At 59.6% G+C, this 112,285-nt stretch carries 111 protein-coding genes, 1 tRNA gene and 2 pseudogenes (1 of these 114 cut by a window edge); 56 read left to right on the top strand and 58 right to left on the bottom strand.

Translation table 11 applies throughout. The features are described from left to right. Both PY650_RS00570 and PY650_RS00565 read right to left on the bottom strand, forming a co-directional pair. Positions 1-2,103, bottom strand: partial view of an efflux RND transporter permease subunit gene (locus PY650_RS00570; protein ID WP_285877138.1) — the 5' portion only. The gene continues 1,044 nt to the left of window position 1, outside the view; only the first 2,103 of its 3,147 coding nucleotides appear in the window; its start codon is at positions 2,101-2,103; its stop codon lies beyond the left edge, outside the window. A gap of 9 nt (positions 2,104-2,112) precedes the next feature. Further along, positions 2,113-3,414 carry an efflux RND transporter periplasmic adaptor subunit gene (locus tag PY650_RS00565; protein ID WP_432761465.1) on the bottom strand — a complete coding sequence of 434 codons (1,302 nt, stop codon included), beginning with the start codon at positions 3,412-3,414 and terminating at the stop codon, positions 2,113-2,115. A gap of 98 nt (positions 3,415-3,512) precedes the next feature. Between PY650_RS00565 and PY650_RS00560 the strand changes: the two genes are divergently transcribed. Continuing rightward, complete coding sequence (locus tag PY650_RS00560) at positions 3,513-4,214, top strand: TetR/AcrR family transcriptional regulator (RefSeq protein ID WP_285877137.1); 702 nt, start codon at positions 3,513-3,515, stop codon at positions 4,212-4,214. Between the two features lie 149 nt (positions 4,215-4,363). Here PY650_RS00560 and PY650_RS00555 read toward each other — a convergent pair whose 3' ends face one another. The 7 genes from PY650_RS00555 to PY650_RS00525 form a co-directional block, all read right to left on the bottom strand. Then, entirely contained in the window at positions 4,364-4,606 is a 243-nt protein-coding gene (locus PY650_RS00555) for a hypothetical protein (protein WP_285877136.1), read from the bottom strand. 132 nt (positions 4,607-4,738) lie between these two features. Next, a complete protein-coding gene (locus tag PY650_RS00550) occupies positions 4,739-5,464 on the bottom strand; it encodes a TfuA-like protein (protein ID WP_285877135.1) in 726 nt (241 codons plus the stop codon). Then, positions 5,461-6,645 (bottom strand): YcaO-like family protein, encoded by a 1,185-nt coding sequence (locus PY650_RS00545; protein ID WP_285877134.1) that lies wholly within the window; start codon positions 6,643-6,645, stop codon positions 5,461-5,463. Before PY650_RS00545 ends, PY650_RS00550 begins: the two co-directional genes overlap by 4 nt. A 92-nt stretch (positions 6,646-6,737) precedes the next feature. After that, positions 6,738-7,010 (bottom strand): hypothetical protein, encoded by a 273-nt coding sequence (locus tag PY650_RS00540; RefSeq protein WP_285877133.1) that lies wholly within the window; start codon positions 7,008-7,010, stop codon positions 6,738-6,740. A gap of 31 nt (positions 7,011-7,041) precedes the next feature. Further along, positions 7,042-8,991 carry a BTAD domain-containing putative transcriptional regulator gene (locus PY650_RS00535; RefSeq protein ID WP_285877131.1) on the bottom strand — a complete coding sequence of 650 codons (1,950 nt, stop codon included), beginning with the start codon at positions 8,989-8,991 and terminating at the stop codon, positions 7,042-7,044. A 354-nt stretch (positions 8,992-9,345) separates the two neighbouring features. Beyond that, complete coding sequence (locus PY650_RS00530) at positions 9,346-9,804, bottom strand: helix-turn-helix domain-containing protein (protein ID WP_285877130.1); 459 nt, start codon at positions 9,802-9,804, stop codon at positions 9,346-9,348. A 194-nt stretch (positions 9,805-9,998) separates the two neighbouring features. Further along, entirely contained in the window at positions 9,999-10,307 is a 309-nt protein-coding gene (locus tag PY650_RS00525) for a hypothetical protein (protein WP_285877129.1), read from the bottom strand. Positions 10,308-11,316: 1,009 nt separating this feature from the next. On the opposite strand from PY650_RS00525, the gene PY650_RS00520 reads away from it, so the two are divergent. From PY650_RS00520 to PY650_RS00500, 5 genes are all read left to right on the top strand, one after another. Then, positions 11,317-12,330, top strand: coding sequence for an ABC transporter substrate-binding protein (locus tag PY650_RS00520; protein WP_285877127.1), 1,014 nt, complete (start codon positions 11,317-11,319; stop codon positions 12,328-12,330). Positions 12,331-12,578: 248 nt separating this feature from the next. Then, the gene (locus tag PY650_RS00515) at positions 12,579-13,592 is read left to right on the top strand and encodes an ABC transporter substrate-binding protein (protein ID WP_285877126.1); all 1,014 of its coding nucleotides are present in this window, start codon (positions 12,579-12,581) and stop codon (positions 13,590-13,592) included. Positions 13,593-13,683: 91 nt separating this feature from the next. Continuing rightward, complete coding sequence (locus tag PY650_RS00510) at positions 13,684-14,502, top strand: ABC transporter ATP-binding protein (protein WP_285877125.1); 819 nt, start codon at positions 13,684-13,686, stop codon at positions 14,500-14,502. A gap of 13 nt (positions 14,503-14,515) precedes the next feature. Further along, positions 14,516-15,397, top strand: a complete 882-nt coding sequence (locus PY650_RS00505; protein WP_285877124.1) for an ABC transporter permease — start codon at positions 14,516-14,518, stop codon at positions 15,395-15,397. A gap of 303 nt (positions 15,398-15,700) precedes the next feature. Continuing rightward, positions 15,701-16,414: a DNA helicase gene (locus PY650_RS00500; protein ID WP_285877123.1), complete on the top strand. Its 714-nt coding sequence runs from the start codon at positions 15,701-15,703 to the stop codon at positions 16,412-16,414. Between the two features lie 29 nt (positions 16,415-16,443). Here PY650_RS00500 and PY650_RS00495 read toward each other — a convergent pair whose 3' ends face one another. The 4 genes from PY650_RS00495 to PY650_RS00480 form a co-directional block, all read right to left on the bottom strand. Next, positions 16,444-17,859 carry a sensor histidine kinase gene (locus tag PY650_RS00495; RefSeq protein WP_285877122.1) on the bottom strand — a complete coding sequence of 472 codons (1,416 nt, stop codon included), beginning with the start codon at positions 17,857-17,859 and terminating at the stop codon, positions 16,444-16,446. Next, positions 17,849-18,517 (bottom strand): response regulator, encoded by a 669-nt coding sequence (locus PY650_RS00490; RefSeq protein ID WP_285877298.1) that lies wholly within the window; start codon positions 18,515-18,517, stop codon positions 17,849-17,851. The genes PY650_RS00495 and PY650_RS00490 overlap by 11 nt, the downstream gene beginning before the upstream one ends. 505 nt (positions 18,518-19,022) lie before the next feature. Beyond that, positions 19,023-20,810, bottom strand: coding sequence for an alpha/beta hydrolase family protein (locus PY650_RS00485; RefSeq protein ID WP_285877121.1), 1,788 nt, complete (start codon positions 20,808-20,810; stop codon positions 19,023-19,025). A gap of 10 nt (positions 20,811-20,820) precedes the next feature. After that, positions 20,821-22,335: a lipopolysaccharide biosynthesis protein gene (locus PY650_RS00480; RefSeq protein ID WP_285877120.1), complete on the bottom strand. Its 1,515-nt coding sequence runs from the start codon at positions 22,333-22,335 to the stop codon at positions 20,821-20,823. Positions 22,336-22,524: 189 nt separating this feature from the next. On the opposite strand from PY650_RS00480, the gene PY650_RS00475 reads away from it, so the two are divergent. After that, complete coding sequence (locus PY650_RS00475; RefSeq protein ID WP_285877119.1) at positions 22,525-23,379, top strand: glycosyltransferase family 2 protein; 855 nt, start codon at positions 22,525-22,527, stop codon at positions 23,377-23,379. On the opposite strand, the gene PY650_RS00470 is transcribed toward PY650_RS00475, so the two are convergent. Both PY650_RS00470 and PY650_RS00465 read right to left on the bottom strand, forming a co-directional pair. Beyond that, positions 23,346-24,548, bottom strand: coding sequence for a glycosyltransferase family 4 protein (locus PY650_RS00470; RefSeq protein WP_285877118.1), 1,203 nt, complete (start codon positions 24,546-24,548; stop codon positions 23,346-23,348). The two genes, PY650_RS00475 and PY650_RS00470, sit on opposite strands and share 34 nt — an antisense overlap. A 276-nt stretch (positions 24,549-24,824) precedes the next feature. Continuing rightward, positions 24,825-25,061 carry an Lrp/AsnC ligand binding domain-containing protein gene (locus tag PY650_RS00465; RefSeq protein ID WP_285877117.1) on the bottom strand — a complete coding sequence of 79 codons (237 nt, stop codon included), beginning with the start codon at positions 25,059-25,061 and terminating at the stop codon, positions 24,825-24,827. Positions 25,062-25,236: 175 nt separating this feature from the next. On the opposite strand from PY650_RS00465, the gene PY650_RS00460 reads away from it, so the two are divergent. The 3 genes from PY650_RS00460 (at position 25,237) to PY650_RS00450 (ending at position 29,229) form a co-directional block, all read left to right on the top strand. After that, on the top strand, positions 25,237-26,520 hold the full coding sequence (locus PY650_RS00460) for an NAD(P)/FAD-dependent oxidoreductase (protein WP_285877116.1): 1,284 nt from the start codon (positions 25,237-25,239) through the stop codon (positions 26,518-26,520). A gap of 88 nt (positions 26,521-26,608) precedes the next feature. Beyond that, positions 26,609-28,144, top strand: coding sequence for an L-piperidine-6-carboxylate dehydrogenase (amaB, locus tag PY650_RS00455; protein ID WP_285877115.1), 1,536 nt, complete (start codon positions 26,609-26,611; stop codon positions 28,142-28,144). A 95-nt stretch (positions 28,145-28,239) separates the two neighbouring features. Next, positions 28,240-29,229 (top strand): Ldh family oxidoreductase, encoded by a 990-nt coding sequence (locus tag PY650_RS00450; RefSeq protein WP_285877114.1) that lies wholly within the window; start codon positions 28,240-28,242, stop codon positions 29,227-29,229. 247 nt (positions 29,230-29,476) lie between these two features. Here the strand turns inward: PY650_RS00450 and PY650_RS00445 are convergent, their stop codons facing one another. The 3 genes from PY650_RS00445 to PY650_RS00435 all read right to left on the bottom strand — a co-directional run bounded on the left by PY650_RS00445 (position 29,477) and on the right by PY650_RS00435 (position 32,135). Next, positions 29,477-30,802 carry a glucoamylase family protein gene (locus PY650_RS00445; RefSeq protein ID WP_285877113.1) on the bottom strand — a complete coding sequence of 442 codons (1,326 nt, stop codon included), beginning with the start codon at positions 30,800-30,802 and terminating at the stop codon, positions 29,477-29,479. A gap of 148 nt (positions 30,803-30,950) precedes the next feature. Beyond that, positions 30,951-31,103, bottom strand: coding sequence for a hypothetical protein (locus PY650_RS00440; RefSeq protein ID WP_285877112.1), 153 nt, complete (start codon positions 31,101-31,103; stop codon positions 30,951-30,953). Between the two features lie 399 nt (positions 31,104-31,502). Beyond that, positions 31,503-32,135 (bottom strand): TetR/AcrR family transcriptional regulator, encoded by a 633-nt coding sequence (locus PY650_RS00435; RefSeq protein WP_285877111.1) that lies wholly within the window; start codon positions 32,133-32,135, stop codon positions 31,503-31,505. A gap of 122 nt (positions 32,136-32,257) precedes the next feature. Here PY650_RS00435 and PY650_RS00430 point away from each other — a divergent pair, with 122 nt between their 5' ends. Next, positions 32,258-32,812, top strand: coding sequence for a hypothetical protein (locus PY650_RS00430; protein WP_285877110.1), 555 nt, complete (start codon positions 32,258-32,260; stop codon positions 32,810-32,812). A 10-nt stretch (positions 32,813-32,822) separates the two neighbouring features. Here the strand turns inward: PY650_RS00430 and PY650_RS00425 are convergent, their stop codons facing one another. The 3 genes from PY650_RS00425 to PY650_RS00415 all read right to left on the bottom strand — a co-directional run bounded on the left by PY650_RS00425 (position 32,823) and on the right by PY650_RS00415 (position 34,886). Beyond that, positions 32,823-33,386 (bottom strand): TetR/AcrR family transcriptional regulator, encoded by a 564-nt coding sequence (locus PY650_RS00425; RefSeq protein WP_285877109.1) that lies wholly within the window; start codon positions 33,384-33,386, stop codon positions 32,823-32,825. A gap of 91 nt (positions 33,387-33,477) precedes the next feature. Next, the gene (locus PY650_RS00420; RefSeq protein ID WP_285877108.1) at positions 33,478-33,942 is read right to left on the bottom strand and encodes a nuclear transport factor 2 family protein; all 465 of its coding nucleotides are present in this window, start codon (positions 33,940-33,942) and stop codon (positions 33,478-33,480) included. 80 nt (positions 33,943-34,022) lie between these two features. Next, positions 34,023-34,886, bottom strand: a complete 864-nt coding sequence (locus PY650_RS00415) for a DMT family transporter (protein WP_285877107.1) — start codon at positions 34,884-34,886, stop codon at positions 34,023-34,025. Positions 34,887-34,992: 106 nt separating this feature from the next. Here PY650_RS00415 and PY650_RS00410 point away from each other — a divergent pair, with 106 nt between their 5' ends. Further along, positions 34,993-36,414 carry an aminotransferase-like domain-containing protein gene (locus tag PY650_RS00410; protein WP_285877106.1) on the top strand — a complete coding sequence of 474 codons (1,422 nt, stop codon included), beginning with the start codon at positions 34,993-34,995 and terminating at the stop codon, positions 36,412-36,414. 145 nt (positions 36,415-36,559) lie between these two features. On the opposite strand, the gene PY650_RS00405 is transcribed toward PY650_RS00410, so the two are convergent. After that, on the bottom strand, positions 36,560-36,844 hold the full coding sequence (locus tag PY650_RS00405; RefSeq protein WP_285877105.1) for a hypothetical protein: 285 nt from the start codon (positions 36,842-36,844) through the stop codon (positions 36,560-36,562). Positions 36,845-37,083: 239 nt separating this feature from the next. Between PY650_RS00405 and PY650_RS00400 the strand changes: the two genes are divergently transcribed. From PY650_RS00400 to PY650_RS00350, 11 genes are all read left to right on the top strand, one after another. Further along, positions 37,084-37,740, top strand: a complete 657-nt coding sequence (locus tag PY650_RS00400; RefSeq protein ID WP_285877104.1) for a response regulator transcription factor — start codon at positions 37,084-37,086, stop codon at positions 37,738-37,740. Then, positions 37,737-39,116, top strand: coding sequence for a sensor histidine kinase (locus tag PY650_RS00395; RefSeq protein ID WP_285877103.1), 1,380 nt, complete (start codon positions 37,737-37,739; stop codon positions 39,114-39,116). The genes PY650_RS00400 and PY650_RS00395 overlap by 4 nt, the downstream gene beginning before the upstream one ends. 102 nt (positions 39,117-39,218) lie before the next feature. Next, complete coding sequence (locus PY650_RS00390) at positions 39,219-39,902, top strand: MtnX-like HAD-IB family phosphatase (RefSeq protein WP_285877102.1); 684 nt, start codon at positions 39,219-39,221, stop codon at positions 39,900-39,902. Between the two features lie 19 nt (positions 39,903-39,921). Further along, entirely contained in the window at positions 39,922-41,343 is a 1,422-nt protein-coding gene (locus PY650_RS00385) for an aspartate aminotransferase family protein (RefSeq protein WP_285877101.1), read from the top strand. Between the two features lie 4 nt (positions 41,344-41,347). Beyond that, positions 41,348-42,301, top strand: coding sequence for an arginase family protein (locus PY650_RS00380; protein ID WP_285877100.1), 954 nt, complete (start codon positions 41,348-41,350; stop codon positions 42,299-42,301). After that, positions 42,298-42,651, top strand: a complete 354-nt coding sequence (locus PY650_RS00375; protein ID WP_285877099.1) for a DMT family transporter — start codon at positions 42,298-42,300, stop codon at positions 42,649-42,651. Before PY650_RS00380 ends, PY650_RS00375 begins: the two co-directional genes overlap by 4 nt. Continuing rightward, a complete protein-coding gene (locus PY650_RS00370) occupies positions 42,648-43,520 on the top strand; it encodes a fatty acid desaturase family protein (protein WP_285877098.1) in 873 nt (290 codons plus the stop codon). Before PY650_RS00375 ends, PY650_RS00370 begins: the two co-directional genes overlap by 4 nt. Beyond that, positions 43,510-44,328, top strand: coding sequence for an alpha/beta hydrolase (locus PY650_RS00365; protein ID WP_285877097.1), 819 nt, complete (start codon positions 43,510-43,512; stop codon positions 44,326-44,328). The genes PY650_RS00370 and PY650_RS00365 overlap by 11 nt, the downstream gene beginning before the upstream one ends. Further along, positions 44,309-45,457 carry a GNAT family N-acetyltransferase gene (locus PY650_RS00360; RefSeq protein ID WP_285877096.1) on the top strand — a complete coding sequence of 383 codons (1,149 nt, stop codon included), beginning with the start codon at positions 44,309-44,311 and terminating at the stop codon, positions 45,455-45,457. The genes PY650_RS00365 and PY650_RS00360 overlap by 20 nt, the downstream gene beginning before the upstream one ends. Beyond that, positions 45,457-45,882: an EamA family transporter gene (locus PY650_RS00355; RefSeq protein ID WP_285877095.1), complete on the top strand. Its 426-nt coding sequence runs from the start codon at positions 45,457-45,459 to the stop codon at positions 45,880-45,882. Before PY650_RS00360 ends, PY650_RS00355 begins: the two co-directional genes overlap by 1 nt. Next, positions 45,882-47,222, top strand: coding sequence for an SAM-dependent methyltransferase (locus PY650_RS00350; protein WP_285877094.1), 1,341 nt, complete (start codon positions 45,882-45,884; stop codon positions 47,220-47,222). Before PY650_RS00355 ends, PY650_RS00350 begins: the two co-directional genes overlap by 1 nt. Here PY650_RS00350 and PY650_RS00345 read toward each other — a convergent pair. The 5 genes from PY650_RS00345 to PY650_RS00325 form a co-directional block, all read right to left on the bottom strand. Further along, complete coding sequence (locus PY650_RS00345) at positions 47,163-48,020, bottom strand: MipA/OmpV family protein (RefSeq protein ID WP_285877093.1); 858 nt, start codon at positions 48,018-48,020, stop codon at positions 47,163-47,165. The two genes, PY650_RS00350 and PY650_RS00345, sit on opposite strands and share 60 nt — an antisense overlap. Before the next feature lie 149 nt (positions 48,021-48,169). Next, positions 48,170-49,531, bottom strand: a complete 1,362-nt coding sequence (locus PY650_RS00340) for a sensor histidine kinase (RefSeq protein WP_285877092.1) — start codon at positions 49,529-49,531, stop codon at positions 48,170-48,172. After that, positions 49,518-50,195, bottom strand: a complete 678-nt coding sequence (locus PY650_RS00335; RefSeq protein ID WP_285877091.1) for a winged helix-turn-helix domain-containing protein — start codon at positions 50,193-50,195, stop codon at positions 49,518-49,520. Before PY650_RS00335 ends, PY650_RS00340 begins: the two co-directional genes overlap by 14 nt. A gap of 137 nt (positions 50,196-50,332) precedes the next feature. Next, positions 50,333-51,136: a COG4705 family protein gene (locus PY650_RS00330; protein WP_285877090.1), complete on the bottom strand. Its 804-nt coding sequence runs from the start codon at positions 51,134-51,136 to the stop codon at positions 50,333-50,335. Positions 51,137-51,160: 24 nt separating this feature from the next. Continuing rightward, entirely contained in the window at positions 51,161-51,421 is a 261-nt protein-coding gene (locus PY650_RS00325) for a hypothetical protein (RefSeq protein WP_285877089.1), read from the bottom strand. A gap of 358 nt (positions 51,422-51,779) precedes the next feature. Between PY650_RS00325 and PY650_RS00320 the strand changes: the two genes are divergently transcribed. Then, on the top strand, positions 51,780-52,037 hold the full coding sequence (locus PY650_RS00320) for a DUF1344 domain-containing protein (protein ID WP_285877088.1): 258 nt from the start codon (positions 51,780-51,782) through the stop codon (positions 52,035-52,037). Between the two features lie 92 nt (positions 52,038-52,129). Here PY650_RS00320 and PY650_RS00315 read toward each other — a convergent pair whose 3' ends face one another. Beyond that, complete coding sequence (locus PY650_RS00315; protein WP_285877087.1) at positions 52,130-52,771, bottom strand: DUF1007 family protein; 642 nt, start codon at positions 52,769-52,771, stop codon at positions 52,130-52,132. A gap of 238 nt (positions 52,772-53,009) precedes the next feature. On the opposite strand from PY650_RS00315, the pseudogene PY650_RS00310 reads away from it, so the two are divergent. Then, a pseudogene (locus tag PY650_RS00310) lies at positions 53,010-54,125 on the top strand (autotransporter family protein); the annotation flags it as partial. A gap of 731 nt (positions 54,126-54,856) precedes the next feature. On the opposite strand, the gene PY650_RS00305 reads toward PY650_RS00310, so the two are convergent. From PY650_RS00305 to PY650_RS00295, 3 genes are all read right to left on the bottom strand, one after another. Continuing rightward, complete coding sequence (locus PY650_RS00305) at positions 54,857-57,592, bottom strand: cation-transporting P-type ATPase (protein WP_285877086.1); 2,736 nt, start codon at positions 57,590-57,592, stop codon at positions 54,857-54,859. Further along, on the bottom strand, positions 57,589-58,488 hold the full coding sequence (locus tag PY650_RS00300) for a polyphosphate kinase 2 family protein (protein ID WP_285877085.1): 900 nt from the start codon (positions 58,486-58,488) through the stop codon (positions 57,589-57,591). Before PY650_RS00300 ends, PY650_RS00305 begins: the two co-directional genes overlap by 4 nt. A gap of 449 nt (positions 58,489-58,937) precedes the next feature. Beyond that, a tRNA-Gly gene (locus PY650_RS00295) sits at positions 58,938-59,012 on the bottom strand. A gap of 243 nt (positions 59,013-59,255) precedes the next feature. Between PY650_RS00295 and PY650_RS00290 the strand changes: the two genes are divergently transcribed. From PY650_RS00290 to PY650_RS00275, 4 genes are all read left to right on the top strand, one after another. Then, positions 59,256-59,765 carry a prolyl-tRNA synthetase associated domain-containing protein gene (locus tag PY650_RS00290; RefSeq protein WP_285877084.1) on the top strand — a complete coding sequence of 170 codons (510 nt, stop codon included), beginning with the start codon at positions 59,256-59,258 and terminating at the stop codon, positions 59,763-59,765. A gap of 158 nt (positions 59,766-59,923) precedes the next feature. Next, the gene (gene trxA / locus PY650_RS00285) at positions 59,924-60,901 is read left to right on the top strand and encodes a thioredoxin (protein WP_285877083.1); all 978 of its coding nucleotides are present in this window, start codon (positions 59,924-59,926) and stop codon (positions 60,899-60,901) included. Between the two features lie 231 nt (positions 60,902-61,132). Beyond that, positions 61,133-61,792 (top strand): LON peptidase substrate-binding domain-containing protein, encoded by a 660-nt coding sequence (locus PY650_RS00280; RefSeq protein WP_285877082.1) that lies wholly within the window; start codon positions 61,133-61,135, stop codon positions 61,790-61,792. Positions 61,793-61,801: 9 nt separating this feature from the next. After that, the gene (locus tag PY650_RS00275) at positions 61,802-61,990 is read left to right on the top strand and encodes a Trm112 family protein (protein WP_285877081.1); all 189 of its coding nucleotides are present in this window, start codon (positions 61,802-61,804) and stop codon (positions 61,988-61,990) included. A gap of 25 nt (positions 61,991-62,015) precedes the next feature. On the opposite strand, the gene PY650_RS00270 is transcribed toward PY650_RS00275, so the two are convergent. Continuing rightward, positions 62,016-63,230: a ubiquinone biosynthesis hydroxylase gene (locus PY650_RS00270; protein WP_285877080.1), complete on the bottom strand. Its 1,215-nt coding sequence runs from the start codon at positions 63,228-63,230 to the stop codon at positions 62,016-62,018. A gap of 83 nt (positions 63,231-63,313) precedes the next feature. On the opposite strand from PY650_RS00270, the gene tesB reads away from it, so the two are divergent. The 6 genes from tesB (at position 63,314) to PY650_RS00240 (ending at position 70,973) form a co-directional block, all read left to right on the top strand. After that, positions 63,314-64,198 (top strand): acyl-CoA thioesterase II, encoded by an 885-nt coding sequence (gene tesB / locus PY650_RS00265; protein ID WP_285877079.1) that lies wholly within the window; start codon positions 63,314-63,316, stop codon positions 64,196-64,198. A gap of 212 nt (positions 64,199-64,410) precedes the next feature. After that, positions 64,411-64,761 (top strand): P-II family nitrogen regulator, encoded by a 351-nt coding sequence (locus PY650_RS00260; protein ID WP_285868609.1) that lies wholly within the window; start codon positions 64,411-64,413, stop codon positions 64,759-64,761. Between the two features lie 27 nt (positions 64,762-64,788). After that, the gene (locus PY650_RS00255; RefSeq protein WP_285877078.1) at positions 64,789-66,231 is read left to right on the top strand and encodes an ammonium transporter; all 1,443 of its coding nucleotides are present in this window, start codon (positions 64,789-64,791) and stop codon (positions 66,229-66,231) included. Between the two features lie 277 nt (positions 66,232-66,508). Continuing rightward, entirely contained in the window at positions 66,509-69,169 is a 2,661-nt protein-coding gene (locus PY650_RS00250) for an FtsK/SpoIIIE family DNA translocase (RefSeq protein ID WP_285877077.1), read from the top strand. Between the two features lie 134 nt (positions 69,170-69,303). Next, the gene (locus PY650_RS00245) at positions 69,304-69,963 is read left to right on the top strand and encodes an outer-membrane lipoprotein carrier protein LolA (protein WP_285877076.1); all 660 of its coding nucleotides are present in this window, start codon (positions 69,304-69,306) and stop codon (positions 69,961-69,963) included. 206 nt (positions 69,964-70,169) lie between these two features. After that, positions 70,170-70,973, top strand: coding sequence for an exodeoxyribonuclease III (locus PY650_RS00240; protein ID WP_285877075.1), 804 nt, complete (start codon positions 70,170-70,172; stop codon positions 70,971-70,973). A 192-nt stretch (positions 70,974-71,165) separates the two neighbouring features. On the opposite strand, the gene PY650_RS00235 is transcribed toward PY650_RS00240, so the two are convergent. Then, a complete protein-coding gene (locus PY650_RS00235; protein ID WP_285877074.1) occupies positions 71,166-71,621 on the bottom strand; it encodes a cyclic nucleotide-binding domain-containing protein in 456 nt (151 codons plus the stop codon). A 9-nt stretch (positions 71,622-71,630) separates the two neighbouring features. Then, positions 71,631-72,314: a response regulator transcription factor gene (locus tag PY650_RS00230; protein ID WP_285877073.1), complete on the bottom strand. Its 684-nt coding sequence runs from the start codon at positions 72,312-72,314 to the stop codon at positions 71,631-71,633. 148 nt (positions 72,315-72,462) lie between these two features. Here PY650_RS00230 and PY650_RS00225 point away from each other — a divergent pair, with 148 nt between their 5' ends. The 3 genes and pseudogenes from PY650_RS00225 to PY650_RS00215 form a co-directional block, all read left to right on the top strand. After that, positions 72,463-73,011 carry a L,D-transpeptidase family protein gene (locus tag PY650_RS00225; protein WP_285877072.1) on the top strand — a complete coding sequence of 183 codons (549 nt, stop codon included), beginning with the start codon at positions 72,463-72,465 and terminating at the stop codon, positions 73,009-73,011. Between the two features lie 156 nt (positions 73,012-73,167). Further along, complete coding sequence (locus tag PY650_RS00220) at positions 73,168-73,998, top strand: aldo/keto reductase (RefSeq protein ID WP_285877071.1); 831 nt, start codon at positions 73,168-73,170, stop codon at positions 73,996-73,998. 101 nt (positions 73,999-74,099) lie between these two features. Further along, a pseudogene (locus PY650_RS00215) lies at positions 74,100-74,246 on the top strand (aldo/keto reductase); the annotation flags it as partial. 108 nt (positions 74,247-74,354) lie between these two features. Here the strand turns inward: PY650_RS00215 and PY650_RS00210 are convergent. Continuing rightward, entirely contained in the window at positions 74,355-74,864 is a 510-nt protein-coding gene (locus PY650_RS00210; RefSeq protein WP_285877070.1) for a MarR family winged helix-turn-helix transcriptional regulator, read from the bottom strand. Positions 74,865-74,946: 82 nt separating this feature from the next. On the opposite strand from PY650_RS00210, the gene PY650_RS00205 reads away from it, so the two are divergent. Beyond that, positions 74,947-75,849, top strand: a complete 903-nt coding sequence (locus PY650_RS00205) for an EamA family transporter (protein WP_285877069.1) — start codon at positions 74,947-74,949, stop codon at positions 75,847-75,849. Positions 75,850-75,930: 81 nt separating this feature from the next. Here the strand turns inward: PY650_RS00205 and leuC are convergent, their stop codons facing one another. From leuC to ffh, 10 genes are all read right to left on the bottom strand, one after another. Next, complete coding sequence (leuC, locus tag PY650_RS00200; protein ID WP_285877068.1) at positions 75,931-77,340, bottom strand: 3-isopropylmalate dehydratase large subunit; 1,410 nt, start codon at positions 77,338-77,340, stop codon at positions 75,931-75,933. 69 nt (positions 77,341-77,409) lie between these two features. Continuing rightward, positions 77,410-77,532, bottom strand: a complete 123-nt coding sequence (locus tag PY650_RS00195; RefSeq protein WP_281024658.1) for a hypothetical protein — start codon at positions 77,530-77,532, stop codon at positions 77,410-77,412. A gap of 75 nt (positions 77,533-77,607) precedes the next feature. Next, positions 77,608-78,420, bottom strand: a complete 813-nt coding sequence (locus PY650_RS00190) for an amino acid ABC transporter permease (protein ID WP_285877067.1) — start codon at positions 78,418-78,420, stop codon at positions 77,608-77,610. A gap of 34 nt (positions 78,421-78,454) precedes the next feature. Then, positions 78,455-79,252 (bottom strand): basic amino acid ABC transporter substrate-binding protein, encoded by a 798-nt coding sequence (locus tag PY650_RS00185; protein WP_285877066.1) that lies wholly within the window; start codon positions 79,250-79,252, stop codon positions 78,455-78,457. 210 nt (positions 79,253-79,462) lie between these two features. Further along, a complete protein-coding gene (gene rplS, locus PY650_RS00180) occupies positions 79,463-80,002 on the bottom strand; it encodes a 50S ribosomal protein L19 (protein ID WP_285877065.1) in 540 nt (179 codons plus the stop codon). A 267-nt stretch (positions 80,003-80,269) separates the two neighbouring features. Continuing rightward, positions 80,270-80,950: a tRNA (guanosine(37)-N1)-methyltransferase TrmD gene (gene trmD / locus PY650_RS00175; RefSeq protein ID WP_285877064.1), complete on the bottom strand. Its 681-nt coding sequence runs from the start codon at positions 80,948-80,950 to the stop codon at positions 80,270-80,272. Between the two features lie 7 nt (positions 80,951-80,957). Next, a complete protein-coding gene (gene rimM, locus PY650_RS00170; protein ID WP_285877063.1) occupies positions 80,958-81,530 on the bottom strand; it encodes a ribosome maturation factor RimM in 573 nt (190 codons plus the stop codon). A gap of 122 nt (positions 81,531-81,652) precedes the next feature. Beyond that, on the bottom strand, positions 81,653-82,012 hold the full coding sequence (rpsP, locus tag PY650_RS00165; protein WP_285877062.1) for a 30S ribosomal protein S16: 360 nt from the start codon (positions 82,010-82,012) through the stop codon (positions 81,653-81,655). A gap of 115 nt (positions 82,013-82,127) precedes the next feature. Next, positions 82,128-82,430 carry a chorismate mutase gene (locus PY650_RS00160; RefSeq protein ID WP_028751355.1) on the bottom strand — a complete coding sequence of 101 codons (303 nt, stop codon included), beginning with the start codon at positions 82,428-82,430 and terminating at the stop codon, positions 82,128-82,130. An 18-nt stretch (positions 82,431-82,448) separates the two neighbouring features. Next, positions 82,449-84,017 (bottom strand): signal recognition particle protein, encoded by a 1,569-nt coding sequence (gene ffh, locus PY650_RS00155; protein ID WP_285877061.1) that lies wholly within the window; start codon positions 84,015-84,017, stop codon positions 82,449-82,451. Between the two features lie 324 nt (positions 84,018-84,341). Between ffh and PY650_RS00150 the strand changes: the two genes are divergently transcribed. After that, on the top strand, positions 84,342-85,370 hold the full coding sequence (locus PY650_RS00150) for an MBL fold metallo-hydrolase (RefSeq protein WP_285877060.1): 1,029 nt from the start codon (positions 84,342-84,344) through the stop codon (positions 85,368-85,370). Between the two features lie 93 nt (positions 85,371-85,463). Here PY650_RS00150 and PY650_RS00145 read toward each other — a convergent pair whose 3' ends face one another. After that, positions 85,464-85,907, bottom strand: a complete 444-nt coding sequence (locus PY650_RS00145; protein WP_285877059.1) for an SRPBCC family protein — start codon at positions 85,905-85,907, stop codon at positions 85,464-85,466. Between the two features lie 190 nt (positions 85,908-86,097). Between PY650_RS00145 and PY650_RS00140 the strand changes: the two genes are divergently transcribed. The 6 genes from PY650_RS00140 to PY650_RS00115 all read left to right on the top strand — a co-directional run bounded on the left by PY650_RS00140 (position 86,098) and on the right by PY650_RS00115 (position 91,701). Beyond that, a complete protein-coding gene (locus PY650_RS00140) occupies positions 86,098-86,565 on the top strand; it encodes a GNAT family N-acetyltransferase (RefSeq protein WP_285877058.1) in 468 nt (155 codons plus the stop codon). 145 nt (positions 86,566-86,710) lie between these two features. After that, on the top strand, positions 86,711-87,616 hold the full coding sequence (gene dapF / locus PY650_RS00135) for a diaminopimelate epimerase (protein WP_285877057.1): 906 nt from the start codon (positions 86,711-86,713) through the stop codon (positions 87,614-87,616). Next, positions 87,613-88,887: a tRNA (N(6)-L-threonylcarbamoyladenosine(37)-C(2))-methylthiotransferase MtaB gene (gene mtaB, locus PY650_RS00130; protein WP_285877056.1), complete on the top strand. Its 1,275-nt coding sequence runs from the start codon at positions 87,613-87,615 to the stop codon at positions 88,885-88,887. Before dapF ends, mtaB begins: the two co-directional genes overlap by 4 nt. A 23-nt stretch (positions 88,888-88,910) precedes the next feature. Further along, positions 88,911-90,398: a signal recognition particle-docking protein FtsY gene (gene ftsY / locus PY650_RS00125; protein ID WP_285877055.1), complete on the top strand. Its 1,488-nt coding sequence runs from the start codon at positions 88,911-88,913 to the stop codon at positions 90,396-90,398. Further along, complete coding sequence (locus PY650_RS00120) at positions 90,395-91,114, top strand: septation protein A (RefSeq protein WP_285877054.1); 720 nt, start codon at positions 90,395-90,397, stop codon at positions 91,112-91,114. The genes ftsY and PY650_RS00120 overlap by 4 nt, the downstream gene beginning before the upstream one ends. Beyond that, a complete protein-coding gene (locus PY650_RS00115; protein WP_285877053.1) occupies positions 91,111-91,701 on the top strand; it encodes a DUF2585 domain-containing protein in 591 nt (196 codons plus the stop codon). Before PY650_RS00120 ends, PY650_RS00115 begins: the two co-directional genes overlap by 4 nt. A gap of 216 nt (positions 91,702-91,917) precedes the next feature. On the opposite strand, the gene PY650_RS00110 is transcribed toward PY650_RS00115, so the two are convergent. The 5 genes from PY650_RS00110 to ccmA form a co-directional block, all read right to left on the bottom strand. After that, entirely contained in the window at positions 91,918-92,529 is a 612-nt protein-coding gene (locus PY650_RS00110; protein ID WP_285877052.1) for a DsbE family thiol:disulfide interchange protein, read from the bottom strand. Beyond that, positions 92,526-92,699 carry a heme exporter protein CcmD gene (gene ccmD / locus PY650_RS00105; protein WP_285877051.1) on the bottom strand — a complete coding sequence of 58 codons (174 nt, stop codon included), beginning with the start codon at positions 92,697-92,699 and terminating at the stop codon, positions 92,526-92,528. The genes PY650_RS00110 and ccmD overlap by 4 nt, the downstream gene beginning before the upstream one ends. Before the next feature lies 1 nt (position 92,700). Further along, a complete protein-coding gene (locus tag PY650_RS00100) occupies positions 92,701-93,462 on the bottom strand; it encodes a heme ABC transporter permease (protein ID WP_285877050.1) in 762 nt (253 codons plus the stop codon). Positions 93,463-93,520: 58 nt separating this feature from the next. Beyond that, a complete protein-coding gene (ccmB, locus tag PY650_RS00095) occupies positions 93,521-94,180 on the bottom strand; it encodes a heme exporter protein CcmB (protein ID WP_285877049.1) in 660 nt (219 codons plus the stop codon). Between the two features lie 178 nt (positions 94,181-94,358). Continuing rightward, positions 94,359-95,006, bottom strand: a complete 648-nt coding sequence (gene ccmA / locus PY650_RS00090) for a heme ABC exporter ATP-binding protein CcmA (RefSeq protein ID WP_285877048.1) — start codon at positions 95,004-95,006, stop codon at positions 94,359-94,361. A gap of 275 nt (positions 95,007-95,281) precedes the next feature. Between ccmA and acnA the strand changes: the two genes are divergently transcribed. From acnA to PY650_RS00075, 3 genes are all read left to right on the top strand, one after another. Further along, a complete protein-coding gene (gene acnA / locus PY650_RS00085) occupies positions 95,282-97,972 on the top strand; it encodes an aconitate hydratase AcnA (protein ID WP_285877047.1) in 2,691 nt (896 codons plus the stop codon). A gap of 263 nt (positions 97,973-98,235) precedes the next feature. Continuing rightward, positions 98,236-98,979 (top strand): DUF1223 domain-containing protein, encoded by a 744-nt coding sequence (locus PY650_RS00080; RefSeq protein WP_285877046.1) that lies wholly within the window; start codon positions 98,236-98,238, stop codon positions 98,977-98,979. Positions 98,980-99,313: 334 nt separating this feature from the next. Continuing rightward, positions 99,314-99,715, top strand: a complete 402-nt coding sequence (locus PY650_RS00075; RefSeq protein WP_285877045.1) for a DUF2794 domain-containing protein — start codon at positions 99,314-99,316, stop codon at positions 99,713-99,715. Between the two features lie 15 nt (positions 99,716-99,730). Here the strand turns inward: PY650_RS00075 and PY650_RS00070 are convergent, their stop codons facing one another. The 4 genes from PY650_RS00070 to PY650_RS00055 form a co-directional block, all read right to left on the bottom strand. Beyond that, a complete protein-coding gene (locus PY650_RS00070) occupies positions 99,731-100,288 on the bottom strand; it encodes a GNAT family N-acetyltransferase (protein ID WP_285877044.1) in 558 nt (185 codons plus the stop codon). 122 nt (positions 100,289-100,410) lie between these two features. Next, positions 100,411-101,154, bottom strand: coding sequence for a Bax inhibitor-1/YccA family protein (locus PY650_RS00065; protein WP_285877043.1), 744 nt, complete (start codon positions 101,152-101,154; stop codon positions 100,411-100,413). A 247-nt stretch (positions 101,155-101,401) separates the two neighbouring features. Beyond that, on the bottom strand, positions 101,402-103,948 hold the full coding sequence (locus tag PY650_RS00060; protein ID WP_285877042.1) for an ABC transporter permease: 2,547 nt from the start codon (positions 103,946-103,948) through the stop codon (positions 101,402-101,404). Then, positions 103,945-104,655, bottom strand: a complete 711-nt coding sequence (locus PY650_RS00055) for an ABC transporter ATP-binding protein (RefSeq protein ID WP_285877297.1) — start codon at positions 104,653-104,655, stop codon at positions 103,945-103,947. The genes PY650_RS00060 and PY650_RS00055 overlap by 4 nt, the downstream gene beginning before the upstream one ends. Before the next feature lie 74 nt (positions 104,656-104,729). Here PY650_RS00055 and PY650_RS00050 point away from each other — a divergent pair, with 74 nt between their 5' ends. Beyond that, positions 104,730-105,380: an arylesterase gene (locus tag PY650_RS00050; protein ID WP_285877041.1), complete on the top strand. Its 651-nt coding sequence runs from the start codon at positions 104,730-104,732 to the stop codon at positions 105,378-105,380. Between the two features lie 68 nt (positions 105,381-105,448). Beyond that, positions 105,449-106,045: an RNA 2',3'-cyclic phosphodiesterase gene (gene thpR, locus PY650_RS00045; RefSeq protein WP_285868561.1), complete on the top strand. Its 597-nt coding sequence runs from the start codon at positions 105,449-105,451 to the stop codon at positions 106,043-106,045. On the opposite strand, the gene PY650_RS00040 is transcribed toward thpR, so the two are convergent. Then, positions 105,976-106,452, bottom strand: a complete 477-nt coding sequence (locus tag PY650_RS00040) for a low molecular weight protein-tyrosine-phosphatase (RefSeq protein ID WP_285877040.1) — start codon at positions 106,450-106,452, stop codon at positions 105,976-105,978. The two genes, thpR and PY650_RS00040, sit on opposite strands and share 70 nt — an antisense overlap. A 36-nt stretch (positions 106,453-106,488) precedes the next feature. On the opposite strand from PY650_RS00040, the gene PY650_RS00035 reads away from it, so the two are divergent. From PY650_RS00035 to PY650_RS00015, 5 genes are all read left to right on the top strand, one after another. Then, complete coding sequence (locus PY650_RS00035; protein ID WP_285877039.1) at positions 106,489-106,794, top strand: 4a-hydroxytetrahydrobiopterin dehydratase; 306 nt, start codon at positions 106,489-106,491, stop codon at positions 106,792-106,794. A gap of 67 nt (positions 106,795-106,861) precedes the next feature. Beyond that, positions 106,862-107,251: a YkvA family protein gene (locus PY650_RS00030; protein WP_285877038.1), complete on the top strand. Its 390-nt coding sequence runs from the start codon at positions 106,862-106,864 to the stop codon at positions 107,249-107,251. A gap of 334 nt (positions 107,252-107,585) precedes the next feature. Continuing rightward, entirely contained in the window at positions 107,586-108,146 is a 561-nt protein-coding gene (locus PY650_RS00025) for an invasion associated locus B family protein (protein WP_285877037.1), read from the top strand. A gap of 264 nt (positions 108,147-108,410) precedes the next feature. Then, complete coding sequence (gene rlmN / locus PY650_RS00020) at positions 108,411-109,646, top strand: dual-specificity RNA methyltransferase RlmN (RefSeq protein WP_285877035.1); 1,236 nt, start codon at positions 108,411-108,413, stop codon at positions 109,644-109,646. Between the two features lie 5 nt (positions 109,647-109,651). Continuing rightward, positions 109,652-110,080, top strand: a complete 429-nt coding sequence (locus PY650_RS00015; protein WP_285877033.1) for a hypothetical protein — start codon at positions 109,652-109,654, stop codon at positions 110,078-110,080. On the opposite strand, the gene PY650_RS00010 is transcribed toward PY650_RS00015, so the two are convergent. Both PY650_RS00010 and PY650_RS00005 read right to left on the bottom strand, forming a co-directional pair. Further along, positions 110,064-110,705: a LysE family translocator gene (locus PY650_RS00010; RefSeq protein ID WP_285868551.1), complete on the bottom strand. Its 642-nt coding sequence runs from the start codon at positions 110,703-110,705 to the stop codon at positions 110,064-110,066. The two genes, PY650_RS00015 and PY650_RS00010, sit on opposite strands and share 17 nt — an antisense overlap. A gap of 63 nt (positions 110,706-110,768) precedes the next feature. Continuing rightward, positions 110,769-111,623: an SDR family NAD(P)-dependent oxidoreductase gene (locus PY650_RS00005; protein WP_285877032.1), complete on the bottom strand. Its 855-nt coding sequence runs from the start codon at positions 111,621-111,623 to the stop codon at positions 110,769-110,771. Positions 111,624-112,285 lie beyond the last annotated feature (662 nt).

Here is a 112,285-nt window from a genome sequence, read left to right as displayed (position 1 = left end):
GCCCAGCAACTGGTTGCGGGCGGCAATGAGCTGATCATGCCCGGCGCTATTGATGTCCTTGATGAAGAAATCGAAACCAGCGGAGCTGCCGAAGCCAGGGATTGCCGGCGGCGCAAGTGCGAAGACGCTGCCATCCTTGATCTTCGAAAAGGCCCCCATGGCGCGTCCGGCGATCGCCTGCGCCTTGCTTTCCTTTGTCTGACGCTCCGCGAAATCCTTCAGTTTGATAAAGGCCAAACCGACGTTTTGTCCCTGTCCGTTAAAGCCGAAGCCAGCGACCGTGAAGACGGCGTCGACATAAGGCTTTTCCTTTTCGAGGTAGTACTGCCTGACCTGCGCCAGCACGTTTTTGGTGCGATAATCCGTTGCACCCGGCGGGAGCTGCACGCTCGTGATCAGGATGCCTTGGTCTTCGTCCGGCAGGAATGAGCTGGAAAGATGGTTGAACAGATAGCCGACGACACCGGCGATCAGCAGGAACAGGACGAGGAAGAAGGGCGCTCCTTTGATGATGCGGCGCACGCTATACTGATATCCTCGGACGCCACGGTCGAAGTTGCGGTTGAACAAGCCGAACAGGCCCCGCTCCTTAGCGCCGTGCTCGGGCTTCTTGAGAATGGTGGCGCACAGCGCAGGCGTCAGGATGAGCGCGACAATGACAGACAGAATCATCGCCGAGACGATCGTCACCGAGAACTGACGGTAGATGACGCCGACCGAGCCGGAGAAGAAGGCCATCGGGATGAATACGGCCGACAGGACCGTGGCGATGCCGATCAAAGCGCCGGTGATTTCCTGCATCGACTTGATCGTTGCCTCGCGTGGCGACAGACCCTCCTCCTCCATCACACGCTCGACGTTTTCGACCACGACGATCGCGTCGTCCACCAACAGGCCGATTGCCAGCACCATGCCGAACATGGTGAGTGTGTTGATCGAGTAGCCGAAGGCCGACAGCACGCCGAAGGTGCCGAGCAGAACGATCGGAACGGCGAGTGTCGGAATGAGCGTGGCGCGGATGTTCTGCAGGAAGACGAACATGACGATGAAGACGAGCACGATGGCTTCGAACAGCGTCTTGACGACATCCTCGATCGACAGCTTGACGAAGGGCGTCGTGTCATACGGATAGACGACTTCGACATTCGGCGGCAGCGTCTGCTTCAGGCTGTTGATCGTCGACTGTACAGCCTCGGCCGTATTGATGGCGTTGGCACCAGAGGCAAGCATTACAGCGAGACCGGCCGAGGGCTGATTGTTGAAAGCGCTCGAGCTGGTATAGCTGTCAGCGCCCAGTTCGACGCGAGCGACGTCGTTGAGGCGCACCAGCGAACCGTTGGACTGGCTCTTCAGGATGATGTTGTCGAATTGCTCCGGCGTCTGCAGGCGGCTTTTGGCCGTCACCGTCGCATTGAGCTGCTGGCCCGGCATTTGCGGCAATGCGCCGAGCTGGCCGGTCGAAACCTGGGTGTTCTGTGCCTGGATTGCCGAGACGACATCGGAGGTCATCAACTGGTATTTCGCAAGCTTGTCCGGATCGATCCAGATGCGCATGGCGTAACCGGCGCCGAAAAGCTGCGTGTCACCGACGCCTGGGACGCGCTTCAGCGTATCGTTCAGGGTGCTGTTAACGTAGTCGGCAAGGTCGTTGGAATTGAGCTTGCCGTCGGTCGACACGAAGCCGATGACCATCAGGAAGTTCGAGGTCGATTTCGATACCGTGATGCCGGTGCTCTGGACGGACTGCGGCAATTGCGCGGTAACGAGCTGCAGCTTGTTCTGCACCTGCATCTGGGCCACGTCCGGATTGGCCTTGTTGGTGAAGGTCAGCGAGATCGAGGCCTGGCCCGTCGAAGTCGACGTGGAGGCCATGTAGTCGAGGTTATCGATGCCGGTCATGCCCTGCTCGATGACCTTTGTGACAGAGTTTTCGACCGTCTGGGCATCGGCGCCTGAGTAGGTTGCGGTGATGCGCACCGTCGTCGGTGCGATCTGCGGATATTGCGAGATCGACAGCGTGAAGATCGACAGCGCGCCCGCCAGCATGATGATGATGGCGATGACCCAGGCAAAGATCGGCCGGTCAATGAAGAAACGAGACATCAAACCACCTTACTTCTGGGTGCCGGAGGCGGCTTTGCCATCGGTCTTTTCCAGCTCGGCCTGTTCGGCGGGCTTGGTATCGGCGGCTGCTTGCTTCAGCTCGCCGGTCGCATCGTCAATGGTGACGGAGGCGACGTTGACATCCTGGCCGGCACGGACGCGTTGGCCCCCTTCGACGATGATCCGGTCGCCATCCTTCATGCCTTCATTGACCAGCCAGCTGTTGCCGATACTTCTCTGCACCTTCAACACCCGCTGCTGAACCTTGTTGTCGTCGCCGACGAACATCGCGACCGGCTCGCCCTTCGTGTTGCGCGTAACCGCTCGCTGCGGCACGAGGAAGCTGTTTTCCGCGATAGCTTCCTCAATACTGGCGCGAACATACATGCCGGGCAGCAACACGCGCTCCGGATTGGGGAAGACGGCGCGCACGGTGATCGTTCCAACGGTCTCCGCCACAGAGGCCTCCGAAAATTGGAGTTTGCCGATTTCCTTGTATTCGGAACCGTCCTCCAGCGTCAGGTGGACGGACACGTTGTCGCCACTGGTCTTCAACCGGCCTTCCGCAATGGCGCGCCTGAACTCGAGCAGGTTGGTGCTCGACTGCGTGACGTCGACATTGATCGGATCCAGCTGGCGGATGGTGGTCAGTGCCGTTGTTTGGTCGGCGGTGACGAGCGCGCCGACGGTGACCGTCGAGGCGTCGACACGGCCACCGATCGGTGCGCGCAACTTGGTATAGTCGAGATTGATGCGTGCGGTCTCGAGCGCAGCCTTGGCTGAGGCAACGTCGGCCTGCGCCTGGACGAGGGCCGCTTGCGCAGTGTCGTAATCCTGCTGGCTGACCGCGTTCTGGGCGCTCAAGCCCTTGTAGCGGTCCATCTTGGCCTGCGCGCTCGGCACAGCACCCTGCGCCTTCTGCAGGGCGGCGGCGGCGCTGTCATAGGCGGCCTGATAGGTGGCGGGGTCGATTTCGTAGAGCACGTCGCCAGCTTTGACTTCGCTGCCCTCCTTGAAATTGCGGCTGCGGATGATGCCGCCGACCTGGGGCCTCACTTCCGCGATGAGATAAGCGCTGGTGCGGCCGGGCAGCTCCGCCGTGATCGCAACCGATTGCGGATGCAACGTCATGGCGCTGACTTCAGCCTTGACGGCAGGCGCGTTGTTTTGCGCAGCCTTCTGCTCGTTGCAGCCGCCTAGCGCCAACGTGGCGGCGACCCCTGCTGCGATCAACGACATCCGTATGACTGGGAGGCGTTTGAAGGCCGCCGCACGCATGTTTACAGGGGTAGAAGAGGCGAGCTTTCGCACGTTGCTATTTCCCATTGTCTTAATTACAGTACCAATCAGTACAAGAAATATTTGTACCGTTATAAATGTCAATCTCATTTGGCTTTTTTGAGGTGAGGATGGAAGTGGGGAGGCAGGCGAGGAGAAGGGAAGCAGAAGAAACTGCCGCTCGCCGCCCGCGTGGCCGTCCAAAATCGGCGAGTGACGATGCAAGGCGCGCGGAGATCATCGCTGAGGCTCGCGCCACATTTCATGAGTTCGGCTACGGCGGCACGACCATGGATCTCGTCGCCGCGCGGTGCAGGATTTCCAAGCAAACTCTCTACCGATTGTTTTCGAGCAAGACGGAACTTTTCATGGCGATCATCGCCAAGCATCGCGCCTCAATGCTGGCCTTGCCGCGCGATCCTAAGGAAAATCTGCCGCTCGATGAGGCGCTGGAACAGATTTTCATGATCAATATCGATGAAGCGGCGGAGCGTGATCGCGACGCTTTCATTCATCTGATCATGAGCGAAGCGCAGCAATTTCCCGAGATTGCAGCGCTGTTACGCACGTATGGCGCGGAGCAGTCCAGGCAAATGCTGGCCGACTGGCTCAGCCTCCAACAGAAACGCGGTCTGATCGAAATTGCCGATGCTTCAAGCGGCGCACGCATGCTGATGAATATGATCTTCGGCGCGATGATCTCGCATCCCGGCAAGCCGAACGACTGGCCCGATCGCGAGACTCGCCTAAGACATCTGCGTCAATGCATTGCAATCTTTGTGGCGGGTGTACAGGCGGCAAGGCTGCACGGGCACGAAGCGTGCGATGTGTGAGGAAAGTGGGATAACGATTTTTTAGAGACACAACGCGCCACTTCGCCGCCAACACCAGTTTCATCGGCAAAAGCAATGCCGGCATGATCCAAGAAAGACCACACCGGCATCTTCTCCGGCCCCCCGCCAGAAATCGTCAAAAGTTGTGCTTAGTGCCGCGCGACGGCACTCATCTTTTCTGAGCCATCATCGAAAAGTGGTGCCTGGAGGCCGTTCGCGTACATTTCTTGCAACACGGCTCCGAGTGCGAGATCCAGGCACCAGACCGGGAAATCGGCGTTCAAGCTCTTGGCGCTCTGGCGCGCATAGGTGATCAACCGTGCAATCGACGCCAGTTCTTTCAATGATTCTGAATCCTGGCTCGCCATTTCGATGGGAAGTATTCCGCTCATTTCATGCCCCTTTGCCCTCAGTTCCTGGAGAACTAGATACTCATCGCCAGGAACATGAGAGGAGCTTAACCCAAGTCGCGCGCATTGGCGCGTGACATACAGCGTGACACGAGGTGAGATTGCGAACAGCTTTTACGATGCAATTTCAAGACGGTGAAAGGCGAAATGCCATAAACTATTGGCTTTGAAGGTCCAATCGCGCGGCGGTTGCTGACGCTCGTTTGGGCAGTCGGCGACTGCGCGAAGCAATTCCAGGGCATCGATGCGTTTCTGGTTGACCGCATTGGCGCGCAGGAGACTGGAAATTACCTGCCGCCGCGCCGGATCCGGCAGATCTGCGGTGTCTGCCAGAGAGCGATAAGTGAGCGATTTGAAGAACATAGCTTCAGCGCGTACCTGCAGAACGGCTTGCTCGGCTTCACTAATTGCGCCGGTCTCGGCCACAGCGCGCAAGGTTGCGTGCACGTTGACCAGCGGTTCACTGAGCGCAAGGTGTCCGAGTTCGGCCGGACCATGAATCTGCGCTACGGCGGAATCATCTACAACCGCACCGGAGGCATAGGCCTCGAATATGCGCCCGATGCCGACCATGCCGAAGGCGGCGCATTCGGCGGCGCGCAGCGCCCCCATGCTGGCCGCGCCATAGACTTGGACCCCCTTCGACAGGGCAAAGAGGATTTCCTTGTGCCAGACGGGCGCGACATTTTCGAAAAGTCCGTCGATCAGGCCAATGACGTTCGCGCCACTATCGAGGGCTTCGACGATATCGCCTTGCTTTGCCGGCGGGCGCAGAGCAATGCCGGGATCGGCAATCTCGGCGGCATCGGGAAGCGTGGGGCCGACGAACAGGATCTTCATAGCAGTTGCAACGTTTTCGAGATGGCGCGGTAGCCGAAGCGCCGCTTTCGGTCCCCAGCTGGATTTTCCAGTTGCGGGACCACGAGTTTGGCGACGGCAAAAGGAAGAGAGGCATCGCCAAGGGGAAGCGCGATGGCGGAATTGATGCCCGCTTGGCGCAAACGGTCGATGGTGAGGTGCAAGAGTGGCTCGGCGCCATCAGGCGGTCCCACATTCGATTTGACGACAATCTTCGGGATGGCATCGAAGCAATGGCGGATGCTGTCCGGCAATTCGCGCGTAAAATTCTCTGGATCGATATCGTCGCGGGCGCCGCTAATGAAGGTCAGGCGCGATTGCGCCGCTTCCGTCACGGCACGGATTGCCGCCCGCACCGGTGATGGATGCGCGCCGCTGCCGTTGGTGACATCGAGATAACGGACGCGCCTCATCAATGCTATTTCTCCGGGACCGAGCAGGGCCACGATAACGGGTATGCCGATATTGCTGGTGATATCGAAGAGCCGAAGCGTCAGGCCGGCAACGGTGATCTTCATGATGAGTGCGTCCAGCACTGGATCGGCGAACGAGGCAGGGTCGATACAAGCGCCCATGCGCAACTTTGGTTCGGAAATATCCCAGAGGACTTCGGCATCACGTTCGATGCGTTCTAGCAGGCCGTGCAAGATTGCCTCGGCTAGTACATTACCGGAAGCGAGGCCATCCGAGGATTGCCAGAAGCGCGGTTTTCGGACGGTGCGGTCGAGCGTCACCGCATCGAAGGGAATCCAGGCTTTTCTGTCGGCAATAAGATCATAACCTTCAGCCCAGGCGAGGTCCTCGTCATCGGCGATATCGGCCTGATGCTGGGCAATCAGCGAAGGGAGTGGATCGGCGTCATGTCCTTCAGTCGTCAGCCGCCAGCGACTGGTGGTCACGGTTTTGATGGCGGGCGCGCCGGCTACAGTCCGCTCCAGCGCCTCCATGGCCGCAGAAACTTTGGCATCGAGATCGGTTATGCCTTTGCCATTATTGATGACGATCGAGCGCGCGTTCGGACTGACCGCCTGCCAGACGGGAATGCCAATCTTGTCGAGCCCTGTCAGCCGGCCAAGGCGGGTGATGCCGTGAGCGCCAAGACAAGGCTCGATCCGCCGAAAGGTTTCCTCGGCCGAGCAGATGCGGTCAGAATAGGCCGACATGACGGCGCCAAAATCTTCCGTTCCCGAATTCCTTGTCAGAAATTCAGCTAGCGATGGACTTGCGATTGTCGATGCCGTCACGCGGGATTGTGTCAGTTGTCAAATTTACCGCTGGCCGTAGTGCCTTCGAACTTGCCGCTGGCAGCTATGTCGTCGAATTTGCCGGCGCTGGCGTTGGCAGCGGTGCCGACGGCGACGGCCAGATTGACGCCTTTGACGATGGTTGCGCCGGCATTGCGCAACTGATCGGCGACGCCAAGATCGCTGCCACCAGGCGCATTCAGTGGAGTTATTGTGCCCGCACCAAGGTCGGCGATATAGAGTTGCGGATCACCTGGAACACCGATTACGACGAAATTTGCCATTCCCAATCCCCTCTCTGGTTAAATATTTCAGTCAAAAACCTGCTCGTCGCAGCCCTTCTCGATAATGATCCTTCTGCCATTGTTCGCGGATGGGAACAATGGAGAGCCATGTATCGACCTCAAAATCTGGATAGGTTTCCTTGACCTTGCGTACCAGCGCCTTGGCTTTGCGCATGTCGCCTGCCATCGCTGCCGTCGCGGCGGCCAGTCGGGCCGCCGGCGCCGGGGCGGCCATCCGGTCGATGAAGCCCATGGCTTCTTTATATTGTCCCAGATGGTAACTAGCGCCTGCCGCGGTCCAGAAATAAATATCGGGGCTTATTGGATTAAGCTTGATAGCCTGCTCAATTTTCTCGAGCCCTTCGCGCGGCTTCGAGGCGTGAATTAGTGTGTCGGCATAGTCGGCGATCAGATCTGCATAATGTGGGCTGATGGTTTCGGCGACTTTGAAGGCCTCGATGCTCTCATCAAAGGCACCGCGAAAAAGCTTAGCGACACCGAATTCGCGATAACCGGAGGTAATGTCCTGTCCAGCGGCGATTGCCTTACCTGCTTCTTCCTCGGAAAGCTTCAATAGCCGCTCATCGCCCTGCGCCGTCATTAGCCATTCGAGATGGTAGGTGCGAGCCACGCCGCTCAGCGCGGGCGAGAAATAGGGGTTTTCCCGCAGCGCGGTCTGGAACGCCTTGCGGGCTCGGCGAATGTCCGGCAGATCAAGATGCTTTAGGTGGCGCTGGCCGAGCAGATATTGGCGATAGGCATCCGGGTTTCGCTCGAAGTAGTCGCGGGAAAATTCGCTGCGCTCGATATAACTGGCCGCCGACGCTACGATGCGCTGAGCGATTTCGCGGTGCTGGCGTGGCAGATCATGGGCCTCCAGGCTGAAGCGCTCCGCCCAGATGACTTCATCATTGCCAGCGTAAATCAACTGCGCGAAAAGCCAGTAGGTGCTGCCGTCGAAGCTGAGCCTGGTGTCCAGCACGTAATTGATGGCGTATTTTTCCAGCATTGCTGCCCGATCGAGGTGAAGGGCAATCTTTTCCGCCGTATAGTGCGCCACCATCGTCACTGTCTTCAACACGCAAAGGCCGACGGTGATGTCTTCCAGGAGCGCTGAAGAGAGGAAGATAGCCGGCTCATGATTTCTAGCGAGGTTTATCGGCGGCAGCAGTACGAGCTTAGGTGGTCCGCGCCGCGTCGGCGGGACGATTTCCAATTGCGGTGCCGCTTCTTCCCGACGCTGTGGCGTGACGCTGCGCTGGCGTTCGAACAGCCGCCGCGCGACGCTGAGCGTCTGCGGGTCGGGGTCAACCGGCAATTCACCCCATCTGTATTTTCTGCGGCTCTCGAAGATGTGACGGGCACTTTCAAGCTGGGGTTCCCCAGCATAGGTCTCACCCAGCAACTGGTAGACCGCCTCATCTTCGGGATGGGCCTCGAACAACCGTAGCGCCGCCTCCTTGACGATAGTTGCGTCCGCACCTTCGCCCGGGGCCGCAATGGCATCGCGGAGCGTCGTCAGCATCTGTGTCTTGATACGATCTCGCTGCGTGCGCAGCCACATGCGAGCCAAGCCGCCGATGACCTCTGTGCGGGCAAGAAAATCCCAGCGGCCAAGTTGCAGCAATTCCTTCAGCGCGGCGTGAGGGTCGGCTTGCGATACGGCGTTCAGGGATGCGAGGTCGTTGGTGAAGGCTTGGACATTGATGCCCACGGTCGCCTGCTCGATCCGCAGCAGCTCGATTCGGAGTTCGTCCTGCCGGCTTTTGACGCGCGATAGCGTCTGCCGCAAATTGGCCAGCGCCTTGTCCAAGGGGATATCACCCCAGAGAAATTCGGCGAGCTCCGCGCGGGGCTTTTGCGTAGAGGAACTCGTGAGCAGGAAGCAGGCCGCCAGCAGGCCTTTTTCGGGAAAAGGCACTGTTGACCCTGTTCCGTCCACGAGACGCAGGTCTCCGAATGTCAGCAGCCTGAAATCCATGCATCCCCACTGCATCCAACAGCTTCCCGGTATCGGAGCCTCGATTTCCGGTGTCGCCTGCGATGACCTGTGTCGTTTGTAATCGCAGGTGTTATTTGCGATCGAGAATTTATACTACGATGACTGCTATCCTATCGCAATCACTAGAACATCCCGCAATAACGTGGATCACCCACGGAGGGAGAAGATGCTTTATATACAGGAAAGCCCGAACCGCCCTCATGCGCTCAATTGAACGCGTGGCGCTCCGCTCTCTCTTGCGAACGCGGATACCGCGATCGTCGACGTGGGGGCAAGCCTATCATTCGATCGTGATCCGCGCCTCACCCAAATTTGAAGGGCGAGGCGTGGAGATCAGTTTCTGAGGCCGAAAGGAACTTCGGCTGCAGGCGGCGCATGCGTGACCGTCGGCTCGGAGGCGTTGGCCAGCGATTTGATGAGCGTCAGCACGGACTGGCGAACGTTGGGGTCGTTGATCTTCATGAAGGCCTTGTTGAGGCTGAGACCTTCCTTGGACGTCAGAAACTCAGACAGGTCCTCAAGGCCGCTGATTGCGCCCAAACCTTCCGTCGTCAGCGGCTGTGTATTGTCTTGCTGGAAGAAGAAAGCGACTGGAACCGCCAAAACTCCCGCAATCGCCTGCAATCGGCTAGCGCCGATGCGATTGGTGCCTTTTTCGTATTTCTGCACCTGCTGAAAGGTGACACCAATCTGTTCGGCGAGCCGTTCCTGGCTCATACCGAGCATGAGCCGGCGCATGCGCACGCGTGAGCCGACATAGGCGTCAATCGGATTTGGTACTTTTGCACTCACTGCGCAATCTCCTCATTCGAACGGGGGTACCCAGCGGGCGCCACCTTACAGATGCCCGGGGAGGAGGCAAGGAACAGTCCCCGATCTGCCCGTTCAGTGTGTATTAAATATCGGTAATTTTCAACCAAAAGTCTTGACAGCGGCTGTTTTCCCTCCCAAGGCGGAGAGATTAACGGCAGAAAAGAAGCTTCGCGTCAATGTGGATTAAAGGCTGAAGACGATCTGCAATTGTACACGGGGCATCTTGGATTGTCTTTGGTGGGTACGCTGGTGGATGCCGCATAGTAGCCGCTTCCGCACTGCCCATCGCCGGCTACGTAACGATCATAGAGGATTGTATTGCCGCTTCTCGAGGGATAGCGCAGCAGCACCGAGCGCTCCCTCTCAATTAACTGCTGCACCGATGCGCAAGTTTTGCTGAGTGTTTCGTAACGTGAGATCGCCGGCGCCGGACCGGCGGCAGCGGTCGCCAACAAAAGCAGAGCTGCGGCTACGGTTTTCATCGGTTTACCCCCTCGCTGAATTTAGCTGATCCCTCAGCCGCAGTCCGCTCCGCCCGCAAGTGCCGGCGGTTGTCTGAAACTAATAGCACGTTAGCATTTGCGCGCACATTAGCCGACTTAGCACGCGAAGATCGTATTTCCATGGCGATCGGATTGGCTGTCGCTCTCGGCGCCTTATATATTAGTTTTTCATTAAGTTAACGTAGCGTCAGCCTTTTCAAAGGCGTGAACAAGGAAGCTGATCATTGTTGGAAGGTGTCGAGCTATTCTGACGACAAAACTTTTTTCTCGGAACATTATTCTGTTCGAGAGCGGATTGGTTATATTTCTTGTTATGAAATCAACGGTCTAGCGCATTACGCATGCGTAAACTCTATCTCTGGTTGATTAACCTACCCAAAATTGGTCGAATTCGCGTCTTGACCCCGTTATATTAGATGGTCTTAATGCCACCTGTCCGGTCGTGCCCGCGCCCGGACAAGTTGCTGGAGTCTTTAGGCCCGCTGGACCAAGAACGGCGGGTCCTTTTTTTGTCTTTCTATTCTTGCGGGGCCCGCCATGCCTACGAAGCAGGGGGGTCAGCGAGCCCCGGCCGTCCAAGCACGGCCGCAAGACGATCAACCAGAACTTTGCCCTCGTCCACAAACCTCTGCGTTAATTGCCATTGATGCAACTCGCACAGGCATTGCAAAATACCTGTGCGTGCAAAATATTGCATTGAGAACAGGCGCTCACTTGCAGCTTCAGCAAGTCGCCGATCGCACCTCGATTCACTGGATAGTTGTGCGAGTAAATCCATCCGGTTTCGGGAGAAGCGTGGGGTCGAGACGGCGATCAAGCGCTGGCTGCTGGCGGCGGTGCAATAAAACTGCAATGCCGTCTGTGAGAGCTCCCCACTGAAAGCTGGCTGAAAGGTTGCCTGCGCTAGTCTCGCTCGGCTTCGTGGAGGAAGCCTATGCCGACGCGGTGATCAAGTGCCGCCGCGGCATCCAAACAGGAGGAGACACTAATGCGTTCATCACGCGCGCTTTTTCATACCGCAGCCCTTTCTCTCGTCATGACCGCCGCCTCGCTCGGCGCCTCAGCGGCACATGCCGCCGACAAGATTTCCATCATGGTGGGTGGCTATGAAAAGCAAATCTACTTGCCGGCCAAGCTCGCGGAATCCCTTGGCTATTTCAAGGATGAAGGTCTTGATGTCGAACTTCTCAACGAGCCGGCCGGGGTCGATGCGGAAAACGAAATGCTTGCCGGCGCCGTTCAGGGCGTCGTCGGCTTTTACGACCACTGCATCGATCTTCAGGGCAAGGGAAAATTCGTCGAATCCGTCGTACAGTTCAGCCAGGCGCCCGGCGAAGTGGAACTGGTGTCTAGCAAGCATCCTGAGATCAAGTCGCCTGCCGATTTCAAGGGCAAAAGCCTTGGCGTCACAGGGCTTGGCTCGTCTACCAATTTCCTGACGCAATATTTGGCGGTCAAAAACGGCTTGAAGCTTGGTGACTTCACCTCCGTCCCGGTCGGTGCCGGTCAAACCTTCATCGCCGCCATGCAACAGGACGCCATTCAGGCCGGTATGACCACGGAGCCTACGATCTCGCGTCTGTTAAAGACGGGAGAAGCCAAGGTTCTCATCGATATGCGCAGCATGGACGGCACCAAGGCTGTCCTTGGCGGCACCTATCCGGCCGCATCGCTCTATATGCAGACCTCCTGGGTCGATGACCATAAGGAGGAGACGCAGAAGCTCGCGAATGCGTTCGTCAAGACGCTGCACTTCATCAATACCCATTCCGCCGCCGAAATCGCCGACAAGATGCCGAAAGACTTTTATGTCGGCGACAAGGAGGGTTACGTGAAGGCGCTCGAAAACGGCAAGGCGATGTTTACGGCTGATGGTGTGATGCCGGAAGATGGCCCGAAGACCGTGCTCGCCGTGCTCTCCGAGTTCTCCAAGAACGTCCAGGGCAAGACAATCGACCTGTCGAAGACCTATACGACGGCATTCGTCAAGAACGCCAAGTAAGGCGGTTCATCACGCCGCTTCTGGCAACTGCCGGAGGCGGCCTTAGTCTCGGATTCTCCTCTCGTCCCAGCGGGGACGACGCGATCTTGCCGTTGGCGGCGTGAAATAAAATCGCGATATCAACTTGTGAGATTATCCCATGACAGCTGACTGAAAGGTTGCCCGCGCTAGGTTCGCTTAGCATCATTGGAGGAAACATTTGCCGTGCGACGCCGGCACCCTAATAGGAATGATAGGAGGAGACATTTATGCGTTCATCGCGCACCCTTTTTCATACTGTAGCCCTTTCTCTCGTCGTGACCGCCACCTCCCTCGGCGCCACGGCGGCACATGCTGCCGGCAAGATCTCCATCATGGTAGGTGGCTACGAAAAGCAGATCTATCTACCGGCCAAGCTTGCGGAATCCCTCGGCTACTTCAAGGATGAAGGTCTTGATGTCGAGCTTCTGAATGAATCCGCCGGTGTCGACGCCGAAAACCAGCTGCTCGCCGGCGCCGTCCAGGGCGTCGTGGGTTTCTACGATCACTGCGTCGACCTGCAGGCTAAGGTCAAATTCATCGAATCCGTCGTGCAATTCAGCCAGGCGCCTGGCGAAGTCGAGCTCGTGTCGGCCAAGCATCCGGAAATCAAGTCGTTCGCCGATTTGAAGGGCAAGAGCGTCGGCGTTACCGGCCTCGGTTCTTCCACCAACTTCCTGACGCTCTATATGGCGTCGAAGGCAGGCCTTTCGCCGGCTGACATCACCCCGGTTCCGGTTGGTGCCGGCCAGACCTTCATCGCCGCCATGCAACAGGATGCAATTCAGGCCGGCATGACCACCGAGCCGACGATCTCGCGCATGTTGAAAACTGGCGAAGCTTCGGTTCTTGTCGATCTCAGAACCTTGAAGGGCACCGAGGCGGCTCTCGGCGGCACCTATCCGGCCGCGTCACTCTATATGGATGCCGCCTGGGTCAACGCTCACAAGGAAGATGTGCAGAAGCTTGCGAATGCCTTCGTCAAGACGCTGCGCTTCATCAACACCCATTCGGGTGCAGAAATCGCCGACAAGATGCCGAAGGATTTCTACGTCGGTGACAAGGACGGCTACATCAAGGCTCTCGACGCCGGCAAGGAAATGTTCACGGCTGATGGCGTGATGCCGGAAGACGGCCCGAAGACGGTTCTCGCCGTGCTTTCCCAGTTCTCCAAGAACGTAAAGGGCAAGACGATCGACCTGTCGAAGACCTACACGACGGAATTCGCCAAGAACGTCAAGTAAGCAGCCATAATGCGGCTTCCGGCCGGTTCCGGAAGCGGCAGTTCACCGGGCTTTGCGTGCGCGCCCAAAGGCACGCGTGAGGATCAACACCATGCAACAGGATGAACGCCGGATATCGGCGATCGAACTCATCAATGTCAGCCGCCGCTTCGTGTCGCCGACCGGCAAATCGCTGACGGCACTGCGCGATTTTAACATGACCGTTGAGCGCGGCGAATTCGTCGCCGTCGTCGGCCCGACCGGCTGCGGCAAGTCGACGACCCTCAATCTCGTCACCGGCCTTGCCAAGCCGAGCGCCGGCGAAGTCCGCCTGATGGGCGGGCCCGTCACCGGCATCGATCCGCGCGTCGGCTTCGTCTTTCAGACGGATGCGCTTTTTCCTTGGAAGAACGTCATCGACAACGTCATGTCCGGCCCGCTGTTTCGCGGCAAATCGGCGGCGGAGGCGGAGAAGACCGCCAAGGACTGGCTTGCCCGCGTCGGCCTCACGAAATTCTTGCATCACTATCCGCATCAGCTCTCGGGCGGCATGCGCAAGCGCGTCTCGCTGGCGCAGACCTTCATCAACGAGCCGGAAATCCTGCTGATGGATGAGCCGTTTTCGGCGCTCGACGTGCAGACCCGCACGGTGATGCACGAGGAGCTCCTGAAGCTCTGGGCCGAACGCCAGGCTTCCGTCGTCTTCGTCACGCACGACCTCGAAGAGGCAGTGGCGCTCGCCGATAAGGTCTATGTGCTGACTGCGGGCCCGGCGACGGTGAAGTCGGTCTATACGATCGACCTACCGCGTCCGCGGGTCGTTTCGGAGATCCGCTACGAGCAGAATTTCATCGATTATTGCAAGACGATCTGGGACGACCTTCGCGAAGAGGTGGAAACCAGTTATCGCCGCGCCGCAGAAGCGGCATAAGGGAGGATTGATCATGGCAAATACAGCCCTTGAGGCAGGCAATGCCCCAATCTTCCGCGCCGGCACCTCGGATGCGGAAATCGAAGCCGCAGCGCTAAAGGCAATCAAGCGCCGCAAATACGTGGTCCTCTTCTGGCAGGTCGCGCTCCTCGCGGCGATACTTGCCCTATGGCAGCTTTCCTCCGACCTGCACTGGATCGACCCGTTCTTCTATTCCAGCCCCTATGCGATCGGGCTGCGGCTCTGGGACTGGATCACCCAAGGCACCGATAGCGGCTCGCTCTGGTACCATCTCGGCGTCACCATGGAAGAAGCGCTGATCGGCTTCGTCATCGGCTCGGTTACTGGCGTGCTCGTCGGCGTGGCGCTTGGCCGCAACAAGTTGGCTTCCGATATCCTGTCGATCTACATCAAGGCGATCAACTCGATCCCGCGCGTCGTGCTGGCGCCGATCTTCGTCATGATCATGGGCCTCGGCCTTGCCTCCAAGGTCGCGCTCGCCTTCATCATGGTGTTCTTCGTTGTTTTTGCCAACGCCTTCCAGGGCGTGCGCGAAGCCGATCGCAACATGATCGCCAATGCCCGCATTCTCGGCGCCTCGAACTGGCAGGTCACCCGCAATGTGATCCTGCCCTCGGCGATGAGCTGGATTTTTGCGAGCCTGCACATCTCCTTCTCGTTCGCCATCATCGGCGCCATCGTCGGCGAATTCGTCGGCTCGCTCGCCGGCATCGGCTATCTGATCTCGATCGCCAAGGGCACCTACGACGCTGCTGGCCTCTATGCCGCGATCATCCTGGTGATGGTGGTTACGCTTGGCGCTGAATACGTGATGACGCTTGTCGAAAACCGCATCACCAGATGGCGTCCGCAGCAGCATATGGATGTGCAATAAGCCGCCAAGATATTCTAGCTCCCAAGGCCGGGCACCCCCCACCCGGCAACTCCAAAGGCCGGGTACCTCCACCCGGCCTCTTTTTTGCCGTCGTTCAAGCGCTGACGACGGCTATGCAGAGATGTGTGGGGACAATTTTCTCCAGGCGAGAATCACGCTATTGTCCGATTCGGGCAAAGCCCATGCCTCCCCCCTCCACTTGGGAAAGTATCGTTTATGCGGGGCTGATGATCATCGAACCAACTGTTCCGGCGCCAAGCATAAGGAGGGATTGCGATCATTGTCGCAATAGGAGGTTTTTACATGAGGCTTTCCAGCCCAGTTTATCGTTTGAAGCGTAAGGCCCGGCTCCTGTCACGCGGGCAGAATATCCCGTTGCACGAGGCGCTCGACCGAATTGCCGCCGAGGAAGGCTTCCGAGGCTGGAGTTTACTGATGGCCGGCTCGGATTCGACGACATCGGCCGCTGACATGTTCGCGCAATTGGAACCCGGCGACCTAGTGCTCGTCGCAGCCCGTCGGGGCCACGGCAAAACGTTGATGAGCCTCAGGCTCGCCGTCGAGGCGATGACATCAGGCAATCGAGGCGTCTTCTTTTCGTTGGAATATACAAAAAAGGAGGTTGCGGACCGCTTTCGGGCGATCGGCTCAGAGTTCGAGCACTTCAAAGACCTGTTCGAATTCGACAGCTCCGACGCGATCAGCGCCGACTATATCATGGAGAGGCTGGCCTGCGCGCCCAAGGGAACCCTGGTGATCATCGACTATCTGCAAATCCTCGATCAGGATCGGCAGAAGCCAGAATTGATGGTGCAGGTCCGGGCGTTGAGGTCCTTCGCGCGTGAGAAAGGTTCGATCATGGTCTTCATCTCGCAGATCGACCGGTCTTACGATCAATCGGTGAAGGCCTATCCCGATCTCGAGGATGTCCGCTTGCCCAATCCCCTGGATCTGGCGCTGTTCGACAAGACATTTTTCTTGAACAATGGCAAGGTTCAGCTTCAGGCGGCAGGATAGCGACATGGGGGCCGGTGGTTTGGACACTCTCAAACCGCCGGTAGCCTTACGGTCACCAGCAATCCGCCGCCAGCCGCATCGCCGAGCGTGACGGTACCGCAGGCACCGTCGACGACTTCGCGGACGATGGCGAGCCCGAGGCCGCTGCCTTCCGGCTCCGTGCCGATGATGCGATAGAAGCGTTCGAATACCTGGCCTCGCTCGGCCTCGGGAATGCCCGGCCCATTGTCCTCGACCCATAGAACGGCGTCGCTTTCGTCGCGCCGGACGCCGACCGTGACCCGGCCATTCGCGGGCGTATAACGCAGGGCGTTGTCGACGAGATTGACTAGCATCTCGCGCAGCATGGTGCCGTCGCCTTCGACATGGACCGGCGCGTCTTCGGCCTCCAGCCCCAGGTCGATATTGCGTCTCAGCGCTTCTTCCGCCAAGGTCTCCAGGACTTGCCGGGCGGTAGTGACGAGGTCGATCTTGTCGCTGCGTGGCCGGCGGCTGCCGGGTTCGGCTCTCGATAGGGTGAGAAGCTGGCTCGCCAGCCGTGTCACCTGCCTGGTGCTGGAGCGCAGCGCGACCAGCGCCTCGTCGCGTCGGGCATTGTCGTTTTCGCGTGCCGCCACGCTCGCCTGCGTCGAGATCAGGGCGAGCGGCGTGCGCAGTTGATGAGCGGCGTTGGAGACGAAGCGGCGTTGCGCCGCCATCTGGTTCTGCACCCGCTCCATGTGGTCGTTGAGGGCATGAACCAGCGGGCGCAGCTCGCTCTGCACCATTTCCGGCTCTAGCGGATCCAGCCGCTGACGGCCGCGTTCGCGTACGGCGTCGCGCAGCCGCAGCACCGGCGTCAGACCGCGCTGCAGGCCGATAATGGTTACGAGACCGGCGAGTAATACGAGCACGAGCTGCTTGGTGAAATCCGATAGCCACAGCCTGCTGCGCATGGCGTGTTGGCTATTGTGGGTGACGGCGACGGTGACGGATATCGTGCTGTCGTCGTTAAGGCCGACGATCGGATGGTTCAGCATCATCACTCGCACCTGATCGGCGCGAAAAGCCGTGTCCTCACCCATCTGCTGTCCCTTTGGCTGCGGCAGATCAGGATAGCCTGCGACGAGGTTTCCCCAGGCGGTCACCACCTGATAATAGACGCGGTCGCCGTAGCCGGTGTCGAACATCTCGAGTGCGGCGGGGGGAATGTCGACCTGGACGGTGCCATTGGCGTCGACATGGACGGCCTCGGCAATGACACGGGCCGATGCGAGCAGCGTGTGGTCGGTGACGAGGTTTGAAGTGGCATCCGCCGAACGGAAACTCAGATAGAGATTGATGCAGATCGCCCCGATCAGCGTCAGCACGACCCAGGCAAACAGTTGCGCCCTCAGGCTGGTGGTCAGCCCCGCAATGGCGCGCCTCAGGCGTCCGTTGTTTTGGCGGACTTCGTCATTGCGCATGGCGAAGGAGATAGCCGAGGCCGCGCAGCGTGGCGATCTGCACGGCGCTGCCTTCGAGTTTCTTGCGGACGCGATGCACGTAGATTTCGATAGCGCTGGTGTCGGCAAGATCGTCGAAGCCGAAGACGCTTTCCGACAGTGCGGCCTTGGTCACCGTCGTGCCGACTTTCATGATGAGATGTTCGAGCACGGCATGTTCGCGCGGCGTGAGCGCCAGGGTCTCGCCGTCGAGAAAGAATTGCCGCGTTCCGCCGTCGAACAGCAGATTGCCGACGGCAATTTCGGGCGCGGCTCGGTCATGGCCGCGGCGCACGAGCGCGCGGATGCGGGCTTCCAGCTCGGCGATTTCGAAGGGTTTGGCGAGATAGTCATCGGCACCGCTGTCGAGCCCAGCGACCCGTCCATCGAGGCTGGCGTTGGCTGTCAGGATGATGACCGGCACCTTGCTGCCGCCCTGGCGCAGCCGCTTCAGTAGCGTCAGCCCATCCATTTTCGGCAGTGACAGATCAAGGATGACAACGGCGTAACCCGCGACTTTCAGCATGTGTTCGGCATCCTCGCCGTCATAGGCGATGTCGACCGCATATTGCGCCTGACGCAGCGCTTTGCCGAGCCAGGACGCCAGTTCGCGGTTGTCTTCGACGATCAGGAGCCTCATGACAGCAAGTATATAGCAAGTGCCGGATATTGCGAGTGTTTTGGGTTGTCTGGAGGCCATTTCGCCGTCGCGGGCGGGAAGCCGGAACCAGCAGGTGACTCTTGGTTCATGTTCTGGTGGGGCGGGGGAAGACGCACCTGGCCCGACATCCCGGAATCGGATGATGACCAGTCGGATCCGAATGGAACGCCGCGATAATCAGATCCATATGAGATGGGCCGTAAGCTGCCAATTTCATGGCGATCCTGATTCATGCTTGAACTGAAAATTGGCTCTGATACATCAATTTTATGCTCGCGATTTTGCCCTCGAGCGACAATGGGGAACGAGCACAAACAGACGCGCGAAGCTATCCACCGATGGTGCGGTGATGCTCAATCCGGTGGATGCAGATGCGATGATCGTTGCTAGACCAACGACGTAATCCGCGGTTCCATCGCCCGCGGCAATCAATTCTCGATGGCCATCGACCGTATCGAGCGTCTCGCCCGCAAGGGCGAGTCCCTTATTCGCTCAGTCTCAATGCCATCTCTCTTACCTCCCGCAGATACACTTTCCGCGCATATGGCGGCGTCAGATTGTGGTCGGCGTCAGGGATGATAGTGAGGCGGACGTCGGGGAAATTCTTTAGACCGGCGCCTTCCTCGCCGAAATGCTCGCGAAAGTGATCCAGACCGATGTCGTGAGCACTGTAGATCAGCGAAATATCGACCTTGCGTTTGGCGAGCAAACGGAAGCAGTTCATGACGGTTTCGTGCTCACCGGCGAAGAAGGGGAGAACGCCAAGCAGGGGGCGTCCCAGCCGGGCGGCGCGGCGCGCGAGCGCCACGACGATGTTGCGCGCCGCACTTTTGGCGTCGATCTGGCCGCCATAGAGCCGCTTCAGCGTCTCAAACTGGAGGAATTTCTGGCCATAGGTCTCGAGCGAACGCGGCACGAAACGCAAGGCTTCGTCGACGGGTTGCGTTTCATCCCAGAAAAAGGAATAGGGATTGACGGTAATCAGACCGCTGCACCTGCTATCACGGACGGCGCTCTGAAAGGCAAGGTAGCCACCGCTGCAGCGGCCGACGGAAAAGGCTGGCAGCAACTTCTCGGCCTCCAGAAGATCGAAGGCGGCGCTGACATCCTGATTCTGATCGGGGGAATAAAGCACTTGCTCCTGCGCGTCGGGAAGCGGCGGGCTATCAGCGACGTTGGCGGTATCGAAACGTAGCGAGGGGATGCCGTCGCGGGCGAGCGACCGTGCCATGGTCACCGACATCCGGCCCCAACCGGCATGGCGATCATAGGCCGTGGTCAAGAGCAATGCCGTCGCGCCCGCCCGGGCGCCCGAGGGTTCGCAGAGGATGCCGAAGAGACGACCACCTGCACCGAAACGCAGAGGTGTTTCGCGAAAGCCGTCGCCGATCAGCGCTTCGGCGCGCGGCGCGCGAACAATCTTGCGCGGCGCCGTCGCTGGTTCCGTAGCGATCGACTGTATCCAATCCAGAATTATTCGGCCTGCCTCCAGCGGCATAGTAGCGATGGTCGGGTTCGAAACCAGCTCGTCATAGCCATCATAGGCGGCGCGTTCGACGCGCGGGCCGAGGGTTTCGAGATGAGCAGTGAAATCGGCATCACCGGGGCGGCCGGGTCGCGTCAGGACAAGGCAGTCCGGCGCGTTGACATGGTCAAGCGTCATCAGGTTGAGTTTTTTGACCGCCGCGGCAGTGGTATCCGGCATGCGCAGGCTTGCAATGGTGACCCCCTCGGTCCGGCGTTGCGCTTCTGTAAGCCCCATGCCCTCATCGATCATCTTCGACCACATGGTCAATTCCCGCAGATAGGCGCGGCCGGAGATGGTCGGGGCCAACAGGGCGATACCGTCGACAGCGGAGAGCCGCTCGGCAATGTCAAGGGCCACGATGCAACCGAGGCCCTGGCTCACCAGAATCAGCCGCTCACAGCCGCAGAGCGATCGCAGCATGGCGGCGGCGTCGAGTGCGGTACCTTCCCAAAGCGCCAGTCCTTCGCCCGGATCGGCAACGTCCAGCGCATCGCCGGTGCCGGCATAGTCGAAGCGCAGGCTGGCGATACCTGCCTTGGCGAAATCCTCTGCGAGGATTCGCCAGAATTTGCGGGTGCACATTTCCTCTAAACCCCAGGGGCTGAGGAACAATACGGCCGTCTGGCGCGACGGCGCGGCGGCGGGCATGAACAGACCGACTGTCCCGGAGAAGGTGACCGGCTTGGCGGCGGGGGTGACATCCTTAAGCGGGCCCTGGTTTTCGGCGGCTCCCAACGCAGCCATGGCGAACTCCTCAAATTCGGCGCGGCGCCAGCCATGCCAGCGCGTTAACGGCAATCGGATGGGCGCGCCGGGGCAGGCGCGCAGCAATTTGTTGCAGGACGGCGATATCCTCCGGCGGCACCGCATTCAATAGCCGGAGCGCCAACCCGTAAATCAGGACGCCGGCAATGACGGCGCTGGCGAGGCCCGGAATACCGGGCAGGGCGTGAACAAATCCGTAGGCGGCTGCGGCGCAAAGCACTGCAGCGGCGGTCACTTTGGCAAGGCTGACGAACATGCTGCGCATCGAGCCTTCGAATTCCATGCGGCGTACCATCAGCAGGCACATGGCAGTGAAGGCCAGCAGCCGCACCAGGGCGGCGCCCTCGCCGCCATAAGAAGGCACCGCGATCAGGCAACCCACGACCATGATGGCACTGGCGACGCCGCCGATGATGGTGCGCTCGCGCATGCGGTCGATGGAATAGAGATATTGCGTACAGATCTGCATGAAAACGTAAGGAGCCGCCGTCAGCGAGAGCAGCGCCACCATGCTGCCGCTTGGACCAAAGGGCTTGCCGAAGATCGTCACCACCAGCTCAGGGGCAATGGCCGCAAGGCCGAAGCTCATCGGCAGGGTGATATAGGAAATGCTGCGCGCGACGCCTGCGAAGACGTGCACCGGGAGTTTGCCCAACGCGCGCGAATGCATTTGCTCGGAATAATAGGGCAGCAGACTGCCGCTCAATTGCACTGGAAGCTGCAGCGCGAGATTGGCAAGCGAGAGGCCGACAGCATAAAAACCGACGGCTTCGATGCCCAAGTAGTGCTGCAGGAACACCAGCTCGATGCGGTTCAGGAAGATCGAGCTGTTGATGAATTCGGCCGAGAGAATGAGCGAGGAACTGACGAGATAGCCAAGGCCAACGCCGCAACTGTTCCGTCGAGCGACTGCGATCCTCAGGCTCGAGACGAACATCGGGAGCTGGCCGATGGCATAGCCGGCAAGTGCGCCGCTGACGCCGAAGAAGACGGCGCCGACCAGCACGGTGACGAGTTGCAGTACCGAGCTCGTCAAGGTCATGCGCAGGAAGGCGCCGAGCTGCTGTTCGCCGATCAGATAGTTCTTGCTATAGGCGCCGAGCGACTGAAGGACGAAAAACGCGCCGGTTATAACGATGATGGACGATGAGTCGTTGACCCAACGCATCCGCTCCGCCTCCCAATAATAGGCGGTATAGCCGGCAAGCAGGATCAGCGTCGACAGGATCGTTGGATGCAGCATATAGGCAGCAAAGCCGCGCCGTTCCTCCGTCGAGTAGCCTTGCACTTTCAATTGCGGTAATATGCGCAGCAGCGTCACCCCGGTTCCGAGTTCGGCGACGAGTGCGCCCGTCGTCGTCAGCCAGAACGAGAAGGCGATGATGCCGTTGGCCCCCGGCCCGAGCAGACGGGCGGCGATGATGGAACAGGCAAAGCCGGTCGCCAGCAGGGTCAGTCCCGCGGCTGCGTTCAATGCCGAATTGGCCATGATGCTCTTCGTCATGAAGACTACCGTTTCCCAGGTCGCAAAAAGTGGCCGCAAAATATCCGGCTTATCATGGAGATAGCGCGTGCTCTATTTCATATGCCTTAATATTTAGCGTTTATTCCTTATGTAAATTTCGTTTTTACTTCAGCTAATATTCAATCCTTCTGAAGTTGGCTGTTTTGCCGCTTGTTCGGAGGGTCTTCTTTGTTCAGCCTCGTCGTCTGTACGATCGACCGCTTCGATCAGTTGGAACGGTTGTTCGTCTCGTTGATGGATCAACATCACCGGGATTTCGAGGTGATCCTCGTCGACCAGAATCCGGACGATCGGCTGTTAGAGCTGATCGGAAGCTTTTCACCCTTGTTCGTGATCCGCCATATCCGCTCGGCCAAGGGTCTTTCGCGGGCGCGCAACAATGGAATGGCGGCAGCGGTCGGCGACTATGTCTGCTTTCCTGATGATGATTGTTGGTATGAGCCCGATACGCTGGAGACGGCGGAGCGGCTGTTTGTCGATCATCCAGAGCTTGCCATCGTCACCGGCCGCACGCTGGATGCCGGCGGCGTTACCTCCGTCAGCCCGACCGGCGACACGCCGCTTGCGGTGACGCGCTGGAACTATCTGAAGTGCGGCAATTCCAACAGTATTTTCGTCCGCCGTACGGCGTTGCCCGGCATTGGCGGCTTCGACGAGAATCTCGGCGTCGGCTCGGACTCGCCCTTCCAAAGCGGTGAGGAGGCGGATTTTCTGCTGCGTGCGCTCGCTGCGGGCAATCGGCTGATGTTCTTTCCGGGATTGATCGTTCATCACGATCAGGTCACCAGCGAATACGGTCCGCGGCAGATCGAGCGGGCACGAAAATATGGTCGCGGTTTCGGTGCCTTGATGCGCAAGCAGCGCTTTCCACTGACCTATGTCGTTTATCGCCTGTGCAGGCCGATCGCCAGTTGGCTGGCGGCGGTCATGCGGCGCAAGGGCGATACGGCGCGCTACAAGCGCGCCTGGCTCGCGGGCATTCTCGAAGGTTATGCCACCTGGCCGCGTTGGCGCAGGGGATGACGCCGTTCGCCTCTTGGCGTTATCGCTTCAGCATAGACATCGATATAGCGTTGCGCGACCTCATCCCAGGCATAGGCGCGGGCATCGTGAATGAGTTCTACCCTTAGGGTGAGGCCCTTGGCCTCCAGGCGTAGGAAGGCGGAGGTCAGAGCGTTGGCGGCGGCTTCCGAATTGGAAAAGTCGGCGAGCATCAGCGTCGGATGGGTCTCGGCAAGCGCTTTGTAGGCGTCATTCGTGTGCAGCACCGGCAGTAGACCAGCGCTCATGGCCTCGATCGCCACCAATCCAAAGCCCTCATATTCGGAGGCCGAGGCGAAAAGCGAGGCGCGGGCGATGACATTGCGGATGGCGCAATTGTCGATCGACACGTGCAGCGACACATGGCGGCCAAGATCGCGGGCGGCGATCTCGTTTTCGAGCGTCGGTTGGTCGAGGTCGGAAACAGCGCCGATGATATCGAGATGCCACTCCGCATTGCGAGCGGCGAGCACCTTCATGACGTCAAGCATGCGGTCGAGCCGCTTGTTGACCGAGAATCGGCCGATGGTGACGATGCGGCGCCGAGCCTCAAGTGCGGCGCAATTGGCAAATTTGCCGACATCGGCGCCATTCTCGATCAGTCGGGTGCGGCGAGCGGCGATGCCGGAAAACAATCGTTCGTCCGACTGGCTGCAGCAGATCAGTTCAGCGTAGGCGAGGGCGGAAAGCCGTGTCGCCGTCTTGAACCAGACCTTTTTGATGGCGGCATATTTTGGCGTGTGGAAGAAGCCGCCATGGGTAGTGGCGACCATCGGGCGGCCGTGAAAGAGTTTACCCCAGGCAAGCGCGTCGAAGAAGAAATCGACGGCATGGACATGGACGAGGTCGGCGTCGGCGATGTGCTTGAATACCTGCGGCGCCACGGGATAGCGGCTGGAGCCGGACCAGGGGATGCGGACGATTTCGATGTCGTCGATCGTTTCGGTCGGCGCTAGTTCGCGGGCCGGCTCGGAGAACAGGCTGTTGCAGGTGACGACGCGGACGCGATAACCCCGGCCGATCAGCTGCCGACAGAGATTGGCAACCACATCCTCCAGACCACCTTTGTTCGGCAGGAACTGGCGCACGACATGAACAATCAGCGGTCCCGCCGGGTTCTGTGCCTGAATATCCGAAATAGCCGATGTCATCGATCCGCCCTCGATCCTTGGGCCGCGCAAAGCCGCAGCGATCAGGCGCGCGAAGGCGCCGTCCTTTGATCAGCGCCCAAACCAGATCATTTTGCCGGTTAAAATGATCTTAATTGCGCACGAGAGGCCCAGCGGATTTGTGCAAGAAGGTTAATATCGGAGCGTTCCGTTGGGGAAGTTGGACCTGGCAGGTGAGTTCGGTGTCGCCGCAGCCTTGTGCCCGGCCCTTTGGAAAGTGCGGCATAAAAACCGATGCCAGTCTATCAATCGGACCTCTCAAAACGCTCGAAATGTCAGCGTGGTCAACGAGCGGACGATGCCGGGGATGTTGGCGATGTTGTCGTTGATGAACTTGCCGATGTCCTGCTCGTCCTTGACATAGACCTTCAGCAGCAGGTCGTAATCGCCGCTGGTGGAATAGAGCTCCGAGACAAGCTCCGTCTGGTAGATAACGTCGGCAACCTCATAGGTCTTGCCGGGAGCGCATTGGAGCTGAACGAAAATAGGCTTCATGAGATTGTCCTGACTGTCGCGGCCGCGACGGCGGCCGGCGCTGCACTCTATAATGGTCGAAAGCGACATGGGCATGCAAGTTTTCTCTGTCCACTGCATGTCGCTCTTGCCGCTTCCGCAAATCAGGTGGTCGCGCTAGATTGGCCGGATTCTTTTAGGCAATTGGATGGACTCTATGCTGAACGACCCTCGTTCTCACGGGTTGTGGGAGAAAACCGCACCGCCGGCACCCGCGACGGGGCCGCTGGCGGGCAATATTTCGGCTGACGTGGTGGTGGTCGGCGGCGGCTATACCGGGCTGTCCTCGGCGCTGCATCTGGCCGAATCCGGAACCAGGGTCGTGCTGCTGGAAGCCAATGAAATCGGCTTTGGCGGCGCGGGGCGAAATGTCGGCCTGATCAATGCCGGCATGTGGGTCATGCCCGGCGACCTGCCCGGCGTGCTCGGTCCGATCCATGGGGAACGGCTGCTGGAACTCCTGGGCAATGCGCCAAGGCTGGTGATGGAGCTGATCGAGAAGCACGGCATCGCCTGCGAGCTCGAGCGCAACGGCACGCTCCACTGCGCCGTCGGATCCGAGGGACTGAAGGAGATCGAGGAGCGCGCCCGCCAATGGGGCAAGCGCGGTGCTCCGGTCACCGTGCTTGATGCTAACGAGACAGCGCTGCGGGTGGGGAGTTCGGCTTACGCGGGGGCGCTGCTCGACATGCGCGCCGGCACGCTGCAGCCGCTCGCCTATGTCCGCGGTTTGGCGCATGCGGCTTCTAAGGCCGGTGTTGTGATCCATACCGGCAGCAACGTGACCGCGGCCGAGAAAAATGCCGGGCGATGGATCGTCAAGACGGCGGGCGGCAGTGTCAGCGCGGATTGGATCATCGTCGCGACGGATGCCTACAGCACCGGCCCGTGGGAACAGGTGCGTAATGAGCAGGTACATTTGCCCTATTTCAATTTTGCCACAGTGCCGCTCGGCGACAACCTGCGCAAATCGGTCCTGCCAGGCCGCGAGGGCGTGTGGGATACGAAAGAGATCCTGTCGTCCTTCCGCATGGATCAGGCCGGGCGCCTTGTATTCGGCAGTGTCGGGGCGTTGCGCAATACCGGGCTGACCGTCCACAAGAGCTGGGCGCGGCGTTCGCTGAAGAAGCTGTTTCCGCAGCTCGGGGACATCGCCTTTGAAAGCGAGTGGTACGGCAAGATCGGCATGACCGATAATGCCTTGCCACGCTTCCACAAGTTCGCGCAGAACGTCATCGGCTTTTCCGGCTATAACGGGCGCGGCATCGCGCCTGGCACGGTGTTTGGGAAAATATTGTCGGACCATGTTCTCGGCAAGATCTCCGAGGCCGAGCTGCCGCTGCCGCTGACCGATCCTCGTGAGGCCAGCTTTCGTGCGCTGAAGGAAATGTGGTACGAAGCCGGCGCCCAGGCTGCGCATTTTGTTGGCGCAAGGGTCTAGAGCATCTTATCCGCTTGGTGATTTCACTTCAACGCGGGATGCTCTGGGGACGGGGACTGGACGATCATAACAAGAAGAGGAAGATGACATGACCACCGCACTCGATCTCGCCACCGAGACCAAGGCAATTCTGACCGAGCTCGGCGTTGCCGCCGATCGTTATACCGGTGGAACACTTGCCGTCACCTCACCCGTAACCGGCGCTGAAATCGGCAGGCTCAGGGAGCATTCGGCTGCCGAAGCGAAAGCCGCGATCGACAAGGCGCATGAGGCGTTTCTTTCCTGGCGGGCCGTGCCGGCGCCGAAGCGCGGCGAGTTGATCCGCCTGCTCGGCGAAGAGCTGCGCGCCGGAAAGGCTGCGCTTGGCCGTCTGGTCTCCATCGAAGTCGGTAAGATCACTTCGGAAGGTCTTGGCGAAGTGCAGGAAATGATCGACATCTGCGATTTCGCCGTCGGTCTGTCGCGCCAGCTCTACGGCCTGACCATTGCTACCGAACGTTCCGAACATCGGATGATGGAAAGCTGGCATCCGTTGGGGCCGATTGGCATCATCTCCGCCTTCAATTTCCCGGTGGCCGTCTGGTCGTGGAACGCGGCGCTCGCCATCGTTTGTGGCAATTCAACTGTCTGGAAGCCATCGGAAAAGACGCCGCTGACGGCGCTCGCCGTACAGGCATTGTTCGAAAAGGCGCTGAAGCGTTACGTCGCCGAAGGCGGCGAGGCGCCGGCCAATCTCTCGACCTTGATCATTGGCGGTCGTGACGTTGGTGAGGTGCTGGTGGATCATCCGAAGATTCCCTTGGTTTCGGCAACCGGCTCGACGGCAATGGGTCGTGCAGTCGGACCGCGTCTTGCCGGTCGCTTCGCCCGCGCGATCCTTGAACTCGGCGGCAACAATGCGGCGATCGTTTGCCCGACGGCCGATCTCGACCTGACGCTGCGCGGCGTCGCCTTTTCCGCCATGGGTACGGCCGGCCAGCGCTGCACGACGCTGCGCCGCCTTTTCGTTCATGAAAGCGTTTATGACCAGCTCGTACCACGCTTGCAGAAGGCCTATGGCTCCGTCGCCATCGGCAATCCGCTGGAAGCCGGCACCCTCGTCGGCCCGCTGATCGACAAGCAGGCCTTCGACAAGATGCAGGCAGCTCTCGGCCAGGCGCTGTCGGCCGGTGGGAAGGTTAGCGGGGGCGAGCGGGTCGAAAATCTCTCAGCCGATGCCTTCTACGTTCGTCCCGCCCTGGTCGAGATGCCCTCACAGACCGGTCCGGTCGAGCACGAAACCTTCGCGCCGATCCTCTATGTGATGAAATACAGCGATTTCGACGAGGTATTGGCGCTGCATAACGCCGTGCCTCAGGGTCTTTCGTCGTCGATCTTCACCAATGATATGCGCGAGGCGGAAGCTTTCGTTTCGGCGCGTGGTTCGGACTGCGGCATCGCCAATGTCAATCTTGGGCCCTCCGGCGCTGAAATCGGCGGCGCGTTCGGTGGCGAGAAGGAGACAGGTGGCGGCCGCGAGTCGGGCTCTGATGCCTGGAAGGCCTATATGAGGCGCGCGACCAACACCATCAACTACGGCAGGACGCTGCCTCTGGCGCAAGGTGTCAAGTTCGACGTCGCATAAGGCACCCGGGACAATTATTGCATAGCGATGAGGAGAGTGAGGGCATAGGAACCTCTTCGTTCTCCTCATCCACATCCACTCCAAGGTCCTTCACCATGCACCTGTCACTCGCAGAAGCCGAAACGCTGATCGTGGATGCACTGGTGCGAAATCGGGTCAGCCCGGAAAATGCCCGTTCTGTGGCCGTTGCTCTCGTCGCAGCCCAGGCTGCCGGGCAGGCTGGCCATGGTCTGCGCCGTGTGCCCGCCTATGCCGGGCAGGCGAAGGTCGGCAAGACCGATGGTTTCGCCAAACCGAAGATCACGCGGCCCTATCCTGCCGTGCTGCGCATCGATGCCTCCAACGGCTATGCCTATCCGGCTCTCGATCTTGCCGTTGCCGAGCTTCCCGCGGTCGCCCGAGAGCAGGGGATTGCACTCGCTGCCATCAGCCGTTCGCATCATGCCGGCATGATGGGCTTAACTGTGGAGCGCTTTGCCGACCAGGGGCTGGTGGCGCTGATGGTTACCAATGCGCCGGCCGCAATAGCGCCCTGGGGCGGCAAAAGGCCAGTCTTCGGCACCAACCCGATTGCCTTTGCCGCGCCGCTGCCGAATTCCGATCCCATTGTCATCGATCTGGCCCTATCGAAAGTGGCGCGCGGCAAGGTCATGGCCGCCCGGCAGAAGGGCGCGCCGATCCCGGCCGATTGGGCCTACGACCGCGACGGCAAGCCGACGACCGATCCGGAAGAGGCGTTGGACGGTACGATGATCCCTGCCGGCGAATCGAAGGGGGCGGCACTAGCTATGATGGTCGAAATCCTGTCCGCCGGCCTGACCGGTGCCAACTATTCTTTCGAATCTTCGTCGCTGTTCGACGACCAAGGTTCGCCGCCCGCGCTCGGCCACACGATCATCGCCATCAATCCGGCTGCAACGAGCGCTGCCGACACGGCAAAGCGGCTGGCTCTGCTGGCGAGCGAAATCACGAGTGATCCCAATGTCCGCCTGCCTGGCCGGCGCGGCCAGACCTCACGGCGTCTTGCGCTGAGTGAGGGCCTCATCGTCGAGGATGAGGTGGTTGCGGCGATAGAAAGGCTTTGAGGCGCGGAAGATGATGGTTGAGTGAATGTGCTTTGTCGCGTCTCTCGCGCATGGCTCCTCACCCCAACCCTCTCCCCGCAAGCGGGCAGACGGAGCGCGCTAAACAACGTGTCGGTGTGCGATGGAGATAGTTGTTTGGCTTCGTCGTCCCTCTCCCCGCTTGCTGGGAGAGGGCTAGCTAGCTAGGGTGAGGGGCACATCGTTGCTATGCTGACTGAAGATGCCTGGCGGCTGCCAGCGATACAAATCAGGCGATCGCCGGTGCAGCCTGCTTTTCGTCCAGCCAGCCGCCGGTGAAGCCGGCGCGTTCCAGGCCGCGGCGCAGGATCGGTGATTGCCGCATCAGGTCCCAGATCAGGCCGGTACGCTCATTTTCGATCATCATGACCAGCAGGCCCTGGTCGATGGCGACGGAGCGATCGTCGACCCAGCCCTCAGGGCCGGGACCTTTGACGCTGGGATTGAAGCCGCCGGGAAAGCGCCCGCCCAGCAAAAGGTTCGGATAAGCGGCGAGCAGGGCCCTGGTGCCGTAGATTGCGGCTTGGCGGTCGAACGGCAGGCAGGAGAGCGGCCCCCAGGGCGCGATGGTGCCGTCATCGGGACCGAGAGGGGCGCCGCGCGCGGCATAGCCGAGAACTTTCGGGCTATAACGCCGGCTGTGCTTGGTGCCAGTCGGATTCGGGCCATCGCAGGCCGACAGGCCCCAGATGTCCTTGGCATATCCGACGAAGTGGCCGGGATTACGGTCGGTGTAATCGCGCTGAACGGCAATCGCCGTCTGGGTGTTGCGGAAATAATCGGTTTCCTTGTCGGCCACATGCCGGTCGCGGATGTCGCGAAAATCGATCCAGGCGTGCGAAAAGAGATGGATGAACAGCGGCCCGGCATAGAGATAGGGCCTGTCCTTGAACATCATCCAGGTATAGGTCGAAGCGAAGGCGTCATAGCTTGATGACGGCACGGGATGGGTGGGTGAAGCGAGCGCCAGCACATAAAGGAAGATCGCCTCGTCGTAGCCTTGATAGCGCCAGCGCAGGAAACCGCTGCTCGGTTTCCAGCCCATGCTGATCGTCTGGCCTTTGTTCAGCGCCCAGTGCCAATCGCAACGCTCGTAGAGAAACTGCGCCTGCTTGCGGATGTCCTTTTCATCCCGGCTGGAACCCTTGAAATAGGCGGCTGCCGTCAATACGCCGATCAGGAAGAGGCCCGTATCGATGGTCGAGAGCTCGCTGTTCCAGGCGCGGTTGCCAGTCGCCATGTAGAGGAAGTGGTAGTAGAAGCCGCGATGCCCGGTGGCGCCGCGCTCTTCGCCTTGTTGGCTTTCGGCAAAGAAATTGAGCGCGGTCAACACGCGCTGTGCCGCGTCCGCGCGGCTGACCCAGCCGCGTTCGACGGCGACCGGATAGCTCGACAGTGCGAAGCCAACGGCGGCGATACTGCAATGGCTCGTCTTGATTGAGGTGTCCGCAACCAGCCCATTTTCCGGGTTGGTGTACAGCATGAAATACTCGAAAGCGGAACGTTGCAGTCGATCGATCAACGCATCGTCGGTCTCGTTGGTCTGTTGCAGCATGGTCTACCCATCTCCTCGACGCTCCCGTTTCTGTTGGAGCACAGGAGCTTGGACAGTAGCGAATCAAAGATGATTGATACTGCCACGTTTTTGTGGACGATTGTTTAAAATGGGGGCGTTGGCCGCATTTACCAGCCGCGTTTTCAGGCTAGGCAGTGTTCCCAGCGATTTCCATCGGCTCGGTTTTCATCACAATCACTTTGGCGCGATGAAACGTCACATTAGTTTCAAAGGGCATCTGTTCAGCGCCCTCTCCGCTTCGTGTCAGAAATACAAGTTGATCACACCAAACTTTCAGCATGTATCCTATCCGCCGACATATCTCTTTCTAGGAGTCCAGATGAAGGTGCTGCTATCTTCTGCCTAAACCGGCGGCCAGTTCACGCTGATCGAGGGCATCATGCCGCCAGGCGGCGATGGCGGGCTGCATGTTCAAGCCGATGACGACGAATCGATGCATATGCTCGAGGGAGAGCTGGACGTAGCGATCGGCGAAAACAGTTTTGTCCTGAAACCTAGCGAGACGAGATGATCTCGCAAGCTGGCTTTGCCCTCGATGAAGGCGCCGTTCCAGGTCCGGCCGTGGCGCCGACGCCGGAACGGATCGGTCATTTGCGCTCGGTCGCCCCGAAATTCGGCATCAGTGTGCTCGCTCCACCGGAGCCGCCACGACCCAAAGCGACGGTAGCCTCCAAGGATCTCAATCGGCGACGCGAATGGTTGCCAGCACCGCGTCGAGCAAACTATCCGCCGTTTCATTGCCGGGAAGCGATCCGATCATGCCGTTCAGGCGTCCCTCGAGCCGCAGCGTGGCGAAGCCGTGCACCAGCGACCAAAACGCCGCCGCCTGCGCCGCCATCTGCAATGGCTGCGCCGACGGGTCGGGCGCGCGCGCCCGAACGGCGGCAGCAAGCGCCTGACGGGCGGCGAGGGTGGCATCGCGCAGCGCCGGTCGGTCGTAGTCGAGCAGTTCACTGCGAAACATGAGGGCGAAGAGGCCAGGATGGGTGGTGGCGAAGCCGACATAACCGCGGCCCATCGCCTTGATTCGCTGGCGCGGATCGTCACCGGCTTCAGTCATCGCATCGGCAAGTGCGGCGCTGAAGCGAAGGAAACCGAGCGCTGCCAGCTCACTCAGTAGGCCGGTCAGATCGCCGAAATGGTTCTTGGGTGCGGCATGCGAGACACCGGCGGCTCGCGCTGCGGCGCGAAGTGTCAGAGCCTGAATGCCGTCCTTTTCCAGAATTGTTTCCGCCTCGGCGAGCAGGGCAGCTTTCAGGTCACCATGGTGATAGGCGCGACGAGACGCGGCATCGGTTGCTTCATGATTCATGTCAAATGTTTACGATGGAAACATTTTCGTTGACAAGTGTGAAGCGCCCAATATTGTCACTGTCAATATTAGGCGCGACGAGGTTTTCGCGGCGCCCCACCCTTTCAACGGACGGAAAACCAATGGGCGTTCTCCTGGCGTTTTTGCCTTTCATCGTTTTTGCGGTCGCGGACCGATTCGTTGGCCCGACCGAGGCGCTGCTGCTAGCAGCGCTCGCCTCGTTCATTCTTTTGCTGCGCGATTGGTTTATTCTGGGTAAGGCGCCGAAAATTCTCGACATCGGCACGACAGTACTCTTCAGCGGCCTTGCTTTTTACGCTGCGCTGGGCGGTCTCATGGGATCGATTTTCGCTGTTCGTCTGGCAGTCGATTCGGGGTTGGTTGCAATCGTCCTGATTTCCATCCTGATCCGCCGGCCGTTCACGCTGCAGTATGCGCGCGAACAGGTGGCACGGGAATTATGGGACAGCCCTGTCTTCATCAGGACGAACTATGTGATCACCTCGGTCTGGGCGCTCGCCTTCGCGGCTATGGCAGCCGCGGATGCAGTCTTACTCTATGCGCCTGACGTACCGGCTCAGGTGGCAATAGTCGCAACCATCGTGGTGGTTGTGGCAGCGATCAGGTTTACGGGGTGGTATCCGGAAAAAATACGACGGCGGTCGGCAGAACGATAAGCGAAAAGGCTCACTGCAACCTGGTTTCCACTCGCCTCCTCAACCTTTGAAGCATCCGCCCAAAAATCTCATCGTCCTGAAGCGCTCTGGTAAGTGTCAGTGCGCCCTGAATGCCGACAACAGCTTCTTCGGCGAGTTCATGCGCCTCTAATGCTTCGACGCCCGCCCTCATCATTGCGCCGGCAAGAGCTGCGATCCAACGTTTGAAATAGCCCTCAATCACCCCTGGGAAACGGTCGCGCGTTTCGTCCAGCGCAAAGGCGCCGATAAGGCAGATGCGGCGGCCGGAGCGGAAATAAGCGTCTGTCATCTCCCACATTCGGGCAATGGCGGCGCGCGGTTCGCCCTTTTCGAGCGGCTTGAACATTTCGTTGACGAACCACGCATCGATATTGGCCATGATCTCTGCGGCCATCTCTTCCTTTCCGCCGGGGAAGAAATGATAGAGGCTGCCTTTTGACAGTTTGGTGCGCGCCTTGATGTTACTCATCGATGCACCCTCGTAGCCGAGTTCGCGAAAGACCTCGGATACGAGGGTTATGGCGTCCGATTTTTCAAAGATGGTACGCGTCATGGTCTCTTGTCTCGGAGCGGTTCAGCTATTCACGGAAAGCACCGCTCTATCATTGTTTTTCACAATCCCGGACGGAAAACCGCTTCGCACCTTAGAGGCCGAGTTCGGAAAGCCCAGGATGGTCGTCCGGACGGCGGCCGAGCGGCCAATGGAATTTCCGGTCCTCTTCCTTGATCGGCATGTCGTTGATCGAGGCGAAGCGGCGCTGCATCAGGCCCTCGGCATCGAATTCCCAGTTTTCATTGCCATAGGAGCGGAACCAATGACCGCTGTCGTCGTGCCATTCATAGGCGAAACGCACGGCAATGCGGTTGCCGTCGAAGGCCCATAGCTCCTTGATCAACCGATAGTCCAGTTCTCTGGCCCATTTGCGAGTGAGGAGTTCGACGATTTCCTTGCGGCCGCGCGGGAATTCGGCACGATTGCGCCACTGGCTGTCTACGGTATAGGCCTTCGAGACACGCTCAGGATCGCGGCTGTTCCAGCCGTCCTCGGCCAGACGAGCTTTGGCTATAGCGGTTTCGCGGGTGAATGGCGGTACGAGTGGGGTGGTCATAATTAGCTCATTGGTGGACTGATAAGATTACACTAGACCGATCGGTTAATAAGCGCAAGAAGCTTACGCTTTTTTAGCCGCTATCGCGCGAATTTTTTTGCGCCCACCACGCAGGCAACAACGCCAAGGGTCACCAAAAACATGGACCAGCTGACGCTCTCCTTCAACAGCGTGGCAGCGAGGGTGAGGCCGAAGAAGGGTTGTAGCAACTGCAATTGTCCGACCGCGGCAATGCCGCCCTGCGCCAGACCGCGGTACCAAAAGATGAAGCCAACCAGCATGCTGAAGAGCGATACATAGATCAGGCCGATCCAGGCCGGCTCCCCGATGCCGCCGATCGCCTGCGGCATGGTGTAGAGGCAAAGCGCGATCATGACCGGCAGCGACAGCACAAGGGCCCAGGAAATAACCTGCCAGCCGCCCAGCCGCCGCGCCAGCACCGCCCCCTCGGCATAGCCAAGGCCGCAGACGAGAATTGCCGCCAGCATCAGCAGATCGCCGGCTGGCGAGGCCGATATGCCCTGTGCGAGGGCATAGCCGCAGACGATGGCGCTACCAAAGGCGGAAAATATCCAGAAGGCCGGCCGTGGCCGTTCGCCGCCGCGCAATACGCCGAATATGGCAGTGGCAAGCGGCAGCAATCCAATGAAGACGATCGAATGGGCCGACGTGACATGCTTGAGCGCCAGCGCCGTCAGCAGCGGAAAGCCGACGACGCAGCTGATCGCGACGATGGCGAGCGGAATGATATCGCCGCGGACGGGTCGTTTCTCCTGAGAAGCGAGCAATAAGCACAGCGCCAGGATGCCCGCGATCGCGGCACGGGCGACCGTCAGGAAGACCGGGTCGAAATCCATCACCGCGGCCCGTGTTGCCGGCAGCGAGCCGCTGAAAATCAGCACGCCCACCAGTCCGTAGATCCACCCGCCCGTCGCCTTATCCATGTCCATGCTCCTAGTCTCCTGACCGGTATCGGCGAAGCCGGCTGGTCATTCCAGAGACGGTGCAGTACAATTCCCGCAAACTGTTATGGTATTAGGTACAGTACGGATGGACGATGTGACTGCAACGCGCGGGATCAGCGGCACGCGCATCGAAGGCGTGATGAGGGCGATTACGGATCGCATCGCGGCGCGCAGCTTGGCGCCGGGGGCGCGGCTTCCGTCGGTGCGCAGCTTCGCGAGAACGATGCAGGTGTCGGTTTCCACCGTGGTCGAAGCCTATGAGCGTCTGGCGGCGGAGGGGGTCATCCGCTCGCGGCCCGGTTCCGGTTTTTATGTCTGCGGACCGCTCGCGCCGCTTTCCCTTTCGGAGATCGGCCACAGGATGGAGCGCGACGTCGATCCGCTTTGGATTTCACGGCAATCCCTGGAGGTGGGAGACGACGCGCTGATGCCCGGTTGTGGCTGGCTTCCGCCCTCCTGGATGCCGGAAGCGGCGCTGCGTCGTGCGATGCGAACGCTGGCGCGGGCAGGCGAGAGCAGCATTTTCACCAATTATGGGACGCCGCTCGGTCTGCCCCCGTTGCGGCAGCTCCTGGCACGGCGCATGGGCGAGCACGGTATCGCCGCATCGCCTGACCAGATCATGTTGACGGACTCCGGTACGCAGGCGATCGATCTTCTCTGCCGGTTCCTGCTCGAACCCGGTGATACCGTGCTGGTGGACGATCCCTGCTATTTCAATTTTCATGCGCTGTTGCGAGCGCACCGGACCAATATTGTCGGCGTGCCTGTCACGCCAACGGGACCGGATATCGAGCTGTTCGGCCAGGCGCTCGAAAGACATGCGCCGCGCCTCTACATCACCAATTCCGGCGTTCACAATCCGACCGGCGCCGTGTTGTCGCATGTGACAGCGCATCGCCTGCTGAAGCTGGCGGATGCCTCCAGCTTGATCATTGTCGAAGACGACATTTTTGCTGATTTCGAGTACTCGCCGGCGCCGCGGCTCGCCGCTTACGACGGCCTCGACCGGGTGATCCATATAGGCAGCTTCTCGAAGACGTTGTCGGCCTCGGTGCGCTGCGGATTTATCGCCGCGCCGCGAGACTGGATCGACGGCATTGTCGACTTGAAGACCGCCACCAGCTTCAGCGGTGGCCAACTGACGGCTGAGCTATTGTTCTCGGTATTGAAAGACGGCGGCTATCGCAAGCATATCGACGCGCTGCAGGTCCGGCTTGCCAAGGCAATGAGCGAAACCATTTCGCGACTGGAGACAATCGGCATCACACCTTGGCTGAGGCCGCAGGCCGGCATGTTCCTCTGGTGCCGGCTGCCGGAAGGTCTCGACGCGGCCGAAGTCGCCCGCGCTTGTCTCGCCAAGGACGTCGTCCTTGCTCCCGGAAACGCCTTCAGCCAGAGGGAAACGGCTGGCGGCTTCATGCGTTTCAATGTCGCGCAATCGACGGATGTCCGCATTTTCGACGTGCTGGAGTCGTCCATGCGGACCTTGGGTGCGAGTATCTGACGGAGGCGAGCCGTGACGCAGGAAGATTGGGTGAACGCTCCTCATGCCGGTGGTTGCGATCACATGGCTCCTTTGCCGGTATCCAGTTTCTTGTTGAGATCGTATTTGTCGAGGCTGAGATCGTGCGGAGTTATTCATTCGGGCATTACTTGTGCAGCATTTTCAAGGCCTCGATGAAATAGCTGTCGGCGCCGGAAAAGTCGTTGGCCTTGCAATGCTTAAGAGCTTCGGCCACCATTGCCTGCGCTCGCTTTCTGTCGGCGGTGCTAATCGCCGATGACTTCAATCCGTCATTGATGCTGTTCACCATTTTCGCACACGGTCCGGAATTGCTATTTCCAGTGTTGGCGGTATTCGCGGCTAAGGCGGTGAAGGAAAAGGCAAAAGTGACAGAGATAAGCAACGGAACGACAAGAGCGAGCTTTTTCATGTCCCTGCATTCCTCAGCTCCGTTCGCGGTCTACTGATAAAACATGCAAGCCAGACGTCTCAGGATATGGTCGAATACCGGGAGAGGGATAGGAAAGACAATCGGACACTGTGAGGCAGCTCGGATAGGCTCTTGCAGGTCTTGTTGGACCGAAACATTTCATTATACCTCTGCCACAAGGCCGCTTCAATTACGGTTCACATCGGCTGCATAATCCCTATTCGCGAATGAGATCGACCGTGCGTGTTCTACTTGTTGAAGACGACAGTATTCTTGGATCCTCCCTCAAGAAGGCTTTGGAAAAGCATGCTTACGGCGTCGATTGGATGCGGGACGGCGAGTCTGGCCTTGAAGCCGCGCAGCATTCCCATTTCGCGGCGATTATCCTCGATATCAACCTCCCGCAGCTCAACGGCATGGAGGTGCTGAGGCATATTCGCCAGAGCGGCAATTCCGTGCCTGTCCTGTTGTTGACTGCGCTTGATGCCGTACGCCAGAAAGTCGAAGGGCTCGACGAGGGCGCCGACGACTATCTGGTCAAGCCGTTCGATCTCGACGAGTTGCTAGCCCGTCTGCGCGCGCTGATCCGCCGCCGCGACGGGCGAACGGAAAGTCTCATACGATGCGGCGATGTCGAGATTGATCCGTCGGCGATGGTCGCCCGCAAAGGGAATGCGCAGGTTCATACCACCGCCAAGGAATTTCATCTGCTGAAACTATTGATGGAGCGTAGCGGCCGATACGTGACGAAGAACGATATCGAATATGCGCTTTACGATGCCGATAATACCATCGAGAGCAACGCGATCGAAGTGACGATTTACAATCTGCGCAAGAAGCTCGGCACAGATTTCATCAAATCGATCCGCGGCGTTGGATATATGGTCGAGCGATGAACAACTCCACGCTAACTCGCAAACTCTTCTTCAGGATCGCGCCGGTCGTGGTGGTGACGATCGTGGTGATCGGCGCTTTCGCGTTCAACAGCGCAACGCGCGAGATCAACAATATTTACGATGCTCAACTCATAGACGATGCGAACGTTATCTGGAGCTTGCTGCGCCGTCCTCTGGAGAGAGCGCCGGACCGCTCTCCGAAGCAGATCGAAGACATCGACTTCAATATGGACAATCAACTATCCTTCAATGAGGACGCCGACGACTATGCCGACGCCCACATGTTTCGCGCCTGGGTGGACGGCCGCATTCGCTTCTACAGCAGCACGGCCTTCCAGTCCGACGTGCCGCAGCAGAAGGTCGGTTTTACCACACTCAATTATAAGGGAGAGGAATGGCGGGTCTATTCGCTGCCGATTCCGAACACGACCATCGTCATGGAGATCGGCGAGAAGATCGCTCTTCGGGAAACGTTGGTTTCCAACATCCTGCTAAATCTCTTCTTTCCACTGCTCGTGCTCGTGCCGGTCATAGGTTTTCTCATCTGGCTCGGCATCAACAGCGGCTTGCGGACGATCCACGGGCTGGTGCGTCAGATCCGCACCCGGTCGCCCGACGATCTCTCCGCCATCCCCGTCGAAGGTCTGCCGCGGGACCTATTGCCGCTCGGCCGTTCGATCAACCAGCTTCTCCAGAAACTCGGTAATTCATTGACGCTCGAGCGACGCTTCTCGGATCTTGCGGCACATCAGTTGCGTACCCCGCAAGCCAGCGTCAAGCTGTTGCTGCAGATGCTCGGCAATAGCGACAGCGAGCAGGAACGACAGACAATCATCGCCGATCTCGTGGCCAGCAACAATCGCGCCATACATCTGATCGAGCAACTGTTGCGACTGGCCAGAGTGAGCCATCATCCCCTTAATCCGACCCCTGTCCAGCTCTACCATCTGCTGGCGTCGGTGCTGGCGGAATTCGGCAACATCATCACCAGCCGGCAGCTTGATGTCTTGCTGGACGGGGGTGAAGCGGCGCAGGTCAAAACGGATGAATCGCTGCTGCGCATGATGATCAGCAATCTTTTGGACAACGCCATCAAATACACGCCCGTCGGCGGCAGGATCGAAGTGGTGATCGCGTCCGAAAGCGACCTGTGGCGGATATCGATCAGCGACAGCGGCCCTGGCATTCCACCCGATGAGCGCGCGGCGGTCTTTCAGCGGTTTTATCGGCTCGACACGCTTCATACAGACGGCGCAGGGCTTGGTCTTGCAATTGTCGCCGACACGGCCGACCGTCTCGCCGCGACGATCGAGCTGTCTACGCCGCGTTGGGGCACCGGCCTGCGGGTCGATTTGCGACTGCCCAAAAGCAGATAACCAACTTAGCCGCGTTTTTCATTTTCGCATCATCCTCCCCTCATGCCCGGCTCATCAGAAGTTGTTAGACGCAACTCAGGGATAAGGCGAAAGGGCATTTTCATGCAGGTGTTTTGCGATTTTGATGGAACCATATCCATCGAAGACGCGACGGATATGGTGTTGTCCCGTTTCGCCGGTTCCGAATGGGAAGACATAGAACAGCAGTGGAAACAGGGCCTGATCGGGTCGGCGGAATGCATGCGTCGGCAGATAGGGCTCGTCAAGGCGAGCCGGGCGGATCTCGACGCGCTCCTGAACAGCGTGTCCATCGACCCCGGCTTCCAGGATTTCCTGTCCTATTGCAATCAAAGTGATTTGCCCGTGACGATCGTCAGCGATGGCGTCGATTACTTCATTCGTCACATCCTGGCGCGCCACGGCATCGATGATCTGCCGATTATCGCCAACATCCTCACCCATCGCTTCGTCCATGGCCGAGAGTCCTATTCTCTTTCTCCGTCGTCCACGACAGCCGGCTGCATGTCCGGTTCAGGCGTCTGCAAATGCCTTGTTGTCAATAGCGCCGGACTGCAGATCTATATAGGTGATGGACGAAGCGATTTCTGTGTTGCTGACAAGGTCGACCTCGTTTTCGCAAAAGACAAGCTCGCCGATTATTGCGTCGACCGCGGCATTCCCTTTGTCGGTTTCGAAGATTTCACCGACTTGCTTCCAAAGATGAAAGCAATTCTTCCCAGTGCCGCACGGGGACACCGCGCGCTGCTGCATTCCAAGATCGCATGAACAGACCGAGAGGCATTTAATGAAAACCAATGTAGCCGAAGCCTTCAGTGGCGAGATTCAATCGCCCGTCAGATCTGAGGCAGAGTTGCGTATCCTCGAGGAAGCCTATTGCTCCCATGGCGATACTGTCCACTACGCGGCAAAACCGAAATTCTTCGAAGAATGCGACGGTTCCTACGTTTACGACCAGGCAGGGACTCCGTTCCTCGATCTGCAGATGTGGTATTCCGCGGTCAATTTCGGCTATCGCAACGAACGCCTGAACGCGGCTGCCCATCGGCAGCTCGACCGACTGCCGCAGGTCGCCTCGCAATATCTGCATCGCGAAAAGGTGGAACTGGCGGCCATGATCGCCCAGGACGCCGAGCGCAAGTTCGGGCACAAGGGACGGGTTCATTTCAATGTCGGCGGCTCACAGGCAGTCGAGGATTCCTTGAAGCTGGTGCGCAATTTTACCGGCGGCAAGAGCCTGATGTTTGCCTTCGAGGGTGGTTATCACGGCCGCACCCTCGGTGCCTCGGCCATCACGTCGAGCTACCGCTATCGCCGCCGTTACGGTCATTTTGGAGATCGGGCGCAGTTCATCGAGTTCCCCTATCATTTCCGCGGCCCGAAGGGCATGTCGAAGGAAGAATACGGACACCATTGCGTCCAGAAGTTCGCTCGCCTGTTCGAGAGCGAATATAACGGCGTCTGGGATCCGAAAGCGGGCAAGTCCGAATATGCTGCCTTCTACATCGAGCCGATTCAGGGCACCGGCGGCTATGTCATTCCGCCGATGAACTTCTTCGTCGAACTCAAGAAGGTGCTGGACGATCATGGCATCTTGCTCGTCGTCGACGAAATCCAGATGGGCGTCTACCGCACCGGCAAGCTTTGGTCGATCGAGCATTTCGGCGTTTCACCCGATGCTCTTGTCTTCGGCAAGGCGATCACCAATGGGCTCAATCCGCTTTCAGGCGTCTGGGCGAAGGAAGAGATGATCAATCCGACGATCTTCCCGCCCGGTTCGACACATTCCACCTTCGCCAGCAACCCGATGGGGACCGCCGTGGCTCTCGAAACCATGAAGATGTTGGAAGAGGAGGATTTTGGCGCGGCCATCATGGCCAAGGGCGCCTATTTCCTCGATGGGTTGAAGCAATTGCAGAAGCGCCATGCCATCGTCGGCGAAGTCGACGGGCTGGGTTTGGCCTTGCGGATGGAGATCTGCAAGGACGACAGCTACACGCCGGACAAGGCCACGATGGATTGGCTTTGCGATGAAGGCATGAAGGGTGATCTGCAGGTCGGCGCCAAAATGTACGGCCTCGTGCTCGACGTCGGCGGCTACCACAAGAACGTCATTACCTTCGCGCCCAACCTGCTGATCACCCGTGAGGAGATCGATCTGGCGATCGCCCTCCTCGATCAGCTTCTCACGCGCGCAGCCCGGAGATAAGACGGTGCAACTCCTTCTCCTTCATCTCGATGATGCGTTGGAGTTGCAGCCGGATTTCGTGCGCGCCTGCAAACTTGCGGGCGCGTGCCAGCACATCGACAAAGGAACGGGCACAGCAATCCGGCTCTGGAGCAACCAGAAAGCGCTTGCCGAACTCAGTCGCGATATTGTCAAGAGCACTCCCGCAGCCGGCAAGGATCCGCAACTCTGTTTCATGGGCTCGGGCGATTTTCATCATGTGACTGCGCTGCTTCTTGACGGGGCTTTGGAGCGGCAGTCGGTGGCGGCGACGCTCATTCATTTCGACAATCATCCTGACTGGGTGACCTTCAACGGTGGCATGCATTGCGGGTCCTGGGTCAATAGCGCGCTCGCTCATCGCAATATCCAGAAGGTCATCACCATCGGGGTTTGCAGCCGGGACCTTCGCAGCCCTGAGCGTAAGGGAGCCAATCTGCATTGGCTCGGCGACGGTAAGCTCGAACTCTACCCTTATCAACACCCGCCGAGCCGGGTGCTCGCCGATTATGGCACCGGCGCCAGCTATCGGCAGGAGAAGGGCGCGTTGCACTGGAGATCCATTTCCGAGATCGGCGAGGAAAATTTCATCGACCGAATGCTCAGTCGTATTCGCACCGAGGCCGTTTACGTGACGATCGACAAGGATGTGCTGGCGGCAGACGACGCTGTCACCAACTGGGACCAGGGTCGGATGCGACTGCCTTATCTGCTCGCGCTGATCAGCGAGATCGGCAGCCGTCATCGCATCATTGGCGCCGATGTCATCGGTGACTACTCCGCCCCGAACTATGCCGGCGACCTTAGAACCCGGCTCTTGAAAAGGGCCGAGATTTTTATCGATCAGCCACATATCCGGCCAAAGGCCGAAACGACCAGGAACATCAACAGTGCCGCAAATCATGCACTGCTGGAGGTCCTGGCGGAGTACATGGCATGAGCGGCAGTTTGACCCTTCCGATGCTTGCATTGATCCTTTTCTGCGTGCTGGCGGAAACGGCACGCGAGGTGTGTTTTAAGCAGGCTGCAAGCGAAAACGCGTTGCTCTCGGCGCTGACCAAGCCTATCACGTGGCTGGGCATTGGCTTCTGGGCAGTGGAGCTGCTGGCCTGGACCGCCGTGCTCGAGCACGTGCCCCTATCGATAGCCTTTCCGCTCATGGCGTTGAGCTATGTCGTCATCGTCTTCGCCGGAGCCCTGATATTCAAGGAAAACATCAACCTCCGCCACGCAACGGGCGTCTTTCTCGTGACCGCCGGCGTGGCCTGCGTGGGAGTAACCGGACTATGAAAATCTTTGCGCACACCAGATGGGATGCCGCACCGGTTCTGGCCGCTGTGGCGCATCTCGCTTTCGACGTCTATCTGATCGTCGGTTTCGCAAGCCGGCCCTTGTGGCTTTCCGCTGTCCTCGGCTGCCTGTACGCCGTATCGATCTCGTGGAACATCAACAGCATATCCCATAATTTCATCCACACACCCTATTTCAAGCCGCGCTGGATGAACTATGCGTTCAGCCTGCTGGAATCGGTTGCGATCGGTTTTTCGCAGACCTACTATCATTGGGTGCATATGCGCCATCACTCCGGCAACAGCGACCGGCCGGACGAAAAGGGCGATACGATCGATCTGTTGTCGATCTACCGCCACGGCCGTAACGGCGAGCCGGAAAATGTGTGGTCCTATACGTTTCTGAGCTTCTTTCGCGACAGCCTCGGCGACATTCACAAGGCCATTGCCCGTAACCGCCCTTTCGACGCGAAATGGGGCCGGTTCGAACTCTTCTTCTTCCTAGGGCTCGCTGCAATTGCGCTGATCTATGACTGGAAGGCCGTGCTGTTCTTCGTGCCGTTCTATTATTTCGGCAACTGCCTGTCGTCGCTCAACGGCTATTACGAACATCTGAACGGCGACCCGGACGAGCCGATCGCGTGGGGCGTCAGTAGCCACAAGTCATTCTACAACTGGCTGTGGTTCGGCAATGGCTATCATGCCGAGCACCACTATCGGCCGCGGACCCACTGGACGAAGCTGCGCACGCTGCACGCACAGATCAAGGAAGAGCAGGAAAAGGCCGGCACACACGTCATCAGTACCTGCCACGCGCTTGGCTTCATGGCCAAAGAAAACCGGCAGGCGGAGCTGTCCCATGAAAATTGACGGGTTGAGCTTCTATCTGGAAGGCTCAAATGGAAAAGGCATTGTACTAGTTCATGGGTTGACCGGGGCTCCGGCCGAAATGAAGCTGGTCGCCCGCCTTCTCCATCGCAAAGGCTACAGCGTCTATGCGCCGCTGCTGGCGGGCCATGGGGTCGACGCGGTCACCCTCAGGCGGTCACGGTGGGAGGACTGGCTGGAGAGCGTCTTGAAGGCTTCGGATTTCCTTGCGGCCAGGACGCAGCAGGTTTTTGCCGCCGGTATCTGCGTCGGCGGCAAGCTCTCCATGCTGGCAGCCGAAAGACGTCCGGAGACGATCCGTGCCGTGGCCATCTATTCCCCCTGCTTTCATTATGACGGCTGGGACGTCCCCTTCTATTATCCGCTGCTGTCGTCACATATCGGCTGGCTTTGCCGAATTCCTTTTCTCGACCGTCTCAATTTTCGCGAGACCGCATCCCTCGGGATCAAGGACGAGCGGATGCGCAAGCTGATCGAGGCTATGGGAGGGGATGGCGTTCTCGAAAAATTCCCCGGCAGAGGGCTCGTCGAGATGCATCGGCTGGCCAAGACCCTCAGGAACAGACTGCCCCAGATGACGACGCCAACGCTAATCCTGCACGCCGTGGACGACGACCTCAGCAGCCCCAGGCATGCACGCTATATTTCCGACCATATCGGCGGCCCGCACGAGCTCAGATGGATCGAGGACAGTTACCACATGATCCATGTCGACCGTCAGCATCGGCAGGTCGCGGATTTCACCGCGGAGTTCTTCGAGGCGACGAGTCATGTTGCAGCTGTCGCCTAATCCCTCGCCGGCGCCAGCGCGCGATCCGGTTGCCGAGGTGCATTTCACCATCCGCGCCATCGGACGCGATGCCTGGAATGCCTGCTTCCACGATCAGGTCGAGGACTATGACTGCCTGCTGGCCATCGAGGAGGCTGGCATCGCCGGTTTCGAATGGCGCTACATAACCGTCGTGGAACACGGACGGGTCAGCGCCGCGATGCCGGCTTTCCTCTGTCCCTATGCCTTAGACACGACACTGGAAGACGGATTTCTCCGAAAGGCGGTGCGTCGCATACGGCAGCGCTTCCCGGGTTTCCTGACGCTGCGCCTCGCCTGTCTCGGTTCGCCCTGCACGGAAACGGGCGCGGTCGGCTTTCACCCCGATGTGCCGCTGGAACGCCGCGAAGCGCTGTTTGCGACCCTATTGTCATTCTTCGAACAACTCGCGGCAAGTGAAGACTGCGCGCTGATGGGCCTCAAGGACATTCCCGTGCCGATTGCAGCCGCGCTCGACGGCCCGCTCACTGCCCGTCGTTACGCGATGATCGGCGGCCTGCCAACTGCCTGGCTCGACATCGATTTCAAGTCGATTGATGAATATCTTGGCCGGCTTTCCTCCGGTACGCGTAAGGACATGCGCCGCAAGTTGAAATCCTTCCAGCAAGTCAGGGTCGAGATCCGGACGGATTTTGGCGATTTCCTGCCGGAAGTCGTGGCGCTCTACCATGACACTCGCAATCGCAGCGAATGGCAGTTCGAGGAGCTTACGGCCGAATACTTCGAGGGAATCCTCTCCCGCATGCGCGGTCGCTCTTTCTGCGCCTTCTACTTCGTCGAGGACAGGCTGCTTGCCGCCAATTTGATTGTGCATGACGGACGTGTCGCCATCGACAAATTCTTCTGCATGGATGGCGAAGAGGGGCGGCCGTACAATCTTTATTTCCTGAGCTGGTTCACCAATCTGGGCTATTGTCTGGAACACGGCATAGGCCGTTATCAGAGCGGCCAGGCCTATTATGAAAACAAGATACGGCTTGGCAGCAAGCTGACCGCCAACGCGATGTTCTTTCGCCATCGCAACCCCTTTCTTCAGAAAATACTACGGCTGGCTTCCCCGTTGTTTTCAACAGACGAGGTGGGCCAGTAATGTCGATGCGCTTATCCTGGTTGGCGGTGCCGGTATTGAACACGCTGTACCAATTTTTCATCAAGCACGGGGCCGCGCAATTGGACGGTGCGGCCGGCGCGGACTGGCTATGGCGTGCGCTCGCATCGCACTGGATTCTGGCGGCGATCGCTGCCGAAATCCTCTGCTTCTTCATATGGATGAACGTGCTTTCCGAACTTGACCTGAGCCGTGCCTTTCCCCTTTCCGGCATCAGCTATGTGTTGATCATCGCCACCGGCTGGTTCGTCTTCGGCGAACCAGTCGTCGGCCTGCAGGTGATCGGCAGCGGATTGATCCTGACGGGCGTCTGGCTGATCGCAGGCGCTGCCGGTGAAGCATCACGCCAGGATGACTGGGACACGGAGCACAATTCGCTACGCGTCGACACAGGTAAGGATAGGTAATGTCCCGATTGCAAGCTGAAGATCGTCGCCAAAACAAAGGTGCTGCCGTTGCGTCCAACATTGCAGACTGGTGTCTGAAACGGGCGCTGTCGCATATCGTGACGCGAGGATCTCTGACGGTGACGACGGCGGCTGGCCGCGTTCTGACATTCGGTGATGACAGCGGTCAGTCGGTTCACGTCCGCTTTGCCGATACGCGCGCGCAATGGGCCTTTCTGATCGACGCTGACCTCAGACTCGGCGAGCTCTACATGGATGACCGATTCCTCGTCGAACGAGGCTCGCTCTACGATTTCGTAGCGATGATGCTGCGGGAGGCGCAAAACAGCACGCATCCGCTCATCGCGCGCGTGATTGACCATATCCGGACGCGGCTGCGGATTTTCCGTCACCGCAATCTGCCGGGGCGCTCGAAGACAAACGTCGCGCATCACTACGATCTCGACGGCCGCCTCTACGAACTTTTTCTGGATGCAGACCGGCAATATTCCTGCGCCTATTTCGAACATCCCGACCAATCCCTCGAAGAGGCGCAGTTGGCCAAGAAAAGGCACCTTGCGGCCAAGCTGCTGATCGAGCCCGACCACAGCATTCTCGACATCGGCTGCGGCTGGGGAGGTCTTGCCCTGCACCTGGCCGAGCAGGCACCTGGCGGCTATGTGCTCGGCGTCACCCTGTCCGAAGAGCAGCACGAGTATGCGTCGAAACGGGTGCCCGCCAGCATCGATCGATCGAAGGGGGAAGTTCAGTTTGCGCTCAGAGACTATCGCAGCCTGACGGGCCATTTCGACAGGATCGTCTCCGTCGGCATGTTCGAGCATGTCGGAATTGCATCCTATCGAACCTTCTTCCGCAAATGCGCCGAGTTGATGGAGGATGACGGCATCATGGTCCTGCACACGATCGGCTGTGCGGCGACACCGGGCTTTACTACGCCCTGGCTCGACAAATACATCTTCCCCGGCGGCTATATCCCAGCGCTTTCGGAGATAGTTCCGGAAATCGAGGCCGCGGGATTGTCGGTTACCGATGTCGAGGTGTTGCGGCTGCACTATGCCTGGACGCTCGCCAACTGGCGCGAGCGTTTCATGGCGCGCTGGGCCGAGGTGACGGAGCTCTATGACGAACGCTTCTGCCGCATGTGGGAATATTATCTTTCGACTGCGGAGGCTGCCTTCCGGTACGAGGACCTCGTTGTCTTCCAGATCCAGATGACCAAACGCAACGATGTCGTCCCGGTCACTCGGGATTACATCGCCCGGAACGAAGCCCGCCGATCTCTAAAACCGGATATCGAACGTTCTGTTGAGGGTAAAGCCGATAATGTTCTGGTTGGGTGAACCGATCTGTGAGGTGATCGGACTATCGGCGGCATCGCTCACCAGACGGCTGTATTTGTCATAGAGCTGCACGCTCCAGGCCGGCGAAATCGTGTAGGTTGCCGCCACCGTGAAGCCAACGGATTTGACGCCGCCGCTGGCGTCGAAGGCACTGAGGTGGCCATTCTTCGCCGACTCGCTTGCGGAGATTCCAAAATTGTTGCGCATATAGGTGGAGTTTGCCAAAGACAGGCGCGGCCCAGCGGACAGGAGCCATCTGTCCCCAACAGGCTGGAACCAATCGAGTGACAGATCGGCGACAAGGCCATCGCCACCCCACAGCGCCTGGCGTGTCTCGACCCGCACCCGCAACTGATTTTCCATCGGCCAATATTGTGCGAATGCGCCCGCATCGAAATTCCAATGAACCCTGTGCAGGCCGTTGAGGTTAGAATCCTCAAATGCCGAGCGCCCGCCCCTGAAACCGACGACAGGGCCGATTTCGATGCCACCGAGGTCGAAGAGGCCGTAGTCGATATTGTCGTCGGGCTCGCTGTAATCCTGAGTTTCGCCAAGGCGATGGACGTCGAAAGATGGCAGGCCGCTAAAGGAGAGATGCTTCGATCCCTCGTAGGAAGGCCCGTATTCAACCGTACCGCCAAGCGTCACGACCCAGGTGTTCGAGCCAGACTTCGCCGCCTCCTCCGCCAAGGCCGGAGCAGCGGAGATCACGGATGTTGCAGGCAGAACCGCCCCCGCAAGCGCCAGGAACCTGGCAAAAGAAGATGTTTTGACGCCGAACACTATGCCAATGCCCATCCCTAATCGCCGACACCGATTTACAGGCAGATCGCCCCCAGCGGTATTACTAACACGTCCTGCGGTTTTAAAAACAGAAAAAACTTGAGATGCAATCGCTGTACTCGGCCGGTGTTTCGCGAAAGACACGGTGCTGCACCTTTGAGGCTTCATTGAACAAACCTCGGAAAGATGACCCTTATGCGCAAGCCAGGTCGGGAGTTTTCCACCAAAATCCCGGCGCCATGGAGGTCTGTGATAGCCTTTACCAGGCTGAGACCGAGCCCGCTGCCCGGCGATGTGCGGCTTTTTTCCAGCCTGTAGAGGCGGCGGAAGATGTTGCCGTGTTCCCGCTCCGGAATGCCGGGGCCGTTGTCTTCGACACTCGTCGTTATCGTGTCGGCATCTGCTTCACACCTGACCACAATATCGGTTCCGGCCGGACAATGGCGAATGGCGTTCTCGATGAGGTTGGCATACATCTGCGTCAGGAGTTCCCGATCGCCCAAAATGACCTCGTTGGGCTTACCAATGTTGGTTTTGAGCCGTTGGCCATTGTCCTCGGCGACGCTGGAATAGATGTCATCAAGGGACTGCAGCACATCGCCGAGGTCGACCTTGCCGAATCTGGACTTGCGGGCTCCCGCTTCGATCTGAGCAATCCGCAGCAGTGCCTCAAAGGTTTCATTAATGCGGTCGGCTTCCGAACTCGCGGCCTCAAGTTCCTGAATGACCGTCATGCCCGATGCCTGTTTCGCAAGTGCTTCGTCGACCGTCATTTTGAGGCGGTTGAGTGGGGATTTCAGGTCATGGGCTATGTCGGTGCTGACTTGCCGCATACCATCGACGGTCGCCGCCAGGCGGGCAAGGGCGTCGTTGATGTCGTGGGACAGCAAATCGACATCATCGCCGCGTCCGACGATTGGGACGCGTGCTCCGAGGTTTCCACGCGCTACATGTTCCATCGTGGTTCGAACGGCGCCAAAACGCCTTTGCACGCGCAGGGCAATCAATACGCCACCGCAAATTGCCAGCAGCAAGACGATGATGGAGGCCCAGCCGAAGCTTTGCAGCATGATCGCTTCAATGTTTTTGGTTTCCCGCTGACTGAGGCCGACGGTCAGGCGATTTCCGTCGACGGTGCCTGAGAAAATCCGGTATTGCTGGTGCTCTGGCAATTGCATCTTATCGCCGTCAACGTCGCTCCAACCCTCCGGAAATTTGAGGTTGGGAATATTGCCGGCAAGAACCTTTCCGGAGGGATCGACGAGCGAAAATACGCGCTGGCGGTCGTTGCTTGCTCTGCTGTAGGTTTCAACCGTAACCAGCAGGTCCTGGATGTCCTGATCGCCGTAGGCTGCGGCTATCACGGCAAAGGTCTCCTGGATCGTCTGATCCTGACGCTGTTGAAATTCCCATTTGACAAGCTGATAGATGATCAAGCCCGTCACCATGAACGCGCTGATGAACATCAGCGAGAAAATCAACGCCAGACGAAACGATGTGCTACGCAGAATGTTATCGCGGCGCATGCAACGAATAACCGGTGTTTCTGATCGTATGAAGGAGCGGAACGTCGAAGGGCTTGTCGATCTTGCCGCGGAGCCTGCTGATGTGCGTTTCGACCACGCTGGTCTTCGGGTCGAAATGGAAATCCCATACGCGTTCGAGAAGCATCGTCCTGGTGAGAACCCGGCCTTCGTTGCGGGCGAGAACTTCCAGCAGCGTGAATTCGCGCGGCTGCAGTTCGATCTCGACTCCGGCCCTGGTGACGCGGCGTTTCATCACGTCCATCGTCAGGTCGGCGACCTGCAGCATGGTCTTTTCGGAGACAGCGGGCGGACGGCGGGCGAGGGCGTTGATCCGCGCCAGAAGTTCGGAGAAGGCGAACGGTTTGACGAGGTAGTCGTCGGCGCCTGCCTCGAGACCTTCCACCCGGTCATCAATGCCTGCGATCGCGGTTAGAAAAAGCGCAGGCGTCTTGACGCCGGCGGCGCGCATTGAGCGCATGATCGACAGGCCGTCGAGACCGGGTAACATCCGGTCGATGATAAAGATGTCATAGGTCTCGCGGATGGCATGGAAAAGTCCGTCCTGTCCATCCGCGAGCATGTCGCAGACGTGTCCTGCTTCCCGCAGGCCGCGCGAGACGAATTCCCCAGTTTTGATGTCGTCTTCTATGAGCAGTATGCGCATGAAACGATCCGTTCCCCATGCCGGCAAAGACGCCGTTTTGAAGCGAGTTCATCCGCCGTGTGCCGGCGTCTCATTGCGACCGGCGTGTGCGAACATATCGATTACTGCAAACTCATTTCACCAACCTGAAGAGCAGGTCATTGCTCCGGGGAACCCTCGAGTTCCGCCTCCATAGGTTCTTGAGCCGCAGGTCTTTGGGCAAGCGTCATATAGAGCACCAGGCAAATGATCACAGCGAGGAAGAGCAGGCTGGTGACGGTCGTGCCGAAACCCAGGCCGCCATATTCCTGGGGCTGCGACAGCAGATCGCCGAACGAGGCGCCGAGCGGCCGCGTCAGAATATAGGCGAGCCAGAATGCCAGAATGGCGTTCAGTTTGAAGAAATAATAGGCAATCGCAATCACCGCGATGATGCCTCCGAAGAGGATGCCCGTCGTGAGATAGCCAAGCGCGAAGACTTCCGCCACCAGATCGCCCACCGCCGTTCCGAGAGCGAAGGTGAACAGGATAGCCAACCAATAGAAGGTCTCACGGCGCGTCGTGAAGATGGTATGGATCGACAACGTCCTCTCGACTGCGTACCAGACCGCAAAGGTCAGGGCGAGCGTGATCGTGAACGCTATCGCCGTGGTCTGAAGTGCGACCCCGAAATTGTCGACGAGATTGTCGGAGACCAATGTGCCGACGATGCTGATGAGAACGACGGCTGCCCAGTAGAAGGGCGGAACGTAAAGCTTTTGTGCAAACTGGAACACTAGGGCGACAAGTAGCACTGCGGTCATCAGCAGGGAGGTGACGGTCAGGCCGAGACCGAGATTGACGGCAAGATAATCGGCAGCCGTCTCACCCATGGTCACGGCCATCAGCTTGATCAGCCAGAAATCGATCGTGACCTCAGGAACGCGGTTCTGCTGAACCGGCGCCGTTTGAGCATGTGTCATCGGATTTCTCCAGTTGTGTGTGGCTTATTTGCCCATGATCTTCATGGCATCGGCCAAAAACTTGTCGGAGCGAGTGTCGTCGTCGGCATTGCAGCGCTCAATGGCCTTGGCTTCGAGGTCGTTGACCTTTGCCTTGTCGGCGTCGCTGAGCTTGGCGGTCGCCTTGGCTGCGCGCATATCCTTCAACATTTGTTCGCAGGGTGCGGCAGCAGCGTGTGCTTGGGACGCGACGAATCCGAGGCCAGCAACGGCGGTGAGTATGGTGGCGGCGATAATCTTTTTCATGAAAGACCCCTTTGTTCCCGCGGGCCGGTAGGCCCAAATTGATCGACCGGCGAAATCGTTCTCTGCCGGTGGGCAATCGATCTAGCGTGGCGCCTCTACAGCGGCCTTGCCGCCAGAATACGGTTTCGTAAGGTTGGGGCGGTCGCCAGTTACTCGGCATCGCTGAATGGCGCTGCCGGGCGAGGTTACGTATCCGTATGTTCCAGGCAATCTGGCTGCAAAACTGCGTGTTTACGTTGGATTTGTCGCCTCACACGGTGCGAATGCTCATTCGGCTTGAACGCTATGGAGTTTCGGCTCTGCCGTTCCGGCGCCGGAGAGGTGTTGGTGAAATAATCAAATCGAACGGATCAAGAAGATGAAAAGATCAGTCATCGTCGCAGCGGCAATATTTGCGATCGCTTTGTCGACTGGAGCCTTTGCAAAGGCAATTACCGATACGATCAAGAGTGTCGACAAGAAAGGCGACTCTATTACGCTGGCGAGCGGAAAGGTCTTCAAGCTGCCGGAGAAGATTGAAGTGGAACGCTTCAAGGCAGGTGAGAAGGTCAGAGTCAATTACTCGACCACGAAAGCCGGCAGAACGACGGTATCAAGTATCCATCCCGTTATGTAGGAGATACGAGGTTCAGGCGAGCATAGCCCCAAGGCTGCGTTGCATGGCGCGCTATCCAACGCGACGGATGGTCGCTTGGATCGACTGCGAACTCAACACCGGACCTCCAGCCTCGTTGCCACGAGCTGCGAATAATTCGTTCCCATCGGGTCGTTGAAGAACATGCTGGTGAGCGTTGCCTGATTCTGCGCGACAATCTCGTCGGGATTGGGCCGCACCACCTTGCGCTTGCAGCGGGCAAATGCCTCGCCGGAGGTGGCCATGTCACTGTCGGCGGCGAAATCGACCGCCGTATAAAGCGTGTTGTCGTAAATTCCGAAAATCGTCGTTCCTTTGAGGAAAGTCTTCTGCAGTGGCTTTAGGGAGAAAGTCAGTATTAGGGCGTCGTCCTTATAGTCCGCCCGTATTTCCTCCGGCTTCGCCATCGCAATGATTTTGCCGTTGCTGGTGACATTCGTATAGTAATCGTACTGCGCCAGGGAATTCTTGACCGTCTTGCCAACCGCCTTGAGCTCGCCTGCGTCGAGCGTCATGTTGCCGTTCTTGTCGAAATCCAAAAGCACCGACGAGGAAAAAACCTCGTCAAAGCGCCAGACGTTGCGAAGCTCGCTGATCGAGCCATCGGGTGCCGCGAGGACCTCGAATTTCGCGTCGATGAATATATGCGGGTGGGCAAGGGCCGGGACGGGCAGGAGCGACAGCATCGCGATCAGCAAAGTCGTTCGTCGTTTCATGCAGCCTTTACCCGTGACGTCTCTGCTATTCGAACGTCGACGTCTGAACTTCAATTGAGACTGATTTGAGACCTCGGAAGGTTGCAAATGCCCGCTACATTCAGTTGCGAATGGAGTGGCGAAGGGATTAGAGCCCCTCGGCAAGGTTTGCATTGTGCGGTTCCAGCCATTCGAGAGTAGCGCCCATCTGTCGATAAGCAATTGTTTTTTTTGAAATTAGCGTCGCGATAGCCACCGTATGCTGTGGCGTCATCGCAACAGTTATCAAAAATGGAATTGCATTCTGAAAGCCCCAAACAGCACGGGCGACTACACCACCAACGGCATCCTGGTGGTTGACGCCACCAACGGCGGCACGACGGCAGCGGCAGCCTTCTCCCTCGGAAATGCGGAGCTGCGCGCCGGAGCTTTCGACTACCGTCTTTTTCGCGGTGGTGTCGACGGCAGCAATGCGGACGATTGGTTCCTTCGCTCAACCTTTACTGGGGGGCAGGTAACGCCGCCGATCGTGTTGCCGGAACCGCCGGTCACGCCCCCAGGAGTGCTGCCGCCAGAGACGTTGCCGGAGGATTTGCCGCCCGTGTTGCCCCCGGGTCTATACCCGATCATCGGGCCAGAGATTGCGACTTACGGTGCGGTCCAGCCGACCGCCCGCCAGCTCGGGCTCGCAACACTAGGGACCTTACATGAGCGCATTGGCGACACGCTCGTAATCGGAAACGGTGAGGCTGATGGCGCGAGCCGGACAAGTTCCGTCTGGGGGCGCTTTTTCGGTGAGCAGATCAATAACCACTATCGCGCTTTCGCCGACCCCCGCACGGACGGTAACCTCGGCGGCTTTCAGACCGGTGTCGATCTTCTGCACGGCGAATGGCTACCCGGCCACAGTGACATCGCCGGCATCTATTTCGCCTATGGCCATGCCGATGTTGACGTAACCGGCCTCGTCACCAACGAAGCCGCGACGAATTACGAGCTGCGCAAGACCGGGAGCCTCAATCTTAACGGATGGTCTGGCGGCGCCTATTGGACGCACTACGGTCCGACAGGTTGGTATCTCGATGCGGTGCTACAGGGGACGGCCTACGAGGGCTCAGCATCAACAAGCTACACCAAACTTTCGACCAATGGTGCCGGCTTCGCCGCTTCGCTGGAAGCCGGCTATCCGATTCCCATTCCGGCGCTTGGTTCCGGTTTCGTGTTGGAGCCGCAGGCCCAAATCGTCTGGCAACATGTCTCGTTCGACGACGATAACGATGACTTCGGCGAGGTCGCGCTCGGCTCCACGTCTGGAGCGAGCGGGCGCATCGGGCTGCGCGGCCGTTGGACCATCGTCAGCGATGGCGGTCAGGTTTGGCAACCCTATCTGCGAGCGAACCTGTGGCAGGACTGGGGGGGCGCGGGCGACCACGACCTATTCCGGCGCCACTCGGGTTCCGTTGCTGGAAGAGGCAACGCGCGTCGATCTCAGCGCAGGGTTGACGACCAACATCAACGCCGGGCTGAGCCTCTACGCCCAGGCTGGCTACCAGTTCGCTGTTGGCGACACCAACGGTCACCAGCGGGACGGCGCCCAAGCAGATTTCGGTCTCCGTTACAGATGGTAGGTGGCCCAAGGCGGCAAGCTGGTGACAGGAGGCGGACGAAGTCGGCGGCACCCAGAAATTCGCGAAGATATCCTGCCGATGAGGCTGCTGAGGTTTGCGCTGAGGAGCGAGGGGGAACCACGGCCGTTGACGACGGCATATGCGAAGGCACGGCGGTCAGCCGGGTGCTCGACCGGCCGGAAGAGCACGATGAGGAAGGTATGAGCGAGGATGAGAGGTATGAGGCCGGTTTCGATGCGGGCCTGAAGTTGGTGCTGGACCTTCTGGACAAGCAAGACGGGCCGCGCCACGGCATGGAGGAAGCGGTGCTCGGGGTGAAGGACAATTTCGACACGCCATGGCCGCTTTCGAAACGAGCCCTGCTACGTATGCCTCAGGATCGCAATCATCGCAGTACTCAAGCGCGAGCACGATCCGGACTAGGAAGGCGGCCTGCGGCTATCTCTCGCCCTTGTGGATCGCTCGGCTGTAGCTTCTTTTACCGACGGGTTGCCGCGTCCTTCAACGCGGGCGTGGAGCGAATGACAAACTTTTCGATCTCCACGACGAGGAAAAAGAAGAGCCCACCCACGATGAGCCAGAGCCAAACCGATGGAGGCAAGGCCTCGGTGTCGAAGATGGCGTGGAGCGGCGGCGCATAAGTGAAGAGAAGTTGCAGAACCACGACCCCGCCTATGCCGTACCAAAGATAGGGATTGCCCAAATGGGCGCGCACGGACAGCGACGAATCGAGCAGATAACGGCTGTTGAGAAGGTAGTAGACCTGCCCGAGAGTAATAGCGTTGACGGCAGCAGTGCGCGCCATCTGGTCCGAAGCGCCTTGCCCCTTCATCCAGAAGAATGCCGCAAGCGTATAGAGGACGAGCGCAGCACCCACGAAGAGAATGCGCCAGATACCGAAGCCGGTGACGATTGGTCGGTCGACCGAGCGGGGCGGGCGTCCCATCACATCAGCCTCATGGGGCTCGAACGAAATGACAAGGCCGAGCGCGACCGAGGTGACCATGTTCACCCACAGCACCTGCGGTGCCGTGATCGGCAGCGTAAAGGCGAACAGGATCGCAATCGCGATCACCGCGCCCTGAGCGACATTGGTGGGTAGCAGGAAAAGCATCGCCTTCTCGATGTTGTTGTAGACCGTGCGGCCCTCCTTTACGGCCGCTGAGATCGAGGCAAAATTGTCGTCGGCGAGAATCATTCCCGCTGCCTCTTTCGTCACCTCGGTTCCCTTGATGCCCATCGCGACGCCAATATCGGCCTTCTTGAGCGCCGGCGCGTCATTGACGCCATCTCCGGTCATGGCGACAATTTGACCATTGACTTGGATCGCCTTCACAAGCCTGAGTTTGTGCTCGGGGCTGGCGCGGGCGAAGACGTCCACGTCGCGCACGCATGCCTGCAGCGCCGCATCGTTCATCGCTTCGATCTCCGTGCCCGCCACGGCAGTCTTGCCATCGCCTATGCCGAGCATCTTGGCGATCGCTGCCGCCGTGATCTTGTGGTCGCCCGTGATCATCGTCACGCGGATACCGCCGCCATGGCATTCCCGCACGGCGTCGATCGCCTCCTTGCGGGGAGGGTCCATAAGGCCCACGAAACCGATTAATATCAGGGTCCTCGGCAAGTCCGCCGGCCCGAGGCTGCCGGCGCGGAGGTCAGGGTTCGGCAGCCATGCCAAGCCCAGCACGCGCTCCCCCTGCGCGGCTAGCCGGTCACCTTCCCGAACAAAGCGGTCACGATCGAGCGGTGCCGGACCGCTCGCCGCCTGTTGCCGATCGCTATGATCGAGGATCACTTCCGGCGCGCCCTTGACCAGCAGTACGTCGCCGTCCGCTGAACGGTTGAGGGTTGCCATGAACTTGTGCTCGGATTCGAAGGGGATCGCATCGATGCGGGGCGCGGCTGCCACTTCCGTGGCACGATCAATGCCAAGCTTGGTTGCGAAGGGATAAAGCGCGCCCTCGGTCGGGTCTCCCTCCACTTTCCATTTTCCCTCCTCCTCGAAGAGCTCGGCGTCGTTGCACAGAGCAGACACGCGGCCCATCAACGCGAGCGCTTGCGGCAGGATGCTGACTGACTCGCCGGCGGTCTTGACCTCGCCTTCGGGCGCATAGCCGTTGCCACTGACCTCATAGGTCGCATCCGCAGTCACCACGGAGGCCACCATCATTTCCATCAGGGTCAGCGTTCCGGTCTTGTCCGAGCAGATGCGCGAGACGGACCCCAGCGTCTCGACCGCGGGCAGGCGGCGGATGATTGCATTGCGCTGGGCCATGCGCTGCACGCCGATGGCGAGCGTTATCGTGATCAGAGCGGGCAGACCTTCAGGGATCAGCGACACCGCGATGCCGACGACGGCCTGGAACAGCTCGACAAAGGACATGTGTCCGAGCCAATGGCCCCAGGAGAAGAGCAGCACGCTGATGACGCCGATAGCTGCCGTGATGACGTAGCCGAACTTCTTGATCTGGCGCAGCAGCGGCGTCTCGAGCGCACTGACGTCTGCCAGCATCTGATTGATGCGGCCGAGTTCCGTCTGGCTGCCGGTCGCTACAACGATACCAGTTGCCCGGCCCGACACCACCATGGTGCCGGAGAAGGCCATGTTTTCCCGGTCGCCGACCGTAGCCTTGGCTGATACCGGAGCCGTGGTCTTCTCGGCCGGGACGGATTCGCCGGTGAGGGCAGCCTCTTCCGTGCGCAGGTTCCTGGCATCGATCAGGCGCATGTCCGCTGGGATCTTGTCACCCGATTCCAGGAGCACGATGTCGCCGGGAACAAGTTCCTCGGCCGATATTAGGCGCGTCGCCCCACTACGCAAAACGCGCGCCTCTGCCGACAGCATGCTGCGGATCGAATCGAGTGCCCTTTCCGCCCGTCCCTCCTGTAGAAAGCCCAGGAGCGAGTTGAGTATAACGACGGCAAAAATGATCGAGGCGTCGAGCCATAGGCTCAGCATCAGTTTGACGAAGCCGGCCGCCAACAGGACATAGATAAGAATATTGTTGAACTGGGCGAGAAACCGCATCAGCGGCCCCTTCTTCTTGCCCTGCGGCAGGCGATTCGGCCCGTGAGTCTTAAGCCGCTCGGCAGCCCCCGCCGCGTCGAGGCCGCGTCCGGGATCAACGCGAAGCTGGCTTTCTACCTGTTGCGCCGTTATCGCATGCCACGACACAGAATCCGTACCCAAACCTGAGGTCTCATCCGATCTCATTTTTGTTCCCCTTTCCCGTGTGTCCCTTCCGACTCGAGTTCCTGGCGCGCCGCCGCGAGATTCTTCATCTTCTCCGGCGTGATTTTGGGATATGCGAGGTCCAGCTTCTCCACTGCCTCCACGATCGCCGCTGCGACGACGAGCCGCGTGAACCATTTGTTGTCGGCGGGCACGACGAACCATGGCGCCTCTTCGCAGGCCGTGGCACGGATCGCGTCGTCATAGGCCTGCATGTAGTCTTTCCAGTATCGCCGCTCGCGAACGTCGGACCCGGAGAACTTCCAGTTCTTCTCTGGCTTGTCGAGGCGGCGCATGAACCGCTTTTTCTGCTCTTCGTTCGAGAGGTTCAAATAGAATTTGAGGACGACCACGCCCTGGCGGGTCAGGTAGTCCTCAAAGCGCGCGATGTCGGCAAGCCGCTCTTCAAAGACATTCTTGCCGACAAAGCACGGTGGGATCTTTTGCGCGTCAAGCAATTCCGGGTGCACGCGCACCACGAGGACTTCCTCGTAATAGGACCGATTGAAGATGCCTATCCGCCCGCGCTCGGGAATGTTCTTGGCATAGCGCCAGAGGAAATCGTGCGAGATCTCTTTGTTCGAAGGCTGTTTGAACGAGACGACATCGCACCCCTGCGGATTGACCCGCGACATGACATGCTTGATCGTACCGTCCTTTCCAGCCGCATCTAGCGCCTGGAACACAAGCAGCAGGGTCCAGGAATCCTGCGCATAGAGAATATCTTGCTCCATCGCGAGCCATTCCGAACCGCGATCGAGAAGTTGCGCCGCTTCCTGCTTGCCCATTTTGAGCCCCAGCGTATCTGCGGGATCGAAATCACGTAGGCGAAAATTACTGCCGTTGGTGACACGGAACGGATCCGTGTATTTTTTCATGGCATCTATTATTTCTTGCCGAGCCATAGACCGCTCCTCCCAGACGATCGTCACACGAGAAGAAGGCTCGCCCTTTCAACCAATGTCAATCTGCTCCCCGCCACCAAACCGTGGCCGAACAAACGGGGCTCGTTAGGAGCAGCTTAAAATCCTGCACTCAGGCCGTAATGGAGCGGGAACATTTGCCGCGAATCCGCAGATCAGTAGACCGAAAAACGCTTATGTCGCGATTGCCTGTTTGCTTGAAAAGGCAGGACACACCGCCTCAGACCGGCGTTAATGGCTGCCTCCACGGTCTCTTTGTCGGCGGGCTACGGGTCGCCGAATAGGCACGCATGCCCAACTAGTTGAGCAGTGTTTTGGCCGTTTTTTGGATGGCGACACACAGATGTAACAACAAAGCCGCCTTGCGGCGGCTTTTGTTATGTACTTGATTTTCTTAAGAAAACTGGAGCGGGCGAAGGGATTTGAACCCTCGACCCCAACCTTGGCAAGGTTGTGCTCTACCCCTGAGCTACACCCGCTCATATCCGCAGCCGTCCGGGGTAGTGTGTTGGACCGCTGGGCGTCGTCTTGCGGCGACGGGCGCTATATGGCCTAACCGTTTTTCAAATGCAACAGGGAAATGACGAAGTCGCGAAGAAAAATCCGGATTTTTTAGATTATCCGCAGCAAAGACCTGGAACGGCTGGCTATGTCGCCTGGAAGATTGCAAAGGATTTGCGAGCGACGTATCAGGAGCGGGTTATTTTTATCGCGAGACAGCCATGACAGAAAACAGCCCGAAAAACCGCGACGATCTTTTCCGTTTTCTGGATGGTCTTGGCATTTCCCATAGCACCAAGGATCATGCGCCGGTGTTTACCGTTGCCGAATCGGTGTCGTTGCGTGACGAGATCCCCGGCGGCCACACCAAGAACCTGTTCGTGAAGGACAAGAAGGATAATTTCTTCCTGTTGACGGTCGAGGAGAATGCCACCGTCGATTTGAAGACGGTGCACACGCTGATCGGCGCCGCCAGCAAAGTCTCCTTTGGCAAGCCCGAAAAACTGCTAGAATATCTGGGCGTCATTCCGGGCTCGGTGACTGCTTTCGGCGCGATCAATGATACCGGCAGGAACGTGACCTTCATCCTCGATGCCGAATTGATGGAACACGACATCGTCAATTGCCATCCGTTGTCGAACGATGCGACGACCTCAATTGCCAGCAGCGATCTCCTGCGCTTCATGGAAGCGACGGGTCATACGCCGCTAGTCTTGAAAGTGACGGCCTGACACACGATTTTAACGCTGCGATTAGAGCGAGATGACTTGTCTTCGAATTGTCCTGTCGCTCAGGCAATTTCATTGAGCGTGATTTTATCCAAAATTCGCTTCGTTCTTTTTGGAATCATGCTTTAAAGGTCCAGAATGCCGGTAAGCGGGAGATACTCATGAGCGGTTCGAACAATCCCTATAACGCTTCTTTCGGCGGCCAGATGTCGGCCTCGGCATCCTATGGTGCTGCACCTGTGTCATCCGGCAGCGCTTCACCCATAAAGGACACCACGACGGCGAATTTCGCCCGGGATGTCATCGAGGAGTCGCGCAACCAGCCGGTGCTGGTGGATTTCTGGGCGCCCTGGTGTGGCCCGTGCAAGCAATTGACGCCGGTTCTCGAAAAGGTCGTCAATGAGGGCAAAGGCCGCGTCAAGCTGGTCAAGATGAACATCGACGATCATCCGGCCATTCCCGGTCAGCTCGGCATTCAATCTATTCCGGCCGTCATCGCCTTCGTCAACGGCCGTCCGGCCGACGGTTTCATGGGCGCTATCCCGGAAAGCCAGGTTCGTCAGTTCGTCGATCGTCTTGGAGGCCCGGCTGACGGTGCGGGCGATCAGGCGGCGGAAATCGAAGCGATTTTGGAAGAGGCAGCCGGTCTTCTGGCAGGGGGCGATATCAATGGCGCCGCCGAGCTGTTCGGAGCGGTGCTGCAGGCCGACCCGGAAAACGCCAAGGCGCTTGCCGGCATGGCCGAATGCATGATCGCGGCCGGCCAGAGCCAGCGGGCGCGCGAGGCGCTAACGGATCTGCCGGAAACGCTTGCCAACGACGCCGGCATCCGGGCCGTGGTGAAGAAGCTCGATCAGATCGAAGAAGCCCGCAAGCTCGGCGATCCGGTCGCGCTCGAGCATGAGCTGGCGACCAATCCCGACAATCACGAGCAGCGCGTCAAACTCGCCAAGATTCGCAATGTCGAAGGCAAGCGCGACGAGGCGGCCGAGCATCTGCTGACGATCATGCGCCGCGACCGCGCCTTCGACGACGACGGTGCGCGCCGTCAGCTGCTCCAATTCTTCGAGGTTTGGGGTCCGAAGGATCCGGCAACGATCGCCGCGCGGCGCAAGCTTTCGTCCATCCTGTTTTCTTGAGGCGTGGCGCGTTTGAGGGGCGCGATCGTTCCATCCGGGGCATCGTGCCTACCTCTGATGTAGTTGAGGGCAAAATGCCTCGAAGTTTCGCCCGGAAATGCTCTTGTGTTTTCAGGAGAGGGGCCCACATTGTCCTTTGGCGCGGAGTGTGACGGGATAATCGCCGCTGAGGTATCGTTCCTGCGTGTCTTATCGCGATGCGCGACGCAGTGATGTAGTGGGACGGAAATCATGCAAGTCGGCAATGCCAGATATCTGAAGCCAAGCGACCTGCCGGAATCGGTGGTTGTGTTCCCCCTGTCCGGTGCTCTGCTTCTACCCACCGGCCAATTGCCGCTCAATATCTTCGAGCCGCGATATCTCTCCATGTTCGATTCGGCGATCGCCGGCAACCGGCTGGTCGGCATCGTGCAGCCGGCGCTCAGCGAGTCGCCGGAAACGACACATCTTTCGCGTGTCGGCTGCCTTGGGCGTATCACATCTTTTGCCGAAACCGGCGATGGCCGCTATATCACCTCGCTGACAGGCATTTGCCGCTTCCGGCTGATGGACGAGATCATCACCCATAATCCGTACCGCACCTTCCGGATCACGCCCTTCATTTCTGATCTCAAGTCGCGAGACGAGGAAGACAGTGTCGATCGCTCGGCGCTCCTGTCCGCGTTCCGGGCCTATCTCGACGCCAACAAGCTGGAGGCGGATTGGGAGAGCGTGGAACGCGCCAGCAACATGACGCTGGTGAATTCACTGGCAATGATGGCGCCCTTCGATCCGGCCGAGAAACAGGCGCTTCTTGAGGCGCCCGACCTGAAGACAAGGGCGGAAACCTTCATCGCCATCATCGAGATCGTGCTCGCCCGCTTCGGCGACACGGATTCCGTACTACAATAGGGGTTTGCAATGGACATCACCGTCAGCAAAGTGGACCCGAAGCTGCTCGATCTGCTCGTCTGCCCCCTGACCAAGGGGCGCCTGAGTTACGATCGCGATAAGAACGAGCTGGTGTCGGAAAAGGCGCGCCTCGCCTATCCCATCCGCGACGGCATTCCGATCATGCTGATTTCGGAAGCGCGGCGTATGGAGGATTGACGCGAGGCTCCCTTGGTAACCTTATTCAGATCGCCTCGCCGGCGAGAAGCCGCGGATTGTCCCTGGCAGCCGTGCCGGCAGCCTGGCCAATGAAGTAGGATTTGAGTTTCGGCAGTCGGTCGACGAGGCCGAGGCCGATATCGCGGGCGACGCGTACCGGCGTGATGTCGTTGGAAAACAGCCGGTTCAGCACGTCGGTGGTCACCCCCATGCGGAAGGTGTCGAAACGTCGCCAGGTCTGGTAGCGCTCGAGGATGTTGATCGAGCCGATATCGAGCCCAAGACGGTCGGCTTCGACCACGGTTTCGGCGAGCGCCGCAACATCCTTGAAGCCGAGATTGAGGCCCTGACCGGAAATGGGATGGATGCCGTGGGCCGCGTCGCCGGCCAGCGCAAAGCGCGGCGCGACGAAGGAGCGGGCAAGCGTCAGGCCGAGCGGGAAGGCGCGGCGGTCGCCGACCGTGTGCAACGCGCCGAGCTTGTGGCCGAAACGGCGCTCCAGCTCCTCTTCGAACACCAGATCGTCGGAGGCGACAAGCCGCTCGGCGTCTGGCGTGCGCTCGGTCCAGACGAGCGAGGCGCGATTGTTTTTCAGCGGCAGGATGGCGAAGGGGCCGGAGGGTAGGAAATGTTCCTCGGCGCAACCATTGTGCGGCCGCTCGTGCTCGACGGTCACGACGATGCCGGACTGGCCGTAATCCCAGCTTACGGTCTTGATGCCCGCCATGTCGCGGAGTTTGGAACGCACGCCATCGCAGGCCACCAGCAGACGCGCTTCCAACGCGCTGCCGTCCGAGAGCGTTAGCGTAACGTTGGCGTCTTCCGTCTTGAAGTCCGTTGCGCTGGCACCGTGGCAAATCGTTATGCCGAGTCGTTCACAAGCGCCCCGCAGCGCGCCGACCATGGCAAGGTTCGGAACCATATGAGCGAAGGGTTGACCTTCCTCGATTTCGCCGTCGAAAGTGAGGAATACCGGACGCACGGGGTCGATTGTGCGTGAATCGGTGACGATCATTCTGGTGATCGGCTCTGCTTCCGGCTTGATCTCCTCCCAAACGCCAAAGACTTCCAGCATCTTCGTGGCAGCGGCGATGATCGCCGAAGCGCGCATATCTTTTTTCCACGCAGTTTCCGCGGCTGCCTCTATGACCATGACGTCAAGATGGGGCGCTGCCTGCTTGACCGCGACCGCGGCGGCAAGACCCACATAACCGCCACCCACTACCAGCATGTCCAACATAACGCTTCCCCGTGTCCGACTGTCGTTTCCTGTTCTATATAGAGCATCCCATTCGCCGTTCCTACCTTCGGAGTTCATTCAAAATGTCGCGCGAGAACGAGAAACTGACCGCCATGCAAGTGACGCTCGCGACGCTGGATCTGGAAACGATCGAGATGAATTTGTTTCGCGGCAACAGCCCAAAGGTCGGCTGGCAGCGCGTCTTCGGTGGGCAGGTCATCGGCCAGGCGCTGATGGCGGCGCAGCGAACCGTGGCAGACGATCGTTTCGTGCATTCGCTGCACGCCTATTTCATGCTCCCCGGCGATCCCGCCGTCCCTATCCTCTATGAGGTCGACCGCCTGCGGGACGGCTCGAGTTTCAATACGCGCCGCGTTCTGGCGATTCAGCACGGCAAGGCGATCTTTGCGATGACGGCTTCCTTCCAGATCGAAGAGCCTGGATTCGAGCATCAGGGCGAGATGCCGAAGGTGCCCGCTCCGGAAGAACTGATGGACGAACAGCAGATCAAGGAACGCTATCTCGCCAACGCGCCGGAAAATGTGCGCCGCTATTGGGAGCGGAAGCGCGCCATCGAAATCCGGCCGGTGTCTCTCGATCGCTATTTCTCGCGTTCGCAGCCCAGCGAGCGTCAGGATATCTGGGTTCGCCTGACCGGACCGATGCCGGACGACCGGCTCTACCAGAACGCCGTGCTTGCCTATCTTTCGGACATGACGCTCATCGACGCGGCGCTGCATGCGCATGGCACGTCGGTCTTCGACCCGAGGCTGCAGGTCGCGAGCCTCGACCATGCCATGTGGTTTCACCGGCCGTTCAAGCTCGACGACTGGCTGCTCTATACCCAGGATAGTCCGAGTGCCTCAGGCGCGCGAGGGCTGGCCCGCGGTAGTCTTTTTACGAGATCCGGTGTCCTGATTGCGTCGGTTGCGCAGGAGGGGCTGATTCGTAAAAAGGCAAATGATTAATTTTTGCGCAAAATTATAAAATTGCTATTAATTTAGGCGCATGAAGCGTCGATAGATGCCGTTTTAATAGCGGCCTAAAGTAAATCCTTTAAAATTCAACTGGTTATGGACGTGTCATGAATCTGGCACGGGCCTTGAATGTGTATGGCCGGTCGCTACTGAAGCATTTGTCGGCGGCAAGGAGAGTCGGCTCGGCGCCGAGGGTAAAAAGGATGGGAAACCAGATGAAAATTGTGATGGCCATTATCAAGCCGTTCAAGCTCGACGAGGTCCGTGAGGCCCTCACGGCTGTCGGCATCCAGGGCCTGACTGTGACTGAAGTGAAGGGCTACGGACGCCAGAAGGGGCATACCGAAATCTATCGCGGCACCGAATATGCGGTCAGCTTCCTGCCGAAGCTGAAGATCGAAGTCGCGGTCGCATCCGAAATCGTCGACATGGCAGTGGAAGCCATCGCGTCGTCCGCCAAGACTGGTCAGATCGGCGACGGCAAAATATTCGTCTACTCGATTGACCATGCCGTGCGCATCCGTACGGGCGAAACCGATTCAGAAGCGCTGTAAGAGCGGCCGATCAGGGAGTTATCTGCAATGACATCTACTAAGCTTTCCTCCACGCTTGCACGGGTAGGCACGCTTTCCGCGGCCTTGCTCGCTCCGGCGATTGCCTTTGCGCAGCAAGCCGCGCCGGCCGCGGCCCCGGCCGCCGCTGCGGCAGCACCCGCGATCACCATGGACAAGGGTGACAATACCTGGATGCTTGTTTCCACGGTCCTCGTCCTCCTGATGACCATTCCGGGCCTGGCACTGTTCTACGGCGGACTCGTCCGCGCCAAGAACATGCTGTCCGTTCTCATGCAGGTCTTCATGATCACCGCGATGGTGATGATCATCTGGTGCGTCTACGGCTACTCGCTCGCCTTCACTGATGGCGGCGCGCTCAACAGTTTTGTCGGTGGCTTCTCCAAGGCTTTCCTTGCCGGTGTTAGCACCGACTCGAAGGATCTCGTCGAAACCTTCACCAAGGGCGTCGGCATTCCTGAGCTCACCTATGTCTGCTTCCAGATGACCTTCGCCTGCATTACGCCGGCCCTGATCGTCGGCGCCTTCGCCGAGCGCATCAAGTTCTCGGCCGTCATGCTCTTCGTCTTCCTGTGGGTCACCTTCGTTTACTTCCCGATCGCCCACATGGTTTGGTACTGGGGTGGTCCGAGCTCTTACTCGGCTCCGTCGGGCATGGTCTATGGCTTTGGTGCGCTCGACTTCGCCGGCGGCACGGTCGTCCACATCAATGCTGGTATTGCCGGTCTGGTCGGCGCGATCATGCTTGGCAAGCGCACCGGCTACAAGAAGGAGATCATGGCGCCGCATTCGATGACGCTCACCATGGTCGGTGCATCGCTGCTGTGGGTCGGCTGGTTCGGCTTCAACGCCGGCTCCAACCTGGAAGCAAATGCTTACGCTTCGCTTGCTATGATCAACACCTTCGTCGCAACCGCTGCTGCGGCTCTGTCCTGGTGTGTCGTTGAGACTTTCACGCGCGGCAAGGCATCGATGCTCGGTGCAGCTTCGGGTGCCGTCGCCGGTCTCGTTGCCGTGACGCCCGCCGCAGGCTTTGCCGGCCCGATGGGCTCCATCGTCCTCGGTATCCTCGTTTCGCCGATCTGCTACTTCTTCGTCGACGTCGTAAAGAACAAGTTCAACTACGACGACAGCCTTGACGTCTTCGGCGTCCATTGCATCGGTGGTATATTCGGCGCTCTGATGACCGGTATCCTGGTCAATCCGGCTCTTGGCGGCGCAGGCATCGTCGACTACTCGACGGCTGACTTCGCAGCTTCCTATCCGGGCACCGCGACGCAGTTGCTCAGCCAGCTGAAGGCCGTACTCACCACGCTGCTGTGGTCCGGCATTGGCTCGGCGATCCTCTACAAGATCGTCGACATCATTATCGGCCTGCGCGTAACGCCCGAAGCCGAGCGCGAAGGTCTCGACCTCGCTTCTCATGGCGAAGCTGCTTACCACGCTTCTTAAATCCGGAGATTGCGGCGGCGGGTCAATGCTCCCGGCGCCGCTGAACATCCCGTCGCGGCCTATTTCATTGAAATAAGTCGCTCTTGGCCCGGACTTTGGTTCGGGCCTTTTTTATGCGCGGTCGTTCGCCCGTTTGCCATAAATTCACTGATTCGGCCGCCGCGCCCGCATGGTTAACATGCCATTAACCCTCCTCTGATTAGGTAGAGCAGACGTACTAGGTGAGTGGCATGACGCCGATTCGCTTGTGCTTTCGATAACGAACGGGCTGGATATTATGGGCAGAAGCAATTCGGCAGCGTTGGGCGGTCGTCCGGACCGCTTCTCGCTTTCGGTAGTCGTTTGGCGGCAGGTGAGGGGCCTTAGTGGCTTCGCGCTGCTGTTCCTGCTTGCGCTCGCGGTGGCGGCACTGGCGACCTGGAACGTCATGGATCCCAGCTATTCCTACGCTACAAGCAATACGCCGACGAACATACTCGGCTTTCCGGGTGCGGCCTTTGCAGACATCATGATGCAGGCGCTTGGACTTGCCTCGGTCGTCGCGCTGCTGCCGGTTGTCGCCTGGGCTTTCGCGCTGATTTCCAATCGCAGGATTCATCGTGTGCCCGCTCGTCTCGGTGCCTGGGTCGGCGGGGCCATTGTCGCTGCCGGTTCCATTGCCTGTTTCCCCGCACCTCCGACCTGGCCGATCCCGAACGGTATCGGCGGCGTCATCGGCGACATCGTCCTGCGCTTTCCCGCCCTTTTCATCGGTACTTATCCGAGCGGCATCTTCGCCACGGTATTCGGCTCCGTTCTCGCGATCCCGGCCGCCTGGCTCATGCTGTTTGCAGCCGGCGTTGTCGGTCGCAGCCTGCTGGAAGACGAAGAGGACGAGGACGAAGAGGATTATGAAAACACGCAGAGCCGCGCACGCAATGTCGGAGATGAAGACGAGGATGACGATCGCGGTGGGTTCCTGGCTTTCGGTGCCCTCATGCATGCCTGGTACAACACGCATGCGCGGTTGCGCCGCCTGTTCGGCATGGGGCCGCGCAAACGTCGCGACCAATCCTTCGATGCGCCCTATGATTTCAATGATGACGAGTTCGGTACACTGAACGAGCCGGTGCGTGCCAAGGCGTCAGTTTTCCGCGGCGAGCGTGTCGAACCGTCGATGGAGGGTGCAGCGCCGCGCCGTGTCGTTTCTCCGCCGTCGATGAGCATCGACGATAACGAGGATGAGGACGACGATCCGTCCTATGAACGCGAGCTTCCGCGTCCGGCCGGCATCCTGCCGGATGACGAGGAGGACGAATGGGCGCTGCGTCCTGCCTCACCAAAGGCTCCTGGTCACCGCGTTGTTCCCGCTGCTGCCCGGCCGAAGCCTGGCGTGCGCGCCGAGCGCGAGGCGCAGACTTCCTTCATTCGTCCCTATGGCTTCCAGCTTCCGGCCGTGCACCTGCTTTCCGAACCGAAGACGATCGTCAGGGACGCAACGCTCTCTTCCGATGCATTGGAGCAGAATGCCCGCATGCTCGAGGGTGTGCTCGAGGACTTCGGCGTCAAGGGCGAGATCATCCATGTCCGTCCCGGCCCGGTCGTGACGCTTTATGAACTGGAGCCGGCGCCGGGCATTAAATCGTCCCGCGTCATCGGGCTTGCCGACGATATCGCCCGCTCGATGAGCGCGATCGCCGCCCGCGTCGCTGTCGTTCCCGGCCGCAATGCCATCGGCATCGAACTGCCGAATTCCACCCGCGAGACGGTCTATCTGCGCGAGCTCATCGCCAGCCGCGATTTCGAAGGCTCCAAGGCCAAGCTCGCCATGTCGCTCGGCAAGACGATCGGCGGTGAGCCTGTTATCGCCGATCTCGCCAAGATGCCGCATCTGCTCGTTGCCGGCACTACCGGCTCGGGTAAATCCGTCGCGATCAACACCATGATACTCTCGCTGCTCTACCGAATGACGCCGGAGCAGTGCCGCCTGATCATGATCGACCCGAAGATGCTGGAACTCTCCGTCTACGACGGCATTCCGCATCTTTTGTCGCCCGTGGTCACCGATCCGAAGAAGGCTGTGGTCGCGCTGAAATGGACCGTCCGCGAGATGGAAGAGCGCTACAAGAAGATGTCGAAGATCGGCGTGCGCAACATTGACGGCTTCAATACACGCGTCGAGCAGGCGGTCGCCAAGGGGGAGGCGATTAGCCGCACCGTCCAGACAGGCTTCGACCGTCAGACCGGCGAGGCGATCTACGAGACCGAGGAATTCGACCTGAAGCCGATGCCTTATATCGTCGTCATCATCGACGAAATGGCCGACCTGATGATGGTCGCCGGCAAGGATATCGAAGGCGCGGTTCAGCGTCTCGCACAGATGGCACGCGCGGCCGGCATCCATGTCATCATGGCGACGCAGCGCCCGTCGGTCGACGTCATCACCGGCACGATCAAGGCAAACTTCCCGACACGCATTTCCTTCCAGGTAACCTCGAAAATCGACAGCCGCACGATCCTCGGCGAACAGGGTGCCGAACAGCTCCTCGGCATGGGCGATATGCTTTACATGGCCGGTGGTGGACGCATCCAGCGCGTCCACGGACCCTTCGTCTCCGATGGCGAAGTGGAAGACATCGTCTCCTACTTGAAAACGCAGGGCTCGCCCCAATATCTGGATGCAATCACCGCCGACGAAGACGGCGACGACGATGGTCACGGTTCAGCAGGTACGGCCAACCTATCCGACTCGGAGGATCCATACGATCAAGCGGTGGCGATCGTGCTGCGTGATGGCAAGGCATCGACCTCCTATATCCAGCGCCGGCTCGGCATCGGCTATAACCGCGCCGCCTCACTGATCGAACGCATGGAACAGGAAGGACTGATCGGCCCGGCCAACCATGCCGGCAAGCGCGAGATTCTCGTGCCGACGGAAGCGGACGTTCTCGATCGCTGACGGGTCATGAGCCCGCGACACACATCCAGAATATGATGTCGGAGATTTGATCGCGGCTCGTGACCAAGCATGGGCGGCCGCGCCATGAAGACGCCGATTTTGCGCGCCATGGACAAAGCATGAAGGAGAATTCCATGAAAAAGTTTGATGCGCAGCCCTCGATCCACCTGAACCTCACTCGCCGTCATTTCCTCGGCGCTATGGTGGCGGCGGGCGCGGCAAGCGTGGCACCCGCGGCGAGCGCCTTCGCGCAGCAGTCGGTAGCTCTCAATCCTGATATTGCTCAGGCGATCGCCGACCATTTCTCGTCCATCAAGACCATGAAGGGTGGCTTCCTGCAGATCGGGCCACGTGGCGATCAGTTGAGCGGCAGCTTTTTCATTCAACGTCCCGGCAAGCTGCGCTTCAACTATGATCCGCCATCACGCATGCGTGTCATCTGTGACGGTAACAACGTCCAGGTCATCAACGACCAGACACACACGAACAACATGTACCAGCTCTCGAAGACGCCGCTGAGCCTGTTGCTCGCCAACAAGATCGACCTCTCCGCCGACATGGTTCGCAATGTCGAAGCGCAGCCGGATCTTACCAAGATCACACTCGGCAACCGCACCGTCTTCGGTGATGCGACCATCGCCATGATCTTCGATTCCAAGACTTACGACCTGCGCCAATGGACGGTCATCGACCCTCAGGGCAAGACAACCGATGTCATTGTCAACAATGTGAAGACTAATCTCTCATTCGACGACAGCGTCTTCCGGATCGATTATTCGGGCATGAACCGGTAATTTTCATCCCTGCTTCGGCTTTGCGCGAAGATGTTGAATGATCTTCCTTTTTCTTTCCTCCCGGGCTAAACACCTGGAGCGTCGAGCGTTCGTCTGAGCGCACAAAGGTCGCTCTAATCATTTGAATCTGGAGCATCTTTTCCGCTTGCAGGTGATTCCACCTGAAGGCGGGCTGCTCTAGCGGGATTGAAAGCAGGGGTCTGGGCATGGGATTTTCGATTGCGACTTGGAACATCAATTCGGTGCGGCTGCGCATGCCGATCATCGAGCAATTCGTGATGCAGCACCGGCCCGATATTCTCTGTCTGCAGGAGACCAAGGTCCCGAACGAGCTCTTCCCACTGTCGCCGCTGAGGGCACTAGGCTACGAGCACATCATCGTCCATGGCCAGAAGGGCTATCATGGCGTTGCCATCGCTTCACGCATCCCATTGACCGAGGATCATCGGCAGGATTATTGCAACGTCGGCGATGCCCGCCACATCTCGGCGATCTTCCACCGCGGCAGCAGGCGCATCCGGCTGCATAATTTCTACGTTCCGGCCGGCGGCGACGAGCCGGATCGGACGATCAACCCCAAGTTCGGCCATAAGCTCGACTTCATCGAGGAGATGAAGCGACTGCATGCCGATGCCGAGCCGAACACCTCGGCAATCCTCGTCGGCGATCTCAACATCGCGCCGCTCGAACATGACGTCTGGTCGCACAAGCAGTTGCTGAAGATCGTCAGCCACACGCCGGTCGAAACCGACGGGTTGATTGAGGTCATGAAACGGGGTGCCTGGCTCGATCTGATGCGCCAACAAGTGCCGGAGAACGAGAAGCTCTATACATGGTGGAGCTATCGCGCCAAGGATTGGGAGGCGGCCGATCGTGGCCGCCGCCTCGACCATATCTGGTCATCATCCGATCTCGGCCCGCTGTTGCAACGCATCGATATCCTGAAGGCGGCACGCGGCTGGGATCGCCCGTCCGACCACGTGCCGGTGACCGCGCATTTCAATCTCTAACCATGTCCGTTAGCCTGGCCGCCCAGGATGCCACTGGGGGTGTCGCGTTGAGCGGATGCAGCGGACGTGACGCTCAGTTTGCCGAGGAGAATTCAGGCTGCAGAGAGGAGTAGTAGGCGGCCGCCTGGTCAACCTCCTCCGCCGCCAAGGCGCGGGCAATATTGCGCATCTGCTGGCTGAGAGGACGGCGCGTCAGGAAAAGCGGTGAAGCAGGGCGGCCGCCTGCTTGGCGAGGACAGCGAAATTTTCGCGGACGCGGTTTTGAATGAGGAGACCAGCGTCGGGATATTCCTCGATCAGCCGGTGGAACAGCGCGCGCGTAATGCGGATGACATCAGAATCCTCCAGCGCCACCGCGGTATATTTGCGCTCGACCAGTGTCACTAGCGCCAGCTCGGAGAGCATGGTGCCGGCTTGCACGGTGGCTTCGACATGTGGTTGCCCGACAGCGTCGACGGTGCTCAGCTCGAAACTGCCGCGCGCGACGACATAGGCGCATTCCGCCGGCGACTTTTCCCGGAAGAGGGTCAAGCCGGCCGCGACGTGACGGCGGTCGGCGCCGAAGGCAATCAGCCGCAACGGCTCATCGCCCATGCCGTGGAAGAGCGGCAATTGCGACAGAAGACGGATATCGTCATTAAGCGCCATCGCTATCGCCTATGGAATGATCTTGTAGCCGCCGTTTTCCGTAACCAGGATTTCGGCGTTGGAGGGATCACGCTCGATCTTCTGGCGCAGCCGGTAGACATGGGTTTCCAGCGTGTGGGTGGTGACGCCCGAATTATAGCCCCAGACCTCTTCGAGAAGGATGTCGCGGGTGACGACCTTCTGGTCGGCACGGTAGAGATAGCGGATGATCGCCGCTTCCTTCTCGGTCAGGCGGATCTTCTGGCCGTCATCCGTGGTCAACAGCTTCTGGCTCGGCTTAAACAGATATCGGCCGACGGTGAAGGTCGCATCTTCGCTCTGCTCGTGCTGGCGCAACTGCGCGCGGATGCGGGCGAGCAGCACGGCAAAGCGGAAGGGCTTCGTGACATAGTCGTTTGCGCCGGCTTCGAGGCCGAGGATGGTGTCGGAATCGGTGTCGTGACCCGTAAGCATGATGATCGGGGCCTTGAAGCCATTCTTGCGCAAGAGCTTCACTGCTTCACGACCATCCATGTCGGGCAGGCCGACGTCCATGATCAGAAGATCAACAGGAGTGGCGCGAGCGGCCTGCACGCCCTTGCCGGCGGTCGCCTCCTGCAGGACTGTGAATTCATCATATAGCGATAATTGCTCGACCAGCATTTCGCGCAGGTCGTTGTCATCGTCCACCAGCAGAATGGTGCGTGCGGTCATGCCGTTGCGATCCTCGTGTTCTCTAGCTCTAAGTCCTACGCCAAATTGCATTTTTAGCAAGTCATGAGGCTGCTCAGGCTTGGTCGTCCAATTGAAACTGCTATGATTTCAAACGAAATCACGCGCAAAGCAAAAACATGTGAGGAAAATGGAAAAGGCAAGGGCAGGCGGCAGGCGGGCAGTTTCGACCATCGTTGTTCGTCCCGCGCCGGGAAAATTGACGCGCGCGCTGGTACAGATTGGGCCCTTGACGATACCGGCGGCAATCGGCCGGTCGGGGCGCAGGGCGCTAAAGCGGGAAGGAGACGGCGCGACGCCGATTGCTGCAATGAAGCTGCTTTACGGCTTTGTTCGTGGCGATCATGTCCCCTTTCTCAGGACGCCCTTGCGGATGCGGCGGATTCGAAAGGACATGCTCTGGTGCGATCAGCCTGACAACGCCAATTACAACAGGCTTGTCAAAGCGCCGTTCAAGCCAAGCCATGAGGAGATGCTGCGGCGTGACGGGCTCTATGATATCTGCCTCGTGCTCGACTGGAATGTCAGCTCGCGCCGTCGCCATCGCGGCTCGGCGATCTTCTTGCATCTGATGAAACCCGGCTACGAACCGACCGCCGGCTGCGTCGCCGTCAGCCTCAAGGACATGCAGCGGCTCATCCGCTTTTTGCGCAGGGGAACAACAGTTCGTGTGATCTGATGTGCGCGCTGTGGGGTGATAATCCTGTAATCCTATATTATATAGGCTTGCGACCGGCGAGAGCGGCTGCGGGGCGCGCAGGCAAATCCGGGGCTCCCGCCCGGGTTCAATTCACGCCTTCACTCCACCCACTCCCAAGTCTTTTGGAGACATGTTGTGACCACACAACCAACAATCACTTTCAACGACGGCAATTCCATCCCACAGGTCGGCCTCGGTGTCTGGCAAACGCCGGAAAACGTCGCACCCTTGGCCGTTAGCACGGCTTTGAAGGCCGGCTATCGTCATGTCGACACCGCTGCCATCTATGCCAACGAAGACGGCGTGGGCGAAGGCATGCGTCAGTCCGGCGTCGCCCGCAGGGAGATCTTTCTGACCACAAAGCTCTGGAACGAAGCCCAGGGTTTCGACTCGACCCTGAAGGCATTCGATGAAAGCCTGAAGCAGCTCGGGACCGACTATGTCGACCTCTACCTTATCCACTGGCCGTCGGCGCATCGCGGCCGCTATCTCGACACCTGGAAGGCTTTTCTGCGCATCAAGGAAGAGGGCCGGGCTCGCTCGATCGGCGTCTCCAATTTCGCCAAGGAGCATCTGGACCGCATCATCGGCGAAACCGGCGTCACCCCGGTGCTCAACCAGATCGAGTTGCACCCGACCTTCCAGCAGAAGGCCTTGCGCGAAGTTCACGACAAGCTCGGCATCAAGACGCAATCCTGGAGCCCGCTCGGCCAGGGCAAGCTTCTCGGCAATGCTGTGATCGGCAAGGTTGCCGCCAAACACGGCCGCACGCCGGCCCAGATCGTCATCCGTTGGCACATGGACAACGGCTTGATCGTCATTCCGAAATCGGTGACGCCGAGCCGCATCGAAGAGAACCTCAAAGTGTTCGACTTCAAACTCGACGCCGACGATCTCGCCGAAATTGCCAAACTCGATTCTGCCGGTGGGCGCATCGGGCCGGACCCGCTGAAGGCGAGCTTCTGACGGGTGGATTTGCGCAGAGGACAGTTTCCGCGCGATAGTCAGGGGCTCGGAGGTAACATTCCGAGCCCATTTAGCTTCATGACAGTGTCAAAATTGAAGCCAAGATGCACCGGCTTGAAGAGAACATTGGAGCGGGCGAGGGCTTGCTGATGGCCGACGATCTTCGCAATATCGAGGATGCACTCTCCCAAATCGCTGTCCAAGGAGACCGTTATCCTCAGCATCTGCAAGCAAGGGTCGGTCGCTAGAGCGCTAAGCAGTTGACTGTATTGACATCAACGAGATCCTGTTCAGGCCGGCCGGAACAATATTGAGCGTGAAAATGGCCCGCCGATTGCGGGCTATTTTTCGGGCGCTCAGATTGCGGCGGATGTCTCGAGCGCAGCCTCGAAGCCGGCTAAATATTTGCCAAGTAGCGCGTTCAGCACTGCTTTGTCTTCTTCCGACAGGCCCGAGACGAGACGGGCCTGGGTCTCGACATGTGCGGCCACGGCGCTATCGATCAGTGCAAATCCCTTTTCTGTCAACGACACCAGAAAGCCGCGGCCGTCCTGGGGATTGGTGCTGCGGGCGACGAGACCGGCTTTTTCCAGTTGATCGATGCGATTGGTCATTGTGCCCGAGGCAACCATCATGGCAGCCATCAGATCGCTGGGGGAGAGGGCATAGGGCGCTCCCCAGCGGCGCAGGGTGGCCAGCACGTCGAAAGTTGCGCCGTTCAATCCGAATTGGGCGAAAGTCCGGTCCATTTCTCGGCTGAGATGGTGGGCGAGGTTCCTGATGCGGCCGATCAAGCCCATAGGGCCGGTGTTGAGATCGGGCCGTTCGCGGTGCCACTGGGCGAGAATTTTGTCGATGCGATCCATGGTGAGACCTCGCCACGAATTTATCTTGACGTCAAGGTATATTGAGTTATCTTGACGTCGAGATAAATTTCGGAGGTGTCACGTGAGGCGTAATTTCGACCTGTTGCTGACAGCGATCGCCCCGACCATCTGGGGCAGCACCTATCTGGTGACGACCGAGCTTCTGCCGGCCGGCTACCCTCTGACTGTCGCCATGCTGCGCGCATTACCCGCAGGGCTGCTCCTGCTCGCCGTCGTCCGGCGATTGCCGCACGGCATCTGGTGGGCGAGATCGCTCGTCCTCGGCGCGCTGAATTTCTCGTTTTTCTGGTGGATGCTGTTCATTTCCGCATACAGGTTGCCCGGCGGAGTGGCGGCCACTGTCGGTGCGATCCAGCCGCTCATCGTCCTCGTGCTCGCCCGGTTCCTGCTCGGTTCGCCGATCCGCGGCCTTTCCATTCTCGCGGCGATCGCCGGGATCGTTGGTGTCGCGCTTCTCATCCTCACGCCGAAGGCGACACTTGATCCGGTGGGCATTGCGGCTGGAATCGGCGGCGCCGTCTCCATGGCGGCCGGCACCGTGCTTAACCGCCGCTGGCGGCCCGATGTCTCGCCGCTCACCTTCACCGCCTGGCAGTTGACGGCCGGAGGCTTGTTGTTGCTGCCCTTCACCCTGGCAATGGAGCCGCCGCTTCCCTTTCCGACCGCTGCCAATCTTTTGGGTTTTGCCTATCTCGGCCTCATCGGCGCAGCGCTCACCTATTTGCTCTGGTTTCGCGGCCTGTCGCGCCTGGAGCCGTCCGTCGTCTCGCCGCTCGGCTTTCTCAGCCCCACGACTGCGGTGATCCTCGGCTGGTGGGTGCTGGACCAGCGATTGAGCCTGATACAGTTCCTGGGAATTGCCATCGTGCTTGGCAGCGTTTGGCTCAGCCAGCGCGCGCAGCAGCTTCCTTCCGGTGGAAAATCGGCGCCTACGGATCTCCAGGCAGTCGCTTCGAGAGCATAGAAGGCCCAGGCCGAGATCTCTCGCAGCAGACAAAAAAGGCGGCACGAAAGCCGCCTTTTGCATCCAATCTGTCGAAGCCGATCAGTTCCATTCGCGGATATCGACGAAGTGCCCCGCGATTGCAGCGGCGGCGGCCATGGCGGGCGATACCAGATGTGTGCGGCCTTTGAAGCCCTGGCGGCCCTCGAAATTGCGGTTCGAGGTCGAAGCGCAGCGTTCGCCGGGTTTCAGGCGGTCGTCGTTCATGGCCAGGCACATGGAACAGCCAGGCTCGCGCCAGTCGAAACCGGCGGCCTTGAAGATCTTGTCGAGGCCTTCGGCTTCTGCCTGTTCCTTCACAAGACCGGAGCCCGGAACGATCATCGCGTCGACCGTTGAAGCCACCGTCTTGCCTTCAACGACCTTGGCAACTGCACGCAGATCCTCGATTCGGCCGTTGGTGCAGGAACCGATAAAAACGCGATCGATATTGATCTCCGTCATCGGTGTGCCCGGCTTCAGGCCCATATAGTCGAGCGCACGCCACTTGGAAGCGCGCTTGGTCTCGTCCTGGATTTCGTCCGGGTTCGGCACGATGCCCTGGACAGAGACGACGTCTTCCGGCGAGGAACCCCAGGAGACGATCGGTGGCAGGTTGGCGGCATCGAGCTTGACAATACGGTCGTAATGCGCGCCTTCGTCCGACTTCAGCGTCTTCCAGTAGCTGATCGCCTGCTCCAGCGCTTCGCCCTTCGGCGCGCGCGGCTTGCCCTTGATGTATTCGAAAGTGATTTCATCGGGCGCGATCAGGCCGGCGCGGGCACCGCCTTCGATCGACATGTTGCAGATCGTCATGCGGCCTTCCATGGACAGCGAGCGGATGGCTTCGCCTGCATATTCGATGACATAGCCGGTGCCGCCGGCAGTGCCAATCTCGCCGATGATGGCGAGGATGATGTCCTTGGCGGTGACGCCGGGCGGAAGCTGCCCGTCGACCTGCACAAGCATGTTCTTAGCTTTCTTCTGGATCAGCGTCTGGGTGGCCAGAACGTGTTCCACTTCCGACGTGCCGATGCCGTGCGCCAGCGAGCCGAAGGCGCCGTGCGTCGAGGTGTGGCTGTCGCCACAGACGATGGTCATGCCGGGCAGAGTGAAGCCCTGCTCGGGGCCGATGATGTGGACGATGCCCTGGCGCTTGTCGTTTTCGGAGTAGTATTCAACGCCGAATTCGGCGGCGTTGTGGGCCAGCGCCTCGACCTGGATACGGCTTTCCTCGTTCTTGATGCCGAGATGGCGGTCGGGCGAGGTCGGGACGTTATGGTCGACGACGGCCAGGGTCTTTTCCGGCGCGCGGACCTTGCGGCCGCTCATGCGCAGGCCTTCGAAAGCCTGCGGCGACGTTACTTCGTGAACGAGGTGACGGTCGATATAGATAAGACAGGTACCATCGTCCTGGGCGTCGACGAGATGATCATCCCAGATTTTGTCGTAAAGGGTGCGGGGAGCGCTCATGGCTATAGATCCATATTGGCATTGTCGAAAACGGGGGTGACGGATCAGGACCGCCGGCCTCGGGAGTGATCAGCGAAGTCGGCTGTTGAGCGCGCCCGAAATCATCGCAAAGAAACGAGCCGGCAGGCGCTTATGGTCCTGCAGCACGAAAGCCGTGACGAATTGCCCGTCCTTGCTCATGATCCTAGTCATGCGGATGCTCATACCAATTTTCAAAACCTTCGGCAATGGTGGCCGTGGGCCAACATTTTGCCGCAGGTTATTCTCTCAGCGCTCGTGCGCCTTGCGCATCCGTTTTTCGACCCGGCGCAGCAATAGCGACAGGCCCACCGTGAGGATGAGGTAGATGTAGGTGACGATCGAGTAGGTTTCAAAGAAGCGGAACGAGCCTGAGGCATAGACCTTGCCCATCTGCGTGATGTCAGCGACGCCAAGGACGGAAACCAGCGAGCTGTCCTTCACCATCGAGACGAAATCGTTGGAGAGCGGCGGGAAGATGACGCGGATCGCCTGCGGCGCGATAACGTGGCGGAAGCGCCGGTAGCGCGACAGGCCGAGCGCCTTGGCCGCCTCGATCTGGCCGTGGTCGACGGCCTGGATGCCAGCGCGAAAGATCTCGGCGATGAAGGAGGCATAACCGATCATCAGCGCGATGATGGCGCGCCACATCAGGGACAGATCGCGCACCAGCATCGGCTTTGCCCAGCCCGCGTCAACCAGTGGGGCCGACACGGTGTTATAGAGCGCGACGATCGCGGGGGCTCCCACGAAGGCAACGTAGAAGAGCAGCACCAGCATCGGGATGCCGCGAATGACTTCGATATAGAAGCGTGACGTTTGGCGCAAGACGATATGGTCGCTGAGGCCGAGCAGCGCAATGCAAAGGCCGAGTACGACTGCCAGCGCGAAGGCGACCAGCGTCACGAAGACGGTGACATAGACGCCTTGTGCGACGGTGAAGAAGACCTGGGTATAAAGATCGCTGACGATAATGGCGGCCGCGATCGCTACGCCTAACAAAACGAAGACGACTAGCCACCAGGGATAGTCGTCCTTGATATGGTGTCCGCTCTGAGCCATCAGAACGGCATTCCCAGCTGCAGAGGCATAAGGCTTACTGGCCCATCTTGTAGTCGAGGAACCACTTCTTGCTCAGCGCTTCAAAGGTTCCGTCGGCCTTCAGGCTGGCGATGGCGGCGTTGATCGGAGCGACGAGATCGGAGCCTTTTTGAAAGATGAAGCCGAAATCCTCTGTGCCGAGCGGATCGCCGATCAGCTTCAATGCGCCGTTTGAGGCCTCGACATATCCTTTGCCGGCCGTACCGTCGGTCAGAACCACGTCGACGTCGCCGGTCTTCAACGCCTGCACGGTGGCGCCGAAGGTTTCGAAGAGCTTGATGCGCGGATTCTGTTCGTTGCCGTCAAGCACCTCGTAGACGGCGGTGTAGAAAGGCGTTGTGCCCGGCTGGGCGCCGATCAGGCCATCCTTGAAGGCAGCAAAGCTCTTGGCATCGGTGAAGCGCTTTTCATCGCCGCGCACCAGCATGAACTGTTGCGAGCGCATGTAGGGATCGGAGAAATCGACCTTCTGCTTGCGGTCCTCCTTGATGGTGATGCCGGTCATGCCGATGTTGTACTGGCCGTCGGAGACGGCCTGGATCATCGCATCCCAGCTCGTATTCTGATACTCGAGCTTAAAATTCAACCGCTTGGCGATTTCGTTCATCGCGTCATATTCCCAGCCGATCGCCTTGCCGGTTTTGGGGTCGATGAATTGCAGCGGCGGATAGGCATTCTCAGTGACGACGACGACGGTCTTGCCGTTGAGATTCGGCAGGTCGGCTGCAAAGGAAGCAAATGGTGCAAGTACGAGGGCGGTGAGGCCCAGAAGGAACGAACGACGGAATGCCATGGAAATCTCCCCGAATAGCGCAACGGAAAATTGTCATAATTGGAAAGCGGATTGCAAGGCCATTGCCATACCCACGACGATAAAAACAGAAAAGCTGCTCCAAAGCTTGTGTCCTGCGGAGAATTTTCCTTCTCGTACCCTTGTCTTTTCCTTGGCAATAAAAAAGGCGACCCAAAGGCCGCCTTGATGTCTGCAATCCGCGAGGAAAGCTTATTCTGCCGCCGGTTCCGCGGAGGCTGCAGCGGCTTCGGCGGCTGCCTTTGCTTCGGCGGCTTCGGCTGCTGCCTTTTCGGCCGCGAGAGCCTGAGCTGCGGCAACCTTTTCGGCTTCGATGCGAGCCTTTTCATCGGCAACGGCCTGGCGCTCGGAATCGTTGAGCTTGCGGGCGCGTGTGCCGGTGTTTTCGACGATACGAGCAGCCTTGCCGCGCAGGTCGCGCAGGTAGTAGAGCTTGGCGCGACGGACCTTACCGCGGCGAACGACTTCGACGCTTTCGATCATCGGCGAATAGACCGGGAATACGCGCTCAACGCCTTCGCCATAGGAGATTTTGCGAACGGTGAAGTTTTCCTGCAGGCCACCGCCCGAACGGGCGATGCAGACGCCTTCATAGGCCTGAACGCGGGTACGGTTGCCTTCCGTGACCTTCACATTGACGCGGACGGTGTCGCCGGCGGAAAATTCGGGAAGGGTACGCTTGGCTTCGATCTTGGCGGCCTGTTCGGCTTCCAACTGCTGAATGATGTTCATGTTATCAACCTCGTTGTTGGTTCAACAGCCAGAGCGCTCTGAAAGATCTATCTTTGGTCGGACCCTGCGGTCTCGCCTCGGATATATGCCCGTGAAGGCAGGAGCGAATACGTCTGCTATTCTTTGGTGGTTGATGGGAAATTTCCCATGCCGGGCGCGCACATACCCTATTGTCGCGGCTTTGTCACCCCTTGTCGGGGGAATTTCATGAGCGAGATGTCACTTTTGAACGTTCATACTCCTCCGGCCGGGCGAAAGCGCGATCTGCTACTTCTCGAGCAAATCCGGCCGGCGTTCCTTGGTCAGTTTCTCCGCCTCCTGCCGCTGCCATTTGGCGATGGCGCCGTGGTTGCCTGAGGTCAGCACCGCTGGAATCTCGTGGCCTTCCCAGACCTGCGGACGCGTATATTGCGGATGTTCGAGCAGGCCCCCTTCGAAGCTCTCGTTCTGGCCGGAAAGATCGTTGCCCATGACACCGGGCAGGATGCGGACGATGGCGTCGAGCAGAATCAGGGCGGCCGGCTCGCCGCCGGAGAGGATGTAGTCTCCGATCGAGACTTCCTCGAGGTCTCGGCCGTCGATTACCCGCTGGTCGACGCCTTCGAAGCGGCCGCAGACGATGATAACGCCGTCACCGTCAGCGAGTTCCCGAACGCGCCTCTGCGTGAGTGGCTTGCCGCGCGGGCTCATCAGCAGGCGGGGGCGGTCGTCGTTTTTTGAGGCATGGTCGATGGCGCGGGCAAGGACGTCCGGTTTCAGCACCATGCCGGCGCCGCCGCCGGCCGGCGTGTCGTCCACAGTGCGGTGCTTATCGGTGGCAAAATCGCGGATTTGCACGGTGTCCAGCGACCATTGCCCGCGCTCCATTGCCTTTCCGGCGAGCGATGTGCCGAGATGGCCGGGAAACATCTCGGGATACAGCGTCAGGATGGTCGCACTGAAACTCATGGCCGGATCACTTCTTCGCTTTGCCCGGACGCTTCGGTGGCTTGCCGGGGAACTCCTCCGGGCTGTCGATCAGGCCCGCTGCCATCGGGTCGATAAGGATCTTGCCGCCTTCAAGGTCGATTTCCAGCACGGCAGCTTCGGAAAACGGGATGAGCACCGGGCGTTTGCCCGGCCCCTTCAGCTCTAGCAGGTCGCCGGCGCCGAAATCATAGATGCCGCTGACCGTACCGTAGCCGGTGCCCTTGTCGTCGACCGCTTCCAAGCCTTCGAGATCGGCATAGAAGAACTCGTCGTCCTCCAGCTCGTCATCGGGCAGGTTGTCGCGCTCAATGTAGAGTTCCAGCCCATTCAACGCCTCGGCGGCGTTGCGGTCGTTGACGCCGCGAAAGCGGACGATAACCACGTTCTTGGCTTCGCGGATTTCCAGGACCTCGAAGCTACGGCCGTCGAGGCTGTGCAGATGACCGTAGTCGCCGAGCGCCGTGGGGTCGGAGGTAAATGCGCGGGCGCGCACTTCGCCTCTCAGGCCCTGTGCGGCGCCGATGGTGGCCATCAATACCGGGTTTTCAAGTTTCGTCATGGTCCTGTGCCGACTGCCAGAGGATCGATTGCGTTCTCTCATAAGATGAACGCTCGCGGATGGGAACAAAAAACGGGCGGCATGTCGCCATGCCACCCGTTTCCAATAGCCGTTAAGGCGGATTATTCAGCAGAAGCGGCGGCGTCAGCAGCCTTCTGGGCCTTTTCAGCGGCGCGTTCCTGGGCGCGCTTGCCCGGCTTTGCCTTTTCCGGGTTGTTCTTGGCTTCGCGCGTAGCAATGCCGGCTTCGGCGAGGAAGCGAAGAACGCGGTCGGTCGGCTGAGCGCCGTTGTCGAGCCAATGCTTGATACGGTCGGCGTCGAGCTCAACGCGCTTGGCATCGTCCTTGGCGAGCATCGGGTTCCAGGAACCGAGCTTCTCGAGGAAACGGCCGTCGCGGGGCGAACGGGCGTCGGCGAGGACGACGTGGTAATACGGGCGCTTCTTGGAGCCACCGCGGGCGAGACGAATTTTCAGTGCCATGTTTCTACTCCTTAGGCTTTTCTTGACCGCTTCGTTTTGGCGGTATGTTCATTTGCCGCTGCTGTTTTTGTGTGTTGCATGATCTCTTCCGAAAACCGCTTCACCGTTTTCACGATCATGCTTTGAGATCAGCAGCGATCTGTTCATGATGCCGGATGACTTCCTTGATGACGAAGTTCAGGAACTTCTCGGCGAAATCCGGGTCCAGATTTGCATCCTTTGCCAGGCGGCGCAGGCGTTCGATCTGGTATTCCTCGCGCGCCGGATCGGCCGGCGGCAGGTTGTACTTGGCCTTCAGCACACCGACTTCCTTCGTGCAGCGGAAGCGTTCGGCCAGCATATGCACCAGTGCGGCATCGATATTGTCGATCGACTGGCGGTAGTTGCCCAATTGGGCCTTGACGTCTGGATCAATCATTGGGGTCAGCGATCCTTCTTATTTCTTCTTCGGCAAACCGGGCAGGCCCGGGAAACCACCGCCAAGGCCAGGCAACTTAGCGCCGCCGAGACCGGGCAATCCGCCACCACCGCCGAGGCCCGGCAGGGCGCCGGGACGGCCGAGGCCGGCGGCTTCGGCCTGCTTCTGCAGGGCTTCGAGCTGCTTGGGGTCGATGTTCGACAGGTCGGGCATACCGCCCATTCCACCGCCGAGGCCCATCTTGCCGGCGAGGCCGCCCATGAGCTGCTTCATCATGCCGCCTTTGCCCTTGCCGCCCATCATCTTCATCATGTCCGCCATCTGGCGGTGCATCTTCAGAAGCTTGTTGATGTCGGAGGCGTCGGTGCCAGAGCCGCTCGCAATGCGCTTCTTGCGGGAGTGTTTCAGGAGATCGGGATTGGCGCGCTCAGCCTTGGTCATCGAGGAGATGATGGCGAGCTGGCGCTTGAACAGGCGGTCGTCGAGGCCGGCGGCCGCCATCTTGTCCTTCATGCCGGCCATGCCGGGCATCAGGCCCATGATGCCGCCCATGCCGCCCATTTTCTGCATCTGCTTGAGCTGGTCGGCGAGATCGTTCAAATCGAACTTGCCTTTGGCCATCTTGGCAGCCATGGCGGCCGCCTTCTCGGCGTCGATGTTCTCGGCGGCCTTTTCGACCAGCGAGACGATGTCGCCCATGCCGAGGATGCGGTCGGCGATGCGGCGGGGATGGAATTCCTCGAGCTCACCCATCTTTTCGCCAACGCCGATCAGCTTGATCGGCTTGCCGGTGACGGCACGCATCGAAAGGGCGGCACCGCCGCGGCCGTCGCCGTCCATGCGGGTCAGCACCAGACCGGTGATGCCGACGCGTTCGTCGAAATTACGGGCGAGATTGACAGCGTCCTGACCGGTCAAGCTATCGGCGACCAGCAGGATTTCGTGCGGATTCGACTTCTTCTTGATATCCGCCATCTCGACCATGAGCGGCTCGTCGATATGCGTACGGCCGGCGGTGTCGAGGATGACGACGTCATGGCCGCCGAGTCTTGCTGCCTGCACGGCGCGGGCGGCGATATCGGTCGGCGACTGGCCGGCAATGATGGGCAGCGTGTCGATGCCGGTCTGGACGCCGAGCTGGCGCAGCTGCTCCTGCGCCGCCGGGCGGCGCGTGTCGAGCGAGGCCATCAGGACCTTCTTGCGGTCGCGGCTCGTCAGGCGGCTGGCGATCTTTGCAGTCGTGGTGGTCTTACCGGAGCCTTGCAGACCGACCATCATGACGACAACGGGGGCCGGCGCATTCAGGTCGATGCCGACGCCTTCGCCGCCGAGCATCTCGATCAGCTCGTCGTGGACGATCTTGACGACCATCTGGCCGGGCTTGATCGACTTCAGGATTTCGGCGCCGACGGCCTTTTCACGAACGCGATCGGTAAAAGGGCGCACGACATCCAGCGCCACGTCGGCTTCCAACAGCGCGCGGCGAACCTCGCGCAGCGCTGCGGAAACATCGGCTTCCGAAAGCGCGCCGCGGCCTGTCAGTCCATTCAGAATGGAACCAAGACGGTCCTGGAGGTTTTCAAACATCTGTTCTTCCTTATCGATCGCTTGGGATTTGGATTCGCGCTTCTGCGCGGTTCCTCGCCCGAAAACGTCGTGCTTTTCCATGACGAAAACAAGACGCAAAGCCAAAAAGCACCCGAGGGCGCATCGCGCTGTCGGGTGTTGACCTCCGGGATCTCTTTATACCTTAACGGGTCCCGGTCGGTGGCTCGGAGGCTTGTGCTCGTCGCAGATGGTGGGGATAAACAGGAAACGGGTGGGAAAGTCAAGCCAAGAGGCCAGAAAGGCTTTCAAAAGCTCTATATTTAGCACACATCTCAGCCAAGAGAAAAATCCATCGGCGCATTCATGACAGACAAATCCGGCTCCCGGAAGGCAGCGAACCCATATTACCAAGGTCCCATCTCCGATCATTTCGACGGGCTACGTTTCTTCAATCCGGACGGCGTAGAGCCGGGTGGTTTCGGCGACCTGTTGAAATGGAAAATCGGCGGCGGGCGTGCGCGTTGGCCGAATCCAGTCGTCAGCCTGTTTCCGCCGGCGAGGCCCGACAAGCATGTTTTCAGCGACGCGTTGCGGGTCACCATGATCGGCCATGCCTCGATGCTGATCCAGGCAGCTGGTCTCAATGTGTTGACAGATCCGGTATGGTCGGAACGGGTGAGCCCCTTCACCTTCATCGGGCCCAAGCGAGCGGTTCCGCCGGGTATCCGGTTCGAAGACTTGCCGCCGATCGATCTCGTGCTGGTCTCGCACAATCATTACGACCATCTCGATCTCGCAACGCTGAAGCGGCTGCACGCGACGCATGCGCCGAAAATCCTGACGCCGCTCGGCAACGATGTGATTATCCGTCGTGGGGTACCCGATGCTCGGATCACGACGATGGATTGGGGCGATCGCATCGCCGTCACCAACACGGTGACTGTGGATGCCGAGCCCTGCCATCACTGGTCGGCGCGCGGTGCCGGCGACCGTCGCATGGCGCTATGGGCGGCTTTCGTCATCACGACCCCCGCCGGCAAGATTTATCACATCGGCGACACCGGCTTTCATCGCGGCGTCAACTATGAGGCGGCGCGGCAAAAACATGGCGGTTTCCGCCTCGCCAACCTGCCTTTCGGGGCCTACGAGCCGCGCTGGTTCATGAAAGGCCAGCACCAGAACCCGGCGGAAGCGGTTCAAGGCATGAAACTCTGCAACGCGGCTCACGTCGCCGGCCACCATTTCGCGACCTTCCAGCTCACTGACGAGGCGATCGATGCGCCGGTCAAGGCGCTGGACGCGGCACTTCGGCAGGAAGGCGTGGAGGCGGATCGCTTTAGGCCGCTCAGGGCAGGCGAAGTGTTTGATGTGCCGATTGTGCCGGTTGTTTGAAGAGCAATGCACAGTCCATCACGAGCCGCCCTGCAAGACAGGACGGCCGGTGCTGGAATGCCAGGCCGAGCGGGTCTGTCCGCTCCCGATGCCTTACTGATTGATTTCAGGCTCGACGAGCCTTGCCAGGTTTTGCAACGATTCCTGCCAGCCGAGATAGCAGGCTTCCGGCGGAATGAGGTCGGGAACGCCTGCTTGGGTTATGTTCACCTCGGTCCCGACCAGGACTTTCTTCAACGTCACGGTGACATCCATTTCGCCCGGCAGGTTAGGATCGTCGAACTTGTCGGTGTAGCGCACCAGTTCACCTGGGACGAGCTCAAGAAACTCACCGCCGAACGCATGGCTTTGGCTCGTCGTGAAGTTGCGGAAGGACATTCTGAACGTACCGCCGACGTTCGGTTCCAGATGATGCACGGTGCAGGCAAAGCCGTTCGGCGGAAGCCACTTGGAAAGCGCGTCCGCCTCGATGAATGCGCGGTAGACCTTCTCCGGGCTGGTTGCCAGGACGCGATGCAGGCGGATGGTATTCGGCATGGTCATGATCCTTCTGGTTTGACGGAGTGGACGAGCCTAGGACGAGCGAGGTATCCGTGATCCGACATTCGGCGGATTTTTTATTGAATTAAATTGCGTCAAGCGCTCATGCGGCGGGATTTTCGCGCAGAGGCGATGGAAGCAATTATCCGTCGATAGTCGAACAGCCTGTTCGCAGTTATAGTAAATTATGACCGTACGTGCGCCCACCGAACAAGATGCGGATTGGATTGCGAAGCTCCTTATAGAGCGATGGGGTAGCACCGTGGTTGTCGCCCACGGCGGGGCCTTTGATTTGCTGAAGCTTCCCGCGCTGGTAGCCGAACCCGATCGGGGACTGGCGACCTATCGGGCGGGAGACGACGAGGCCGAGCTGATGTCGCTTGATGCCGTTTGTCCCGGTCAGGGCGTCGGAACTTTATTGATTGACGCTTTGGCTGATCTTTTGCGGAAGCGTGGAATTTCTTGCCTTTGGGTCACGACGACGAATGACAATCTCACCGCGTTGCGCTTCTATCAAAGGCGAGGCTTCGAACTACGGCGGGTTCGACCTGGTGCGGTGGATGCGGCTCGCTTGCTTAAACCTGCAATTCCACAGATCGGCAATCATGGGATTCCCATCCGGGACGAAATTGATCTGTGCTGCCGGCTTCTTTAATGACATGCGCAGTGCATGCGCCCAAACGATTGACGCTCAGCCTCTGCCCGGTCCGATGTCTCAAGCCATGAACCAACCATGCCACTGGTAATTCCCCCGCAATTCCGCCATATACAGCTCGAAATACACTGACGGACATACCATTATGAGCAATACGGTCGAATTTGCGCGGATGAACGGGCTTGGCAACAAGATCCTGGTTGTCGATATGCGCGGCCGGAAAGACGTGGTGACGGCGGCGGCGGCGATTGCGCTGAATGCCGATCCGGCCACGGAATTCGATCAGATCATGGCAATCCACGATCCGAAGGCTCAAGGCACCGACGCCTGGATCGAAATCCTGAATTCCGACGGCACCAGGGCGCAGGCTTGCGGCAACGGCACGCGCTGCGTCGTGCAGGCGCTTGCCGCCGAGACCGGCAAGAAGATGTTCACCTTCCAGACCGTCGCCGGCATTTTGAATGCCGTCGAGCATGAGGACGGCACGATTTCGGTCGACATGGGCAAGCCGGTCTTTGCGTGGGACAGGATTCCGCTCGCGGAAGAATTCGCCGATACGCGCCGCATCGAGCTGCAGATCGGGCCGATCGACAATCCCGTCCTGCATTCGCCGTCAGTCATGTCGATGGGCAATCCGCATGCGATCTTCTGGGTCGATAAGGACCCGATGTCCTTCGACCTTGCCCGTTTTGGGCCGCTGCTCGAAAATCATCCGATGTTTCCCGAGCGCGCCAATATCACCCTAGCGCAAGTGCTTTCGCCGGCCACGCTGCGCACGCGCACCTGGGAGCGCGGCGCGGGGCTGACGCTTGCCTGCGGCTCGGCCGCCTGTTCGGCCGCCGTCAGCGCGGCGCGTACGGGTCGAACCGGCCGCGAGGTGACGATCGACGTCGCCTCTGCCCCGGCCCCGAGCCAACTCACCATTGAATGGCGGGAAGGCGACGATCACGTCGTCATGACCGGCCCGGCCGAATGGGAGTGGTCCGGCTCCGTCGATCCGGCAACGGGTCATTGGACACGCGATCAGGAGCAGGGGGCTCAGGCGCGGTGAGTGGGGTCGAGGTCATCACCTTCGGCTGCCGTCTCAACACCTATGAATCCGAAGTGATGCGGGCCGAGGCAGAAAAAGCCGGGCTTAACAACGCCATCCTGGTCAATACCTGTGCCGTCACCGGCGAGGCCGTGCGCCAGGCGCGCCAGGCGATCCGCCGCGCGCGGCGCGACAATCCGCATGCCCGCATCATAGTCACCGGCTGCGCCGCGCAGACGGAGAAGCAGACTTTCGCCGAGATGGCCGAAGTAGACGCCGTGCTCGGCAATGAAGAGAAGCTGACGAGTGCTTCCTATCGCGCGCTGCCGGATTTCGGTGTCTCGGTCGAAGAGAAGCTGCGCGTCAACGACATCATGAGCGTGCGGGCGACCGCGCCGCAGATGATCCGGCATATCGACGGGCACGTGCGCGCCTTCATCCAGGTACAGAACGGCTGCGACCATCGCTGCACGTTTTGCATTATCCCCTATGGCCGCGGCAATTCGCGATCCGTGCCGATGGGCGCGGTGGTGAGCCAGGCGCGCAATCTGGTCGAAAGCGGTTACCGCGAGATCGTCTTGACCGGCGTCGATGCCACCAGCTACGGGGCCGACCTGCCAGGCCAGCCGACGCTCGGCCTTCTGGCGAAGACGCTGCTGAAGCAGATCCCCGAGATCTGCCGCCTGCGGCTTTCCTCCATTGACAGCATCGAGGCCGACCAGCATCTGATGGACCTGATTGCTGAAGAGCCGCGCTTCATGCCGCATCTGCATCTGTCGCTGCAACATGGCGACGACCTGATCCTGAAGCGGATGAAGCGGCGGCATTCCCGCGCCGATGCCATTCGCTTCGTCGAGGACGTTCGCCGTCTTCGGCCGGAGACGAGCTTTGGCGCCGACATGATCGCCGGTTTTCCAACGGAAACGGAAGCGATGTTCGAAAACGCCGTCAATCTTGCGGAAGAGGCTGGCATTGCGTATGTGCACGTCTTTCCCTATAGCCCACGTCCCGGCACGCCCGCCGCGCGGATGCCGCAGCTCGACCGGGCGCTAGTCAAGGAACGCGCCGCACGTCTGCGCCTGGCTGGACAAAAACTGTATCAGTCCCATCTGGATACGATGGTCGGAACGCGGCAGTGGCTGCTCGTGGAGAATAATGGGCTGGCGCATACGGAAAACTTCACGCTTGTCGCAGCACCGGGCCTCAGTCCGCGCAACCTTGTGCAGGTCGCAATCACCGGCCACAATGGCAAGCATCTCGACATGCAACTTGCGGCCGCCGACGCGGCCTGATCCTACTCGCTCACGGAAATTTCATGGCGCTCAGTTTCATCAAAAAAGTCTTCACTTTCGGCCGCGAGAAGCCGGCGGAAGAGCAGGCGCCGGAAGAGGCTTTGGCCGTTGAGCAATCCGCTGCCGCGCGGGAGGCGCCTGTTGCCGACGTTTCGCCGGCCTCCGAGCCTGCTGAACCTGCGTCACCCCCCTCTGTCCCTCCGGGACATCTCACCCACGAGGGGGGAGATCGTTTGGAGGATGCCGCGCCTTCGGAACAAGAAAAGCCCCAAGAAAAGCCCGTTGACGAGCAAGCAGAGAGCGATTTTCGCACTGAGTTGAATGCTCAGGAAATCGGGGCCGAAGAAGCTTCGTCAGCAGAGCACCCTGTGGCGACGGAAGTTAGTGACGAGCTAGACGCGGCCACACCCGAACCGATCTCCCCCCTTGGGGGGGAGATGTCCGACAGGACAGAGGGGAGTGCTGAAACCCCAGCAAACTTGGAACCTTCGTCGGAAAGCGCCGAAACTCTTGCCGCAGCCCCCGTCCTTCCCAAGGGCTTTTCCACCGCCGCTTCCGCCCCAGCACCGATCCCCGAAGCCCCTAAGCCAAGACAGACCTGGTTCCAGCGCCTGCGCGCCGGTCTCGCCCGCACCTCGTCGCAGCTCACCGGTCAGATTGCTGCGCTTTTCACCAAGCGCAAGCTGGACGATCAGACCCTGCAGGATCTGGAAGACCTGCTGATCCAGGCTGACCTTGGGGTCGAAACCGCAATGCGGGTCACCGATACGCTGGCTTCGGAACGCTACGGCAAGGATGTGACCGGCGAGGATGTCAGCCGGATCATGGCGCAGGAAATCGCCAAGGTGCTGAAACCGGTCGCCAAGCCATTGCAGCTCGATCTTAGCCACAAGCCGCATGTCATCCTCATTGTCGGCGTCAATGGCACCGGCAAGACGACGACGATCGGCAAACTGGCGGCGAAATTGTCCGGGGCCGGGCTGAAGGTTATGGTCGCTGCCGGCGATACATTCCGTGCGGCTGCGATCGAGCAGTTGAAGATCTGGGCAGACCGCACCAAGTCGGAATTCATCGGTACCAAGCTCGGGGCCGATGCCGCCGGCCTTGCCTTCGATGCCTTCCAGCAGGCCAAGGCCAGCAAGAGCGATGTGCTGATCATCGATACAGCCGGTCGGCTGCAGAACAAGGCCGAGTTGATGGCGGAGCTGGAAAAGATCGTCCGGGTGCTCGCCAAGCTCGATCCTGACGCGCCGCATACCGTCCTGCAGACGCTGGACGCTACGACGGGCCAGAATGCGCTGAACCAGGTGGAAATCTTCCGCAACGTCGCAGGGGTCAATGGGCTGATCATGACCAAGCTCGACGGCACGGCGAGGGGCGGCATTCTGGTGGCCATCTCGGCCAAGCACAAGCTTCCGGTCTATTTCATCGGCGTCGGCGAGGGTGTAGACGATCTCGAGCCATTTGAGGCCGAGGATTTCGCCCAGGCCATCGCCGGAATCGGCCAATGAACGACAAAACCAAATTCGGTGACAATGAGAGTGCCGCGATGACGACCAGCGACAGTGATCTGACCCCAAGTGCTGCTGACAAGCATCATCCGCTGTTGAAGCTGGTGTTGGAGCTCGGGCCGTTGCTGGTCTTCTTCTTCGGCAATCTGCGCGGCGATTGGCTGGTGCAGCATTTTCCGGCGTTGTCGGGGCTCGGCGGCCCGCTCTTCGTCGCAACGGCATTGTTCATGGCGGCGACCGTGATCTCGCTTGTCGTCTCGAAGATCATGCTCGGCCATCTGCCGCTGATGCCCTTCGTATCCGGCATCGTTGTCGTCACCTTCGGGGCGCTCGGCATCTATCTGCAGAACGAGACCTTCATCAAGATGAAGCCGACCATCATTAACGCCTTGTTCGGCTTGGTGCTGCTCGGGGGGCTCACCTTCGGCAGATCGCTGCTTGGCTATGTCTTCAACGCGGCCTTCCAGCTGGATAGCGAGGGCTGGCGCAAGCTTACGCTGCGCTGGGGCATCTTCTTCCTGTTTCTGGCCGTACTCAACGAAGTCGTCTGGCGCGGCTCGAATTGGTATTACCTGCCCGACGTCAAGGCCGCGGATAATCTCTGGGTGCTCTTCAAGGTCTGGGGCACGATGCCGATCACCATCCTCTTCACGTTGTCGCAGATGCCGTTGATTATGAAACACACGGTCAATCCGCCGGCAGACACTGAACAGTGACGGCGCGTTCGGACGCGGAAATACGTAATTGGCAGCAGAGCCTCTGGTTTATTGCCTGCGCGGCGGTTCTGCTCGTCCAGATCCTCACGGAATATATCATGGGCCGGGTGCCGATCTGCACCTGCGGCTATGTCAAGCTCTTCGAACCCGTCGTCAATTCCAGCGGCAATTCACAGCATGTCGCCGACTGGTATACGCCGTCGCACATCATCCACGGCTTCCTGTTCTTTGGGCTGACGCATCTGATCATGCGCGGCAAGCCGCTGTCGATGCGGCTATCCATTGCCATGCTGATCGAATCCGGCTGGGAGATCCTGGAGAATTCTCCCATCATCATCAACCGCTATCGCGCGGCGACGATCTCGCTCGACTATGTCGGCGACAGCATCATGAACTCCGCGATGGACGCGGTGTTTATGGTCGTCGGCTTCCTGTTTGCGTCGCACGCGCCGGTGCTGGTGACAGTGGCTGTTGCCATCTTCTTCGAACTGCTCACCGGCTGGCTGATCCGCGACAATCTCACACTGAATGTCATCATGCTGCTCTGGCCGGTCGAGGCGATCAAGACTTGGCAGGGCGGGCTTTGATCCGCAGCAGTTTTGATTAATTCTACACGCAATTCCCGCCAGAGATCACCATGAAGTTGCATCTAAATGCCGGTAGCGCTTTAGTGAAACGGGCGCAGCAATCTCGATTTTGTGGGGGTTGGCAGCCCTTATGGTGAGCAGCGGAAGCCCACAAGGCTGCCGCCTCGAACCACCAAGGCGGGTTGCCACTATCTGTCCTTGATGAGATCAGGGTGGCTATGACGCAAATTTTCTCAGCGCCTTTTCGATCGCCGGATATAGCCCCTCTTTGAGGCTGGTCGGCGTAAAGGGGCCGACTTGCTTATAGAGGATCGTGCCGTCGGGGGCGACGAGGTAGGATTCGGGGATGCCGTAGACGCCCCAGTCGATTGCGGCCGTACCATTCGGATCGATGCCGATGGCGCTATAGGGATTGCCGAGTTCGCCGAGGAAACGCAGCGCGTTTTCACTCGTATCCTTGTAGTTGATGGCGACGATATTCAGTCGTCCGTCCTTGGCTAGGTCCTTCAAAACAGGGTGTTCTTCGCGGCAGGGGAGGCACCAAGAGGCGAAGACGTTGACGAGCGTCAGCTTGCCGCGAATGGCATCGTCGGTCAGCGCGGGCAGATTGGAGCCTTCGAGCCGTGCCAGCGCCAGCGCCGGGGCTTTCGTGCCGATCAAGGCCGAGGGGATGGCGGAAATATCGGTGCCATGGACTTCCTGGTCATACATCACTTTGCCGACGGCAAGGGCAATGCAGGCAAAGACGATCAGCGGAATGAGCGCCAGCAAATAGCGACCGGTGCCACCCGATTTCGGTTTGTCGCCTTCTTTGGTTTCCAAGCTCATTTCGCCTTGCCTTCCGGCGCGCGTTGCGACCGGCGGCGGATGCCCGCGGCTTCGAGTGCGGCGATCTCCCTGCGCCGCCGGTGTCCGTCGATCCAGGTCCAGGCGATGACGGCGATGATCATGGTGGCGGTAAAGCCATAGGAGCCGTAGACGTAGAAGGGATGCGTCATGCTATTCCTCTCGAGCGGCCATGCGCGCGGCGAGACGGCGCTGCGCGGCGATGCGGCGACGCCAGATCTCGTTGCGGATCGCCATCAGATGCAGTGTGAAGAACAGCAGCGTGAAGGCGATAGCCATGGTGAAGAGCGGCCAGAGGAATTGCGCATCGATGGTCGGGCCGTCCAGGCGCATAATGCTTTCCGATTGGTGCAGCGTGTTCCACCAGTCGACCGAGAACTTGATGATCGGAATGTTGATGAAGCCGACGAGGATCAGCACTGCGGTGACGCGCGCTGCTTTGGACGGATCGTCCATAGCGCGGTTCAGCGCGATCAGGCCGAGATACATCAAAAACAGAATGAAGACCGAGGTAAGCCTCGCATCCCAGACCCAATAGGTGCCCCACATCGGCTTGCCCCAGAGCGAGCCGGTGACGAGGGCGACCAGCGTGAAGGCGGCCCCGAGCGGCGCGGCAGCCTTGGTGGAGACGTCTGCTAGCGGGTGGCGCCAGACCAATGTGCCGATCGCCGACATGCTCATGATCGTGTAGCACATCATCGACAGCCAGGCCGCCGGCACGTGGATATACATGATACGAACGGTGTCGCCCTGCTGATAGTCGCCTTCGGTGGCAAAGGCGAGATAAAGGCCGATCGCGAAAAGCACGGCTGATATCGCCGCGAGCCAGGGAATGAGACGCGCCGAAAGCGCCAGGAACCGAGTCGGGTTGGCGAGGTCGGAAAATCTGCTGATCGCGGGGCTGATATCGCTCATGCGGCCTATTTACCCTTATATCCCTCTTACGGCAATCGATCGCACTGTCTCAGGCCGATCAATCCGTCGTGTTGCGCAAGGCGAGCGCCGCCGCTGCCGGGCCGAGCACGGCGAAGAATAAGGTGAGTGCCATCAGGATCAGGAAGGGTGGCAGGAAAGGCTGCGGACCTTCGACGGCTGCGTAGGTGGCGCTGACGCCGAAGATCAGTACGGGAATGGTCAGCGGCAGCACCAGGATCGATACCAGCAGCCCACCACGTGGCAGAGCAACGGCGACGGCGGCGCCGACCGCGCCGATGAAGGTGATCGCCGGCGAGCCGACGAGCAGGGTCAGGGCCGTGGCGCCGATTGCCGTCTCGTTCATGTTCATGAAGAGGCCGAGCAGCGGCGAAGCGATGACCAGCGGCAGGCCGGTCGCCGTCCAGTGGGCGGCGCATTTGGTGAGCACGGTCAGCACAAGGGGCGTTTCCTGCATCACCAGCAGATCAAGCGAGCCGTCGTCACGTTCGGCCTGGAACAGGCGGTCGAGGCCGAGCAAGGCGGACAGCAGCGCGCCGATCCAGACGATAGCCGGGCCGATGCGCGACAGCAGCTTGAGGTCGGGGCCGACGCCGAAGGGAATGACGGCGACGACAGTCAGAAAGAAGAGAATGCCGATGAGAGAGCCACCGCCGGCGCGGACCGAGAGGCGGAGGTCGCGGAGGAAGAGGGCGGTCATAATGTGGCACCAACCTTCTTCTCCCCTTGGGAAGAAGGTGGCCCGAAGGCTCGGACTAGGGGGCTTCCTTCCGCGACAGAATTGACCTTTCGTTGGCGCTCAAGGACCTCCTCGCTCCCCTCATCTGCCCTTCGGGCTTCTTGTCCCCGAGGGGAGAGGAGGTGGATCGTCATTCCGATCATCCCCACATCCCTTCGCTCACTCCGACAAACCCCGTCATCCGCATTTCCTGTGTATTCGTGAGCCCCAGCGGCTGATGGGTCGCCGCCAATACGATCCCTCCCGCCTTCTGATGCGACGAGATGAGTTCCACAAACAGCCGGTCCGCGGCCGTATCCAAGGCCGCGGTGGGTTCATCAAGCACCCAGACCGGACGATAGGCGACCAGCAACTTTGCGAAGGCGAATCGTCGTTGCTGGCCGGCGGAGAGGTAGCCGAAGGGGAGGTGGGTAATGCCGGCGAGGCCGACGGCTTCGGCGGCATCCTCGATGGCAAGACCGGCGCCGCCGATCATGTCTCCGAAAAACTCTTTCCAGAAAAGTAGGTTCTCCGCAACCGTAAGTTCTGATTTCATGGCGTTACGATGGCCCAGGTAGTGGCTGACTTCGCCCGGCATCCGGTCGGATTCGCCCTTGGAATCGGTGAAGGCGACGTGGCCTTTTTCCTGTTTGAGGAGGCCGGCGACAACACGCAAAAGTGTTGATTTTCCCGAGCCGTTGCGACCGGTAAGGATTAGGGCGTCACCATCGCTCAAGTCAAAGGAAACATTCGTGAAAATTAGGTCCTCGCCTCGCCTTGCAGCCAGGTTTTCAGCGCTTAGATGCATCAAGTCAGGCTTTCTCTATTTCCAGTGCAGTTACCCTTGCCGCAACGCGCAAAAAATTGTCCAAATTTGCGTTTGGCCACTCTGGCAAGTCTTTACGAAATTATCTATAAGACCCGCAACCACGCCAGCGGTCGGCGTGAATTTCATCCTTGTGCCGAACTTAAGGTTTTCCTCCTTACGTGCGGACAGCGGAAATGGCCGCACCCGCATCCTGATGTGCATTAAGTGCATAGGCGTTCGCACGACTGTGTTGGCTATCAGAAACGGGGTCTCTCGTGTCTAAATCTCTTGACAGTTTCAATTGTCGTTCCACGCTGACCGTGGGCGGGAAAGACTATGTGTATTTCAGCCTGCCGAAGGCTGAGGCCAATGGTCTGCCCGGTGTTTCCAAGCTTCCGTTTTCGATGAAGGTGCTGCTTGAGAACCTGCTGCGCTTCGAAGACGGGCAGTCGGTCACCAAGGAACATATCGTTGCGGTCGCCGAATGGCTGGCCAACAAGGGTACCGTCGAGAACGAAATCGCCTATCGCCCGGCGCGCGTGCTGATGCAGGACTTCACCGGCGTTCCTGCCGTCGTCGACTTGGCAGCCATGCGTGACGCGATGGTGTCGCTCGGCGGCGATCCGGAAAAGATCAATCCGCTCGTTCCCGTCGATCTCGTCATCGACCATTCCGTCATCGTCGATGAGTTTGGCACGCCGCAGGCTTTCGCGCGCAACGTCGAGCTGGAATACCAGCGCAACGGAGAGCGCTACCGCTTCTTGAAGTGGGGCCAGCAGGCATTCAAGAACTTCCGTGTCGTTCCCCCCGGCACCGGCATCTGTCACCAGGTGAACCTCGAATATCTCGGCCAGACAGTCTGGACCAAGGAAGAGGATGGCCAGACGATTGCTTATCCCGACACCTGTGTCGGTACCGATTCGCACACGACCATGATCAACGGCCTCGGCGTTCTTGGCTGGGGTGTTGGCGGTATCGAAGCCGAAGCTGCCATGCTCGGCCAGCCGGTCTCCATGCTACTGCCCGAGGTTATCGGCTTCAAGCTCACTGGCAAGCTCAAGGAAGGCGTCACGGCGACCGACCTGGTGCTGACGGTTGTTCAGATGCTGCGCAAGAAGGGCGTTGTTTCCAAGTTCGTCGAATTCTTCGGCCCCGGCCTCGACAACATGCCGCTCGCCGACCGCGCCACCATCGGCAACATGGGTCCGGAATATGGTGCGACCTGCGGCTTCTTCCCCGTCGACAAGGAAACGCTAAACTATCTCAACATGTCAGGCCGTGAGAAAGACCGCATTGCGCTGGTCGAAGCCTATTCGAAGGCTCAGGGCATGTGGCGCGAAGGTGACGGTTCCGATCTCGTCTTCACCGACACGCTGGAACTCGACCTCGGCGACGTCGTACCGTCCATGGCCGGCCCGAAGCGCCCGGAAGGCCGCATCGCGCTGGAAAACATCGCTTCCGGTTTCGCCACTTCGATGGATAGCGAATACAAGAAGCCGGGCCAGCTTTCGACCCGCTACGCCGTCGAAGGCACGGATTTCGATATCGGCCACGGCGACGTCGCGATCGCCGCCATCACGTCCTGCACCAACACCTCGAACCCGTCGGTTCTCATCGCCGCTGGCCTTCTCGCTCGCAACGCCGTTGCCAAGGGCTTGAAGACCAAGCCGTGGGTCAAGACATCACTGGCGCCGGGATCGCAGGTCGTCGCTGAATATCTCGCCAAGTCGGGCCTGCAGTCGGATCTCGACAAGCTAGGCTTCAACCTGGTCGGCTTCGGCTGCACCACCTGCATCGGCAATTCCGGCCCGCTGCCGGCGCCGATCTCGAAGACGATCAACGACAAGGGCTTGATCGTTTCCGGCGTTCTTTCCGGCAACCGTAACTTCGAAGGCCGCATCTCGCCGGACGTCCAGGCGAACTATCTCGCCTCGCCGCCGCTCGTCGTCGCCTATGCGCTCGCCGGCACGGTGCAGATGGATCTGACCAAGGAGCCGATCGGCGAAGACCAGAACGGCAAGCCCGTCTTCCTGAAGGACATCTGGCCGACCTCGCAGGAAGTGCAGGAATTCATCCTGAAATACGTTACCCGCGAACTCTACGAGAGCAAGTACGCCGACGTCTTTAAGGGCGATGCCAACTGGCAGGCCGTGCAGGTGCCTCCGGGCCAGACCTATGCCTGGGACGATAATTCGACCTATGTGCAGAACCCGCCTTACTTCGTGGGCATGGGCAAGACCGGCGCCGGCGTTTCCGACATCAAGGGCGCCCGCGTCCTCGGTCTCTTCGGTGACAAGATCACCACCGACCACATTTCTCCGGCCGGTTCGATCAAGGCCGCTTCGCCGGCCGGTGCCTACCTTATCGGTCATGGCGTCGGCGTTGCCGATTTCAACCAGTACGGCACGCGCCGCGGCAATCATGAAGTCATGATGCGCGGTACCTTCGCCAATATCCGCATCCGCAACCATATGCTCGGCCCGAACGGCAAGGAAGGTGGTTACACCATCCATTATCCGTCCAAGGAAGAGACGTCGATCTACGATGCGGCCATGCAGTACAAGGCCGAGGGCGTTCCGCTCGTCATCTTCGCCGGCGTCGAATACGGCAACGGCTCGTCGCGCGACTGGGCTGCTAAGGGCACGAACCTGCTCGGCGTGCGCGCGGTCATTGCCCAGTCCTTCGAGCGCATCCATCGCTCGAACCTGGTCGGCATGGGCGTCATCCCCTTCGTCTTCGAGGACGGCACAACCTGGGCCAGCCTCGGCCTAAAGGGCGACGAGACCGTAACGATCGAGGGCTTGGAACACATCAAGCCGCGCGAGCGCAAGATCGCCAAGATCACCTATGGCGACGGCACGGTGAAGGACGTTCCGATCATCTGCCGTATCGACACGCTGGATGAAGTTACCTACGTCAATAATGGCGGCATCCTGCAGACGGTTCTGCGCGATCTCGCGGCCTAATTGGCGTTAAAACCACTAATACACGCCGCCGGAGTATCATACTCCGGCGGCGTCTTGTTTTTCACGCCGATGTGTACGACGCTGTCCTCTCCGGGCCTTCGTCTCACCCCTTCGTGACTTTGCGTCATCGTGCTTAGCGATTATCTCTTGTTTTAGATTTATCAGGCTTGATGAGGGCCTAACGGACACCCTGAGAAGCGCGGGCGGTTTCGGGGATCGTGCCAGCACATGGCTTTCAAGGTCTGAGAAAGAGGTATAAGGGCATGCGCCTACGGTTTTTGGTTCCACTTCTAGCAGGCATCGCGCTGGCAAGTTCGCTGCATGCGCAGGAGCCTGCCAAGATCAAGGGCGTCGTCGAGCTTTTCACGTCTCAGGGCTGTGCGTCCTGTCCGCCCGCCGATGCTACATTTCAAAAGCTGATCCGTCAGGGCGATGTCGTCGCGCTCGCCTATCATGTCGACTATTGGAACTACCTCGGCTGGAACGACACGATGGCGTCCAAGGATAATACGGCTCGCCAATATGCCTATGCCCGGACGCTCGGTCGCAGCGGGGTCTATACGCCGCAAGCGATCATCAATGGCCGCGACCATATGAACGGCGCTAATCTCGACGCGATCAACACCAAGCTCGACGACTTCCAGCACCATGGCAAGGGCCTGACAGTTCCCGTGAATGTGGCCATGAAGGGTGACGAGCTGGAGATCAAGATCGGCGCCGGCCAAGGTAAAGCCAATGTGGTCGTTGCCTATTTTGATAAGGAACAGCAGGTTTCTCCGAAGGCCGGTGAAAACAACGGCCGGCAGATCACCTACCTGCACGCTGTTTCGGACGTCGAAACCGTCGGCATGTGGGACGGCAAGGAAATGAATGTCGTGCTGCCTGCCAATGTCATGGACAAGGCTGGCCGCCGGGGCCTGGCGGTTCTGCTACAGTCCTCGACGCCGTCGGGCGACCCGTCGGCGATCATCGGCGCGACCGTACTGACGATCGGCACGGACGGGTGATCAAACATTATTTCGGCTTTCGCCGAAAAGCATCTATATCGGCAGGCGCTAAAAACTTCTCTTTTTTGGCTGACGCCAAAAAGAGAGGGTGCCCGGCGAGGGCGCATTCGGGGCTGGGGTTCGGTCGATACGCCCCGGCCGGGCCGTTTGGCGCGGCGGCGCCAAACGGCTGTCTATAGTTCCGGAAAATCGGGCATCGTTTTGACTGAAATGCGGCGGCGCCAAGACGCTTTCCTCCGAGCGCAAGAAATTGTGAGCAGCCTCCGGTCTTGCAATTTGCCGTGGCTGAGGCAAACTGTCACTTTCTTGTCATGACACAACCCCTGGGGGATTGATGACTGATCAGCCGGAATTGCGACACGGCGAAAGCCGTTCCGTCGACAGCACTTCTTCCGTCGTCGTTGATCTCAGAGAATATAAGCAGAGCAAGGATCCGCTGCCGGTGACCTTCCACCGCAGGGAGCTGGACGCGATCCTGTGGATCTACGGCCGCATGGTCGGCGATGGGGAGTGGCGCGACTACGCCATCGACCATCTCAGAGAAAAGGCGGTTTTCTCGGTCTTCAAACGTTCCGGTGAACTGCCGCTTTTCCGCATCGAGAAAAATCCCAAGCTCGCCGCCAAGCAGGGCGCCTTTTCCGTGATCAACACCAGCGGCATGATCCTGAAGCGCGGCCACGACCTGAACCAGGTGCTGAAGGTCTTCGATAAGCAGCTGAAGCTGGTGGAGAAGTGACCTTTCCCTGCCGCGCTACCCCCCAAACAACGTCCCCGGATAGACCGATGGATCGGGGTCGGATTCCGCGCCATCGCCGAGTGCCTTCTGCATCAGCATCGTGTCCAGCCACCGGCCGTGCTTGTAGCCCGCGCCTTTCAATAGGCCCGTCTCCACAAAGCCAGCGGCGCGGTGGAGGGCGACCGAGGCTGGGTGGGCGCCTCCGATAACGGCGATCATTTGGCGGAAGCCAAGGGTCTTTGAGGTTTCCACCAGAGCTGCCAGCAGCACTTTGCCGATGCCTCGGCCACGGGCCTCGGGCGCAAGATAGATCGAATCCTCCACCATCCATCGATAGGCCGGCCGTGTACGGAACGCCGAGGCATAGGCATAGCCCAGAAAGGCGCCGTCTTCGTCCTCCGCAGCAATATAGGGATAGCCCTTGTCGCGGATCGCCTGGAAGCGACCTGCCATCTCCTTTTCGTTGGGCGGGATGATCTCATAGCTTGCCGTGCCGTGCAGAACGGAGTCGCAATAGATCGAGGTGATGAATGGAAGGTCGGTCGGGGTAACGTTGCGAAGGCGGAAGGACATCTGCGTTTTCTTGCCTGATCTGCGATTTCAAGAAGCGGATATAAAGCCGTGTGTGAGGCAGCAAGGCAAACAGAAAAGGCGGCCGAAGCCGCCTTTTCGAAGGATCAGTCATGCCGTGGCAGTTATTTGCGATCGCCCATGAACTGCAGCAGGAACATGAAAAGGTTGATGAAGTCCAGGTAAAGCGTCAGTGCGCCCATGATCGCCTTGCGGCCAGCAACGGCAACGTCGTCGGCTTCATAATACATTTCCTTGATCCGCTGCGTATCCCAGGCGGTGAGGCCTGCGAAGATCACAACGCCAATAATGTTAATGGCGAAGTGCACTGCAGAAGACTGCAGGAAGATGTTGACGAGCATGGCGATGATCAGGCCGAAGAGACCCATCATCATGAACGAGCCCATAGCCGAAAGGCTACGCTTCGTCGTGTAACCGTAAAGCGACAGCGCGCCGAAGGACGCAGCGGTCACGAAGAAGGCCTGCACGATGCTCTGGCCCGTGTAAATGATGAAGATCGACGACAGCGACAGACCAACCAGCGCCGCATAGACCCAGAAGGTTGTCGTCGCGGCGGCCACGCTCATGCGATTGATCCTGAAGCTCAGGAAGAACACCATTGCCAGCGGCGCGAAGATAATGACCCACTTCAGCGGGCTCAGGTAGATTGCCTGGCCGAAAGCCGTAAGTTGTCCGTCAGCGAATGCGAGCGAGAAGGCGCCGTAAGCAGCAAAACCTGTGATCGCCAGACCCAGCGCCATCAGGTTGTAGACCTTGAGCATGTAGGCTCGAAGGCCCTCATCGATCATCGCGCCGGTCTGCGCGCCTGTTTGCGGCGTCCGGTTTGGGTAGTTGCGAAAGTCAGCCATGTTTTCCTCTTTTAAGCTCCGATGTGAGTACGGTGTCGGGCGTTTTGGTCCCGGGCGCCGCTGCGGAGCTCCAGCATGCCTGCACAGAATATGAGGCTTTCAGGCCGGGTGCACAAGGCCTAAGCGGCGGCTGCGGGGTTAAATCGGTGTAATATCGGGTAAATCCCGGGCGCACGGTTAGTGGACGAAGCGTGTTGGCTGCGCACAAGGCTTTTCGGAAAGCGACGCCGATTTCCCCGTTGCGCTCTCAGAGTTCACGCAGGACCGGCGCTGCCTTCTGCCCAAGCACACGCCAGGTGCCGACCAGTCCGATCCCGACTGTCAGCAGCAGTGCGATGGAGAGGGTCGATAAGGCAACGTCGGGAAGGAAGGTTGAGGGCAAATGCATGATGCGGCTGACGACATACCAGGCGGCCACAGAACCGGCGAGCAGTGCAAAGACCGCGGTTGCGGCACCTAGGATCAGATATTCGTAGCTGAAGGCGCGGATCAGCATGGCCCGCGTCGCGCCGAGCGTCTTCAACACGACCGCGTCATGCGTTCGTGCGCGATTTCCGGCCGCAAGCGCGCCCGCGAGCACCAGCACGGATGCGATGAGCGCAACTGAGGCTGCGGCCCGGATAGCGGCGGCAAGCTGTCCGACCAGCGTGTTTACGACATCGAGCGCATCCTTGACGCGGACGCTGGTAATCGTCGGATAGGTGTTGGTGACGCTCTTCAGGATCGCGGCTTCCTGTGCCGATGTAGCGGTGGGATCGGTGAGGGTTGCAAGCCACGCATGCGGTGCACCCTTGAAGGTGTTGGGCGAAAAGATCATGACGAAATTGATCGACAGCGACTGCCATTGTACCTTGCGGAAGCTCGCGATCTTGGCCGTCACGTTTCGGCCGAGCACGTTGACGGTCACGGTGTCGCCGAGCTTCAGGCCGAGCGCCTTGCCTTCCTCGTCGGAGAAGGAGACCAGAGGCTCGCTGCTATAATCCTTGCCCCACCATTGCCCTTCCGTCAGGGCGGCGTTCTCCGGTATGGTCTCGGCATAAGTTATGCCGCGATCGCCGCGCAACACCCATTGACCGGCCGGCGGTACCTTCATGCTGGTCACGTCTTGGCCATTGAAGGCGACGATACGGCCACGCAGCATCGGAACTTCCACGAGCTTGCCCTCGGGCGCCTGCGCCTCCACGACCTTCCGGAAGCCGTCGAGTTCCGAGCCCTGGATATCGACGAAGAAGAAGTTCGGCGCTTGCTCGCTCATACGCCCGGTCAGCTCGTGGCGCATATTGCCGTCGATCAGGGTCAAGGTCACCAGGAGCGCCAGGCCGAGACCGAGCGAGAGGACCACGGAGGCGGTGAGCGCACCCGGCCGATGGATATTGCCGATCGCCAATCGCAGGGCGGGTGAGTGAACGGGCGGGCTGCGGCGCGCAAGCCACGCCAGCAGGGCGGCGACGGCGCGCAGCACCACGAAGGCGGCGGCAATGGAGACGACAAAGACGACGGCGATGTAGCTGTCATAGGCGGTGAAAATCGCGAGCGCTGCAAGGGCAGCCATCAGCAGGCAGGCGGCGAGCAAGTATGGCCAGCTCGGCAGGCGGCGGGTCTCGAAACCCTGTTCCCGGAAGAGCGCTGTTGCCGGCACTTCGCGGGCATGACCGAGCGGCAGTATGGCGAAAGCGAGCGTGGTCAGCAGGCCGAAGAGCGCTGCAAGCGTCAGCGGGCCAGGATAAAGCTGTGGTGCGGTCGAGATCGGCAAAAATTCGGCCATGAACTGTGAAGCGAGCAATGGCGCGATGGCGCCGAGGACGAGACCGAGGGCGATGCCGGCCAGCGCAATCAGGGCGATCTGGATCAGGTAGATCATCACCACCACCAGGGCCGGTGCACCCAGGCATTTGAAGGTGGCAATTGTGGTGCGCTTGGAATCGAGGAAAGCGCGCACCGCATTGGCCACGCCTACGCCGCCGACGATCAGAGCCGTCAGCCCGACCAATGTCAGAAATTGCGAGAAGCGCGTAATATTGTCGGCAAGGGCAGGGGCGGCCCGGTCGCTGGTCCGGATCGACCAACCGGCCTGCGGGAAAGCCGTATTGGCGCGGGCGGCGATGTTGCCGAGGTCGCCGGAGGGATCGTCCAAGCGTATCTTGTAGACCTGCTCGACGAGACTTCCGGTCGTAATCAGGCCCGAGGCGACCAAAGCGTCACGGCTCGTGAGCAATCGTGGGGCAAAGCCGAAACCCTCCGACACCGAATCCGGCTCGGTCTTTACCGTGCCGGTGATCCGCAGCTTCGTATTGCCGAGCAGCAGCTCGCTGCCGACTTTGAGGTTCAGCCGCTCGAGCAGCAGGGGAGCGACGACCGCGCCCCAGGTCCCGTCCTTGGCAGCGAGCAGCGTTGACAGCGGCTGATCCGGATCGGCCTCGAAGGTGCCGTAGAGCGGGTAGGCGCCGTCGACTGCCTTGACCTCGACCAGTGCCTGGTCGGAGCCATCGGGCATGCGGGCCATGGAGCGCAGGCCGGTGGATTGGGAGAGCTGGCCGAGGCTGTTCAGATAGGTCAGTTCGTCCGGCGTCGCCTCGCGATTGTTGAGCTCGAAGCGGACGTCGCCGGCGAGCAAGGACTGGCCTTGTGTCGAGATGGCGTCGGTAATCGAGCGCGAGACGGAGTTGACGGCGGCGATGGCGCCGGTACCGAGGGCGATGCAGGCTAGAAAGATGTAAAAGCCACTGAGGCCGCCGCGCAATTCACGCAGCGCCAGGCGAAAGGCAAGCGTGAGACGCGCTCCCGCCGCGGTCATGCCATGGCCGCCTGATTGGTCCGCGCGCGGGCGCTGTCGCCCTCGATTTCGCCGGAGCGGACGTGGATCTGGCGCGAGCAGCGGGCGGCGAGCGCCGGATCATGGGTGACGAGCAGCAGCGTCGTGCCGCGCTCGGCCTGCTGGGCGAAAAGCAAATCGGCGATCTGCCTGCCGGTGTCCGTGTCGAGATTGCCGGTCGGCTCGTCGGCGATCAACAGGGCGGGTGATGGCGCGAGTGCGCGGGCGATAGCCACGCGTTGCTGTTCGCCGCCGGAAAGCTGACCTGGATAGTGGCTCAGCCGTTCGCCGAGGCCGACAGCCTGCAGTTCGCGCCGGGCGATGTCGAAGGCGTCGCGGACATTGGCCAGCTCCAGCGGCACAGCGACATTTTCCAACGCCGTCATATTGGCAATGAGATGGAACGACTGGAAGACAATGCCGATGTTGCGGCCGCGGAAATCGGCAACGCGGTCCTCGCTCAGGCGGTGCAGGGGCGTGTCACGGATCAGAAGTTCACCTCTGTCGAGCTTTTCGAGGCCGGCAAGCACCATCAGCAGCGTCGACTTGCCGGAGCCCGAGGGGCCGACAATACCGACGGATTCGCCCTCGTTAACGGTGAGGTCGATACCTTTCAGCACGTGAACGGAGGCGGCGGCAGTGCCGAGCGTTAAATCCGCCTTCTTTAGCTCGATGATGGTTTTTGCCAATGCGGAAGCCCTATATAGATCAGAGACCATGGCGGGCTCGACTTGGCCCTCATGGCGAATTTAGGGAATAGATCATGAGTTTTAAAGTTGCCGCGTTTCACTTCGCTGTCATTGTTTTCGGTCTTTTCTTTGGCGCTGCCGGTGCAGCCGAGGCTCGGACGATCCATTTGGTCGGTCTCGGCGATAGCCTGATGGCCGGTTTCCAGCTACCGCCGGGCGACGGATTTCCCGCCAAGCTGGAGGCGGCGCTGAAGGCCAAGGGGCTTGATGTGGCGATTGCCGATGCTGGCGTGTCCGGCGACACCAGCTCCGGCGGCCTATCGCGCATCGACTGGTCGGTGCCGGATGGAACGGACGGCGTTATCCTCGAGCTCGGCGCCAACGACGCATTGCGCGGCATTCCGCCCGAACAGACGGAAAAGAACCTCGACACCATCATCAGCCGGCTGAAGGAGCGCAACATTCCCGTCCTACTCGCGGGCATGCTGGCGCCGCCGAACATGGGTCCGCAGTACGCAGCCAAGTTCAACTCGATGTACAAGCGGCTCGCTGACAGATATCAGCTCACACTGTATCCATTTTTTCTCGATGGCGTTGCCACACATGCGGACCTACAATTAAAAGATGGCATGCATCCGAACCCGCAGGGCGTCGACATCATGGTGCAACGCTTCCAGCCCGTAGCGACCAGTTTCATTGGGACGATTGCCGCAGGCGCGAAATAGGAGCTTGCACCGGCTGCAATTGCATGATTCCCTGCTGTTATCTGCAAGAGATTCGGGGAGTGCTCGTTATGCCGAGACTTTTTACCGCCCTCGAAATTCCGCGCAACGCGGCTATGAGCCTTTCGTTGTTGCGCGGCGGTCTTCCCGGAGCCCGGTGGATCGACGTTGAAAATTACCACATCACTCTTCGTTTCATCGGCGATGTCGATGGTCGCACCGCGGATGAAATCGTCGAGCGTCTGGATCGCATCGATCGGCCGGAGTTCCAGCTTCGGCTGGAAGGCATCGGCTCCTTCGGCTCGAAGAAACCGCACTCGGTCTGGGCCGGCGTTACGCAGACGCCCGATATGTACGCGCTGCAGGGCGAGATCGAACGGATCTGCCAGCGCATTGGGTTGCCGCCGGATCCGCGCAAGTTCACGCCGCATGTCACGCTGGCGCGGCTCAAGTCTTCGCGTGTCGACGATGTCGTGCACTATCTTTCCGGCCGCGGCAACTTTCACACCGCCCCGTTCACGGTAGGGCGCTTCGTGCTGCTGTCATCGCGCGAATCGGTCGGCGGCGGTCCCTATTTGACCGAGGAGGTCTTTCCGCTTCACGAGGCTCGCAGCGCTTTTCCAACCATGGGCAACAGCGCAATGCAGCCGGCCAAGAGCTTGGTGTAGACCGCTTCGAAATCCTCATGGCCCCCATAATAGGGGTCCGGGATGTCTTTGTTGCTGCCAAGCGTGAAGGCATGGAAGAGGTGGAGCTTGCCGAGCGCATCGGCGGGCGCGAATTTCCGTAAATTCTTCAAATTGTCTTGATCCATTGCCAGGATCAGGTCGAACCGATCGAAGTCGGCAACTTCGATGCGGCGGGCGCGTTGACCGGAAATGTCGAGGCCATGGTTTGCGGCGGCGGCTATTGAGCGGCGGTCCGGCCTTTCGCCCTGATGCCAGCCGCCGGTGCCGGCCGAATCGATCTCGAACTCGCAGCCAGCTTCGCTCGCAAGATGCCGGAAGATGCCTTCGGCAAGCGGTGAACGGCAGATGTTGCCAGCGCAAACAAAAAGAATCTTGTGACGGTCCATGGTATCGTTCAACGGATTGAGAGGAGTGATCATGTCATGAAATACGAAAAGCTGGAACCGGCAGCAATTGATGAAAACGTCGCTGGGCTTAGCGGTTGGACCTTGGCGGCCGACCGCCTGTCGATTTCGAAGAGCTTCAAATTCCGCAATTTCGTCGAGGCCTTCGGCTTCATGGCCGAGGCGGCCCTGGCGGCGGAGAAGTTCAATCACCACCCCGAATGGTTCAACGTCTATTCTCGCGTCGACGTGAAACTGACGACGCATGACGCCGGAGGCTTGACGGAACAGGACGTCAAGCTCGCCAGGGCGATGGAAAAGGCGGCGACGCGGCGAGCTGATTGAATCGCGGGCACTTATCACCATATGTTTGAGGCGGCTCAGGAAGGGCTTCCTTTAGGGATGAAGTGGAATGGATGACATCAAGTACGGGGAAATCCTGATGCCTGGTGACGAAGAGACACAGGAACGGCAGGAGAAGACGGTTCGTAGCAAGTTCTGGCCGACCTTGCGTAAGGCTGCGCGCTATGTCCCGTTTTCCCGCGATGTCGTTGCGGCCTTCTATTGTGCGCTCGATCCACAGACGCCAACGCGTGTTCGCGGCATTTTGCTGGCAGCACTCGGCTATTTCGTTATGCCGGTCGATATCATCCCGGATTTTTTTGCCGTCATCGGCTTTTCGGATGATGTGGCGGTGCTGACGATTGCCTTCGGCATGATCAAGGGCCACATTCGCCAGGAGCATTACGACGCCGCCGACAGGGCCTTGGCCGACGAGCTCGAGGCTGCAAAGACGGCTTAATTCCCGTCCGATCGGCCGCAGCGGATTCCTGCCGGGTTTCCAGACTTTTATGAGGCATTCCTGAATTTAGGGAGGTCAAACTCTTGCCTGAATCTTTTTGTCTTAAATCGATCCCGTAAGGGTGGTGTTTCACCATCCGGGTTTTCCAATTCTTCCTGATGTATTTCGGGCCTGGCGCGGCACCTTGAATCGAAATGACACAGACCAGGGGCAGTCACCGCCCCGTTGACGGTTTGGTAACCTAAATAAAGTCAAAATAGGGCAGCTCATGAGCATAGGTGTGCGTTACTCAAGTCGCCTCGAGCTCTGGACCGCAAGAAATCGGCAGGAAACCATGTTTGTAAAAAGCTTCGCAATCGCCCTCTCGCTCGTTCTGGCCGGCACCGGCATCGCATCCGCGCAGACCAAGGCCAAGAAGCAGACAGCGCCCGCACAAGCGCAGGCAGCGGCACCGGCGGCTCCGACACGCATCCAGCAGTTCGAGGCTTGGGGTGCCTATTCCTACCAGTCCGGGGCCGGCAAGGTCTGCTACGTTCTCTCCGTGCCAACAGCCAAGCTGCCGGCCTCCGGTATTGATCATGGCGACAACTTCTTCATCGTTTCCCAGCGCCCGGGCCAGAACATCTCCTACGAGCCGCAGGCGATGATGGGCTATCCGCTCAAGGAGAATTCCAAGGTCGACGTGGTCATCGACAACAAGACCTTCGTGATGTTCACCAAGGACAAGGCCGCTTGGGTCGAGAATGCCGCGCAGGAGCCGGCGCTGGTCGCAGCGCTCAAGTCGGGCCATTCGCTGAAGGTCACCGCGACGTCGAAGAAGGGCACCGGCACCTCCTACACCTACTCGCTGAAGGGCGTTACCGCCGCCCTGAAGCAGATCGAAAGCTGCAAATAAGATCGATACGGCCCGATCACGGCAAAGTGATCGCGGGCTTTGTGGAGACCGTCTCGATGAGGCCGGCCCGCGTGGCCGGCCTTCTGCTTTTCCAGGAGGGATGACGCGGACTGAAATTAATGCTAAAGGCCCCGCCGATGAGCGGTGTATTCGCAATTTCCTTGCTCCGCACCAAATGAACCTTCTGATCTCAGTGCCTTGCCCCAGCCCGCAGCTTTCAAGCTTTTGGGGGGCATCGCTGATATCAACCATTGGAATGATCCTATGTCCGCGATCGATGTCATGACCTCACCCAAGCTGAAGCCGATGCCGATTTCCCATCCGGTCGAGCTCTCGCCGAACCCGTCGCTGATCGGCATGACGCGCGAGGAAATGGCTGCGGCACTGAAGGAAAAGGGCGTCGCCGACAAGCAGATCAAGATGCGTGTCAGCCAGCTCTGGAACTGGATCTATGTGCGCGGCATCTCCGATTTCGATGCCATGGCGAATGTCTCCAAGGACATGCGCGAAATGCTGAAGACGCATTTCTCCATCGCCCGTCCGGAGATCGTCGAAGAGCAGGTGTCGAATGACGGAACCCGCAAATGGCTGTTGCGCTTCCCGCCGCGCGGAGCCGGTCGGCCGGTCGAAGTGGAAACCGTCTACATTCCGGAAGAGGGTCGCGGCACGCTCTGCATTTCCAGTCAGGTCGGCTGTTCACTCACCTGCTCGTTCTGCCACACCGGTACGCAGCGCCTCGTCCGCAATTTGACAGCGGAGGAGATCCTGTCGCAATTGCTTCTCGCGCGTGACCGGCTTGGAGATTTTCCGGACCGCGAGGCGCCGCAAGGGACGATCATGCCTGCCGAGGGCCGCAAGGTCAGCAACATCGTCATGATGGGCATGGGCGAGCCGCTCTACAATTTCGAGAGTGTGAAGACGGCGCTGCTGATCGCCTCCGATGGCGATGGCCTGTCGCTCTCCAAGCGCCGTATCACGCTTTCTACCTCCGGCGTCGTGCCGGAAATCTACCGCACCGGAGACGAGATCGGGGTCATGCTGGCAATCTCGCTGCACGCGGTGCGTGATGACCTGCGCGACATGCTGGTGCCGATCAATAAGAAATATCCGCTGAAGGAACTTATGGACGCCTGCCGCGCCTATCCCGGCCTTTCGAACGCCCGGCGCATCACCTTCGAATATGTGATGCTGAAGGGCGTCAACGACAGCCTCGAAGACGCCAAGGGCCTGGTCCAGCTTTTGAAGGGCATTCCGGCCAAGATTAATCTCATCCCCTTTAATCCGTGGCCGGGCACGAATTACCAGTGTTCCGACTGGGAGCAGATCGAGAAGTTTGCCGATTTCATCAACGCAGCCGGCTACGCCTCGCCGATCCGCACACCGCGCGGCCGCGATATCCTTGCCGCCTGCGGCCAATTGAAGTCGGAATCGGAGCGAATGCGCAAGACCGAACGACTGGCTTTCGAAGCCATGATGATCGCCAACCACGGCGAGGATTGACGCTGATGCTGCTCGGTTTGCGCAGGCCGATGCGGCTTCTGTGGGGCTATCTCGGAGCCTGCGTTCTGATGGGCTTCGTGCTGGCTTGCGTTGCGGCTTGGACGATGCCGGGAATGGCCGCACCGGAATTGTTCGCACTGACCGTCGCGATGACCAAGCTGGCGATGATAGTCAGCGTCGTGCCATCGCTTGTCGTCATTGCGATCTTCGAATGGCGCGGCATGCGCCGTTGGTACGGTTACGCCATCTACGGCGCCCTGCTATCGGCATTGGCGTCTGTTCTCATCTCAGGCAATCTTGAGAGGCCGCAGACCCTGAACCTGATCACCGTCGTCGTTTGTTTTGCTTTTCTTGGCGCCACCAGCGCAACCCTCTACTGGTGGATTGCTGGCCGGTTTGCGGGACGCGCCCCCGTCATCACCGGGAATGGGTGAGGAAAATTTTCACCGCGAAGACCGAAAAGACGCTGGCAAATGTGTAGTCGAGACCGCGCATGACGCCGCGGTTCTTCTGCAACCAGGACGCCAGACCATCGGCGGCAAGGACGACGATGGTGTTGACCGGCATGCCGATCAGGATGAAGAAGAAGCCCAGGAACAGAAGCTTGTGCGTGACGGCCGGATCGCCCGCCGTGACGAACTGCGGCAGGAAGGTCATGAAGAAGATGATGACCTTCGGGTTCAGCAGATTGACCCAGAAGCCGGTCGAGACGTTGGTGAGCGGCGTGCCCCTGGCCTCGTCGACCTTCTTGACCGACAGGCTGGAACCGAAGCGGATCGCCTGGATCGCCAGCCACAGCAGGTAGGCGGCGCCGCCGGTTTTCAGAATAGTGAAGGCAAGCGGCGATGCGGTAATCAAGGCTGAAACGCCGAAAGCCACCAGGCATGTATGAACGACAATGCCGAGGCTAGTGCCGAGGACCACGAAAAGTGCTGCTTTCTTGCCCTGCGCCAAGGCACGGCTGATAGACAGCGTCATATCGGGGCCTGGGGTTGCCGCCAGCAGCAAGCTCGCGGCGGAAAAAGCCAGAAGGGTCGGCAGGCTGGGTATGAAGTCCATGACACGCTCCGAAAGCCGGACAAAAGGATCAATGTTTTTATCCGGCTTTCTGCGCTTTGCAAATCAATCCTTCTTTTCAAGGAATGCCTTGAACTTGTCGGCATAGTCGGGATGCCAGCGCGACAGCGGCGGGCGGTTTTCGATGATATCACCGGCCGCCCAGAGCATGCGGCGTTCGTCGGTCGGCCGCTGCACGTCGTTGTCTGGGCAGAGGATATAGAAGTCGCCGCGCTTGATGCTCTCCACCATGAAATCGACCGTCTGTTCCGGCGTCCACGCGCCCGCCGGTTTTTCCTGGCGGTCACCCTTTGTGAGGCCGGTGAAGACAAAGCCGGGGATCAGGAGATGTGCGGCGATCTTGGCGCCTGGGGTATTGCGCAGCTCGTGCTGCAGGGCCTCGGTGAAGACCTTCACGCCGGCCTTGGAGACGTTATAGGCCGGGTTGCCAGGCGGCGTGGTGATCCCCTGCTTCGATCCGGTGTTGATTATCAGGCCGGGTTTTCCATGGGCTAGCATGCCGGGTCCGAAAACGCGCGTGCCATTGATGACCCCCATAAGGTTGACACCAAGAATGTTGTCCCAGCCGGCCTGCGGGCTGAAGATTGAGGTTTCCGGCCCAATGCCGGCGTTGTTCATCAGTACATGCACCCGGCCGAAATGCTGCAGGACGGCGCGTTCGAGAGCTTCCAACTGTTCCTTATGGGCAACATCGGTCTCGACCACCATGATCTGGTCCACGCCGGCGATCGCTTCGAGCTCGGCGCGCGCAGCAGCGAGCCGGTCGCGTCCAAGATCGGCGATGGCGACGCTCATGCCGAGCCTTGCGAAAAATTTCGCCGCCGCAAACCCGATGCCCGAGGCGCCGCCGGTGATGACGGCAACATTGGCCTTCTTGAAAATGTCTTGAATATCGGTCACGGGCGTCGCCTTCCCCAAAATGTTGTCTGTATACTGGAGATATGATCCCTCGATTTGATGTGTCAAATCGAAATCGCCAATCCATCGCATGACTGCTGTTTGCAACGCGAATAACACGCGTATCGGCAACTTCCACTACCTGCTCATCTATATTGATCGGATATGGAGATAGGCATGGCGGGTGAAAGACAGCTCGATAGAGCAAAGATAGAGGATGCGTTCGACGCCATATCAATCGTCGGAAGACGTCGATGCCATCTATCTCAATCAGCAGGATAAGGCGCGAGAAGTCGTCGAAGCCGTAATGCGGCGCAGGCAGCTTTCTTAAGCGTCCATGGCCTCTCCGTTCGGAAAGAGTGAAGCCGGCCCATCTGGTCGAAAGCCCCCGTGCCTGTCGCAGACGATTTACATTTGCGGAAATAGAACCTCTTCGCCGAGCGAGAATGCCGAAGGACGCGATGTGCTAGCAGGCCGAAACGATCAGAACGCGGCTCACGTCGAAACCGGATGAGATGGAGCATCCTTTCTGAAACCATCTCTTCGCATGCGCCGGGCGACGCCTCCACCGCAGGGGAATCGCATTTGAAAAAAGGTGTGGCGGTTTGATGTGATATGGATTCTTTAGGGAGCTCTGTTTTGGAGCTTTCTGATGGTTTCGCTTA

This window comes from Martinezella calliandrae (genome assembly GCF_030272695.1).
GTDB lineage: Bacteria > Pseudomonadota > Alphaproteobacteria > Rhizobiales > Rhizobiaceae > Rhizobium > Rhizobium calliandrae.
This window is presented reverse-complemented; position numbering and strand designations above follow the sequence as displayed.

Bases quoted from the DNA above. Each gene is read 5' to 3' on its own strand.
- PY650_RS00555 (WP_285877136.1), bottom strand. From the start codon at position 4,606: ATGAGCGGAATACTTCCCATCGAAATGGCGAGCCAGGATTCAGAATCA.
- PY650_RS00370 (WP_285877098.1), top strand. From the start codon at position 42,648: ATGAAAATCTTTGCGCACACCAGATGGGATGCCGCACCGGTTCTGGCC.
- PY650_RS00465 (WP_285877117.1), bottom strand. From the start codon at position 25,061: ATGAAGCCTATTTTCGTTCAGCTCCAATGCGCTCCCGGCAAGACCTAT.
- PY650_RS00560 (WP_285877137.1), top strand. From the start codon at position 3,513: ATGGAAGTGGGGAGGCAGGCGAGGAGAAGGGAAGCAGAAGAAACTGCC.
- PY650_RS00450 (WP_285877114.1), top strand. From the start codon at position 28,240: ATGCACCTGTCACTCGCAGAAGCCGAAACGCTGATCGTGGATGCACTG.
- ccmD (WP_285877051.1), bottom strand. From the start codon at position 92,699: ATGACGCATCCCTTCTACGTCTACGGCTCCTATGGCTTTACCGCCACC.
- PY650_RS00435 (WP_285877111.1), bottom strand. From the start codon at position 32,135: ATGAATCATGAAGCAACCGATGCCGCGTCTCGTCGCGCCTATCACCAT.
- PY650_RS00065 (WP_285877043.1), bottom strand. From the start codon at position 101,154: ATGGCTGACTTTCGCAACTACCCAAACCGGACGCCGCAAACAGGCGCG.
- PY650_RS00355 (WP_285877095.1), top strand. From the start codon at position 45,457: ATGTCGATGCGCTTATCCTGGTTGGCGGTGCCGGTATTGAACACGCTG.
- ccmA (WP_285877048.1), bottom strand. From the start codon at position 95,006: ATGCATCTAAGCGCTGAAAACCTGGCTGCAAGGCGAGGCGAGGACCTA.
- leuC (WP_285877068.1), bottom strand. From the start codon at position 77,340: ATGAGCGCTCCCCGCACCCTTTACGACAAAATCTGGGATGATCATCTC.
- rimM (WP_285877063.1), bottom strand. From the start codon at position 81,530: ATGACGAAACTTGAAAACCCGGTATTGATGGCCACCATCGGCGCCGCA.
- thpR (WP_285868561.1), top strand. From the start codon at position 105,449: ATGCCGAGACTTTTTACCGCCCTCGAAATTCCGCGCAACGCGGCTATG.
- PY650_RS00365 (WP_285877097.1), top strand. From the start codon at position 43,510: ATGAAAATTGACGGGTTGAGCTTCTATCTGGAAGGCTCAAATGGAAAA.
- PY650_RS00140 (WP_285877058.1), top strand. From the start codon at position 86,098: ATGACCGTACGTGCGCCCACCGAACAAGATGCGGATTGGATTGCGAAG.
- PY650_RS00510 (WP_285877125.1), top strand. From the start codon at position 13,684: ATGCAACAGGATGAACGCCGGATATCGGCGATCGAACTCATCAATGTC.
- PY650_RS00520 (WP_285877127.1), top strand. From the start codon at position 11,317: ATGCGTTCATCACGCGCGCTTTTTCATACCGCAGCCCTTTCTCTCGTC.
- PY650_RS00305 (WP_285877086.1), bottom strand. From the start codon at position 57,592: ATGAGATCGGATGAGACCTCAGGTTTGGGTACGGATTCTGTGTCGTGG.
- PY650_RS00545 (WP_285877134.1), bottom strand. From the start codon at position 6,645: ATGTCGGCCTATTCTGACCGCATCTGCTCGGCCGAGGAAACCTTTCGG.
- PY650_RS00225 (WP_285877072.1), top strand. From the start codon at position 72,463: ATGGAAAAGGCAAGGGCAGGCGGCAGGCGGGCAGTTTCGACCATCGTT.
- PY650_RS00250 (WP_285877077.1), top strand. From the start codon at position 66,509: ATGGGCAGAAGCAATTCGGCAGCGTTGGGCGGTCGTCCGGACCGCTTC.
- PY650_RS00235 (WP_285877074.1), bottom strand. From the start codon at position 71,621: ATGGCGCTTAATGACGATATCCGTCTTCTGTCGCAATTGCCGCTCTTC.
- PY650_RS00375 (WP_285877099.1), top strand. From the start codon at position 42,298: ATGAGCGGCAGTTTGACCCTTCCGATGCTTGCATTGATCCTTTTCTGC.
- PY650_RS00010 (WP_285868551.1), bottom strand. From the start codon at position 110,705: ATGGACTTCATACCCAGCCTGCCGACCCTTCTGGCTTTTTCCGCCGCG.
- tesB (WP_285877079.1), top strand. From the start codon at position 63,314: ATGTCGCGCGAGAACGAGAAACTGACCGCCATGCAAGTGACGCTCGCG.
- PY650_RS00245 (WP_285877076.1), top strand. From the start codon at position 69,304: ATGAAAAAGTTTGATGCGCAGCCCTCGATCCACCTGAACCTCACTCGC.
- PY650_RS00495 (WP_285877122.1), bottom strand. From the start codon at position 17,859: ATGCGCAATGACGAAGTCCGCCAAAACAACGGACGCCTGAGGCGCGCC.
- PY650_RS00275 (WP_285877081.1), top strand. From the start codon at position 61,802: ATGGACATCACCGTCAGCAAAGTGGACCCGAAGCTGCTCGATCTGCTC.
- PY650_RS00080 (WP_285877046.1), top strand. From the start codon at position 98,236: ATGCGCCTACGGTTTTTGGTTCCACTTCTAGCAGGCATCGCGCTGGCA.
- amaB (WP_285877115.1), top strand. From the start codon at position 26,609: ATGACCACCGCACTCGATCTCGCCACCGAGACCAAGGCAATTCTGACC.
- rlmN (WP_285877035.1), top strand. From the start codon at position 108,411: ATGTCCGCGATCGATGTCATGACCTCACCCAAGCTGAAGCCGATGCCG.
- PY650_RS00255 (WP_285877078.1), top strand. From the start codon at position 64,789: ATGACATCTACTAAGCTTTCCTCCACGCTTGCACGGGTAGGCACGCTT.
- PY650_RS00050 (WP_285877041.1), top strand. From the start codon at position 104,730: ATGAGTTTTAAAGTTGCCGCGTTTCACTTCGCTGTCATTGTTTTCGGT.
- PY650_RS00515 (WP_285877126.1), top strand. From the start codon at position 12,579: ATGCGTTCATCGCGCACCCTTTTTCATACTGTAGCCCTTTCTCTCGTC.
- PY650_RS00195 (WP_281024658.1), bottom strand. From the start codon at position 77,532: ATGACTAGGATCATGAGCAAGGACGGGCAATTCGTCACGGCTTTCGTG.
- PY650_RS00240 (WP_285877075.1), top strand. From the start codon at position 70,170: ATGGGATTTTCGATTGCGACTTGGAACATCAATTCGGTGCGGCTGCGC.
- PY650_RS00030 (WP_285877038.1), top strand. From the start codon at position 106,862: ATGGATGACATCAAGTACGGGGAAATCCTGATGCCTGGTGACGAAGAG.
- PY650_RS00345 (WP_285877093.1), bottom strand. From the start codon at position 48,020: ATGGGCATTGGCATAGTGTTCGGCGTCAAAACATCTTCTTTTGCCAGG.
- PY650_RS00070 (WP_285877044.1), bottom strand. From the start codon at position 100,288: ATGTCCTTCCGCCTTCGCAACGTTACCCCGACCGACCTTCCATTCATC.
- PY650_RS00445 (WP_285877113.1), bottom strand. From the start codon at position 30,802: ATGCTGCAACAGACCAACGAGACCGACGATGCGTTGATCGATCGACTG.
- PY650_RS00075 (WP_285877045.1), top strand. From the start codon at position 99,314: ATGACTGATCAGCCGGAATTGCGACACGGCGAAAGCCGTTCCGTCGAC.
- PY650_RS00480 (WP_285877120.1), bottom strand. From the start codon at position 22,335: ATGACGAAGAGCATCATGGCCAATTCGGCATTGAACGCAGCCGCGGGA.
- PY650_RS00160 (WP_028751355.1), bottom strand. From the start codon at position 82,430: ATGATTGATCCAGACGTCAAGGCCCAATTGGGCAACTACCGCCAGTCG.
- PY650_RS00330 (WP_285877090.1), bottom strand. From the start codon at position 51,136: ATGACACATGCTCAAACGGCGCCGGTTCAGCAGAACCGCGTTCCTGAG.
- PY650_RS00420 (WP_285877108.1), bottom strand. From the start codon at position 33,942: ATGACCACCCCACTCGTACCGCCATTCACCCGCGAAACCGCTATAGCC.
- PY650_RS00210 (WP_285877070.1), bottom strand. From the start codon at position 74,864: ATGGATCGCATCGACAAAATTCTCGCCCAGTGGCACCGCGAACGGCCC.
- PY650_RS00485 (WP_285877121.1), bottom strand. From the start codon at position 20,810: ATGGCTGCGTTGGGAGCCGCCGAAAACCAGGGCCCGCTTAAGGATGTC.
- PY650_RS00335 (WP_285877091.1), bottom strand. From the start codon at position 50,195: ATGCGCATACTGCTCATAGAAGACGACATCAAAACTGGGGAATTCGTC.
- PY650_RS00230 (WP_285877073.1), bottom strand. From the start codon at position 72,314: ATGACCGCACGCACCATTCTGCTGGTGGACGATGACAACGACCTGCGC.
- PY650_RS00190 (WP_285877067.1), bottom strand. From the start codon at position 78,420: ATGGCTCAGAGCGGACACCATATCAAGGACGACTATCCCTGGTGGCTA.
- PY650_RS00110 (WP_285877052.1), bottom strand. From the start codon at position 92,529: ATGAGCTTGGAAACCAAAGAAGGCGACAAACCGAAATCGGGTGGCACC.
- PY650_RS00360 (WP_285877096.1), top strand. From the start codon at position 44,309: ATGTTGCAGCTGTCGCCTAATCCCTCGCCGGCGCCAGCGCGCGATCCG.
- PY650_RS00425 (WP_285877109.1), bottom strand. From the start codon at position 33,386: ATGACGCGTACCATCTTTGAAAAATCGGACGCCATAACCCTCGTATCC.
- PY650_RS00415 (WP_285877107.1), bottom strand. From the start codon at position 34,886: ATGGATAAGGCGACGGGCGGGTGGATCTACGGACTGGTGGGCGTGCTG.
- PY650_RS00505 (WP_285877124.1), top strand. From the start codon at position 14,516: ATGGCAAATACAGCCCTTGAGGCAGGCAATGCCCCAATCTTCCGCGCC.
- PY650_RS00025 (WP_285877037.1), top strand. From the start codon at position 107,586: ATGTTTGTAAAAAGCTTCGCAATCGCCCTCTCGCTCGTTCTGGCCGGC.
- ftsY (WP_285877055.1), top strand. From the start codon at position 88,911: ATGGCGCTCAGTTTCATCAAAAAAGTCTTCACTTTCGGCCGCGAGAAG.
- PY650_RS00315 (WP_285877087.1), bottom strand. From the start codon at position 52,771: ATGAAACGACGAACGACTTTGCTGATCGCGATGCTGTCGCTCCTGCCC.
- PY650_RS00035 (WP_285877039.1), top strand. From the start codon at position 106,489: ATGAAATACGAAAAGCTGGAACCGGCAGCAATTGATGAAAACGTCGCT.
- PY650_RS00040 (WP_285877040.1), bottom strand. From the start codon at position 106,452: ATGGACCGTCACAAGATTCTTTTTGTTTGCGCTGGCAACATCTGCCGT.
- PY650_RS00325 (WP_285877089.1), bottom strand. From the start codon at position 51,421: ATGAAAAAGATTATCGCCGCCACCATACTCACCGCCGTTGCTGGCCTC.
- rplS (WP_285877065.1), bottom strand. From the start codon at position 80,002: ATGAACATCATTCAGCAGTTGGAAGCCGAACAGGCCGCCAAGATCGAA.
- PY650_RS00490 (WP_285877298.1), bottom strand. From the start codon at position 18,517: ATGAGGCTCCTGATCGTCGAAGACAACCGCGAACTGGCGTCCTGGCTC.
- PY650_RS00300 (WP_285877085.1), bottom strand. From the start codon at position 58,488: ATGAAAAAATACACGGATCCGTTCCGTGTCACCAACGGCAGTAATTTT.
- PY650_RS00385 (WP_285877101.1), top strand. From the start codon at position 39,922: ATGAAAACCAATGTAGCCGAAGCCTTCAGTGGCGAGATTCAATCGCCC.
- PY650_RS00410 (WP_285877106.1), top strand. From the start codon at position 34,993: ATGGACGATGTGACTGCAACGCGCGGGATCAGCGGCACGCGCATCGAA.
- trmD (WP_285877064.1), bottom strand. From the start codon at position 80,950: ATGAGTTTCAGTGCGACCATCCTGACGCTGTATCCCGAGATGTTTCCC.
- ffh (WP_285877061.1), bottom strand. From the start codon at position 84,017: ATGTTTGAAAACCTCCAGGACCGTCTTGGTTCCATTCTGAATGGACTG.
- dapF (WP_285877057.1), top strand. From the start codon at position 86,711: ATGAGCAATACGGTCGAATTTGCGCGGATGAACGGGCTTGGCAACAAG.
- PY650_RS00320 (WP_285877088.1), top strand. From the start codon at position 51,780: ATGAAAAGATCAGTCATCGTCGCAGCGGCAATATTTGCGATCGCTTTG.
- PY650_RS00270 (WP_285877080.1), bottom strand. From the start codon at position 63,230: ATGTTGGACATGCTGGTAGTGGGTGGCGGTTATGTGGGTCTTGCCGCC.
- rpsP (WP_285877062.1), bottom strand. From the start codon at position 82,012: ATGGCACTGAAAATTCGTCTCGCCCGCGGTGGCTCCAAGAAGCGCCCG.
- PY650_RS00395 (WP_285877103.1), top strand. From the start codon at position 37,737: ATGAACAACTCCACGCTAACTCGCAAACTCTTCTTCAGGATCGCGCCG.
- PY650_RS00185 (WP_285877066.1), bottom strand. From the start codon at position 79,252: ATGGCATTCCGTCGTTCGTTCCTTCTGGGCCTCACCGCCCTCGTACTT.
- PY650_RS00145 (WP_285877059.1), bottom strand. From the start codon at position 85,907: ATGCCGAATACCATCCGCCTGCATCGCGTCCTGGCAACCAGCCCGGAG.
- PY650_RS00430 (WP_285877110.1), top strand. From the start codon at position 32,258: ATGGGCGTTCTCCTGGCGTTTTTGCCTTTCATCGTTTTTGCGGTCGCG.
- PY650_RS00120 (WP_285877054.1), top strand. From the start codon at position 90,395: ATGAACGACAAAACCAAATTCGGTGACAATGAGAGTGCCGCGATGACG.
- PY650_RS00340 (WP_285877092.1), bottom strand. From the start codon at position 49,531: ATGCGCCGCGATAACATTCTGCGTAGCACATCGTTTCGTCTGGCGTTG.
- PY650_RS00460 (WP_285877116.1), top strand. From the start codon at position 25,237: ATGCTGAACGACCCTCGTTCTCACGGGTTGTGGGAGAAAACCGCACCG.
- PY650_RS00290 (WP_285877084.1), top strand. From the start codon at position 59,256: ATGACAGAAAACAGCCCGAAAAACCGCGACGATCTTTTCCGTTTTCTG.
- PY650_RS00390 (WP_285877102.1), top strand. From the start codon at position 39,219: ATGCAGGTGTTTTGCGATTTTGATGGAACCATATCCATCGAAGACGCG.
- ccmB (WP_285877049.1), bottom strand. From the start codon at position 94,180: ATGACCGCCCTCTTCCTCCGCGACCTCCGCCTCTCGGTCCGCGCCGGC.
- PY650_RS00535 (WP_285877131.1), bottom strand. From the start codon at position 8,991: ATGGATTTCAGGCTGCTGACATTCGGAGACCTGCGTCTCGTGGACGGA.
- PY650_RS00525 (WP_285877129.1), bottom strand. From the start codon at position 10,307: ATGAAAACCGTAGCCGCAGCTCTGCTTTTGTTGGCGACCGCTGCCGCC.
- PY650_RS00100 (WP_285877050.1), bottom strand. From the start codon at position 93,462: ATGAGCGATATCAGCCCCGCGATCAGCAGATTTTCCGACCTCGCCAAC.
- PY650_RS00440 (WP_285877112.1), bottom strand. From the start codon at position 31,103: ATGCTGAAAGTTTGGTGTGATCAACTTGTATTTCTGACACGAAGCGGA.
- PY650_RS00540 (WP_285877133.1), bottom strand. From the start codon at position 7,010: ATGGCAAATTTCGTCGTAATCGGTGTTCCAGGTGATCCGCAACTCTAT.
- PY650_RS00280 (WP_285877082.1), top strand. From the start codon at position 61,133: ATGCAAGTCGGCAATGCCAGATATCTGAAGCCAAGCGACCTGCCGGAA.
- PY650_RS00150 (WP_285877060.1), top strand. From the start codon at position 84,342: ATGACAGACAAATCCGGCTCCCGGAAGGCAGCGAACCCATATTACCAA.
- PY650_RS00470 (WP_285877118.1), bottom strand. From the start codon at position 24,548: ATGACATCGGCTATTTCGGATATTCAGGCACAGAACCCGGCGGGACCG.
- PY650_RS00260 (WP_285868609.1), top strand. From the start codon at position 64,411: ATGGGAAACCAGATGAAAATTGTGATGGCCATTATCAAGCCGTTCAAG.
- PY650_RS00350 (WP_285877094.1), top strand. From the start codon at position 45,882: ATGTCCCGATTGCAAGCTGAAGATCGTCGCCAAAACAAAGGTGCTGCC.
- trxA (WP_285877083.1), top strand. From the start codon at position 59,924: ATGAGCGGTTCGAACAATCCCTATAACGCTTCTTTCGGCGGCCAGATG.
- PY650_RS00405 (WP_285877105.1), bottom strand. From the start codon at position 36,844: ATGAAAAAGCTCGCTCTTGTCGTTCCGTTGCTTATCTCTGTCACTTTT.
- PY650_RS00015 (WP_285877033.1), top strand. From the start codon at position 109,652: ATGCTGCTCGGTTTGCGCAGGCCGATGCGGCTTCTGTGGGGCTATCTC.
- PY650_RS00500 (WP_285877123.1), top strand. From the start codon at position 15,701: ATGAGGCTTTCCAGCCCAGTTTATCGTTTGAAGCGTAAGGCCCGGCTC.
- PY650_RS00060 (WP_285877042.1), bottom strand. From the start codon at position 103,948: ATGACCGCGGCGGGAGCGCGTCTCACGCTTGCCTTTCGCCTGGCGCTG.
- PY650_RS00550 (WP_285877135.1), bottom strand. From the start codon at position 5,464: ATGAAGATCCTGTTCGTCGGCCCCACGCTTCCCGATGCCGCCGAGATT.